Below are 112,329 nucleotides of genomic sequence, written 5' to 3' on the forward strand. Positions count from 1 at the left end.
TCCCGGGGGGCGTGCCGCTGTCGGTGGTTTGGCCGCTTGATGGTGGAGCGGCCGGTGCGCCTTCGTGGGTGGAGCCGGCCGCGCCGTCGTCGTCCGGTCTGCCGCTGGCGGCCTGTCTGGACGTGGCAGCCGCTCCCGTTGGCCCCGCGGAGGGCGCGGCGGGCGGCGGGCAGCCGGTCGGCGTGTGCAGGACGGCGGCGGCCAGGCCGAGCAGGGCGGCGACCAGGCCGGCCCGGAGTAGGACGGGTCCGCCGGGCAGGGCGGGTCGGCGCAACGGACGTAACGCCCGCGCGGAGTCTGGATCGCCCATCGCCTCTGTCGCCTCCCGCCCAGGGACGTCGCAGTGACGACCCATGGGCGGCAGACTAGGCGGCTCACGCCCTGGTCAACCGGCCGTTCGCCGGCGCCTGTGGATAATCGGACGGCCTGTGGACAACGCCCGTCTGCCGGCTCGATCTGCTACGCGGACGGTTGGGTCGAGCCCGGCAGCCCGCTGATCGACTCGGGGTCACGGAAGCCGGGGTGTCCGGCCCGCTTGGACGGGCCGAGTTCCGTGAACCCGAGTGGGTCAAAGTGTGGTCGCCGAGCGAGTCGACGCTGGCGGGTCAGGACGCGGAACTGGCCGCCGCGGCCTTGCCGCCGCCGCTCGACCCGCCGGACGAGGACGACCCCGACGAGCCCGAGCCCGACGACGACGACCCGGACGAGGACGACCCGGACGAGGACGAACCCGACGAGGACGAGCCAGACGACCCGGAGTCCGCACCCGAGGACGATGACTCGGACTTACCGGGCTTGCCGGTCGTGCCGCCGGCCGTCGCCTCGGAGCCGGACGCCCGCGAGTCGGTGCGGTAGAAGCCCGAACCCTTGAAGACGATGCCGACCGAGTTGAAGACCTTGCGCAGCCGCCCCTGACACGCCGGGCACTCGGTCAGCGGCTCGTCAGAGAAGGACTGCACCGCCTCGAGCTGGTGACCGCACGTGGTGCAGGCGTACTGGTACGTGGGCACGTTCTCCTCCGGATCTGGGCTCAGCCAGGTGGCACTCGACGTATTCGAGTGCCAATGGTGCGTCATTCGCCCCGGGTTCGTCCAGCGGACGTGTGAGGCGCGACATCACGCGGCGCACCCGGGTCGGCGTCAAGCGTACGCACCCCGTCGGCGGGGGTGACGACCGCGCGGACACGACGGTCGTGCGGCTCCGCCGGCAGCGCCTCGACCAGCTCGCCGTCGTGCAGGGGCACCACCGTCAGCGTCGTCGCGGGCACCCGGGCCAGTGCCCGGTCGTACGAGCCGCCGCCGCGTCCGAGTCGTCGACCGAGGCGGTCGATCGCGAGGGCCGGTACGAGCACCAGGTCCGCCTCCGCCACGGCGGCCACCCCGAGACGGGCGCCTGTCGGCTCCCGGATACCCCGGCCGGCGGCGATCAAGGCCCCGGGGGCGGTATATGCCGCCCAGTCCAGATCCAGGTCGTCGAGGAGGACCGGCAGCAGCAACTCGGCGTCGGCCGGAAGGGCCGCCCGCAGCACCTCCGGCAGGTCCGCGCCGCCCGGCTCGGACCCGACCGGCACGTACGCCGTCATCCGGCGGGGGCGCAGCCGGCGTAGCAGCGTGACCAGCTCGGCCTGCACGCGCCCGGCAGCGACGGCCCGGGTGGGGCCGGTCAGCGACCGGCGGCGGGCGAGCAGCTCGACGCGGGCGTCCCGCTTCGCCATCCGGGTCACTTCCGCTTCATCAGAAAATTCCGCCACGCAACACTCCTGACGCAACGCCTCTCTCACGGTTGCACTGTGTCAGCATCGCAAGCAACGGAGGCGGAACTTCCGGGGGGACCGAGTGACGCTACGCGGGCGGTTGACGGCAGCCTTCCTCGTGGTGGTGCTCGGCCCGGTCCTGCTCGGCGCGCTCTTCGTCGCCTCCACCGTCAGCGCCGTCGACCGCAGCCGCTCCACCGAGCGCCTGGCGGTGGCGGCGTCCACCGTGCGGACCTCGGTCGACGCGCTCTGCCAGCAGCTCCGCGCCACCGCCGACGTACTGGCTCTCAGCGCCGATCCGTCCGTCGCCGCCGCCCAACTGATCGGCCGGGGCCTGGTCGCCGCGGTGCTGATCACCGACGTGAGCGGCGAGACCACCTTTCTGTCGCCCGGGGCGCCATCGACCCCGTGGCGGGACTGCTCCGGCCCGACCACGGATGCGACAGGTCCGGTCCGCGCGCTGGCCGCCCACGTCGACCTCCGTGACCGCGCCGGCGCGCTGCTGGGCACGGTGACCGCCGCGCACCGTGTCGACCCGGCGTTCGTGGCCCGGCTGGCGGCGGTGACCGGGGTGGCGGTCACCCTGCTCGACAGCGGAGCCAGCACCGCCCGGGTCACCCACACGACCGAATCCCGCGAGGTACGCGACGCGGTGCTGGCCGCCGCCAGCGCCGTCGACGGTGAGCGGGTGACCGAGACCAGCCAGGGCCGGTACGTGCGCAGGATCGGGTCCACCGACGCGCAGCCGCTGCCGCTCGTGGTGTCCGTGCCCAGCGAGCGCCCGGCGGGGCTGCACGCCACGCTGATCGGGGTGGTCGTGGTGGCCGCGCTGCTCGCCGTGCTGACCGCCTGGCGGCTGGCCCGGATGACCACCCGACCGCTTATGGAGTTGGCTGGCGCGGTCGACCGGGTCGCGCACGGCGACCTGACCGCCCGGGTGCCGGTCCGCAGCCGCGACGAGTTGGGCCGGCTCGCCGCCGCGTTCAACCGGATGACCCGGGAGACGGGCTCCTACGTCGCGGCGTTGACCAGCAACCGCGACCAGCTCCGCGGTCACCTCGCGGTGCTCGGCGACACCCTGGCCAGCACGCACGACCTGCAACGCATCCTGCGGGTGATCCTGCGCAGCGCCATCGGCGCCACCGGCGCGCGTGCCGGCGCCGTGCTGCTGGTGGAGACCGACGGGATGCTCGTCGCACAGTGCACCGAGGGATTGGACGGGCGCTGGCCGGAGGCGGACGGGGACGGGCCGCCGACGCTCCGGGTGCCGGTCGGGGTCGGTGTGGTCGGCGCCGTCGCCGCCACCGGGGAGCCACAGCGGGGAAGGGCGGAGCCGACCGACGCCCCGTCCATCGAGCCACGCTGCCGCACGTACGTCGCGGTCCCGTTCGCCACCCCGGGCTCGGCCGCGGCCACCCTCAGCGGATCCTCCGGCCCGGCCGACGAGGCCGGCGTGGCGGCGGCGCTCGGCGTGCTGGCCCTCTACGACCGCCTGGGCGCCGACGAGTTCGACGACGACGACCTGGCCACCCTGCGCACCTTCGCCGGACACGCGGCGGTGGCCGTCGACAACGTCCGGGTGCACGAGGAGGCCCAACGACTCTCCCTCACCGACCCGCTCACCGGGCTGTGGAACTACCGCTACCTGCGCGAGTCGATCCGACGTGAGGTGGAACGGGCCAGCCGCTTCGGGCGGATGCTCAGCGTCCTCGCTCTGGACCTCGACCGGTTCAAGGACGTCAACGACACGTACGGGCACGCCGCGGGGGACACTGTGCTGGCCGAGTTCGCCAGGCGGATGCGCGGTGAGATCCGCGAGGTCGACCTCGCCTTCCGGCAGGGCGGTGAGGAATTCGTGCTGCTGCTGCCGGAGACCGACGCGCGGGGCGCGGCGATCGTGGCCGAGCGGCTCGGCGCGTCGGTCCGCGAGACGCCGATCGCCGTCGAGGCGTACGCCGGGCCGGTGCTGGTGACGGTGTCGGTGGGCATCGCCGTCTATCCGGACAACGGCAGCACCGGCCGGGAGGTGCTGGAGGCCGCCGACGACGCGCTCTACGCGGCCAAGGCGGCCGGCCGCGACACCTACCGGGTCGCCGAGGTACGCCCGGACGTGACCACCCGGGAGATACCGGTGCTCGCGGGTGCCGTCAGCCCACCCGACGGGCTGCCGCGCGCCGGCCAGCCGGTGCCTGTCAACCGGGAGCCGGGCGGTTCCGCCCGGTCGGAGCCGGCGGCGGGCGTACCGGAAGGGTCGCCGGCGCATGCGTGGCCCGACCCGGCCGACGACCCGGCGGACATCGACGCGGATGCGGCCCGCGCCGGCCCGGATCCTGCGCGGCCGGGGCCGGGTGGCGGCGCGTCTTCTGGGCCACACCCGCCGCGGCAGAGCCGTGGCCGATAGTCTCGCGGCATGTCGGAGCACTCAGCGAACCCCTCATCGACGGCCACCTCGACCGGTCGTCCCCTGGCGGTCAAGGCCGTCATCCCGGCCGCCGGACTGGCCACCCGGTTCCTGCCCGCCACCAAGGCGGTGCCCAAGGAGTTGCTGCCGGTGGTGGACCGGCCGGTGTTGCAGTACATCGTCGAGGAGGCCACCCAGGCCGGCATCGGTGACGTGTTGCTGATCACCGGTCGGGGTAAGACGTCGATGGTGGACCACTTCGACCGTCGCCCCGACCTGGAGACCAGGCTGGAGGAGAAGGGTGACGCCGAGCGGCTGGCCGCGGTGCGTCGGCCCAGCGAGCTGGCCGAGATCTACACCGTGCGGCAGCCCGAGCAGCTCGGGCTCGGCCACGCCGTCGGGTACGCCGAGTCGCACGTCGGCGACCAGCCCTTCGCGGTGCTGCTCGGCGACGAGTTCGTCAAGCCCTCGGAGCCGCTGCTGCCGGCGATGCTCGAGTTGCAGGCCCGCACCGGCGGTGTGGTGCTCGCCTTCTTCGAGGTCGACCCGGCCGAGACCAAGCGGTACGGCATCGCCTCCGTCGAGCCCGCCGAGGCGGAGCTGACCGACATCGGTGAGGTCGTCAGGGTGACCGGGATGGTGGAGAAGCCGCAGCCCGAGGACGCCCCGAGCAACCTCGCGGTGCTCGGCCGGTACGTGCTGCCGGGCAAGATCTTCGACGCGATCCGGCGGACCAAGCCGGGCAGTGGCGGCGAGATCCAGCTGACCGACGCGATGGAGCTGCTGCGCACCGAGGGCACTCCGGTGCACGCGATCGTCTACCGGGGCACCCGCTACGACACCGGCATGCCGCTGGGCTACCTCCAGACGGTGGTGCAGATCGCCGCGGAGCGCGAGGACCTGGGCGCCGAGTTCCGGTCCTGGCTGGCCGACTTCGTCAAGTCCGACGCGGCAGGCGGATCTGGTACATGACCGCGTCGGCCGACGCCGAGGCGGCCGCGAACGAGTTGACGCCGCTCGCCGACTACCTGGGCAGCGTGCTGCGCAGGTTGCGCGCGCTGCCGCCACTCGACCTCGAGCTCACCCAGGCGCACGGCAACGTCCTCGCCGAGGACGTCGTCGCGCCGTACGCCTTCCCGGCCTTCGACCAGGCGGCCGTGGACGGCTACGCGGCACGCTGGGAGGACATTTCCGGAGGGGGCCGGGGCCCGAGCTACGTCCCGGCCCCCTCCGGCACGCGCGGTGGCCGGACCATCCGGCTCAACGTGGTCGGCGATCTCGGGGCAGCGAGCTGGCGGCCGGTGCGGCTCACCCCGGGCTCGTGTTTCTCGGTGGCCGCCGGGGCGCCGCTGCCGATAGCCGCCGACGTCGTGGTCCCGGTGGAGTGGACCGACCAGGGCATGGCCGCGGTGGAAATCTTCCGCACCCCCAAACGGGGGTACGGGGTCCGCCGCGCCGGTGCGGAACTGCCCGCCGGCACGCTGCTCGCCAGGGCCGGCACGTACGTCTCCCCGGCCCTGGTCGCGGTCTTCGCCGCCACCGGTATCGGGCACGTGGTGGTCCGGCCCAGTCCCCGGGTGGTCATCGTGGCCACCGGCGACGAACTCGTCGACGTGGGTCGGGGCAGTCAGCCCGGGCAGGTCGTCGACGCGAACTCGCACGCGCTGACCGCCGCCGCGGCCGAGGTGGGCGCGTTGGCGTACCGGGTGGGGATCTGCGACGACGACCCGGAAGGGCTGCGCGGGTTGCTGGAGGACCAGACCCTGCGCGCCGACCTCATCATCACCACCGGGGGCACCGGCACCGGCCCCGGAGACATGGTGCGCCGGATCCTGTCCCGCCGGGAGGGTGGCCGGGTCGGGCCGGTCACGTTCACCGACGTGGCGCTCTATCCCGGCACCGCGCTCGGGTTCGGCACGGTCGGTGCCGAGGAGGTGCCGGTGGTCTGCCTGCCCGGCGACCCGGGTGCCGCGTTGATCGGGTTCGAGGTGCTGGCCCGTCCCGCCATCCAACTGCTCGCCGGCGCCGAGCCGGTGTTCCGCCCCAGCGTGCGGGCGCACCTGCTGGAGACCGTGTCGTCCCCGGCCGGGTTGCGTGAGTTCCGGCCGGCGCACGTCGCCGAGCGGCGCGGGGGCGGGTACACGGTGCAGCCACTCAGCGGTGGACCGTTCACTCTCTCCGGGCTGGCCGAGGCAAACGGGCTGCTGGTGCTCGGTGAGCGGGTCACCACCGCCGCGGCCGGCTCTACCGTGGACGTCCTGCTGCTGGACCGCCGCCGGTGACGGTGTCCCGGTCGGACGGTTGGCGGGTCCTGGCGGGTCCACTTGCGCGCGTCAGCGCCCCGCGCGAGAGACTGTGGGGGTGAGTCTCTTCGGACCCCCGCGGGCACCGGGCTGGCCGGTGGAGTTGGCGGACGGGCCGGTGATGCTGCGGCCCTACCGGCGCTCCGACGCGGTGCCGTGGTCGGAGATCCGGCGGGCCAACCGGGCCTGGCTGGCGCCCTGGGAGTCGTCGTTGCCCGGCGGGTGGGACGAGCTGAACTCACCTGCGGCGTTCCGCTGGGTGCTGCGTGACCAGCGGCGCTCGGCCCGGGAGGGTGACGGCATGCCCTTCGCGGTCTGTCTCCGCGAGGGCAGTCGGGACCTGCTGGTCGGGCACATCAACGTGGGCAGCATCGTGCGACGTGCGCTCTGCTCCGGCTATGTCGGCTACTGGGTGGACGCCCGGGTCGCCGGCCAGGGCGTGATCCCCACGGCGCTCGCCCTCGCCGTGGACCACGCGTTCGGCCCCGGCGGTCTGCACCGGGTGGAGGTCAACATCCGTCCGGAAAATCGGCCGTCGCGGCGGGTGGTGGAGAAGCTGGGATTCCGCGAGGAGTCGTACCACGTGCGCTACATGCACATCGACGGCGCCTGGCGTGACCACATCGGATACGCGCTGACGAGTGAGGAGATCGCTGCCGAGGGTGGCCTGCTGGCCCGCTGGCATCGGGTACGCGCCTCCGCCCGCTGAGAGGCTGTCCCACGGACGGGATCGGCGCGGCGCGACTGCTTCCTGGTCGGTCCGCCGTAACCTCAAGTAACTGCAAGTTGCGGCGAGCGCTCTCCGGCCGGACGATCCACGCACCTAGGCGCGATCGGTGGAAGATCCTGCGGTGGGGTGGCGGTTGCTCCGAATTCGGTGACGGGAGGGGTGAGGGTGCCGACCTCGGTGCTCCTCGCCGTCCTCGCCGCCGCCGGCCTGCTCGCCCTGGCCCCGGCGTTGGTTCGCCGGTACGACGCCACCGAGCGGTTGGTGGCGGAGCGGGCGCAGTCGACGGCGCGGGTGCTCCAGCGCCGCCGGCGGCGACGTACTGTCCCGGGGCGGCAGCCGGTCCACCCGCCGCGCTCACTCGTCGTCACCCTGAGCGAGGATGCGACCACCGGAGCGTTGGCCGCGCCGGCCTCCGGGTCGCCGGCGGGCCGCCGCTCCGGTCGACTGCGCGCCGTGCCACCCGCACCGAAGCGGTCCCGCCGCCGCCCGCCGTCTGGCCGTCAGCACACCCCGGCCGTGTACCGGCGTCGCCGGGTGCTCGCCGCGCTGCTGTTGCTCAACGTCGTCGAGCTGATCGGTGTGCTGTTCGCCAGCCCCGGCTTCTGGATCGGCTTCGCGGTCACCTTCCTGCTCCTGACCACGTACGTCGTCCACCTGCGGGGTCGCGCCCTCGCCGGGCGTCGCCGCCGCCGCGCCCGAGCCCGGGAGGCCGCCTGGTTGGCCGCCCGGCAGGCCGAGGTGCGCCGGGAGCAGGCCCGCCGCGCAGCGGCCCGCCGGGAGGCGCAGCGTCGCCTGGCCGCCCAGCGCGAGGGGGTACGCCGAGCCGCCATGGGCCTGGACCGCCCCGGCGACCTGCCGGCGGCGGTGAACGGTGGCTCGGTCTCGTACCGACGGGCCGGCGGGCTCCGCGGGCGCCCCTACGAGGCCGGCCGAGGCGCCTGACCGCCGGCGTCCCGTGCCGGCGGCTTGATCGACTCGGTTTCCTGGAAGGCGGGGTGTCGCGGCGTCCCGAATGCCCCGGTTTCTCGGAACCCGAGTGAATCTCCGGGTCAGGTGGAACGCCGCACCGGGGGCGGATTCGCGGTGCGGGCCGGCGACCTGTTAGCCTTGCTGCCGGCCCGCCCGGTGTAAGCCGGGTGGGACCGAAGCCGGTTCGCCGGTGGGGGGCTGTGGCGCAGACTGGTAGCGCACCTCGTTCGCATCGAGGGGGTCAGGGGTTCAAATCCCCTCAGCTCCACCAGGTAAGAGCAGGTCAGGGCGGGTTCTCGTAAGATCGAGAGCCCGCCCTTGATCATTTGACCGTCAGGCGACCGGCGGACGGAGCCCTGAACTGCCACACCCGTAGGTGAGCGCGGTGAAGGTCGGTGGGCACCGCGCTAGCTGAACCGCTCGGTCGTCACAGGTATCAGACCGTGCTGTCGCAGGACTGTCGTCAGGTCGGACAGGGTCGAACCCACCGTGGCGTCGGCCTCGGCGCCCAGCAGGACTGTCACGTCGAGAGCCCAGGCCCGGGTGTGGGCGACCCGCCGTAGCTCCCAGTCGAACCGGTCGCCGCCCTTCTCCAGGTGACCGCTCGCGGCCGATGCACCCGTGGCGTCGACCGGCGTACGCCAGCTCGCCCACAGGCTCGTCACCTGGTCCGGACGGAGATCCTTGGCGAAGAGGACCCGGTAGACGCGCCGCTCGTGCCAGCCGGCCGGCGGCTGTGCCGGGCCGAGCCGCAGCGGCGTGGTGGTCGGAATCGGCTGGTGGACGAGGAAGTACGAGCGCAGCTCCGTGTCGTCGGGCAGTTGCCCGCCACCGAGCGTGCGGTAGTGACCCTCGGCCTCGACGCGACAGGTGGGGACCACCCGCACCGACGTGTCCGGGTCGGTGCGGATGCTCCGGCTGAGTGCGGCGGAACTCCACCAGCCGGCGGCCGGCGTCCAGCCCGCGCTGTCCAGGCCCGTGCTGACATGGTCGTGCTCCCGGGTGAACTCCTCGACGACGAGCCCCGCGACCGCGCTGGTCGGGTCAGGGTCGTCGGGTCGAGGCAGGACCAGGTAGTAGTCCAGCGAGGACGGTGACCGGTGCGCCGTGGTGACCACTGGACGAGGCGCGGTGTGCACGGGGTTGGCAGCCATCTTTGCCATCCTTCGTCGTGCTTCCGTCGTGGGCCCGGCCACCGTAGCGCCTGGCGGCCGGGTCGTGCCGGCCGCCGGGCGGGACGGATCAGGACCGGGTGAGCTTGACGGTCGAGGTGTCGGTCACGAAGACGTACTCGTCGTACGGGATGTCGTAGGCGATGGCCCGGGTGATGGCCTCGGCGAGCCCCTTGCCGAACGGGGTGGTGCCGGTCGGGACGGCCGCGGCCGTCCATTGGACCTGGTTGCCCGGCGTGCAGGTCACCTGGGTGGAGAAGCTGCCCCGAACCAGCACCTTCCGGACGATCTGCGTGACCGTGCCGTCCACGGACACCGTGCTGGGCTGACTGCAGGTCACCGTGCCGTGCAGGACGGCGTTGCCGTTAACCCGGTGGGCGATGCCGTCGGTTGCCACGGCGAGGGCGAGTTGCAGCCGCTCAGGCGGTGGCGGGTTGGCGATGTGCACCTCGCCGCGGGCGGCCGCGGGCGCGCCGTTGCAGTACTGCTCGAAGGTGGCGTCCAGGGTCTGTACGTAGCCGTTGGAGCCGAACACCGCGTTGTTGATCGTGAAGGTGCCGGTCGCGTCGTCGCAGCCCCGCCCGTTGCCGGACAGGTCGAGGCCGGGTCCGGCCCCGTTGTACGGGTATCGGCTCGTTGTCTCGTAGGTGCCCGGAACCAGCGCCGCGCTGCCGGGCGCGTCGAAGGTGAGCGACCACTGGTCGCCGTTGTAACCGCTGATGCTGACCGTCACGCGGCTGTTGTCGAGCGGGCTGTCCGCCGCGAGTTGGTCGTTGTCGTCGGTGGAGTACGAGTAGGAGCTCCCACCGGTGATGTAGTCACCGGGGTCGCCGCCGAAGGAGACCGATCCGGACTCCACGGTCTGCGCCTGTGCGGGTGCGGTCAGGGCCAACCCACCCGACACACAAACGATCGACAGGGCGGCTGTGACTGCCGCCCTACACCAGGATCCCTGCATCCCCGTTCCTCTCTGAGGCGAGACAGCCGCACGGGCGGTTGCCCGACGGTTACTGTCGGCTCATTACGGCACGGATTGATGGTCATAGTCGGCCGGTGCGACAAGCCGTACAAAGGGGAGGGTCCGCCACCAGTCGCCGTGTACCGGTCGTCGCCGCTGCCCAACCCTGGACATTTTGGGTCAGCGTGATTTCGCTGCTGTCATCTGACCGACACGCTGCAACCGTGCGGTCCACTCGCGGGTGACACCAGTAGTAATCGGCGCTCGGGTTCACCCGGGCTTACACGGGGAGTAAAGATGACTCACACCGCTCGACGGACGCTGGCCGGGGTCACCGCCGCCGGCCTGCTGACCGCCTCTCTCGGTGTCGCTGTCTCCGCACCGGCGACCGCCGCGCCCAGGGCTGCCGCCCTCGGCACCTGCAAGATCAGCACGCTGCCGTACCCGACCGACACCTACCGTGCCGACGCGAACGTCATCGACCCGACGGGCCGCTTCGTCGCCGGCACGGCGTTGCGGATCGAGGGCACCGACAACCAGTACCTGCTGCTGTTCTGGGACGGGAATCGGCTCACCGAGGTCGAGGCGCCGAGCATGGCGAGCCCTGCCGACGTCAACGCCGACGGCGTCGTGATCGGCAACGGCTGGGGTGAGGGTGGCAACGGCCAGCCGTGGCGGTACCGCAACGGCAGGGTCGAGCAACTGCCGGTGGTGTCGTCCGCCACGGGCGTCTCCGTCACCGCCATCAACAAGGCCGGCGACATCGTCGGTCTCGGCAGGACCATCGACACCGGGGAGTCCTTCGGGCTGCGCTGGCCGGCCGCTCGGCCGGGCACGGTCGAGGTGCTCGACACCCCGGCCAATGCCGAGCCGCGAGGGATCACCGCCAACGGGACCATCGTCGGTACCGCCGGTGACTTCGGATACTGGACCAGCTGGGTCCGCCGGCCGAACGGCCGGTACGACGCCCTCACGGTCCCCGGCGCGCAGATGTCCTACGTCAGCGAAGCTGCCGGTCATTGGGCGATCGGCCATGTCGACCTGCCGGACAGCATCTGGGTCCCGGTGCGCTGGAACCTCCGGGACGGCTCGTACACGACGCTCGACCCGCAGTCGCCGTCGTTGGAGGACGTCAACGCCAAGGGCGTCGTGGTGGGCGCTGACCGCGTCGTGCGCGGCGCGACCTCCCGGGTGCTGCCGGGCGCCAGCGACGGGGTGGGCATTGGCACGCGCTCCATCTCCGACACGGGCACCATCGTCGGGTTCCGCAACGGGGAGCGAGTCACCCCGGTGCGCTGGACGGGCTGCTGACACCACGGACAACTGACAAGTGGGCGGGCACCCGTACGGGTGCCCGCCCACAGCGCGCCCGGCCCGCGCCTGGGTTACGAGTTCCGGCCGGTGATCCCGATCGCGTTGGTCCTGGCGTCGTCGTCCTGGTTGGTGCTGACGACGGCCGCCACGATGCCGCCCGCGCAGCAGAGCAGGGTGAGCACGGCCGTGGTGATCGCGACGACCACGGCGGTTCTCCTGGAGGCCGGTGTCCGTGCCGTCGCCGGTGCGACGAGCGGATAGCCCGGCAGACCGGTCACCGGGAATTCCCGACCGGTGCCGTGGTGCCCAGTGCGGGCCGCCGGATACGCGGCACCCGAGAACGGCGGCTGCCGTGTTGCTGGGAAAGGGTGGTCCGGTGGCTCCAGGTTCGACTGCTGGTGGTGGTGCGGCCCGACAGCGGGCTGGGGGTGGGTCACCGTACTCCTTGACGCCTCGGTGCGTGCGGTTCGAGAACTCCGCCGACGCTACCCCGGTGGGCCGATGGCCCTCGGCGGTCAGCGCAGGGGAAGCACCGCGGCGGTGCGGACCAACCCGTCGACGACCACGAAACGGCCGCTGATCGACGCCGGCGGGTCGTCGACCCCCGCCTCGTCCAGCCGGGCCGGTGCGATCCGGGCCGTGAACGTGCCCGCGTAGGGATCGATGTCCAGTCGGGCGTCCTGGAAATCCAACCAAGTCCCGACGACCGGATGCCAGACCTTGTAGACGGTCTCCTTGGCACTGAACAGCACGATCGGCCAGAAGGTGCCGCCGGGCAACCGCGCGCAGTCGGCCTCCTCCTCGGGCAGGAGCACGAGTCGGCGTACTCCGGGACTGATCTCGCGGTGCTGCTCGGCGTCAATGCCGACGGACCGGATGTCGGTGGCGTGCGCCGCCACGGCGGCGCAGTAGCCCGCGGTGTGGGTGATGGCGCCGACCACCCCCGCCGGCCAGACCGGCGCACGATCGGCGGCGGCCGGCACGGCGATCGGTGGCAGGCCGAGCTCGGTCAGTGCCCGACGGGCGCAGACCCGCCCTGCGGTGAAGTCCCTCCGCCGGGTCGGCACGGCCTGATCGCTGAGGCATGCCTGCTCGGCGGCGAGCAACTCGCCGACCCAGTCGGCCGGGCCGGCGACGGCCACCGCGACCGTCGGCGGCAACAGGTCACGCATCGCGCTGGCTTACCCGTCGGTAGGAATGGAGCATCGGGTCAACCGTCAAATTTCCGACTCCCACAACAGGAGAAGGTACCGCAAGGATGTAACACCGGAGGGCCGCGTACCGCCCTCTCTGATGGCTCCGGGGGGACCACCATCGAACCTTGGCCGGGCACCGCTGCTGGCCAGTCCCGTGGACATCTGGAAGGACGTGCGATGACCGATGGTGCCAAACGGCCGGGGGTGCGGGCCGAAGACCACGCCCCGAAGACCCCCTGCTGGAGCTGCGGCTCCTGCGGTGACGAGTGGCCGTGCGCGACCAAACGCAGCCGGTTGTTGGCGGAGTACGGCAGTGATCGGGCAATGCTCAGCGTCTATCTGGGCTCCTGCCTCGCCGCCGCCACCGAGGACCTGCGCACCGCCCCGGTGATGTCGCTTCAGGACCGCTTCATCGGCTGGCTGCCCCGCCGACCTCGACGCGGCTGACCGCTGGTGGCCCCGCCGTCGGGCGGGGCCACCGGCGGGGCGGGTTGCCTCAGCGACGCCGGGGTCGTCGGGTCAGGCCGAAGCCGACCATGCCGGCGACTGCGGCGAGCACGCCGCCGATGCCGGTCCAGATCCACCGCGAGCCGAGATCCGGCAGCCGGTCCGTACGCGGGTCGCTCTGGTCGTCGGCAGCGGGCTCCACCGGGGGTACGGCGTCGAGCACCGTGCCGGCCCTGGTGTTCGGCACCAGTTCACCTGCTGACTGTCGGGGCTTGTAGATCAAGACGCGGCGAGCAGGAGAACCGCGCCGATCTTGCACTTTCTGTCGCCTATTTAAGCGGGAATGCCCCCTAATGTCACGGCAGAAAGTGCAAGATCGCGATGCAGGCTCGGTTGACGAACAGTCATTCCGCCTAACGTAACGGCGTTGTCCGGATCGTGATCTCCTCGTCGTTGATGCCCCACCCGCGCCCATTGATCGCAGGTCGGCCGGGGCAAAACCGGCCGCGAACTCGGCGTGTTGCCGCTCCAGGTGAGCGTTGGACGTGGTTCCGGCCGAAAGCTGAATCAGGCGTTTCGCGGCGGCGGTCGGGTGGCGCGCTTGTGCGCGCCAAATCGGGTGCGCGCCAGATCGGGTGCGCGCAGCACCGCCCTGCCGAGCACATCCGGTACGACCCTCGCTGACCAACCCTTCCCGCTGTGCCCGGGAGGGCCGGATGACAGGCTGGTCCAACAGCAGCTCTAGGGCCCGGGCAGGGCCGACCACGCGCGGCAGCAGCCAGCTCACCCCGCCGTCGGTGGAGGCACCGGGTGCCCCCGTACGCGAAGTTGAACGCGGCTCGCTCGCCGGCCAGGCGCAGGTCGCAGGCGAGCGCCAAGGAGAAGCCGGCGCCCGCCGCCTGCCCGTTGACGGCGGCGATGACGGGGGGCCGGCAGTGCTCGGACCGCCCGCACGACCCCGGCGAGCCGGCCGGTCAGTTCCTTGCAGTACGCCTGGGCCTCATCCTGGCCCAACGACAGCGCCGCCTCGAAGTCGGCCAGGTCGCACCCGACCGAGAACGTCCGGCCACTACTGGTGAGGACAACCGCCCGCACACCGGGGTCCGCGGCCAGCGCGGTGAACGCCGTGTCGAGAGCGGGCAGCATGACCGCGCCCAGCGCGTTGCCCCGCTGAGGCCGGTCCATGGTCAGCACGACCACCGGCCCGTCCCGCTCGACCCGCACCGCCGCTGCCCGGTCGGCCGGAGAAAGCCGTGCCGCCGAGCCCGGGAAGCCGGCACCGCCGGGTCAGCGATAGAACACCAGCACCTGGTCGGCCACCAAAGCCGGCTTCGCCGAGCCCTCGATTTCTGCCCTGACCTGCACGATCACCCGGGCGCCGTCGCCCATCCGGCGGACGCCGATCAGCTTGGCGGTCGCCCGCAGCCGGGATCCGACTGGCACCGGCTCGCGAAACCGGACTCGGTCGAAGCCGACGTTGACCACGTGACTGACCCCGGCCACCTGCACCATCTCGCCGAGGAAGGCGGTGCACAGCGACAGGGTCAGCGCTCCGTGCAGGATCGTGCCACCGTACGGGCCCTCGTCGCGGGCCCGTACCGGATCGGTGTGGATCCACTGGTGGTCGCCGGTCACGTCGGCGAACTCGTCGACCTGTTTCTGGTCGATCTGGTGCCACTCGGTCGTACCGATCTGCTCGCCGTCGTGGCCGAGCAGATCGTCGATGCTGTCGAAATGTCCCATCCTCCGTACACCCTCCACAGTTATGCGTGTTCCGCGACCGGGCCGACCGCGGCGGTGACCTGATCGTGCGCGCCCCGAAAGCACGCCGTCTCGGCGAAGTCCTTGGCCGACAGGGTGACACCGAGCCCGCGGCGTACCTGCTGGCTCATCTCCATGATGTCCAGCGAGTCCAGCCCCAGGCCGTCCAGCCGGGCGGTCAGGGTCACCGCTGCCGGTTCGACTCCCAGCTCGGCCCCCTGATTCAGCACCATGGTCTCGACGACATCGCGGTCGAACTCGTGTTGCTCAACGGTGGTCCTTCCTCGCGAGCGGTCAGCGGGCGGATCGGCGGCGAGTCAGCGCACGGTCGCGGCGCCGGCGGTCAAGAGCGGTCCGCGGCGGAAAGATCGCCGCACCGGTGGCGGAATCGGAGGAATGTCGAGCGGCGACGATGACGTACCCACGATCACCCCACCGATGGCTGTCACTGCCGACCATGCTGCCGGGCGAATGTGTCTGGGCGTAGCCCGGTAGGACTTTTTCGTGAATCGCAGTTGCACTGACTTGCGCGAATTCAAGATGACTATGTAATCCATTTACTCAGCCAGGCCCAGCCGTCAGGCCGACGCCGGCTGATCGCCGCACCGACCGGGTGGCGTCGGCAAGGCTGTCGCCGGCCCCGACGAGAACGTGGAGGAGATAGTCGTCAACGCTGGCTCCGATCCCGTAACCGGCGATTTCCAACATCACCCAACCGTGCATCATCGCCCAGACCCGGACGGTCAGATCCCAGTGCGGGCCGGCCCGGAACCGGCCCGCCTCGATGCTTCGGCGGACGTGCACGTCGGCGGCGCCGAGGGTGAGCGAATCGAGTTCGAGATCGCGAGGCTTCAGGCCGAAGTGGGCTTGCGCGACGCCGCCCAGCATGACGGCGTACAGATGGGGGTCGGCCAGTGCGCTGTCTCGGTACGTCCGGGCGAGGCGGGCCAGATCGGTGACCGGATCGTCGGTCGGGCGGACCGCCGCCAGCCGCTCGGCGAGCTGGTCGAGCCCCAGCTGCACGATCGCCTCGACCAGGTCGGGGACACCCCCGAAATGGGTGTAGATGGCCATCGTGGAGGTGCCGACCTCGGCCGCCAGCCGGCGCGCCGAGAGCGCGGCCGGGCCGTCCGAGCTGAGCAGGCGGCACCCGACGGTCATCAGCGCCTCCCGGACCTCGGCGGTGGCCGACGGGGCGCGCCGCCCGCGGGCCGGCGGCGTCCGGCGGGCCGGCGTCACCGGCCACTCCGGGCGGTTGCCGGCGACCGGCCGGCCCGCAGGTCCACGACGGTGGCGATCTGCGAGGCGATCGACCGGGCCCAGGCCCGGTAGCCGATCTGCGATGGGTGGAAGCCGTCGGAGGCGAAGAAGTCGGCCAGCGGCACGAGCAGGTCATCGGCCGGTAGGCGGTAGACGTCGGGGTCGCGCCGGGCCAGCAACCGCAGGCGCCGGTTGTACCGCTTGGCCAGCAGGCCCAGCGACCGCCGCAGCGGCACCGGCAGCCCGATGAACTGCCGGACCGGTGGGAGCTGGATGAACAGGATCGGCACCGAGCGGTCGAGCCGGTGGCGGATCCGGTCGATCAGGGCGAGCAAGTCGCGCTCCCAGAGCCGCGGCGGCAGCAGCCGGGTCACGTCGTTGACCCCGATGGACACGATCACCAGGTCGGGGCGCTCCGGCGTGCACGGGTCGCTGAGGTGCCGCAGGAAGTAGGTGTCGAGGGTGCGCGCGCGGGCCCCGGTGCGCCCCAGTACCCGCCAGCAGACGCGCCGGCCGGTCAGCCCGGCCACCGCGGTGGCGAGCTGACCGGCCAGGGCACCGTCCAGGTGGTCGGCTCCGACGCCGGTGACGGCCGAGTCGCCGACGATCACCATCCGGATGACGGGTCCGTCGCCGGGGGCTTCGCCGAGGTGGTCGCCGGCGGCGTCGGGCAGTCGGGGCATCTGACGCAGGAAACGGGGCAACCACCGGTTCGCCGCCATGCCGACCACCTCGTTCGCCGTGCAAATAACATCGTTATGACGCAGCGGACCTTAACAGCCGGGGCCGGACCGAGGCAACGGAAGGCCCCTCGCCCTGGTCCGGTGCCGCGAACCCGTGCCGGAAGGCGTACACCACGACCTGAGTGCGGTCCCGCAGCCCGAACTTTGTGGCGATGTGGTGGATATGTGAGCGCACCGTGGTCGCCGAGATGGAGAGCCTCCGCGCGATCTCCGGGTTGGCGACGCCGTCGCACAGCAGGGCGATCACTTCGAGCTCCCGGCGGCTCAGGCTGGCGGCCACCGGCCTTCGGCGCGGCCCGGGCCGGTCGATCCGGACCCCTTCGAGCAGGTAGCGGGTGAGCGGCGGGGACAGAAACGCCTCGCCGGCGGCGACCGCCCGGATCGCCATCGCGATGTGGCCGACCGGGCCGTCCCGGTGGACCACCGCCCGCACTCCGTGGTGGATCGCCTGCAGGGCGCTCGTGTGCTCGGAGCCGGAGCACAGGGCGACGATGTGCGGCTCGGCGGTGCCGTCGCCCGGGCCGTCCGGCCGGTCGTCGAGCGTGCGTTCCATCAGGTCGATCACAATCACCTCGGGCGCGCGCGGGTGCACAGTGGTCACCACGCCGTCGTCGGCGAGGATGATGTCCGGCTCGTTACGCAGGGCCGCGGCGACGCCGGCGCGGACTATGGACGGGAGTTCTCTCAGGTGGACCTTGATGACTGCGGAGTTCAACATTCCCCCATGAAAAGTCGACGCGTCGTCCGGGAAAGCGGGCCCGCCTTCCCTGAACCCGGCACCGGGAATCAGCCGCGCCACCCGGCCCGGTGCGGCGGCTGATGTCCGTACCGGCGGTGTTACGCCGGTCGGCCGACGGAATTGACGCTACCGGGATCACATCGGACCGGAATGCGCCAGGAATTCCATCTCGGTGCCCAGCATGTCCTGTCAAATCATCGGCGTCAAGCTATATCTCGGCAGCGTTACCTGTTATTAACAAAGGACTCGATAATTACAAATTACGGTGTTATATCCTTTTTATCGACATGCCAAGTCAAGGAGCGTTACTCGGAAAGTCGCCAGCCTCAGGTCCGGTGGATTTCTAGGCCCGTTACGGTGTGTAGCACTTCCGGGAAGTCTGTCAGGCGTCCGCGCCAGCCGGGTGCTGGTGCAGCTGCGTTGGATGTCGGCGAGGTCCCGGCCGCGGGGTTCGCCCGTGCTGGTGAGCGCGGCGGCACCCGGATAGCCGGGGTCGCCGAGCTGCCAGGGTCATTCGGTCGCAGGTGTGTGGCCCACCGCTCGGCGATGTCTGACTCGGTCAGGGCCTTGCTGTCGTGACGGGCGCCAGGGCAGGGGAGCCCGGTGTCGACCAGGCGGCCGCCCAGGTCGGCTTCCGCCTGAACGTTGAACTCGCTCGTGGGCCGCTCGCCGGCGCACTTCCCGGTCACGCCGGTGCGTTCTCCGGTAGGGGCAAGGAATCCGTCGACCAGGACCGCTGAGTGTTTCGCCGGTGCGTGCGCCTGCCCGGCCAACTCAGTGATCTAGCGAGGCGGTCGCCGTTACTCATAGTGACACTCACGAGGTCAGCCACAGTGGACCGCCGGACGCCCGCTGACTGACGATCAAGGTTGGGGTGCGCCTGCGTTGAGCCGGCCATCGCAGATTTGGACAGAACGCTTACTCCGTTTTCATTGTGTGTGGAAGACGCCGCCCACCCGGCCAAATTAGCGTGCTCCTCGTCCTCCGGTGCTGCCGGACGAATTCACGGGATATCGGATCCCGCCGAATGCGAGGAGTTGTCTCATGACCGTCGACGGCGCGATCGGAATCGACGAGAAACGCACACAGATGATCCGGGAGATCGTCTCCGAGGTCCTCGAGGTCGAACTCGACGAGATGACCGAGACCAGCCTCTTCAAGGAGGACCACGGCGCCGACTCGCTGCGGGCCATCGAGCTGCTGGCCGCGCTGGAGCGAGCCTTCGACGTGACGATCGACCAGGCCGAGCTGGCGCGGATGGTGAACCTGGCCGGCGTCTACGCGACGTTGCAGTCCAGCGCCGGCTGGAAAGCCTGACAGGACCGGGCATGGGCGACGTCACTGATCCGCGTCATCGGGTGGTCATCACCGGTCTGGGTGTCGTCACCAGCATCGGCGTCGGCGTGCAGGCCTTTCTCGAGGGTCTGCTCGGCGGCCACAGCCGGGTACGTCCTATCTCCGCCTTCGACACCGAGGGCTACGCGTACGCCAATGGTTGCGAGATCGCCGACTTTGATCCGGGGCAATGGATCGAGCGGACCCCGGTCGACGAGCTCGGCCGGGCCACCCAGTTCTCGGTGGCCGCCGCTGGTATGGCGGTCCGTGACGCGGGCCTGAGTCTGGACGACATCCGCGGCCGGCGGACCCTGGTCTCCGTGGGCACCACCGACGGGGAGTCCCGCGACCTCGACCAGCTGGTCGGCCAGGAGGTCGAGGGCGGGCCGATGGCGATGGCACCGGGGGTGGCGAGCCGGATCGGTGCCACCCGGCTGTCCACCGGCATCGCCCAGGAACTCGAACTGACCGATGTGGAAGCCGTGACCATCCCGACCGCCTGCGCCGCGGGCAACTACGCCCTCGGCTACGGATTCGACGCGGTGCGGGCCGGCGACGTCGAGATCGCCCTGTGTGGCGGCGCCGACGCGTTGTGCCGCAAGACCTTCACCGGCTTCTACCGGCTGGGCACCATCGCCCCCGAGGTGTGCCAGCCGTTCGACCGCGACCGCAAGGGGATCCTCACCGGCGAGGGTGCCGGCATCCTGACCCTGGAGAGCCTCACCTCCGCCCGCGCCCGCGGCGCCCGGATCTACGCCGAGGTGCTCGGGTACGGGCTGAACTGCGACGCCTCGCACCCGGTTGCCCCCGACCGGGACAGCATCGCCGCGTGCATGCGACTGGCCCACCGCAACGCGGGCGTCAAGCCACACGAGATCGACTTCATCTCGGCCCACGGCACCGGTACCAGGGCCAACGACGTGACCGAGTCGGCCGCGATCCGTCAGGTGTTCGGCGCGGACGCGCCCCGCGCCATTTCGATCAAGGCGATGATCGGGCACACGATGGGCGCGGCGAGCGCGCTGTCGGCGGCGGCCTGCGCCCTGGCCCTGACCAACGGCTTCATCCCGCCGACCATCAACCACCGCACCAGCGATCCCGAATGCGACCTGGACTGCGTACCCAACGAGGCGGTGCCGGCCCGGCTCAACGTCGTACAGAACAACGGCCTGGCTTTCGGCGGCAACAACGCCGTGCTGATCCTCGGCCGCGCTCCCGAGCAGTCCGCGGAGCTGTGGTCGTGAGCTGGGACATCGTCGGCGCCGGGGTGCGCTCCAACATCGGCGCCGACCTGGGCGACTCGTTCGCCGCGCTGTGTGCGGGGCGCACCGCGCTGGCCGGTCTGCGGGCCTTCGATCTCGACCGGTTCCACACCCACCACGCGTACGAGGTGGACGACCGCAGGGAGCCCGGGGTGGACGAGCCGCTGCGGGCCACCCGGTGGCTGGTGCACGCGATCGGGGCGGCCCTGGCCGACGCCGGCCTGGGCGACCAACCGCTGACCGCGCCGGTGCTGGTCGGCACCACCCTGCGCGAGCTGCGGACCGCCGAGCTGTGGTGGTACGGGGAGGCCGATCTGAGCCCCGACGATCTGCACTTCGGGCCGGCCCTGCGCCGCGCCTTCGGCGCCCGGGAGACCTACACCGTCGCCAACGCCTGTGCCGCCTCGCTGTACGCCCTGGGGATGGGCGCCGACCTGATCGAACTCGGCCTCACCGACCGGGTCGTGGTGGCCGGCGTCGACGCCATCACCGAAAGCGCGTTCGGGCTGCTGGACCGGGTCCACGCCGAACCGCCGGCGGCGTTGCTTCCGTTCCACCGGGCACGCCGCGGCATGTTGATGGGCGAGGGCGCGGTCGCCGTCGTGCTGCAGCGCGCGGGGCTGCCGGCGGCGAAACGGTACGGCCGGGTCCGTTCGGTTGCGCTCAACTGCGACGCCCGGCACCCCACCGCGCCGGACCGGGCCAACATCGCCGGGGTGATGCGCGAGGCGCACACCCGGGCCGCGGTCGAGGCCGGCGACATCGACCTGGTCATGCTGCACGGCAGCGGCACCCCGCTGAACGACGAGGCCGAGGCCGGCGCCGTCCGGGAGGTTTTCGATCCGCCCCGGGCGAACCCGGCGATGACCGCCATCAAATCGGTCACCGGGCACACCGCCGGCGGCTCGGGGCTGCTCAGCATGCTGATGGCGACCGAGTCGATGCGCCGCCGGGTGGTGCCGCCCGTCCTCGGGCTCACCGATCCGACGCCGGCGGCCGCCGGCTTCCGCCTCGTCCGGGACCGGCCGTGGCACGGCCCGGTCCGCGTGGCCCAGGTCAACGCCTTCGGGTTCGGCGGCGTCAACGCGGTCTCGGTGATCGAGGCGGTGGCGTCGTGAGCGCCGGGACGGCCACGGTGATCAGCGGCGCCGGGCTGGCCGTGGCCGGCGTCCGGCAACCGGCCGATCTGCTCGCCTTCGCCGGGCCCGCCGCCACCGCTCCACCGGACTGGCTGACCGGGCGCGGTCTGCGGTACAAGGACCGCGCCACCCGGCTGGCGCTGCTCGCCGCCGGGGCGGCGCTGCGCGACGCCGGGCTGGCCGACACCGATCCGCCGGCCTCCGGCCTGGACCGGACCGCCGTGGTGGTCAGCACCGACCTGGGCAACCTCGACAGCGTCTGTACGGTCGCCGGCACCATCGCCAAGGAGGGCGTGGACGGCACCAGCCCGATGGACCTACCCAACACGTCCAGCAATGTCACCGCGTCGTGGCTGGCCATCCAGCACCACCTGCGCGGGCCGAACATCACACTGTGCAACGGCGTTGCCGGTGGCCTCGACGCGGTGAGCTGGGGCCGGCTACTGATCCGGGCCGGCCGGGCCGAGCGGGTCCTGGTCGTCGGCTGCGAACCCGACAACACGGTGGTCCAGCGGCTGCTGGGCGGGCCGCCCGGCTCCCGGTTCGACGGCGCGGCCGCGCTGGTCCTGGAGGCCGAGGGACCGGCCGCCGCCCGCGGCGCGGTGAACCGGGGCGAGGTGGCCGGGTACGCCCGCCGGGCCGATCTCGCCGGCGCGATCGGCGCCGTCTGCCCGCCCGGCACCGATCCGGCCCTGGTGCTGGGCCGGCCCGACGAGGCCGGGGACGGCCCGGCCGTGATCGATCTCGCGGCCGCGCTCGGCCGTTGTTCCGGCGCGCTCGGCGTGCTGCAGGCGGTCGCCGCGATTGGCTGGTTCGACTCCGGGCGCACCGGTCCGGTGCTGGCCACGGCGGCTGACGCGGACTCGGCCGGTGCCCTGCTGCTGACTGGGCACAGGTGAGCGTGGTGCCCAGCCCGAGCAGTGTGACGGTTCGGCCCGCACCGGGTTTCCCGGCGCCGCGCGGCGGATCCGGCCGGGTGCTGTTGCTGCCGGGGCTGGCCGGTGGCGCCCGAATCTGGCAGCCGCTGGCCGCCCGGTTGCGCGGGACCTGTGATGTCTACGAGGCGGCTTTGCCGTGGAACAGCGGCGGCCGCCCTGACTGGGCGCTGAGCGGCGATCCGGTGGCGGCCCTCGGCGCGGCGATCGACGGCGTCGACGGCGGCCGGTGCGACGTCGTCGTCGCGCACTCGTACGCGGCGACGCTCGCGCTGCACCACCTGGCCCGTCGGCCTGCCGGCCCGCCGCCGGCGCTGATGCTGATCTCGCCGTTCTACCGAGCGCACCCGACCGACTTCGAGTGGTCGGACATCACCTACTACCTCAACGACTTCCACCGCATCCTCGAGGCCGGGCTGACCGTCCGCTCCGGCGGCCGGGTCAGCGGCGAGCTGCTGCGCGACCTCGGTGCGCGCCTGCGGGAGGTGATCGGCCCGTACGGCTGGATGCGGTTCTTCGACGCCTACCTGCAAACCGCATCGCTGGACCTGAGCGCCTGGCCCGGCCCGGTGGTCGTGGTCGCCGGCGCGGACGATTTCGCGGCCCGTCCGTCCGACGCCGAGGCGCTGAGTCGCCACCTGCCGCACGCCGTCCTACACGTCCTGGCGGACTGCGGACATTTCCCGATGGCCGAGCGGCCCGACGAGGTCGCCGCCCTGCTGCTCGCCCACTGCTTGCCGACCCGAGATCAGGAGCTTCGATGACCACCACCCTGCCCGCCACCGCAGACCTGTTGTCCGTCAGCGAGACGCTGGTGCGCCCGCGTTACGAGGGCTCGAACATCTGCTCCTGGATCGGTTTCAAACACGTCAACTACCTGGTCGAGGAGGCTGTGCTCGACTACTTCCGGCAGAGCGGCCTGCCGTCGCGCAAGCTCTACGAGCAGCACGCCCTCGGGCTGGACCTGGTGGTGCTCAACACCCGGATCGCGCACGCCTTCCACCTCGACGACCTGGCCCGGGCCACGGTGACCTTCAAGGACGTCAGCGGCGGCGAGATGGTCCTGGCGGTCACGATCGAGGTCGACCGCGAGTCCGGCCCGGTGCGGGCGGTCACCTCGACGGTCCGGGTCCAGCTGCGGGTCGCCGCCGGAAGCGGGCCGGCCGGTCCGCCGCCGTCCGCGATCTCGGATCTGGTCACCGACCACATCACCCGCGACGCCGGCCCGGTCGACGCCCGGCGGGCGCTGCCGCTGACGGTGGCCGAGCTGGCGGCCGAGGGCAACGCGGTGGTCTGGCGCAGCCGGATCCCCTACTTCTACTGCCATTTCACCGAGCGGCTGCAGATGTCGGGTTACCTGCGCCTGATGGAGGAGGCGGTGGACGTCTTCCTGGCCGAGCGCGGCGCCTCGATCAAGACCCTGCTGGACGAGCAGAACTGGATTCCGGTGGTCCCGCACTCCAACGTGACAATCCTCGACGAGGCACTGATGGAGGAGACGATCTACACCCTGTTCACCGTCGAGCAGGTGTTCAAGCGGGCCACCTACACCGCGCGGCTGGACTGGTTCGTCGAGCGCGACGGCCGGCTGGTACGCACCGCCACCGGCCAGATCACCCACGGGTACGCGGTCATCCTGGACCGTAGCGACTGGACCCTGGTCGACTTCGACGACCGGCTCTACCACGCGGTCAGCCGGCCGTCCGGCCGGCGGGTGCTGAGCGGTGACGACCTTGCGTAGTGTCGTGGTCACCGGGATCGGCGCCGTCTCCTGCCTCGGCGCGGACGTTCCGGCGTTCTGGCGGGGTCTGCTGGCGGCGCGCTCGGCACCGTCCGCGATCGATGACCCGCTGGCCCACATGCCGTACCCGCTGGTCTACCAGGTCGACAACCGGGGCGTGCCGGCCGGGCCGCAGGCGGTGGCCGACGTGCCGCTCGGCCGGGCGGCCCGGTTCGCCGTCGCCGCCGGCCGGGCCGCGGTCGCCGACGCCGGGCTCACCGAACCCGAGACCCGGGCGGCCGCCCTGGTCTTCGGCTCCGAGATGGGCAATTCCGATGTGGACGAGAGCCGGCGCGCCGACGGTGCCTCCGGTCCCAGGTCGCGCTGGCACTCGCCCGCGGTGACCGCGGCGGCGGTCAGCGCGACGCTCGGCCTGGCCGGAGCGAGCACCAGCATCAGCAACGCCTGCGCGGCCAGCGGCTACGCGATGGTGGTGGCGCTGGACATGATCCGCAGCGGCGAGCACGACACGGTGCTGGTCGGCGGGGCCGAGGGCCGGTCGCGGGTGGCCCTGGGCGCCTTCAACCGGCTGGGCGCGGTCGACCCCGACCGGTGCCGGCCGTTCGACCGGCACCGCCGCGGCACGATCTTCGGCGAGGGAGCGGCGATGCTGGTCCTGCAGGACGCCGCGACCGCGCGCCGGCACGGCCGGACGCCGTACGCCGAAGTCGCCGGTGGCGCCTGGAGCTGCGACGGCTACCACGCCACGGCGCCCGACCCGACCGCCCGGCAGCTGCTGCGGGCGATGGGCGAGACCCTCGGTGAGAGCGGGCTCAGCGCCGGCCAGATCGGCTGCGTGATCCCGCACGGCACCGGCACCCGGCACAACGACGTCATGGAGAGCCGCGCCCTGTGCGAGTTCTTCGGCACGTACCGCCCACCGCTGCTCAGCCTCAAGTCGTCGCTCGGGCACACGGCCGGCGCGGCGATGGCGTTCGCCTGCGTGGCCGCCGCCCTGGTGCTGCGGCACGGCCTGATCCCGCCGAGCCCGCGCCTGGGTGAGCAGGATCCGGAGTGCGACGTGTGGATCCCGCAGGACGAGCCGGTGCCGATCGGCCCGGCGGCGATCCTGCTCAACGCGCTCGCCTTCGGCGGCAACAACGTCTCCCTGCTGATCAAGGGGCTCGGGACGTGAGGACGGTCCAGGTGTGGGGCATCGGCTCGGTCGCGCTGCGGACCGAGGGTGGCGGGGAGCCGACCGACTTCGACATCACCCGCTCGTTCAGCGGCCGCGGCTACCGCCGGCTGCCCGCCGCCTGCCAGTACCTGCTGGCCGCCGCGCAGCGGGCGGTCGATGACTCGGCCGAGCTGATCGGATCGGTTCCGCCGGAGCGACGCGGGGCCTTCGTGGGCACGAACAACGCCGGCAGCCGCCTGCTCGCCGAGATGGACGAGGCGATCATCGGCGGCAGCTCGGACGACATCAGCCCGATGCTCGCCCCGTTCTTCTCGCTGAGCCTGTTCGCCGGCCGGCTGTCCATCGAGTACGCCCTGCGCGGCGGGAACCTGACGATCACCTCGCCGCGGACCGCCGGGCTGGAGGCGGCCGCCGTGTGCCTGCGCTCGATCGCGGCCGGCCGGGCCGACCTGGCCGTGCTGGGTGCGATGGAGGACAGCCCGCCGCCCGGCGAACCGGGTCACCGCGACGGCGACGTGGGCGCGGTGGCGCTGATCTGCGCCCGGCCCCATCCAGGCGGGTCGGAGCTCAACCCGTACGGAAGCTTCGAGGTCGCCACCGGTCACCTCTCGCCGGACCAGCCGGTCGAGCCGGTCCTCGACCGGGTGTGGTCCCGGCTCGGCCAACCGGAGCTGGCGGTGAGCGTGTTCGCCGACGACACCGCGACCGGTGCGGCGGTGCTGACCTGGCTGGTCCGGCGTCGGCACCGGGTGACGCTCTACCCGCCCGGCCCGGGCTGTCTCACACCGTTGCACCACCTGAGCGAGTCGTTTCGCCGGCCGGGCGCGGACCTGGTCGTCGTCGCCGCCGCCGCCGAGGGCAACGTCGCCTTCGCGCGCTCGCGGGTGGCCGTCCGGACCCCGGCATGAAGGCACGAAGGAAGCAGGTGAGATCACGATGCTTGTCCCGCTGCGCGGGTCCTGGGCGCTGATCCTCGGCGTCTCCAGCGGTATGGGCCGGGCCACGGCCCGGGCGCTGGCGGCCGAGGGGGTGAACGTCCTGGGCGTCTACTTCGACCGCGACGAAGGGGAGAAGATGGCCGAGGAACTGGCCGGCGAGCTGCGCGAGCAGGGCGTCGAGGCGCACTTCTTCAACCGCAACGCCGCCTCGTCGGGCACCCGCGAGGAGGTGACCGAGACGGCCGCCCGGCTCACCGGTCCGGCCGGTCTGCGGATCACCCTGCACTCGCTGGCGTTCGGCACCCTGTTGCCGTACCTCGGCGAACCCGGGGCCGAGACGGTGGCGCCGCGCCAGATGGCGATGACCGTCGATGTCATGGCGCACAGTCTGGTCTATTGGACGCAGGCCCTACACGGCGCCCGCCTGCTCCGGCCGGGCGCCAAGATCTACGCCCTGACCAGCTCGGGCACCTCCCGGATCATGCCGTCCTACGGCGCCGTCTCGGCGGCCAAGTGCGCGCTGGAGTCGCACGTGCGCCAGCTTGCGGTCGAGCTGGCCCCGGCCGGCGTCGCGATCAACGCGCTGCGGGCCGGCATCACCATGACGCCCGCCCTCGAGCTCATCCCGGGCGGCCCGGCCCTGGCCGAGCTCGCGCGCACCCGCAACCCGCACCGGCGCATCACCGTGCCCGAGGACGTCGGCGAGGCGGTGCTCGGACTGTCGCTGTCGGACTCGTCCTGGCTGACCGGCAACGTGATCGGAGTCGACGGTGGCGAACTCGTCTCAATCTGACGACCCGCTCTACCCGAGAGGAGCACCCCAGCCATGACCCTGCGGCCGGTCATCTCACACTGGTCCGCGGTGTCGGCGTTCGGCGCCAGCGCCGCCGCCTTCACCGACGGGCTCCGCGATCAGCTCAGCGCGGTCAGCACCCTGCCCGGCGACGGCGCGGCGATGCCGTACCCCAGGGGCGCGGTCATTCCCGGCTTCTCCCCGGCGGCCGCGCTGGGCAAGAAGGGCACCCGCTCGATGGACCGCGTCACCGCTCTGGCCGTGGCGACCGTAGGCAACCTGCTCGCGGACGGCTGCGCCGACCTGGCCGCGGGCGAGGACCCGCTCGGTCTGGTGCTCGGCACCAGCAACGGCAGCCTGCAGAGCATCATGGACTTCACCCGGGATTCGCTGGTGCGCAGCCGGCCGTACGACGTCGATCCGGCACGCTTCCCCAACACGGTGATGAACTGCGCCGCCGGGCAGTGCGGCATCCGGTACGGCCTGCGCGGCCCGAACACCACCATCGCCGGTGGGCGCACCGCCGCCCTGCTCGCCCTGCGCTACGCGATCCGCATGCAGCACGGCCGGTACGCGGCGAGTCTGTTGTGCGGCGCCGCCGAGGAGTTCTCGGACCAGCGGTGCTGGCTCGACTACCACACCGAACGCCCGACCGATCCGCGGGAGCGGGTGCTCGGCGAAGGCTGTGTGATCTTCCTGGTCGAGCCGGAGGAGCACGCCCGAGCCGCCGGGCGCCGACCGCTGGCCGAGGTGCTCGGGCTGGGGTTCGGGGTGTACGGCCGGCACGCGAGCCCGGACACCGTCCTGGCCCGCGTCATCACCCGCTGCCTGGACCAAGCCGGGCTGCGGCCGTACGACATCGATACGGTCGTGCCGTCGCAGCCGACCGGCGAGCTCGGCCGGCTGGAGTCCGCGGCCCTGCGCAGCGCGTTGCCCGGCACCCGGGCCCGATGGCTGGAGGTGGTCGGCCGGCTCGGCGAGACCTCCGCCGCCTCGGCGGCGTTCCAGATCGCCGCGCTGCTGCCGGTGCCCGGCGCGCCCGCGCCGGCGTCCGCCGAGACGGCCCTGGTGACCTCGGTCGACCGGGACGGCTCGCTCGGCTGTGCCCTGATTCGGGTCCGGGCCGGCGAGGAGGCAGACGATGACTGAGGTCTCGCAGCGCGACCGGGTGCTGGTCGGCATCGACGTGATGCCGGCCGACCTCTGGCGCGGCTGCCGGCGGCCAAGGGCCGCGACACTGACGACAACGTGCACCGCAACTTCGGCGTGCCGCACCCCGAGGGCTACCGCAGGGCGATGCGGTTGTTCACGCTCGCGTTCCACCGCCGACTGCTGCGGCACCCCGAGTTCCGGTCCGGGGCGTACCGCCTCGGACTGGTCGAATCCATGAGCTCCGGTGACGGAGAGAGATGAGGTCGCCATGAGTGACAACACCGAGCCGCTGGTCGACAAGGACGAGCTGCGCCAGCTTATCGCCGACGCTGTCGACGTGGGAGTCGAGGAGGTCGGCGACGACACCGATTTCGTCAGCGAACTCGAGGTCGACTCGCTGATGGCGCTGGAGATCGTGGTCCGGGTCGAGAAGCAGTACGGAGTCAAGATGCAGGAATCCGAGCTGAAGTCGGTCACCTCGCTCGACGCGGTCGCCGAGCTGCTGTCCGGCAAGCTGGCGGCCCGGGCGTGAGCGCCGGCATCCGGTCGGCACTGAGCATCCCGGTGCACGCGCACTGCGGCGCCGACGGGGTGATCATCGCCCGTACCGTCGCCGAGGCCGGCCTGCCCCTGCTCCGCGGGCACTACCCGGGGTTCCCGGTGTTCCCCGCGGTCTTCCTCATCGAGTGCGCCCACCGGGCGATCACCGCGGTCGCCGGTCCCCGGCGGCTGGCCGGTGTGGAACGCAGCCGGTTCCACAGCCCGGTGCTGCCCGGCGACGAGGTCCGGTTCCGGATCGAGCAGACCGATCCGGCCGGGGCGTTCCGCTGCGTGGCCGAAACGGACCGGGGCACGGCGGCCGAGATCCGCCTGCGCTATCAGACCGACCGGGAAGGAGACCGCCGATGAACCTCGGACCCCCCGAGATCGCCGCGGCGCTGCCGCACCGCTATCCGATCCTGCTGCTCGACCGGCTGACCGAGATCGTGCCGGGCGAGCGGTTGACCGCACTCAAGGCGGTCACGTACGCCGAGAGCTGGTACGCGGCCGACCTGGGCGCCGTCGCGCCGGGACCCGAGGCGTACCCGGTGGTCCTGCTCGTCGAGTCCTGGTGCCAGGCGGCGGCGCTGCTGGTCGCCTGGGATCGGCCCAACCCGGACGTCCGCACCGGTGCGGTGATGCTCGGCGGCGCGATCAACGGCGTGGAGTTCGGCGGCGACACCCGGCCCGGCGATGTAGTGGAGCACCGGGTCCGGATGCTGCGAGCCACCGCGGACGCGGCCATCCTCACCGGCGAGAGCGTGGTGGCAGGCGAACCAGTGCTGAAGGTGGCGCAGTTCGTCATGGCGATGCGCCCGATCGACGTGCTGCGCCCGTCCCTGGCCGGCGCCGGGGAGCCACGATGAGCGCGCGGCCGGTCGCGCTGGTCACCGGGGCCTCGCGCGGCATCGGCCGGGCGGTCGCGCTGCGCCTCGCCGAGGACGGGTACGACCTGGGCCTGTGCTACCACGCCAGTGCGGAGGCGGCGGCCGAGGTGGCCGAGCTCGCGGCCGGCTTCGGCGGCCAGATCGTCTCCGAACGGGTCGACGTCAGCGACGGCGAGCAGATGCGCGCCTTCGTCACCACAGTCGAGGACAAGCTCGGCCCGCTGGCGACGCTCGTGCCGTGCGCGGGCGTGGTGCGCGACCGGGCCCTGGTGATGATGACCGAGGACGACTGGACCACGGTGTTGCGCACCAATCTGGACGGCGTCTACCACGCCTGCCGGGCCGCGATCTTCTCGATGATGAAGCGCCGCACCGGGTCGATCATCACCATGTCGTCGGTCGCCGGCGTGTTCGGCAACGCCAGCCAGGCCAACTATTCGGCCTCCAAGGCCGGGATCATCGGCCTGACCCTGGCGCTGGCCAAGGAATGCGGGCGGTACGGCATCCGGGCGAATGTGGTGGCGCCCGGTTTTATCGATACCGACATGACCAGGGACCTCACACCCAAGGTCCGGGACAAGGCGGCGGGACAGATCCCGCTCGGCCGCTTCGGCACCGCCGAGGAGGTCGCCGATCTGGTGTCCTTCCTGGCGTCGGAGCGCGCCTCGTACATCACCGGCCAGGTCGTCCGGGTCGACGGCGGAATAGCGATGTGAGGTAGGCATGCACTGGTACTTCTCGCTGCGCAGCCCGTACTCGTGGCTCGCGCACCACGACCTGCTGCACCGCTATCCCGAGACGGCCGCCCGGGTCGAGTGGCGGATGTTCTTCGAGCCCGACGATCAGAGCCTGACCGCGCTGCGGTCGGCCCGGGGCGACTTCCCGTACGTGGCGATGTCGCGGGCCAAGCATTTCTACATCCTGCAGGACGTCCGGCGGCTGGCGGCCGACCGTGGCCTCGAGGTGGCCTGGCCGATCGACCGGCAACCGCGGTGGGAGGTGCCGCACCTGGCCTACCTGGTCGCCGCCGACGCCGGCCGGGGCCGCGAATTCATCGACGCCGTCTACCGGGCCCGCTGGCAGCAGGGCCGCGACATCTGTGACCCGGCGACCATGGCGTCGCTCGCCGCCGACCTGTCGCTGGATCCGAAGATGCTGACCGGGGCGGCCGAGGATCCGGAGCGGCGGGCGGCCGGCGTGCGGGCACTGCTGGCCGTGCACCGCGACGGGGTGTTCGGCGTGCCGTTCTTCGTGGCCGGCCGGGAGAAGTTCTGGGGCATCGACCGGCTGCCCGCATTCGTCGCCGCAACCGCCGTCGTGCCGTCCGATGTGGCCGAACCGCCGGCCGAGCCGCACCGGGCGAGCATGGGCGCGGACCAGGGACACGCCGGTGGCTGTGGTTGACCGCCGGGGCCGGCAGGATGGGCTGATGACGACTTCCGGGAACCGGCTGTCCGGTGTGCTGCTGGCACCCCTGGCCCCGCTCTACGCCCTGACCCTCGCGTACCTGATGGTGCACCCGCCGCGCCGCAAGCCCAAGGCCGGCGACGTGCTGGCGCGGTGGGACCAGGAACACTGGCCGGTCCGGGTGCACGGCGGCCGGATCGAGCTCGACCTGCTCGTGCTGCCCGCCGATCCGGCCCGGGTGGTGGTCGTCGGACACGGGATCGGCCTGGACAAGACCTGGAGCCTGCGCCACGCCGCGATGCTGCGCGAAGCCGGCTACACCGTGGTGCTTCTCGACTTCCGCAATCACGGCCGCAGCGGGGACGACCGGTCGGTGACGTCGTTCAGCCGGCGGTTCACCGACGACGTCCTGGCGGTCGTGGACCAGGTGCGTGGCGACGAGAGGTATCAGGGCGCGCGGCTGGCCCTCTTCGGCTTCTCGTTCTCCACGTTCCCGATGCTCTACGCCGTGTCCCGGATGACCGAGCCGATCGCGGCCATCGTGTGCGACAGCGGGCCGACGCTCGACGTGGCCGCGGTCGTGGAGAATTTCCTGCTCTCGGGCATCGTGCCGGTGCCGGGTCCGCTGCGGGCCCGGCCGGCCTACTCCCTGCTGGCCCGCAGTTACGGCCGGCTCGGGGCGGCGGTCCTGGACTCGCCGGCCGACTGGCCGCCGTCGGTCGAACGGGCCGGGTCGCCGCCGATGCTGATGCTGGTCGGCGATCGGGACACGATCACGCCGGTGGCCGCGGTCGAGGAGATGGCGGCCCGTTACCCGGGCGCGCGGGTCGAGGTGGTGCCGGGCGCGGTGCACCTGCAGGGATTGCGGGCCGGCGGCCCGGAGTACAGCACGGCCGTGCTCGGCTTCCTCGAGCGCGCCATGACCGGATGACCAACGGCGGGGGAGGAACCGATGCGCGTGGTGGTGACCGGACTCGGGGCGGTGTCGTCGCTGGGCGTGGGCGTCGAACCGCTGTGGCAGGGCCTGCTGGCCGGCAAGGTGGGTACCGGCCCGCTGCAGCGGGTCACGGTGCCCGGCCTGCCGGACGCGGTGGGCGGGGAGGTCGTGCCGGCCGGCGTACGGGGGCGTCCGTTGTGCCTCGGCTTCGGACTGCAGGCCGCTGGTCAGGCGGTGGCCGACGCGGGCCTGCCGCCGGGCCGCGACCGGACCGGCGTCTACGTCGGCGCGGTGCTCGGCAACCGCAGCGTGCTGGAGGCGCCGGCGCTGGCCTTCCATCAGGGCGGGGCCGCTCAGCCGGACGCCGGGCCGGTGCCGGGCCCGGGTGAGCTGGCGGCGGCCGTCTCGCGGGAGCTCGGCGCCGCCGGGCCCAGCGTGGTGGTCGGCACCGCCTGCGCCGCCGGCAACACGGCGCTCAGCGTGGCGGTCCGGGCGATCCGGGCGGGCCGGCTGGACGCGGCCGTGGTGTGCGGCGTGGACGAGCTGGCGCCGAGCATGTTCATGTTGTTCGGCAGCCTGCGGGCGATGAGCCGGGACGTGGTGCGGCCGTTCGACGCCGAGCGTACCGGCATGCTGGTGGCCGAGGGCGGCGCGGCCTTGGTGGTGGAGTCCGAGGCGTCCGCCCGGGCGCGCGGGGCGCACCTCTACGGCGAGGTTCTGGCCTGCGCGGACACCAGCGACGCGTACCACATCACCTCGCCGCACCCGCAGGGCCGCGGTGCGAAGGCCGCGATGCGGGCCGCCCTGACCTCGGCCCGGCTGGACCCGGCCGACATCGGTCACATCAGCGCCCACGGCACCGGCACCCGGGCCAACGACACCATCGAGGCGCAGGCGATCCGCGAGGTCTTCGGCCCGGTCACCGACGCCCTGCCGGTGACCTCGCTCAAGGGTGCGCTCGGGCACATGCACGGGGCGGCCAGCCTGATCGAGGCGATCGGCTGCCTGCTCGCCATCCGCGACTCGGTGATCCCGGCGACCGCCAACCTCGTCCGGATCGACCCGGACTGCCGGCTCGAGCTGGTGCTGGGCGAGCCTCGGCACGGCCGGGTCGACGTCGCGCTGAACAACGCGTTCGGCTTCGGCGGCAACATTTCCTGCAGTGTCTTCGCGCGGATCGGATCGGGGTACGGCCGTGACTGAGCTGCTGCTGACCGGGGTCCACGCGCTCACCGGCACCGTCCGGACCGGACCGGAGATCTCGGCGGCCGACACCTACCCCGGCTCGCGGACGACGTGGCCGGTCCGGATCCCGGCCGAGGCGTACCCGGCCCCGGCGCCGCTCGGACGGCGTCAACTGCGCCGGCTCAGCCCCGAAGCGCGCCTGCTGCACCACGCCGCCGACTCGGCCGGCCTGGATGTGCCTCCGGCGGATCCGCAACGGACCGGTGTCTTCGTCGGGTCGACGGCGGCCGGCCTCGGCATGTACCTCGAGGCCCTGCGCGACGGATTCTGCGCCGGCCCGACGACGCTGAGCCCGGTGCTGGCGCCGCAGTCCAGCTACAACGGCGCCGCCTCCGAGTTGTCCAAAGGGCTCGGCGCCCGGGGCGCGGTGATGACCTTCGCGAGCGGCTCGTGCTCGGGCCTGAGTGCGCTGGTGGCGGCGGCCGACTGGGTGGCGGCGGGCGACCTCGACGTCGCCGTCGTGGCGGCGGTGGACGTCCCGTCGCCGGTCCGCGGCTCTCTCCCGCAGGCCGAGGTGGCGGTGGTGGTGGTGCTCGAGTCGGCCGGCCACGTGGCCGCCCGGGGTGCGCGTGCCCTGGCCGTCCTGGCCGGGTTCGCCGAGTCCTGGGACCGCGACCCGGCCGCCGGGGCCCGCCGGGCGGCCGCTGGGGCCGACCCGGCCGGCCGGACCGCATCATTCGTCCCGCGGCCGCAACCGGTCGACCGCGCCGGCGCCGGCGGGCTGCTGACCGTCGCGGAGGCCCTGACCGGCCCGCTGCGCGCGGCCACTCTGATCGCCGTGAGCGACCCCGCCGGTCACGCGGCGGCGGTCCGGCTCACCCCGGCTCGGTGACGGTGGCCGGACGAGGCGCACCGCTGGCCGACCGGCTGGCCATCCGAACGTGGCTGTTGGCCCTGCTGGTCAACGCCCGCGCTGCCACGATGACCATCGACGAGTCCCCCGAGCCCGACCCGGCGGACCCGCGCACCCCGCGCCGCTGCTGAACGCGCCGGTGGCCGCCGCCGACCGGCGGCGGCCACCAGGGCGTGCGGGCGGGTCAGCGACGCCGGGGTCGTCGGGTCAGGCCGAAGCCGACCATGCCGGCGACTGCGGCGAGCACGCCGCCGATGCCGGTCCAGATCCACCGCGAGCCGAGATCCGGCAGCCGGTCCGTGAGCGGGTCGCTCTGGTCGTCGGCAGCGGGGTCCACCGGGGGTACGGCGTCGAGCACCGTGCCGGCCCTGGTGTTCGGCACCAGGGGTGCGGCCAGTTCGCCGTCGTCGGCCGAGGCGCCCCGGTCGGCGATGGTGGCGACCAGCACGTCCACGTCGATCGGCGCGCCCAGGTCCGGCTCGGGCAGGTCGATCACGGAGAGTCGGACGACGTACGGGCCGGGTAGCGGGTCGGCCGACCAGGGCTCGGCCCACGGCCGCACCTCGCGCAGCGTGCAGCCCAGCGCCACGCTCGTCGCCGTGGCGTCCGCGGTCGGGGTCTGCGCCCCCGCCGTGCACGCCTGGCGCCGCCGCAGACCGTCGAAGACGTCGACCGTCCAGGTGGATGCGCCGCTGCGCCCCTTCGGGAAGGTGACGGTGGCGGCGATCTCCTGCACCTGACCGGCGGTCGCCGGGAACGACCAGTAGAGGTGGTCGCCGATCGAGGCGTCCACCCGCACCGGTTGACCGGGGGCGATCGGGGTGGCGCCGAGGAACGACGTGCCGGCCCGGTTCACCGGCGTGGCTCCGGGGGAGGGGGTCGGCGCGGCGACGGCCGGGGCGGGGGGGAGCAGCGCGGCTCCGCCGGCAGCGAGCAGGGCCGCCAGCGAACGTGACAGTGCGATACGCATCAGTTCTCCCTCCAGGTGGCGACCCACCAGCGGGTGAGCAGGCCGGCGAGCAGGCCGGCGAGCAGGCCGACGACGGTGAGCAGGGCGAGCAGGGTCCAACCTCGGCCGAGATCCGGTCCGTCCGGCGCGGGCGCGGCGGCGACCACGTCGATGGTCAACTCCACCGGCAGGCCCGGAGTCGCCGCGGTGCCGGGGCGTGGGGCGAACGAGTTGCTCACCACCAGGCAGACGGTGGTGGGTTCGACGACCGGGGTGGCGCTCTCCTTGATTCGCGCGGCATCCTCGTCGTCGGCCGTGGCGGACCAGCGCAGTCCGGCCGAGAGCACGTCGGCTCGCCCGCTGCCGGCGTCCGCGCCCCGGACCAGTTCCCGGCCGTCCGCCGCGGTGGCCCGCAGCAGCACCCCGTAGTCCCGGTTGACCGCTCGGTCCAGCGCCATGCTCACCGATGCGCGAAGTTCCTGCCCGGGGCGTACCGGCACCCGGTAGTAGCGGTGCTCGGAGAACGCCTCCCGGTCGGCGTAGACGCCGGGGGCGAGTAGTGGCGCCGTGTCGCAGGCGTTCGCGCCGCCGACGATCGTCGGCGCCCGGGTGTTGGTCTCGCCGGCCCGCTCCACGAGCTGCTTGATGCGGCCGGTCAGCTCCTCGGCGCTCTGGGCGGCGGTGTAGGTGCCGCCGGTCGCGCTGGCGATGCAGAGCAGTTGTCGCCGGACCTTCTCGTCGGGGGCCAGGCCGAGGGTGTCGACGACCAGGCTGGTGCCCTGGGCGGCGAGTTCGCGGGCCACCTCGCACGGGTCCGGCGGCGCGCAGGTGTCCTCCCCGTCGGTGATCAGCACGATGCGCCGGGTGGTGGCTCCGGTGCCCAGGTCCTGCGCGGCCGAGCGCAGTGCGAGGCCGACAGGTGTGAACCCGGTCGGCCGCAGCGTCGCCACCGCGGCCTTGGCCGCGGAGCGGTCCACCGGACCGACCGGCACGATCTGCTGGGTGTCCTGGCAGCCGACCTTCTTGTCCTTGCCGCGGTAGGTCGCGCCGAGCACCCGGATGCCGAGCTGGGTGTCCCGCGGCAGTGCGTCCACCACCTCGTTGAAGGCCTGCTGGGCGACCGAGATCCGGCTGCGTCCGTCGATGTCGGCGGCACGCATCGAGCCGCTGACGTCGAGCACCAGCTCAACCCGTGGAGGCTCGGGCACCGGCTCCTCGTCGGCCTGCGCCGGGACCGGCCCGGCCAGTGCGGTGGTCGCCAACAGTCCGAGAAGGACAGCCGCCGATCGTCTGTAGTTGATCACGGCCCGCAGTGTAGTGAGATCCACTTTGGATGATCACTTGGGTTGGCGTGGGTTCCGGTCCGGCCGCTCCCGGCCCGAGTCGACGAGCATCGCCGGCCGGCCGGTTTCGCGCGCTGGGTCCACGTCAGGTCACCCTCGGTCAACTGGCCAATGGCAAGCATCGGTTCGGCCGCCATCGGTCGGAAATCTGACTTAAGTTGACCCGTTGTGCCGGTGGTGCGGGGTGGTTAAGCTCTTCATGCGCGCCCCAATCGCCCGCTTCCCCCGTGGCAGGCGATCGGGGCGCGCGTCTTTGTCGTCAAGGGCCCGCACGCTACGGCGTGCGGGCCCTTCTTCGTCGCGCTGTGCGGCGCGTCGCCTGTCGGTGCTTATATCCACCGGCCGTCGAGCCACATTCGGGACAACCAGTCCGAGTACGGGATGAGCTTGCCGACGAAGATCGGATAGAAGTACGCGAAGCAGAGCGCCACCAGCAGTACGTACGCCCCGGCCGCGATGCTGCCCACCAGTCGGCGTTCGTAACTCGGGTCGCCGGGCACCAGCGGCGTCACCGTGCCCACGTCACCCCCGGCGGGAGCGATGAGCGCGCCCAGCACGTACACCACCGCCAGCACCAGGAAGGGCAGCGCCGGCGCGGCGTAGAACGAGAACATCGTCCGGCCGTCGAGGGCGAACCAGAACCACGGCAGCAGGCCGGCGGCCACGGTGAGCAGGATCGCACCGGCCCGCCAGTCGCGCCGAGCCACGCCCAGCCAGGCCAGCGCCACCAGGGCGGGCAGGAAGGACCACCAGAGCAGTGGGGTGCCCAACAGCAGGATCTCGGAGGCGCAGGTCGGCGCGCCGCAGGCGCCGTCACCGGACCAGTGGAACGCGACCGGGCGGCCGAGCAGCAACCACTGCCAGGGCCACGACTGGTATTTGTGCGCGTCGTCGAGTTGGGCATGGAAGCCGTAGGCCGCGCGATGGTATTCGAAGAGGTTGATCAGCGGGCCGATCACCGGTCGGTCACTGAGATGGGCGGCCGGGTAGGCCGACGCGAGCCGGTAGTAGCCGTCGTCGGTGATCAGCCAACCCGACCAGGTGGCCAGGTAGGTGCCGATCATGAGCACGCCGGCCAGCACCAACCAGGGCAGCTCGTTGAGCAGGGCGTCCCGCCACGGCCGGCGGACCCCCGCCGAGCGGCGGACGCCGACCTCCCAGAGAATCACCAGCAGCGCGAAGGCCGGGACGAAGTACAGGGCGCTCCACTTCACGGCGCAGGCGCCGCCGATCAGCACGCCGGCAGCCAACCGCCACCACGGCCAGGTGCGCCAGCCGGTCGGCGGTCGGCCGGCCCGGCCCGGCTGGCTCAGGTCGAGCCCGTCGTCAAGCGCCCGTGCCCAGCGGCGGCGGCGGGCGTCCCGATCGAGCACCAACGCGCCGAACGCGGCCAGCACGAAGAAGAGCAGGAAGATGTCGAGCAGCGCCGCCCGGGACAGCACCAGGTGGAAGCCGTCCAGGGCGAGCAGCAGGCCGGCGGCGCAGCCGAGCACCGTCGAGCGGAACATCCGCCGACCGATGCGCACCAGCAGCAACACCGACAGCGTGCCGATCACGGCCGCCGAGAACCGCCAGCCGAACTCCGGCGCGGTGGTCATCAGGTGCCCGGGGACCGAAACCTTCGAGTCGGCGTCCTGGTAGCCGAAGGCCCACTCGCCGAGGCCGATCAGCCATTTGCCCAGCGGTGGGTGCACGACGTACGACGGGCCGTTGTCCTTGTAGTTCCATTCGACGCCCCGGCTGATCAGCCCGTAGCCGTCCTTGGCGTAGTACGTCTCGTCGAAGATCTTGCCCTTGATGCTGGACAGCCCGACGAAGCGCAGGATCGCCGCGATGGCCACGACCACGGCTGTGGCCGCCCAGGAGAAGCGGTCCACCTGGCTGTCGATGGTGGCGAACCGTCGCCGGATCTGGGCGGGCACGCCGCCGTCACCGGCGGGCGGCGCCGTCGGCTCCTGGTGTGGGCTGGGCTCGCCCGTCACCTCGACCATCTTGGCAGGATCGGCGCTCGGGCTCTGCGCAGTCGACGCACTCGTCACCCGGCGATCGTAGGCTGCCAAGGTGCTCGGTGGCGCCCGTCGTCCCCGATACCGGTACTCGCTGTCGATGAAGGAGACGAATTCGTGGGTGAAATGTCCGAAGCTGGGCGCCTGATCCTGCTCGGTGCCCCGCTCGGCAACCCCGCCGACGCCTCGGCCCGTTTTCGGGAGGTGCTGATCAGCGCCGACGTCGTCGCGGCCGAAGACACCCGCCGGCTCACCCGGCTGGCCCGCGATCTCGACATCACCGTCGGCGGTCGCATCGTCTCCTACTTCGAGGGCAACGAGGAGCGGCGTACGCCCGAGCTGGTCGAGGTCATCCTCGGCGGATACGTGGTGGCACTTGTCACCGACGGGGGAATGCCGAGCGTCTCCGACCCCGGCTACCGGCTGGTGCGGGCCGCGTTGGACGTCGGGGCGTCGATCACCGTCGCTCCCGGGCCGAGCGCCGTCACCACCGCCCTGGCGGTGTCCGGGCTGCCCTGCGACCGGTTCTGCTTCGAGGGCTTCCTGCCCCGCACCCCCGGTGCCCGCCGATCCCGGCTGCGCGCCCTCGCCGCCGAGGCGCGCACGCTCGTCTTCTTCGAAGCCCCGCACCGGATCGGCGCGGCGCTCACCGACCTGGCCGACACGTTCGGCGCGGACCGGCCGGCCGCGCTCTGCCGCGAACTCACCAAGACCTACGAGGAGGTGCTCCGCCGCCCTCTCGGCGAGCTGGCCCGCTGGGCCGCCGAGGGCGACCCGCGCGGTGAGATCACCCTGGTGGTGGCCGGGGCGCTGGTGACCGCACCGGAGCGCCCCGACGACGACACCCTGCGCGCGGCGGTCGCTGAGCGGGAGGCCGCCGGCCGGTCCCGCCGCGACGCCATCACCGACGTCGCGACCGAGTACGCGCTGCGCCGCCGGGACGTCTACACGATCGTGCACAGCTGACCGAGGCTCCCGGCGGACGGCGGGTTCACCAGGCGGCCACCAGGAAGCCGACGGTGATCAGCGCCGGGCCGGTGACGGCGACCGCCACGGCCCAGCGGCGGTGCCGGCGGCCGGGCAGTCGGGTCGACCCGGTCCACCTGACGATGCCGGCGGTGCAGCACAGCACCACCAGTAGACCGGGCAGCCAGCGCAGGTGCCGGACCAGTCCGGTGTCCGCGTACGCGGTGCCGCCGTCGGAGCCGGTCATCCGCGCCGGTAGCGGTGTGCCGGTCGCGTCCGCCCCGGCGGGCACACCGCTGACGCGTACCCCGTGCGCGACGAACCGCCCGTCCTGCTCCGTGAAGATCCCCCGGCACCGCTGGGTGAGCCCGCCGCCGGTGCACTCGACGATCACCACGGTGCCCGCCCGCGCATGCCCGACCGCCAGCCAGAACGGGCCGGCGCTGACCCAGGCGAAGAAGGCCGTGACCAGGCTCAGCGAGACCAGCGCGGCGAGCCCGGGCAGCGGATCCGGCGGTGGGACGCCACGGCTCGGCGCGCGCCGTCGCGCCTGGCGTGAGCCGCGGTCGCGCCTCGGCGACGGGTCCTCCCGGACCGGCGTGCCGTCCCAGTGCACCTGCTCGATCGGCGCCCAGAAGGCGCCGTCGTCGTCCGGTTGGTCACCGCCGGCCCGAAGGCCCCGCGCCCTGCTGCTCTGCTGTCGAACGGGCACCCGACTCGGCACCGCGTCCACCGGCGCCCCGGTGGTCGGCTCCACCTCGACGGCCTCCGCGCCGACCGGTGGGACCGGCGGGTCGGGCCGGGCTGGGCTGGGTACGGGTGCCGCCGGGGTCGGACGGGCCGGGGTGGGCGTCGGTGCGGCCGGCGTGGGCCGGGCCGGGGTGGCGGCGAGATTCATGGCGTCGTCGCGTCTCGGCGCGACCGCCCGTCCGGACGGCGTGTGCTGCTGTTCCGCCGGCCCATCGGCGGCAGTGCCCGGTCGTGGGGCAGTGCCCGGTCGTGGGGCCGGGCTCGGTCGTGTGGCAGCGCCCGGACGTGCGGCCGGGCTCGGTCGCGGCGCGGAGGCCGGGTCGACACCGGGCACCGGCCGAGGCTGGGGCGCGACCCCGGCACCGCGGGGTGCGGCCGGTTCGGGGTCGCCGTCGACCGTCGGGCCGGTGGGAGGTTCCTCGTGATCCCGCGCCGCTCGTCTGCCAGTCACGAGGTTCATTGCACACCGATCGGGAGGGCGTTTCGGGCAGTTGAGCCGCGTGTCGGCGACAAATCGGACCATTGGGCGGGGTGGTCGGTCCGGTCCGCCGGCCCGGCACCCCCCATTGGTTCGCGGATGTCCCCGACGGGTCACTAGGCTCACTGCTCATGAGTCACGTTCTCGCGGCAGTGGCCTGGCCGTACGCCAACGGCCCCCGCCACATCGGCCACGTCTCCGGTTTCGGCGTTCCCTCCGACGTCTTCGCCCGGTACATGCGGATGGCCGGCCACGACGTGCTCATGGTCTCCGGCACCGACGAGCACGGCACCCCGATCCAGGTGCAGGCCGACGCCGACGGGGTGACCCCGCGCGAGCTGGCCGACCGGTACAACAGGGTGATCGTCGAGGACCTGCACGGCCTCGGCCTCACCTACGACCTGTTCACCCGCACCACCACCCGCAACCACTACGCGGTGGTGCAGGAGTTGTTCGAGGGGATGTACCGCAACGGCTACATCGTGCCGAAGACCACCATGGGCGCGATCTCCCCGTCCACCGGGCGCACCCTGCCCGACCGCTACATCGAGGGCACCTGCCCGATCTGTGGGTACGACAGCGCGCGCGGCGACCAGTGCGACAACTGCGGCAACCAGCTCGACCCGATCGACCTGATCGACCCCAGGTCACGGATCAACGGGGAGACCCCGAAGTTCGTCGAGACCGAGCACTTCTTCCTGGACCTGCCCGCCCTGGCCGAGGTGCTGCGGCAGTGGCTGGACACCCGGGACGGGTGGCGGCCCAACGTGCTGCGGTTCTCCCGCAACCTGCTCGACGACCTCCAGCCCCGGGCAATCACCCGGGACCTGGAGTGGGGCGTGCCGATCCCGCTGGACGGCTGGCGGGACCGGCCCGACAAGCGGATCTACGTCTGGTTCGACGCGGTGATCGGTTACCTGTCCGCGTCGATCGAGTGGGCCCGCCGCTCCGGCGACCCGCAGGCGTGGCGCAGGTGGTGGTCCACGGACGGCGAGGGTAAGGACGCCCGGTCCTACTACTTCATGGGCAAGGACAACATCGTCTTCCACTCGGTGATCTGGCCGGCGCTGCTCTCCGGATACTCCGGCGAGGGTTCCCGCGACGGTGAGCCGGGCGAACTGGGTCGGCTCAACCTGCCCACCGAGGTGGTGTCGAGCGAATACCTGACCATGGAGGGGCGCAAGTTCTCCTCGTCCCGCAAGGTGGTCATCTACGTTCGCGACTTCCTGGAGCGCTACGACGCCGACGCGCTGCGGTACTTCATCGCCGCCGCCGGCCCGGAGAGCAACGACACCGACTTCACCTGGGCCGAGTTCCTCCGCCGCAACAACGACGAGTTGGTCGCCGGCTGGGGCAACCTGGTCAACCGGTGCGTCTCGATGGCGGCGAAGAACTTCGGCGCGATCCCGCCGGTCGATCCGGCCGGGCTCACCGAGGCCGACGAGGCGCTGCTCGCCGTCGCCCGGACCGGCTTCACAGGAGTCGGCGACCTGATCGGCCGGCACCGGCAGAAGCAGGCCATCGGCGAGGCCATGAAGGTGGTCGCCGAGGCCAACAGGTACCTGTCCGAGCAGGCCCCGTGGAAGCTCAAGGCCGAGGCGGAAAAGCCCCGGATGGGCACCATCCTGCACGTCGCCCTCCAGGTGATCAGCGACGCCAACACGCTGCTCACCCCGTTCCTGCCGCACTCCGCGCAGCAGGTGCACGAGCTGCTCGGCGGCACCGGCGTACACGCGCCGATGCCGGTCATCGAGCAGGTCGACGACCTGGACGGCGGTCCGGCGTACCCGGTGCTGACCGGGGACTACACCGTCGGCGCGCGCTGGGAGTCGGTGTCGGTCGAGGCGGGCCGGCCGTTGGCCGCGCCGAAGCCGGTGTTCCGCAAGCTCGACCCGTCGATCGTCGACGAGGAGTTGGCCCGGCTGGCCAACTGAACACGTAACGCCCCGGGCGGCGGGTCATCCTGCCGCCCGGGGCCGTCACACCACGTACCGGGCGTCCATCACCTGGTCGTCGGTCACCTCGGCGCCCGGCGCCCAGGCCTCGTAGACCCCCCGCTCCTGGCACTGCGCACCGGTCGCGACCACCGCGTCCGGGTTCGGGTAGCGCAGCCGCACCCGCAACCAACCGGCCTCCTCCCGCAGCACCAGGCACGGCACGCTCCGCCACTGGGCGAATCGGACCCGGCGGGCCACCGCGTTCACCGGATAACGGGCCGCCCGGGTCTTCGCCAGCACCCGGAACCCGCCGGGCAGGTCGGCCACCGCCTCGTACTCGTTGTCGCCGTACCAACCGACAAGCTGGGTGGAGCGCGGAACGTCCGCGTTCGGCACGTACTCCTGGTCCGGGGAGAGGCCCGGCACCGCGGCCAGCAGGTGCCGCCACTGCGGACCCACCATCCGCAGCCAACCGCGCTGCTCGGCCTGGTAGGTGTAGAGCACCACCTCCACCCCCTCCGCCGGATAGGCGATCAGGGCGGCGTTCGCCGGCATCGGCAGGTCGGCGAAGTCGCGGGTGATGAACTCCGGGATGAGGTGACCGTTGCTCGGCACGAAGCCCGTGCCCAGCACCGGCGCGCCGATCCGGTCCCGGGATCCCAGCGCGGTCAGGCCGCGGTGCGCCTCACCCACCGGCACGTCGTAGTCGCCCGGGTCGGACGCCCGCCACCGCAATGCGTACGCCACCTCCGGACCGTCCCTGCCGACCTCACCGTCGGTCCGCAGCACCGTCGTCGTGGCCGGCGTACGTAGGTGCGCCACGTCGTGCTCCCGGTAGCAGAAGCCGTGCGGCAACCAACCCCGCACGTACCCGGCGAGTTGCTGGGCGGAGAGCACCTTGACCATCCGGGTGCCCCGCCGGACCACCGCCGACGCCCGTGCCGCGCCCAGCGTCGGGTCAGCCGCCGCGGCGGGCTGTTGACTGAGCTGGTGCAGGTACGCCCAACCCCGCTCGCGGTGCGCCGGCACCATCAGCGGTGTCTCCGGCTCGTCGGCGGGCTCGTCGGCGCCGTGTACCGCGGTCACCTCGGTGACGTGCACGAATCGGTGCCACGGCAGGGCGCTGCCCGGTCGGGGCGCCCACTCGAAGCCGGCCACCTCGTCGGCGCTGAACAGCTCGTACGCGGCGCCCCGGGCGATCTCCTCGGCCGGGTAGACGCCCCCGCCGAACGCCACGTGCAGCCCGGTGCGTTCGTCGGCCGCGCCGCTCGCGTGGGGTGTGACGCTCATGCTGCCACCTCCCTCTACTGGGTTCGCTCGCTCGGTGGCGACGGTAGAGTCGCGCGGCGTAGTCGGGGTGAACGTCGGGTGGCGGGCAGATGGACAGGCCCGGTGTGTGATGCTGTCGCTGATGAGCGAGCCCACTGAATCCCGTCGAGAGCGTGCCGCCCGGCGGGCCGGAGAGTTCCCGCCCGCCCCCGAGCCGCTGCCCCGGCCGGTGCTGGACAGCCACACCCACCTGGACATCACGGTGAGTGAGGCCGGTGTGCCAGGCGGCGGGCCGGCCGACGACCCGGTCGCGGTGGCGATCTCGTTGGCCACCACGGTCGGCGTGGACCGGCTGGTCCAGGTGGGGGTCGACGTCGCCTCCTCGCGATGGGGCGCGGACACCGCCGACAGGTATCCCGCCGTGCTGGCCACCGTGGCGCTGCACCCCAACGAGGCGCCCCGCCTCAACGACCTCGACGAGGCGCTGCGGGAGATCGAGTCTCTCGCCGCCCGCGACCGGGTCCGGGGGATCGGCGAGACCGGCATGGACTTCTTCCGGACCGGCGACGAGGGGCGTGCCGCGCAGGAGGCCAGCTTCCGGGCGCACATCGCCATCGCCAAGCGGTACGACAAGGCGCTTGTCATCCACGACCGGGACGCCCACGCCGACGTGCTGCGGATCCTCGACGACGAGGGTGCACCGGAGACGGTGGTGCTGCACTGCTTCTCCGGTGACGCCGAGTTCGCCCGCGAGTGCGTGCGCCGGGGCTACCTGTTGAGCTTCGCCGGCACCGTCACCTTCGGCAGCGCCACCGCCCTGCGGGAGGCCGCCGCGCTCACCCCGCTGGACCAACTGCTGGTGGAGACCGACGCGCCGTACCTCACGCCGACGCCGCACCGGGGGCGGCCGAACGCGTCGTACCTGATCCCGCTCACCGTCCGCGCGCTCGCCGCGACCACCGGCAGTGACCTGGACGAGTTGTGCGCGGCCATCTCCGCCACCGGTGACCGGGCCTTCGGCCCGTGGTGAGCCCGGCCCGACGGTCGGCCCCGACCCCGTCGCTACGCTGCCAGCCATGACCGGTCTCCTCGGCCCGGCGGAGATCCGGGAACTCGCCGCCCGGCTGGGCGTCGCGCCCACCAAGAAGCTGGGCCAGAACTTCGTGCACGACCCGAACACCGTCCGCCGGATCGTCACCGCCGCCGGGCTGACCCCCGACGACGTGGTCCTGGAGGTCGGCCCCGGGCTCGGCTCGCTGACCCTGGGCCTGCTGCCGGTCGCCGGGCACGTGCACGCCGTGGAGATCGACCCGGTGCTCGCCGGTGCGCTGCCGGAGACCGTCGCCCGGCACGCCGGCGCGGACGCCGACCGGCTCACCGTGCACCGCGCCGACGCGCTGCGCGTCGACGCCGCCGAGCTGGCCGACCCACCGCCGACCGCGCTGGTGGCGAACCTGCCCTACAACGTGGCCGTGCCGGTGGTGCTGCACCTGCTCGCCGTGCTGCCCACCCTGCGGCACGGCCTGGTGATGGTGCAGAAGGAGGTCGCCGACCGGCTCGTCGCCGGTCCCGGCTCCAAGGTGTACGGCATCCCGTCGGTCAAGCTCGCCTGGTACGCCCAGGCCCGAAGCGCCGGCAAGGTGCCGCCGAACGTGTTCTGGCCGGTGCCCAACGTCGACTCCGGTCTGGTCGCCTTCACCTGCCACGAACCGCCGCGCGCCGACGTACCCCGCAAGCAGGTCTTCGCCGTTGTCGACGCGGCGTTCGCGCAGCGCCGCAAGACGCTGCGCGCCGCCCTGGCCGGCTGGGCCGGTGGCCCGGACCGGGCCGCCGCCGCGCTCACCGCCGCCGGCGTCGACCCCGGCGCCCGGGGGGAGTCGCTGACCGTCGAGCAGTTCGCCGCCATCGCCGCGTCGGCTCCGGCCGGTACGCGTACCGCGAAGTAGGCTGGCGCCGTGCCCGCCGAGGAGGTGTACGAGTGACCGCGCAGCCGATCGAGCCCGCCGCCCACGGGATGTGGACCCCGGATCCCGTCCGGCAGGTCGGCTCGCCCGGCACCCGTCGGCGGGACCGGCTGGAGAAGCCTGCCGACTACGCCGATGCCGGGATCCCGCACTGCTGGCGCGTCGAGCAGGATCCGGTGCACGTGTACGCGTACGACCTGGTCGACGGCCGCGACGAGCTGGCCGCTGACTCTGCCGAGGAGCTGATCGTGGCAAAGCCGTTCGACATCCGTTTGCGCGTGCGGGACATCACCCCGTGACCGAGGCCTGGCGACCCGACGGCGAGGACGAGCGGCACGGGGCCATCGGGCCGGTGCGGGTCCGGGTGCCCGCGAAGGTCAATCTGCACCTCGGGGTGGGTCCGCTGCGCCGCGACGGCTACCACGAGCTGAACACCGTCTACCACGCCATCTCCATCTACGACGAGTTGACGGCCCGCCGGGGCGACACCCTCGCCCTGACCATGGAGGGCGAGGGCACCGGCGAGCTGGCGCTCGACGACAGCAACCTGGTGATCCGCGCCGCGCACGCTCTCGCCGGGTACGCCGGGGTGCTGCCGCACGCCCGACTGCACCTGCGCAAGCAGATCCCGCTCGCCGGTGGGCTGGCCGGTGGCAGCGCCGACGCGGCCGCCGCGCTGGTCGCCTGCGACGCGCTCTGGGGCACCGGGCTGTCCCGCGACGAGCTGGCCGGGATCGCCGCCGACCTGGGCTCCGACGTGCCGTTCCTGATCTACGGCGGCACCGCGCTGGGCACCGGCCGGGGCGAGGCGATCAGCCCGGTGCTGGTCCGCCCCACCTCCTGGCACTGGGTGGTGGCGTTCGCCGACGGCGGCCTGTCCACCCCGGCCGCGTACCGGGAGTTGGATCGGCTCCGCGACGCCGGCGCCGCCGGTGACCCGTTGGGCAGCACCGACGGGCTGCTGGGCGCGCTGCGCCAGCGCGATCCCCGGGTGCTGGCCCGGATGCTCGGCAACGACCTCCAGGACGCCGCGCTGGCCATGCGCCCGGCGTTGGCCGACACGCTCAAGGCGGGTGAGGCGGCCGGCGCGCTCACCGGCATCGTCTCGGGTTCCGGGCCGACCTGCGTGTTCCTCGCCGCCGACGCCGCCGACGCGGAGCGGATCGCCGCCGAGCTGACCGCTGCCGGCGTGTGCCGTCAGGCGCGGGTCGCGCACGGTCCGGTCGCCGGCGCCCGGGTCGGCTGACGGCGCGTCCGCACGCCCCACGCCCGCACGCCCCTGCGCCCCGCCGATCTTGCACTTTCGGTCGCCGAAATACGTGGATTGTCCACTTATGTCGCGGCAGTAACTGCAAGATCGCGGGAGGAGGGCGGGTCCGCGTACCCTTGGGGTCGGCGTCCAGGTGCCCGCCGGCACCCGGACGCCTTGATCATGAAGGGTGGAACGTGGCGAACATCGTCAATCTGGACCGGGTGTCCAAGGGGTACGGCGCGGCAGGGCGGCTGCTCACGGACGTCTCGCTCGGCCTGGACGACGCCGACCGGATCGGCGTGGTCGGCCTCAACGGCGCCGGCAAGTCCACCCTGCTGCGGCTTCTCACCAAGCAGGAGGACCCCGACGACGGCCGGGTGACCCACCGCCGCGACCTCCGCGTGCTCTGGCTGCCGCAGCAACTCACCCTCGCGCCCGATGCCGCCGTCCGGGATGTCGTCCTCGGCACCGCCTGGCTCGACGAGGGCATGGGCGCCGAACACGAGTGGGCCGGCGACGCCGGTGTCCGGGGCATCCTCGACGGCCTCGGCATGCCGCACCTCGGCCTTGACCAGCCGGTCGGCCCGATGTCCGGTGGCGAACGGCGACGGGTGGCGCTCGCCGCGCTGCTCGTTCGCGACTCCGACCTGCTCATCCTCGACGAGCCCACCAACCACCTCGACGTCGGCGGGGTCGACTGGCTGGCCCGGCACCTGGTGGGGCGCAAGGGCGCCCTGGTCGTGGTCACCCACGACCGGTGGTTCCTGGACGCGATCTGCACCAACACCTGGGAGGTCGCCGACCAGACCGTCCGCGCCTACGAGGGTGGGTTCGCCGCCTGGACCCTCGCCCGCGTCGAGCGTGAGCGCGTCGCCGCCGCCACCGAGGCCCGCCGGCAGAACCTGCTCCGCAAGGAGATCGCCTGGCTCCGCCGTGGGCCGCCGGCCCGGACCTCGAAGCCCCAGTTCCGCATCGACGCCGCGAACGCGCTGATCGCCGACGTGCCGCCGGCGCGCGACACCATGTCCCTGCAACGCATGGCCACCTCCCGGCTCGGCAAGCAGGTGTACGACCTGGAGAACGTCGAGCTGCACGCCGGCCCGAAGGAGATCCTGCGCGACGTCACCTGGCTGGTCGGCCCGGGGGACCGGATCGCCATTCTCGGCGCCAACGGCGCCGGCAAGACCACGCTGCTGCGGATGCTCGCCGGCATCACCCGCCCCGACGGTGGTCGCCTCGGCACCGGCTCCACCGTGCGACCCGCGTTCCTGTCGCAGGAGCTCAGCGAGCTGCCCGGGCACCTGCGGGTCCTCGAAGCCGTCGAGGAGGTCGCCCGCCGGGTGCAGCTCGGCGACCGGGAGGTCTCCGCCGCGCAGCTCGCCGAGGTGTTCGGCTTCGACGACCGGCGGCTCTGGACCCCGGTCAGTGACCTCTCCGGTGGGGAACGCCGCCGGTTGCAGATGCTGCGGTTGCTCGCCGGTGAGCCCAACGTGCTGCTCTTCGACGAGCCCACGAACGACCTGGACACCGACACCCTCGCCTCGCTGGAGGACCTGCTCGACTCGTGGCCCGGCACGATCATCGTGGCGAGCCACGACCGCTACCTCATCGAGCGGGTCACCGACACCGCGTACGGGATGTTCGGCGACGGCCGGCTGGTGCACCTGCCGGGCGGTGTCGACGAATACCTCGCCCGGACCGCGGAGCGAGCCGGCTTCTCGCGGGCGGGCGTCACCTCGACCGCCGCGCCCGCCTCGGGAGGCGGCATGTCCGCCGCCGAGGTCCGCCAGGCCCGCAAGGAGCTGTCCCGCCTGGAACGGCAGCTCGGCAAGCTCGACCAGCGCGAGACCACCCTGCTCGGCCAGCTCGCGGCGGACGCCACCGACTATGCCCGGGTCGCCGACCTGGACGCTCAGCTCAAGGATCTGCGCGCCGAGCGGGAGCGGATCGAGGAGACCTGGATGACGCTCGCCGAGGAGCTTCCCGAGAGCTGACCGGGCCGGACGCACCGGCCCGGGGGCCGTGTGCGGCGTCACACCGCCACGTGCGGGACAATCGTCGGCGACACCTACCCCACGGCGTTGGAGACTCAGACATGGCCCACACCCCCGTCAACCACCCCGCGCGGCCGATCTACCGGGCGATCGGCGGGCTGACCGGTCTGTACCTGGTGGTCTTCGGTGTGCTCGGCATCATCGCGAGCACCGGCAACGAGATCCTCGCCCAGGATGACACCCGGGTCATCGGCCAGGGCACGAACCTCGGCTTCTCGCTGCTCAGCGTGCTGCTCGGGCTCGTCGTGCTGGTCGGCACCGCGCTCGGCCGCAATATCGACGTGGCGATCAACCAGTGGTTGTCGTACGCCCTGATGGTGATCAGCCTGGGCAGCCTCGCCTTCATCCGGACCGACGCCAACATCCTCAACTTCAGCATCGTCACCGTCATCGTCGTGATGACCGTCGCCCTGGTGCTGCTCATGGTCGGGATGTACGGCAAGGTCGGGACGGACGAGGAGGCGGAGGCGTTCCACAAGGCTCGTCTCGTTCTCTGAGCTTCCGTTCTTGGTTGCGGTTGTGGGTTTTCGCCGGAGCCCGAGCTGCTCCGGGCGGTCAGGCTTGATCCCTGCGCAGCTCGGGCTCCGGCGAAAGGCTGACCTGGTCCTGCCATTCGGCGGACCCTTTCGGCTTTGGGGTTCTTCGGACAGTTGGTTCTTAGCTGGGTGACAATTCCCCCTGAAACGGTCACATCAGGGGGTCTTGGTATGCCGCACTTTCCGGTGAACCATCCGGCACGGCCGCTCTACCGGGTCCTCTCCGGTCTGATCGGCGTCTACATCCTGGTCTTCGGCGTCTGGGGTGTCGCCGAGACGATCGGCGACCCGCTGTTCGACCGCAGCAGCACCTGGGCCCTCGGGCTGCGAACCAACCTGGCCTTCTCACTCGCCTCGGTGGTCTTCGGAGTCGTCCTGATCATCGGGGCGTCCCGGCGCACCAACCTCGGCCACTACATGAACCTCACGGCCGGCGTGGTGTTCCTGGTGGCCAGCATCCTGATGATGTCGGTGCTACAGACCGGGGCGAACTTCCTCAACTTCTCGATGTCGACGGTGATCGTGTCGATGCTGTTCGGCCTGATCCTGCTCGGCACCGGCCTGTACGACAAGATCGGCCCACCGGAACACGCCGAGGCGGAGCTGACGAACCGTAAACACCCGGTGGCCGACGTGCACCGCCGCTGACGACTGGTCAGTGCCGCCGGGCGGTGATCAGCGTCGGCTTCGCCTCCAGGTGCGACAGCCCGTTCCAGGCCAGGTTGACCAGGTGTGCCGCCACCGTCTCCTTGCGCGGCTTGCGCACCTCCAGCCACCAGCGGCCGGTCAGCGCCACCATGCCGACGAGCGCCTGCGAGTAGAGCTCGGCAAGCTTCGGGTCGTACCCCCGGCTCTTGTACTCGGCGCCCAGGATGTGCTCGACCTGGTGCGCGACGTCGTTCATCACGCTGCTGAAGGTGGCCGTGCCGGACATCAGCGGCGACTCGCGGACCAACACCCGGAAACCGCTGGTCTCCTCCTCGATGTAGGTCAGCAGGGCCAACGCCGCCTGCTCCAGCAGCTCCCGCGGGTGCCCGGCGGTCAACGCCGTGGTGATCCGGTCCAGCAGGGCCCGGACCTCCCGGTCCACCACCACCGCGTAGAGGCCTTCCTTGCCGCCGAAGTGCTCGTACACCACAGGTTTGGAGACCTTGGCGCGGGCCGCCACCTCCTCGATGGAGGTGGCGTCGAAACCGCGCTCGGCGAAGAGCTGCCGTCCGGTCGCGATCAACTGCTCGCGTCGCTGGGCCGCCGACATGCGGACTCGGGAGGCGGGTTTCGCTTTCGGCGCCGGGACCGGCGGTGTCACCCGCCGGCCGACGACACCCTCACCATCAGTGACCTCAGGCATGTCGCCGCCTCGCTGGCGCTCGGTGACGCCCTGCCGTGGAATGGTGCCTCCGCTGTGCCCGTTCACGTCGTCGCCTCACTGGCTGCCGGTCCGGCCGCCCTGCCGCCGTCCGACCGTACCCGGATCGGGTCCGACCCCCGTCTGCCGAGCCGTCCGGTTGCACCGCGTGGCTCGGTCATCCGGCCATCCTGCCAGGCAGCAACCCGGCGTACCGCCCGGTTTTAGCGGGATGCGACCGGCTTCACCAGCTTCGCGGCGAGGCGTTCCGGCTTTGGCCAGCGCACCTGCGTCGCCGCGCCGGTCTTCTCGAACAACCAGATCACCCGGGCGGAGATGTCCACCTGACCACGCAGCACACCGTGCCGGGCACTTGTGGGGTCGGCATGGTGCAGGTTGTGCCAGCTCTCGCCGAACGACAGGATCGCCAGCGGCCAGAAGTTCGACGCGCGGTCGCCCTGGCGCATCGCGAACGGACGCTCGCCGTAGACGTGGCAGACCGAGTTGATCGCCCAGGTGACGTGGTGCAGCAGGCCGATCCGGACCAGCCCGGCCCAGAAGAACGCGGTGAGCGCGCCCTGCCAGGACCAGGTCACCAGGCCGCCGATCAGCGCCGGGCCGAGCAGCGAGATGACCACCAGCACGGGGAAGAGGCGGTCGACCCGACTGATGTCCCGGTCGGCGATGAGGTCCGGGGCGAAACGCTCCCGGTTGGACAGCTCCCGGCGGAACAACCAGCCCACGTGCGCGTGGAACAGGCCCCGGGTCAACGCCCAGAAGCTGGTGCCGAAGCGCCAGGGCGAGTGCGGGTCACCCTCCAGGTCGGAGAACGCGTGGTGGCGCCTGTGGTCGGCGACCCACTGGATGATCTCGCCCTGCACCGCCAGTGACCCGGCCACCGCCAGCGACACGCGCAGCCAGCGCTTGGCCTTGAACGAGCCATGCGTGAAATAGCGGTGGAAGCCGACGGTGATGCCGAGCCCGGAGACGACGTACCAGACCAGGCCGATGACCACGTCGGTCCAGCCCAGCCAGCCGCCCCAGGCCACCGGCACGGCGACCAGCAGGGCGACGAAGGGGATCACCACGAAGGCCCAGAGGGCGGCCAGGATGCCGGGAGCCTGGCTGCCGTCGGTGAGTGGTTTCGGACCGCTGGCGGCCGGGTTCGGATTGAGCAGGGTGGTGGACATGAGACCTCGCAGGGGGACGATGACGATCACGAAGCTACGCCTACGTCACCGTAACTTACGGCTCCGTAGATCGCACGGGGAAGTTTCGAACGCTCCTCGCGTAGCCAGCCAGAGTCCCAGGTGAGGTGCCGTGCGGACGGCGCCCCGGGGAGGGCGGCCCACCCCCACCCCACGCGTTGATCATGAGGTTGTCCGCGCGTGTCGTCGCCGTGTTGGGCGACAACTCCATGATCACCGGGGTGGTGGCGCGGTGGGCCAAGCGCCCGGACGGCCCGACCGCAGTGAGGCGGTGTTGATCAACGCTTGCCGGGGCGGAGGGATGAGCGATGGCGTCCGGCGGCCGGGGCGCTAAGGTGTAGCGGCGGGGTGCCATCCCCCGCGCGATGCCCTCGCGTCGCTGATCGGCCGTGGTGTAATTGGCAACACCCGGGTCTTTGGTACCCGTATTTCAGGTTCGAACCCTGGCGGCCGAGCTGCCCATCTACGTCCGTTTTAGGGTCAGGTGGGGGTAAGAGGGAAAGGTGCCGGGCCTCGCGGCTAGCATGGCCGCGAAAGTGTCCGCCGTCCCGACGGGAGCCACGTCGTGCCCCAGCCCCACCTTCGTACCGTCGTCGTACTCGCCGCCGGTGAGGGCAAGCGGATGAAGTCGACACTGCCCAAGGTGCTGCACCCCCTGCTCGGTCGGACGCTGCTCGGTCATGTGCTGAGCGCCGCCGCGCCGTTGGCCGCGGACCGGACCGTCGTCGTGGTGGGGCACGGCGCCGACCAGGTTCGGGAGCACCTGACCGAGATCGCACCCGACAGCACGCCCGTGCTCCAGGCCGAACAGCTCGGCACCGGACACGCCGTGCGGATCGCGCTGGACGCCGTCCCGGACGGCGCCGGCACGGTCGTGGTGATCAATGGGGACGTGCCGCTGCTGCGTCCCGAGACGGTCGGCGCGCTGGTGACCGCGCACGAGGAGGCGGCTGCGGCGGCCACCGTGCTGGCCGCCGAGGTGCCCGACCCGACCGGGCTCGGGCGGATCGTCCGGGACGCCGACGGCCGCCTGGAGCAGATCGTCGAGGAGCGCGACGCCAACGCGACACAGCGCGCCATCCGGGAGATCAACGCCGGCATCTACGCGTTCGACGCGGTGCGGCTGCGCGAGGCGCTGAGCAAGCTCTCCACCGACAACGACCAGGGCGAGGAGTACCTGACCGACGTCTTCGGCCTGCTCCGTTCCGTGGGTGAGCCGGTTGCTGTGCACATGGCCGTCGACCACGTCGAGACGTTGGGCTGCAACGACCGGGTGGAGTTGGCGGCGCTGCGCCGGCTGCTGCGCGACCGGGTCAACGAGGTGTGGATGCGTACCGGGGTGAGCCTGCTCGACCCGGTGACCACCTGGATCGACGTGACTGTGGCACTGGACCGCGACGCGGTCATCGACCAGAACACCCAGTTGCGCGGCGCGACGGTGGTCGGTGCGGGGGCGTCGGTCGGGCCGGACGTCACCCTGATCGACACGCTCGTCGGCCCCGGCGCGTCGGTGGTCCGCAGCCACGCCGTCGGCGCCGAGGTCGGCGCGGGCGCCAGCGTCGGGCCGTACGCGTACCTGCGGCCCGCAGCGCGGCTCGCCGACAAGGCGAAGGTCGGCACGTTCGTCGAGGTGAAGAACTCCGAGATCGGCGCCGGCTCGAAGGTGCCGCACCTGACGTACGTGGGTGACGCGACGATCGGCGAGCAGACCAACATCGGCGCGGCCTCGGTCTTCGTCAACTACGACGGGGTCAACAAGCACCGCACGGTGATCGGCAGCCACGCCCGGACGGGCGCGGACAACATGTTCGTGGCGCCGGTCGAGGTGGGCGACGGCGCGTACACGGCGGCCGGCTCGGTGATCGTGGACGACGTGCCGGCGGGCGCGATGGGTGTCGCCCGGGCGCGCCAGCGCAACATCGAGGGCTGGGTGGCGAAGCGGCGGGCCGGTACGCCGGCGGCCGAGGCGGCGCAGCGTTCCGGCGACGCGGAGGGTGCGTCGGAGGTGGCCGGCGCGGCAAGCGACAGTGAGGCAATGCACGGGGTGACCGAGACGGTGGGCGGCACATCCGGCGCGGGAGATACTGCAACCGAATAGTCCCCGACCCACCACCACCGGGTCGGGTACCGCCGACAAAACGGGAGCAGACGGGCCCATGGGCAGCATCGTCGCCGAAAACCGCAAAAGCCTGATGCTCTTTTCCGGACGTGGCTTTCCGGAGTTGGCCAAGGAGATCGGTGAGGTGCTCGGTATCGCGCCGACCCCCGCCGACGCGTACGAGTTCGCCAACGGCGAGATCTTCGTACGGTTCAAAGACTCGGTGCGTGGGTCGGACGCCTTCGTGGTGCAGTCCGTCACGCACGGGGTGAACACCTGGGTCATGGAGACCCTGATCATGGTGGACGCGCTGAAGCGGGGGTCGGCCAAGCGGATCACCGTCGTGCTGCCGTTCTACCCGTACGCGCGGCAGGACAAGAAGCACCGCGGCCGGGAGCCGATCTCCGCCCGGCTGGTGGCGGACCTGTTGAAGACCGCGGGCGCCAACCGTATCCTCACCGTCGACCTGCACACCGCACAGATCCAGGGCTTCTTCGACGGCCCGGTGGACCACCTCTTCGCGATGGACATCCTGGCCGAGTACGTGGAGCACAAGTACGCCGGCCGGCCGATGACAGTGGTGGCACCGGACTCGGGCCGGGTGCGGGTGGCCGAGCGGTGGACCGACCGGCTCGGCGGTTGCCCGCTCGCGTTCATCCACAAGACCCGCGACCCGATGAAGCCGAACCAGGTCGTGGCGAACCGGGTGGTCGGCGAGGTGGAGGGCCGGGTCTGTCTGATCGTCGACGACATGATCGACACCGGTGGCACGATCGCCAAGGCCGCGGACATCCTCAAGGAGTCGGGGGCGGCGGAGATCGTGGTCGCCTCCACCCACGCGCTGCTGTCGGACCCGGCCACGGAACGCCTGAAGAACAGCTCGATCAGCGAGATCGTGGTGACCAACACGTTGCCGCTGCCGCCGGAGAAGCAGTTGGACAAGCTGACCGTGCTGTCGATCGCGCCGCTGCTGGCGCGGGCGATCCGGGAGGTCTTCGACGACGGGTCGGTGACCACCCTCTTCGGTGGCCTGAGCTGAGGGGTGCGCCCCGTTTCGTCATTCGACGCGCCGGTGGGTACAAAGCTGGCAGTCTGGTGGGAAACGGGGCTGGCACGCCGATGGGAACGCCGTCGACGCGCCGGTCTGGAGCCGTGAACGGGGACTGCCGCAAACCCTGGAAACAGCTCGGGTAGACTGGTGCGGTTGCCACGGCGAGGGTGCCCGGCGGGCCGCTGAAAAGCGCCGCACGGAGGCACCGTCATCGACGCGGTGCTCCGGGCAGTCGTTCATGACGCATGAGCCCCAGCGAGCCCCTCGCCCCAGCACCGCAAGACGACAAGCCGCCGCAGCGAAAAGCATCAGGAGTTTCCCCGTGTCCGAGGTAAAGATCAGCGCCGAGCCCCGCACCGAGTTCGGCAAGGGTGGTGCCCGCCGTACCCGCCGGGCCGGCTTGGTGCCTGCCGTGCTTTACGGCCACGGCGAGAAGCCCAAGCACATCGCGCTGCCGTCGCGGGAGTTCGCCGCCGCGATCCGCAAGGGCGGTGCCAACCAGCTCTTCGCGATCGACATCGCCGACGGCACCCAGGTGCTGGCGCTGCCGAAGGCGATCCAGCGGGACCCGATCCGGGACACCTTCGAGCACATCGACCTGATCCTGGTCCGCCGGGGCGAGAAGGTCACCGTCGACGTTCCGGTGCAGCTGACCGGCGAGGCCGCCCGGGACACCCTGATCGTGCACGACCACGACACCCTCTCGGTGACCGCCGACGCCACCAAGGTTCCGGACCACCTCGAGGCGTCGATCGAGGGCCTGGAGGCGGGCAGCCAGGTGACCGCCGCCGACGTCAAGCTGCCGTCCGGCGTCGAGCTGGTCGCCGATTCGGAGCTGACCGTCGCATCGGTGACCGCTGCCCCCACCGCCGAGCAGCTTGAGGCGACGCTGCCCGAGATCGAGGTGGCCACCGACGAGGCCGAGGCCGAGGTTGGCGAGACCACCGAGGGCTCCGAGGGTGCGGACACCGCCGAGGGCGGCGAGACCACCGAGGCGCGTACCGAGGCCTGATCAGTTCCAGCTTTGCGACAGGCGCTCCCGGACGTTCGGGGGCGCCTGTCGACGTTTCGGGTGGGATGAGCGTCGAAAGGGACGGGTCGTGACGGACGAGGCGGCGGGACCGTGGCTGGTGGTCGGCCTGGGCAACCCGGGTCGGGAGTACGCCGGGAACCGGCACAACGTGGGGTTCATGGTGGCCGACCTGCTGGCCGGGCGGTTGAGCGCGCGGTTCGGCCGGCACAAGCGGGCGGTGGCCGAGGTCGCCGAGGCGCGGCTGGGATTCGGCGGGCCGAAGTTGGTGCTGGCGAAGCCGTTGACGTACATGAACCTTTCCGGCGGGCCGGTGGCCTCCCTGGCCCAGTTCTACAAGGTGCCGACGACGCAGGTGATCGCGGTCCACGACGAGCTGGACATCGACTTCGGTCAGGTGCGGATCAAGTTCGGCGGCGGTGAGGGCGGGCACAACGGCCTGCGCTCGATGTCGAAGTCGTTGGGGACGAAGGACTACGCCCGGGTCCGGTTCGGGGTCGGCCGACCGCCGGGGCGGCAGGATCCGGCGGATTACGTCCTGTCGGATTTCGGCACGGCGGAGCGCAAGGAGCTGGATTTCCTGGTCGACCGGGCCGCCGACGTGGTGGAGTCGGTGATCGTCAGGGGCGTGGAGCCGACGCAGAACCTCTACCACGGAGGCTGAGCCGGGCGAGGCGTACCGGATCCGAAACGGTTGGCCGGTAGTCTGCGCCTTTCGGCGTGCCGCGCCTGCCGACGCGGGTCGCGGCGAATCGGTCCGTGCGGGCACGGGTCGCGGCGAGGCGACAGGAGCGGGCAGATGACCAGTCCTCCGATGATCGACGGCGCGTTCGCCCGTTGGTTGGCGTCCCGGGCCGGGCAGGCGCTGCTCGACCTGCGCGTCGAGATGGGCTTCGCGGACGCCGGCGCGCTGAAGTCGGCCGGGGACAAGGTGTCGCACGACCTGATCCGCACGGAGTTGGCGAAGTGGCGGCCGGGCGACGCGGTGCTCTCCGAGGAGGACGAGGGCTCGCGGTTGGCCTGGGCGGCGGAGGTGAACGCCGGGGCGGTGTCGCGGCTGACCTCGGACCGGGTGTGGATCATCGACCCGTTGGACGGCACCCGCGAGTTTTCCGAGGAGGGTCGCTCGGACTGGGCGGTGCACGTGGCGCTCTGGGCGCGCAGCGCGCCGAGTCCACACGGGCTGGTCGCCGGGGCGGTGGGGCTGCCGGCGCAGCACCGGGTGCTGGGCACGGACTACCCGCCGGCGTACCCGCCGATGACGGTGGAGGCCGCGACGGCCGGCGAGCGGAAGATCCGCCTGGCGGCCAGCCGGAGCCGGCCGCCCGTCTTCCTGACCGACCTGGCCGAGGACGTCGGGGCGCATCTGGTGCCGATGGGCTCGGCCGGCGCGAAGATCGCTGCCGTGGTCACCGGCGAGGTGGACGCGTACATCCACGCCGGCGGGCAGTACGAGTGGGACTCGGCGGCCCCGGTGGCTGTGGCGACGGCCACCGGACTGCACGCTTCCCGGATCGATGGTTCTGCGCTGAAATACAACGAGGCGGATCCGCGCCTGCCGGACCTGCTGGTCTGTCGCAAGGATCTCGCCAACCGGTTGCTTGCAGCGCTGCAGAGACATTCCGGGTAGCCTGAGCGCACTTTCTTGACATGTCCGACCGGAAAGGTCTGGAAATCGGATGAGCGAGCGAATCGAGCCGGTGTCATGACCACCCCCGCCGCCTACCGGGTCTCCCACCTGGACGCCCTGGAGGCGGAGAGCATCTTCGTGATGCGCGAGGTGGTCGCCGAGATGGAACGCCCGGTGCTGCTCTTCTCCGGCGGCAAGGACTCGATCGTGATGCTGCGGTTGGCGCAGAAGGCGTTCGCCCCGGCCAGCATCCCCTTCCCCGTCATGCACGTCGACACCGGGCACAACTTCCCCGAGGTCCTGGAGTACCGCGACCAGCGGGTCGCCGAGCTGGGGTTGCAGCTCGTGGTCGCAAGCGTGCCGGAGGCGCTGGCCAGCGGCATGGTCCGGGAGTCCGGCGACGGGATGCGCAACCGGATCCAGACGCCGGTGCTGCTGGACGCGGTGGAGAAACACCGCTTCGACGCGCTGTTCGGCGGTGCCCGCCGCGACGAGGAGAAGGCTCGGGCCAAGGAGCGGGTGTTCAGCTTCCGCGACGAGTTCGGCCAGTGGGACCCGAAGAACCAGCGGCCGGAGCTGTGGTCGCTGTACAACGGCCGCCACCATCCCGGAGAGTCGATCCGGATCTTCCCGTTGTCCAACTGGACCGAGTTGGACGTCTGGCACTACATCGCCCGGGAACGCATCCCGCTGCCCTCGATCTACTACGCGCACGAGCGCGAGGTGATCGAGCGGGACGGCATGGTCTACGCGGTGAACGAGTTCTTCCGCCCCCGCACGGGTGAGGAGCGGTTCAAGGCGCAGGTGCGCTATCGCACCGTTGGCGACGCCTCCTGCACCGCGGCCGTCCGCTCCGACGCGGACACCGTGGAGAAGGTCATCGAGGAGGTGGCGGCCACCCGGATCACCGAGCGCGGCGCCACCCGTGGTGACGACCGGGTCAGCGAGGCCGCCATGGAGGACCGCAAGCGGGAGGGCTACTTCTGATGAGCACCGAGATCACCGCGTCCGCGAATGCGGAGGCCCGGGCTGTTACCGGGGCCGGGCCGGAGGCCCGCGCGATGGACCTGCTGCGTTTCGCGACCGCCGGCAGCGTGGACGACGGCAAGTCGACCCTGATCGGCCGGCTGCTCTACGACACCAAGTCGCTCTTCACCGACCAGTTGGCCGCGGTGGAGGCGGTCAGCGCGGCCCGCGGCGACGAATACACGAACCTGGCACTGCTCACCGACGGTCTGCGGGCCGAGCGGGAGCAGGGCATCACCATCGACGTGGCGTACCGGTACTTCGCCACCCCGCGCCGCAAGTTCATCATCGCCGACACCCCGGGGCACATCCAGTACACCCGCAACATGGTCACCGGGGCGTCCACCGCCGACCTGGCGTTGATCCTGGTGGACGCCCGCAAGGGCCTGGTCGAGCAGTCCCGCCGACACGCGTTCCTGTGCTCGCTGCTGCGGGTGCCGCACCTGGTCCTCTGTGTCAACAAGATGGACCTGGTGGACTGGTCGCAGGAGGTCTACGAGCGGATCGCCGACGAGTTCACCGCGTTCGCCGCGAAGCTCGACGTACCGGACCTGACCGTGGTGCCGGTCTCCGCGTTGCGCGGCGACAACATCGTCACCCGCTCGGAGAACATGCCCTGGTACGAAGGCCCGTCGCTGCTGCACCACCTGGAGCGGGTGCACATCGCGAGTGACCGCAACCTGGTCGACGTCCGGTTCCCGGTGCAGTACGTGATCCGCCCGCAGTCCACCACGGTCACCGACTACCGCGGCTACGCCGGTCAGGTGGCCTCCGGCGTGCTCAAGCCGGGTGACGAGGTGATGGTGCTGCCGTCCGGCTTCACCAGCCGGATCGCCGCCGTGGAGACCGCCGACGGGCCGGTCGCGGAGGCGTTCCCGCCGATGTCGGTGACGGTACGGCTGGCCGACGAGATCGACATCTCGCGGGGTGACCTGATCTGCCGGCCGAACAACGCGCCGGCGGTGGCCCAGGACATCGAGGCGATGGTCTGCTGGATGGACGAGACAGCCCCCCTGCGGGTTGGCGGTCGGTACGCGATCAAGCACACCACCCGCTCGGCGCGGGCGATCGTGCGCGGCCTGCACTACCGGTTGGACATCAACTCGCTGCACCGCGACGAGTCGGCCGACGAGCTGCGGCTCAACGAGATCGGGCGGGTGCGGCTGCGGACGACGGTGCCGCTGCTCGCCGACGAGTACCGGCGAAACCGCACCACCGGAGGCTTTGTCATCATCGACGAGGCCACCAACCGCACGGTGGGCGCCGCCATGATCGTCGAAGCCACCTAAGCCGGCCCCGACCCGACTTCCGGCAAGATCACGCTCGATCCACGAAGTAGTGGCCCCACCCACTGGGCGAGGCCACTACTTCCATGTTCGAGCACGATCACCGGCCCAGGGTTACGGCCGGCGGGTGGCGGCGTTCGAGCACCATCACCGACCCACACGGTTACGGCAGGCGGGTGGCGCCGGGGGAGGGGAGGACCGTCACGGTGCCGGGGGCGGTGAAACCTCGCTCGGCGTAGGCGGCCTCGACGGCGGCGGTGACCTCGTCGGCGCGGTCGGCTTCGATCAGGGCCAGGACGCAGCCGCCGAAGCCGCCGCCGGTCATTCGGGCGCCCAGCGCGCCGGCCGCCAACGCCGCCTCGACCGCCGTGTCGATCTCCGGCACGGTGATCTCGAAGTCGTCGCGCATGGAGACGTGCGACGCGGTGAGCAGCGGGCCGATGTCACGCACCCGGGCCGCGCGCAGCAGCGCCACCGTGTCCAGTACGCGTTGGTCCTCGGTGACCACGTGCCGGACCCGTCGTCGGGTCTCCTCGTCGTCGAGCTGGGCCAGCGCGGTGTCGAGCTGGTCGACGCCCACGTCCCGCAGCGCGGGGACGCCGAGCGCGCTGGCCCCGGCCTCGCAGGAGCGGCGGCGGGCGGCGTACTCACCGTCGGCGTGCCGGTGCGGCGCCCGACTGTCGATGACCAGCACCGCCAGCCCGGCGGCGTCCAGGTCGAACGGGATCTGCTCGACCGACTCGTCGCGGCAGTCCAGGAACAGGGCGTGCCCGGCACAGCAGCGGATCACGGCGGACTGATCCATGATTCCGGTCGGCGCGCCCACGTAGACGTTCTCCGCCCGCTGCGCCAGCCGGGGCTGCAGTTCCGCGGGCAGCTCCAGCCCACCCAGGTCGAGCAGGGCGGCCAGCACCGCCGACTCCAGTGCGGCCGAGGAGGAGAGTCCAGAGCCCAGCGGTACGTCGGAGGCGATGGCCAGCCGTGCGCCCGGAACCCGGTGACCGGCCTCGCGCAGCGCCCAGACCACCCCGGCGACGTACGCGCCCCAGCCGGTCACCCGACCCGCCTCGGCGACGTCGTCCGCCCCGAAGGTGATCGTCTCGCCGGACAGCTCGGACCAGACCGTCCACTGCTCCGCGTCCTGCCGATCGGCGGCGACGACCGTACGCAACGGCAGCGCGAAGGGCAGCACGAACCCCTCGTTGTAGTCGGTGTGCTCGCCGATCAGGTTGACCCGGCCGGGAGCCGCCCAGCGGCCGGCGGCCTGGCCCCCGTACTGCGTGGTGAAGCCGGCGGCGGCCCGGTCTTCCACGGCGCGCGTGGGGTCGGTCACGGTGTCCCCTTCGGTCGCGACTGCGAGGCTCGCAAACCCGGCTCACTCCTCGCGCTCACCGCTGCTCCAGGATGTGCGTGCGGTAGAAGGCCCAGGCGTCGCCGACCATGTCGTGCAGGGTCGGCTTCTGCGGCACCCAGCCCAGCTCGTCGCGGGCTAACGCGGAGGAGGCGACCAGCTCGGCCGGGTCTCCCTCGCGGCGCGGGGCCACCTCGACCGGCAGCGGGTGCCCGGTGACCTCGCGGACCACGTCGACGACCTGGCGGTTGGTGAAGCCGTTGCCGTTGCCCAGGTTGTAGATCCGGTGTTGCCCGCTGGTGGCCGCCCCCAGCGCCAGCAGGTGCGCGCGGGCCAGGTCTGCGACGTGGATGTAGTCGCGGACGCAGGTGCCGTCCAGGGTGGGGTAGTCGTCGCCGAAGAGCTGGAGCTTCTCCCGCCGGCCGGCGGCGACCTCCAGCGCGATCGGGATCAGGTGTGTCTCCGGGTCGTGTCGTTCGCCGAGCGCGACGTCGCCGTCGAGGTGGGCGCCCACCACGTTGAAGTAGCGCAGCGACACGGCGGCCAGCCCGTGCGCGATCGTCTCGGAGGTGAGCACCATGTCGGCGGCGAGCTTGGTGGCGCCGTACGTGTTGGTGGGTGCCTTGACCGCGCTCTCCGGAATCGGCAGCGCGGTGGGGTTGCCGTAGACGGCGGCGGTGGAGGAGAAGACCATGCGGGGCACCCCGGCGGCCCGGACCGCGTCGATCAGGGCGAGTGTGCCGACCGTGTTGTTCTGCCAGTACAGCTCCGGCTTGACCATCGACTCGCCGGCGGCGATCAGGGCCGCGAAGTGCAGCACCCCGTCGAAGCCGGCGTCGGCGGTGAGGACGCGGGCGGCGTCGTGGATGGACGCCTCGACGTGGGTCGCGTCCGGGGCGAGCGCCTCGCGGTGCCCGGTGCGCAGGTCGTCCAGGACGACCACCTCGTGACCCGCGTCGAGCAGCATCCGGGTCACTACGCTGCCGATGAAGCCGGCCCCCCCGGTGACGAGCAGTTTCACGTCGTTTGCCTCCTGCCTGGCCCGCCCGGGACGGGGCCTTCGCTGATCACCCTAGGGTGGCGGTCGGTGCCCGTACCGACGGCACCGCCATCCTCATTCCATCATAAACTCTCATGATTAAACAGACCCGAACATATGCGGTCCGCTCCGCCCGATCCCCGGTGCGGTGAGCGAACGGTGTCTACCATCTCTGTCATGCGGGAAGCGGCCCGTACCGGGCTCCGGCGACGCGTGCGGGTGCGGCCCCGTCGCGACCCCGGGCCGCTCGCCCGAGCCGTCGCCCGCGTGCTGGTCCGCACCGCCGACGGCGCCTCCCGACTCGTCACCGACCTACTCGGCGCCGGACCGGCGGCTGGCCGGGAGCGCATCACCGAGGCCGAGTTGCGGGACCTGGTCGCGGCGAACACCGTGCTCGACCCGGACGAACGGCGGATCATCGACGAGGTCCTGGTGGCCGGCGCCAGCCTGATCCGCGAGGTGATGATGCCGCGCACCGAGGTCGTCTTCCTCCCGGCGCGGCTCACCATCGCCGAGGCCGCCCGGCTGGTCCGCGCCGAAACGCACACCCGCTACCCGGTCACCGACGGCACCCACGACGACGTGGTCGGCTTCGTGCACCTCCGGGACGTGCTGCTGCGGCCGGACGCCGACTCGTGTGCCACCGTCGGCGAACTGGCCCGGGAGGTGAAGCGACTTCCCGGCAGCAAACGGGTGCTACCCGCGCTGACCGAGATGCGCCGGGAGGGCCAGCACCTGGCGGTGGTGGTCGACGAGTACGGCGGCACCGCCGGCATCGTCACGCTGGAGGACCTCATCGAGGAGTTGATCGGCGAGATCCGCGACGAGTACGACACCACGTCGGACCCGGTGCACACCGGCCTGCCGGCCGTGGTGGACGGCCGCCTCAACCTCGCTGACTTCGCCGAACGGACCGGGGTGGCGCTACCCGCCGGGCCGTACGAGACGGTCGGCGGGTTCGTGATGGCGGCGCTGGGTCGGCTTCCGGTGACCGGCGACGAGGTGCCGGTGTCCGGTGAGCCGGCCGACGTCGGCGGGCCGGGCCCGGCCGCTCCCCCGGGCGGCTGGCTGCTGCGGGTCCTCGCGCTGGACGGCCGGCGGGTGGCCCGGCTCGCGGTCTCCGCCGTCCGGATGCCGGAGCAGCAGCGCCGCGAGCAGGACACCGAGCAGCGCCGCGAGCACCGTGTCGGGCCGGCGCGGGAGACGGTGGCCGGGCAGCGCCACGGGTTGCCGGACGGCCCGACGCGCCGGGTCGGTCCGGACGCGCCACCCGAGGTCAGCACCCCGACACCGGCGGGCCGCGGCCGACCCGCCGGCCCGTCATGACGGACCCGGTTGCTTGCTGACAGAATTATCGCCATGTCCGACGTTCCCGCCCGTCCCCGCGTCTTCTCCGGCATCCAGCCGACGGCCGACTCGTTCCACCTCGGCAACTATCTGGGCGCGGTGCGGCACTGGGTGGCGTTGCAGGAAACCCACGACGCGTTCTACTGCGTGGTCGACCTGCACGCCATCACCGCGGGACACGACCCGGCGCTGCTGCGCCAACGGACGCGGGTGGCCGCCGCCCAGCTCTTCGCGGTCGGGCTCGACCCGGAGCGCAGCACCCTGTTCGTGCAGTCGCAGGTGCCCGAGCACCCGCAGTTGGCCTGGGTGCTCGGCTGCATCACCGGCTTCGGTGAGGCCAGCCGGATGACCCAGTTCAAGGACAAGTCGCAGAAGCAGGGCAACGAGCGGGCCAGCGTCGGGCTGTTCACCTACCCGGTCCTGCAGGCCGCCGACATCCTGCTCTACCAGGCCAACGCGGTGCCGGTCGGCGAGGACCAGCGCCAGCACCTGGAGCTGTCCCGGGATCTGGCCCAGCGGTTCAACTCGCTGTTCGGCCCGACGTTCACGGTGCCCGCCCCGCACATCGTCAAGGACACCGCGAAGATCACCGACCTCCAGGACCCGACGGCGAAGATGTCGAAGTCGTCGTCCTCGCCGGCCGGCATCATCGACCTGTTGGACGATCCGGCGCGGTCCGCGAAGAAGATCCGGTCGGCGGTCACGGACACCGGTCGGGAGATCGTCTTCGACGCCGCGACGAAGCCGGGGGTGTCCAATCTGCTGACCATCCACTCGGCGCTCAGTGGCCGCGGCATCGACGAGTTGGTGGGCGCTTTCGCCGGCCGCGGCTACGGCGACCTGAAGAAGGAGTTGGCCGAGGTGGTGGCGGAGTTCGTCCGTCCGGTCCAGGAGCGCACCCGCGCCTTCCTCGACGACCCGGCGCAGTTGGACAAGCTGCTCGCCGCCGGCGCGGAGAAGGCCCGCGCGGTGGCGGCGGCGACCCTACGGTCCACGTACGAGCGGGTCGGGTTCTTCCCGCCCGTGCGCGGCGAGTAGCTCCGCGGGACAGATGAACGGGTCGGTGGCCGGAGGGGCGGCGCGAAGCGTGGATCGCAGTGGCGGGGTGCCGCCGACCGGCGACACCATCCAGATCGGCATCGCGGTGGACATTCCCGAGCCCTGGGGTGCCCAGCTCACCCGGCGTCGGGTCGAGGCCGGCGACCCACTCGCGGTGCCCGCGCACGTGACGTTGCTCGGGCCGACCGAGATCCAGACGACGAGCCTGCCCGCCGTCGAGCGGCACCTGGCCGCCGTCGCCGCCACGCACCTGCCGTTCGCGCTGCACCTGCGGGGCACCGGTACGTTCCGTCCGGTCACCCAGGTGGTGTTCGTCGCGGTGGCCGCCGGCATCAGCGAGTGTGAGTTGCTGGCCGCCGCCATCACCTCGACGCCGGAGCTACACCGCAAGGCCCGCTTCCCGTACCATCCGCACGTCACCGTGGCACAGGACGTGGCACCGGAGACACTGGACCGGGTGTACGAGGATCTGGCCGACTTCTCCGCGATGTTCGAGGTCGACGCGTTCACCCTCTTCTCGCACAGCGGGGAGGCCCGGTGGCAGCCGCGTCGGGACTTTCGCCTCGGCACCTGAACCGTCGGCGACGCGCCGGTCGGTGCGCATCGGTTGCCGGTTGCCACTACGGCGGTGGGAGATCGGCGAGGATGATCGCGTGAACGTGATCGGCTGGATCGAAGCGGGCATCGACCGCTGGGTGAGCGCCGCGCGCCACCGGTCGGGGCTCTTCGATCACGTGTGGCGCGCCGGCACCCTGTACGGCGAGGTGCTGGCCGGGCGGCTGGCCGCCGCGATTGCCTACTACGGCTTCTTCGCGGTGTTCGCCCTCGCCCTTGTCGCGTTCTCCATCTTCGGCGCGATCCTGGAGGACAACGACGACGTCAGTGCGGCGGCAGCCGACTTCCTCAAGGAGAACCTGCCCTTCCTGGACGCCGAGCAGATCGCCAACTCCAGCGGCACGGTCGGTGTGGTCGGCCTGGTCATCCTGGTCTTCACCGGGATCGGCTGGGTGGAGGCCATCCGGTCCTCGCAGCGACTGATGTACGACCTCAACCAGCAGCCGGGCAATCTGGTGATCCGGCGGCTGGTCGACCTGGGCGTGATGATCGGCATCTTCGTGCTGCTCGGCCTCTCGGTCGCGGCGGTGGACGCGTTGGAGTCGTTTCTGCGTTTCCTGCTGCGCAGCACCGGGTCGGTGGGTCTCACCACGATCAGCGCGGTGCTCAGCGTGCTCGTCAACGCGGTCCTCGCCACCGCGTTGCTCCTCGCGGTGCCCCGGCTGCGGATGAGCCGGTCCCGGTTGCGCCCGGTGGTGCTGTTGGTGGCCGTCGGCATCACCCTGTTGAACACGCTGGGGCGGTACTACGTGGTGCGTACCGAGCGGAATCCGGCGTACACGGTGGTGGCCGGCGCCGTCGGGCTGCTGCTCTACCTCTATCTGCTCAACCAACTGGTGCTCTTCGGTGCCGCGCTCCTCGCCACCAGCAAAAACGGGCGGGTCGTGGACCTGGCTGCGGCCGCCGCCCCGGCGGAGGCCGCCGCCCCGGCGGGCGTGGTCGACGAGGACACCGATCCCGGTACGCCAGGCGGTGCGAGCTGAGGACGGAGGGTGTACAGATGCTGATCTCGGTCGACGCGGACTCGTCGGTGCCGCCGTACGAGCAGGTCAGGGGGCAACTCGCCGAGCTGATCGGCGACGGTCGGCTGCCGGTCGGGTGTCGACTGCCCACCGTCCGGCAGCTCGCCGCCGACCTCGGGCTGGCCGCGAACACGGTGGCCCGGGCGTACCGGGAGTTGGAGGCGGCGGGGTTGCTGGAGACCCGGGGGCGCAACGGCACGTTCGTCGCCCCCGGCCGGGACGACGCCGTCGACCGGCTGCACCGGGTTGCCGTCGAGTACGCCGCCGAGGCACGGCGGCTGGGCGTCCCCCCGGACCGTGCTGTCGCTCTGGTCCGCGCTGCCGTCGACGCCACCCGGCACGACTGAGCCGAGAACGGAGAGACGCTCCGTCGGCGAAGCTCGCGTTTCCGTGCCACCAGCCAATCTCGCCGTTGGCCGGGCACCTCCGGGCCCGGCCGACATTGACCCCTGTGCCACCTCTGGGTAGCGTTCATCGCCGCCTGCGGCGAGTGGTGACGCTGCTGCCGCCTGAGCAATGACACGGGGAGGCCAGTGAACGAGACCGGACGGGATGCCGGATCAGTTCCGGTGGACCGCAGGACGACGCCGAGAAGATGGCTCCTGCTGGCGGTGCCTGCCGTGGTGCTGGTGCTGGGTGCGCTGGCGGCCGTCGTGGTGCCGCGAGACACGGACGGACCCCCGACACGCTTCGCTAGTCCGCTGGACGCCCTGGGCGAACCGCTGCCCGGCCGGGCCCCGACCATCGCCCCCACCAAAGTGTTCGAGGTTTTCCCCGGCTTGACACCGAACAGGGTCACCACCGCCTGGGCGAAGCGGTGGCCGGTCCCGGTCACGATGGACGGCGCGCTGCACACCATCCGGGTGACCCTGCCGGCCACCCAGGGCGAACTGTCGGCGGCGGTCGGTCAGCCCTCAAAGGACCGTCGGGACGAGGTGGCCCAGGTCCTCTGCCTCGTGAAGCTGCGTGATGCCGTGCGGCGGCCGTTGCTGCAGACGCTGGTCGACGGTTGCATCGGCCCGGCCCTCACGGCGAAGGAGCGCAGGGCAGTGCTCGACTGGCTGATCGGCCTGGATTTCTCCGTCCCGAATCACGAGTTCCGGCGGACCCCCAGCTACGAACTGCTCGCCGACCACAACTCCGACACGAGCTTCGCGCTCGAGCTGTTCGCACGCTGATCCAGCGGGACACCCCGTCAGGCCGGCTGACCGTGGCCGGCTGACCGTGGCCGGCTGACCGTGGCCGGCCACCCACCGGACGGGCGAAAACTGAGCCGAAAGCCGCCGACGCTCGCGTTCGCGGACCATGATGAGCCGGTGGGCGCACTCATGACACTGGACCTGCCGGCTGACTCGCCGCTCCTCGGGCTGCCCTGGATCATCACCTTCGGTCCGCTCGGTGACCTCGACGAGTGGGAGCCGGTGGTCTGCGGGCCGTACGAGCGGCCGCACGCGTTGGCACTGGCCGAGGCGGTGGTGGCCGAGGAGCAACTGATGGCGGTGGTGGAGCCGTTGCTGCCGGCGCTGTCCGCCGACGAGATCCGCGGTGAGATCGCCGCCGCGCAGGTCGCCGCCGAGGACGAGGCCCGCCAGGTCGAGGGCGCTGATCTGTACGGCGACTTCGAGGACGTGATCGACGAGGAGTTGGACGCCGCCGTCGACGAGGCCGGCCACGGTGCGCCCGCCGAGCCGCCGAATGAGGCAGAGGTACGCGAAGGCTTCACCCGGATCGCGGCGCTGCTCACCGCGAAGTGACAGCCGGCCCACCACCGGCGGCACACGGACACCGGCGCCACGCGGAGCGAACTCCGCGTGGCGCCGGTGACACCTCACCCCCCACCACAAGGGGTCGGTAGCCCAGCCGCCCGTCGGCGCGGGGCACAACGAACGACCAGGTCGAGTGGTTGTTACCCGTTCAGCGCCGTTGTAACCAGGCAGCCGCGTCAATCGGCAGCAGGTAAACGTCGTCCGGTCCGGTGAGCGCGTCGCTGGCGACGAGCGGCTGACCGTACCCGTCGATCCTGACCGGTGTGCCGCTGAGGTTGACCATGCAGATCAGCGTGCTGTCGCCGGCGGTGCGGGTGAAGGCCAGCACGCCCGGCTCGCTCTCCAGCCAGGTGATCCCGTCGGCCTCGTCGGCCAACGCCGGGTGCTGGTGGCGGATCCGCAGCGCGGCCCGGTACAGCTCCAACGTCGAGTCGGGCATGCCGGTCTGCGCGCTGACGGACAGTGCCCGCCAGGTTGCCGGGGCGGGCAGCCAGCTCAGCTCGCTGCCGGCCGGGCCGAAGCCGTACGGGGCCAGCTCGCCGTTCCACGGGATGGGCACCCGGCAGCCGTCGCGGCTCTCGCCGGTGCGCAGGAACGCCGGGTCCTGGCGCAGCTCGTCCGGAAGGTCGAGGACCTCCGGCAGGCCCAGTTCCTCGCCCTGGTACAGGTAGGCGCAGCCGGGCAGGGCGAGCATCAGCAGGCTGGCGGCGCGGGCCCGGCGCAGCCCTTCGACGCCGTCGCCGTAGCGGGTGACGTGCCGCTGCTTGTCGTGGTTGGACAGCACCCAGGTGGTCGGCGCCCCGACGACGCTCGCCTCGGCCAGAGCTGTGTCGATCACCTTGCGGAACGAGTCGGCCGACCAGGTGGCGTCGAGGAAGTCGAAGCTGAAGGCCTGGTGCAACTCGTCCGGACCGATGTAGCGGGCCAGGCGCTGGGGCGTCTCGGCCCACGCCTCGGCGACCGCCATCCGACCCCCGGGGTAGCTGTCCAGGATGGGTCGCCAGGCGCGGTAGATCTCGTGCACCTCGTCCTGGTCGAAGTAGGGGAGCCGGCCCCTGCCGAGCAGCTCGACCTGGCGCTGGCCGGTGGTCGTCGTGCTGAAGCCGACGTCCGGCAGCCCTTCGGCCTTGATCATGCCGTGTGCCACGTCGACGCGGAATCCGTCCACGCCCCGGTCCAGCCAGAACCGCAGCACGTCCTCGAATTCGGCACGGACCTCCGGGTGACGCCAGTTCAGGTCCGGCTGGGCGGGGTCGAACAGGTGCAGGTACCACTGGCCGTCGGCGATCCGGGTCCAGGCGGGGCCGCCGAAGATGCTCTCCCAGTCGTTCGGGGGCACTTCGCCGTGCGTGCCCTGGCCCTCGGCGAAGAGGTAGCGGGCCCGCTCCGGCGAGCCGGGGCCGGCGGCGAGGGCGGCGGTGAACCACGGGTGCGCGTGGGAGGTGTGGTTGGGCACCAGGTCGACGATGATCCGCAGACCGAGGGCGTGCGCGTCGGTGATCACCGCGTCGAAGTCGGCGAGGGTGCCGAACATCGGGTCGACGTCCCGGTAGTCGGCGACGTCGTACCCGCCGTCGATCATCGGGGAGGTGTAGAAGGGGGTCAGCCAGAGCGCGTCCACCCCGAGGTCGCGCAGGTACGGCAGGCGTTGTCGAATGCCCTGGAGATCGCCGGTGCCGTCGCCGTCGCTGTCGGCGAAGCTGCGGACGTACACCTGGTAGACGACCGCGGAACGCCACCAGCGGTGATCATCGGTGTGCGACGGGGTGGCGGTGCTGATCATCGGAGCAATATGCCGCTCCAGAGCTGCAAGAGTCAAGCAGATCTTGCGTAAGGCAGACGCGCGGTGCTCGGCGCGACCGCGGTGGAGCCGCGCACCACCAGCTCCGGGCGGAACAGGTACTCCGAGTGCGGAGCGCCGTACCCGTTGATCTCGTCCACCAGGGCGCGGACGGCGGCCACCGCCATCGCGGTGACCGGTTGCCGCATGGTGGTCAGCGGCGGGTCGGTGAACGCCATCAGCGGCGAGTCGTCGTAGCCGACCACGGAGACGTCCTCGGGCACCCGGAGGCCGCGTTGGCGGGCCGCCCGGATCGCGCCGAGCGCCATCAGGTCGGAGCCGCAGACCAGGCCGGTGACGCCGCGGTCGAGCAGCCGGCCGGCCGCCGCCTCGCCACCCTCCACACCGAACAACGACAGCTCGGCCAGTGGGCCGAGGTTGGCCTCCGCCACACCGGCGAGTCGGGTCATCGCCGAGCGCCAGCCGGACACCTTGCGCCGCACCGGAACGAACCGGTCCGGGCCGGTGATCAGGCCGATCCGTCGGTGCCCGAGCGCGACCAGGTGGGCGACGGCCAGTTCGGCGGCCTCCCGGTCGTCACAGGAGACGAAGGGGGCGCCGACGTCCGGCACGTGTCCATTGATCATCACCACCGGCAGCGGCCGGGCGAGCAGCGCCCGGTAGCGGTCGTGGTTGGCGGCGGTGTCGGCGTGCAGACCGGACACGAAGACGATTCCGGAGACCTGCCGGTCCAGCAGCATCTCCACGTACTCGTCCTCGGTCACGCCCCCGGCGCTCTGGGTGCAGAGCACCGGGGTGAACCCGCTCTGCGCCAGGGTCGACTCGATGACCTGGGCGAAGGCGGGGAAGATCGGGTTGTCCAGCTCCGGCACCACAAGGCCGACCAGCCCGGCGCTGCGCTTGCGCAGCCGGGCCGGGCGCTCGTAGCCGAGCACGTCAAGTGCGGTGAGGACGGCCTGCCGGGTCTCCGGTGCCACGCCGGGGCGGTCGTTGAGCACCCGCGACACCGTGGCCTCGCTGACTTCGGCCTGCTGGGCGATGTCGGACAGTCGAGCGCGCATGGCGGCACTTTAGCCCACCGGCAAGTTCTTGCCGGGCGCACTGCAAGCCGTTGCACGGTTGGCAAGAATGTGCGGACCGCCGGTGGGGCTCCGGGCGTCCGGCTCGCCGCCGCGACTCGTGGCCGGGGCCAGCGGCCGCGCCGAGCGGAACCGCCGCGCCGACCCACCGGACCCCCTACTACAAAGTGTCGTTGATAGGGGAGGATGAGTGACGTGGAAGCACTGCGACTCATCCTCCTCTATGTCCATCTGATCGGCTTCGCCCTGCTGCTCGGCGGCTCGATCGCCCAATACCTCAGTGGCCGGATCCGGATCAACCCGGCGATGCTCTGGGGGGCGGTGATCCAGTTGCTGACCGGGCTCGGCCTCTCCGCGCCGCTGCGCGACGGCGACGAGCCGGCACCCGCGAAACTTGTGACGAAGTTGGTCATCGCGTTGCTGATCTTCGTCATGGTCTTCTTCTCGCGGAAGCGGGACGTGGTAAACCGTGGTCATTTCCTCGCGATAGTCGGTCTGACCCTGGTCAACGCGGCGGTCGCGGTCTTTTGGCGGTAACGTCCGAGGGGGGCCGCCGCCCCGGGGAAACGGACGTTACGGACGCCTCGACACGCCGTTACCAGCACCAGGAGTGACGTGCCCCACGCAAGGGTTACACCCGGGTAACAGGCGCTCAACAGTCGTGCACGATTGTCGGCCGGTGGGTGGGCGCGGGCGTACGCTCCCGTCCGTAACGTGGGACAGCCGGCGGCACACCGCAGGTCGGCTGATGGGCTGCCACCGCACTAGGCGCGGTGAGCAATGGGAAGGAGACGTCTTGCGCTCGGTGCGTGGGATGCGGATCGCCTCGATCGTCGCGGTGGGTGGGCTCGCGCTCACCGCCGCCGCTTGTGGCGAGGCCCCCAAGGATGACAACAACGCCGGCAGTGGCGCCAAGAAGTTCAGCGCCTGCATGGTGACCGACGTCGGCGGCATCGACGACAAGTCGTTCAACGCCTCGGCCTGGAAGGGCCTGCAGGACGCCAAGGCTGCCAACGACAACATCGACATCAAGTTCGTCGCGTCGAAGGCCGAGGCCGACTACGAGCCGAACCTGACGCAGTTCGTCAACCAGAAGTGCAACTTCATTCTGGCCGTTGGTGGCCTGATGTCCGACGCCACCAAGAAGATCGCGGCGGCGAACCCGAGCCAGGAGTTCGGCATCGTCGACTCCAACCCGGGTCTGGACAACATCTACCCGATGCAGTTCGACACCGCCCAGGCCGCGTTCCAGGCGGGTTACCTGGCCGCCGGAATGACCAAGAGCGGCAAGGTCGCCACCTACGGTGCGATCCCGATCCCGCCGGTGACGATCTTCATGGACGGCTTCGTCGACGGCGTGGCCTACTTCAACACCACAAAGAAGAAGAACGTCCAGGCGCTGGGTTGGAACAAGGAGACCCAGAAGGGCTCCTTCACCAACGACTTCGCCAAGCAGGACGAGGGCAAGAAGGTCTCCGACGCGCTGGTCGCCCAGGGCGCGGACATCATCATGCCGGTCGCCGGCGGCTCCGGCCTCGGCACCACCGCCGCGGCCAAGGCCTCGGGCGGCAAGTACAGCACCATCTGGGTCGACGTCGACGGCTGCCAGAGCACCCCGGACTGCTCGGCGATCATCACCACCGTGGTCAAGAACATCCCGGAGGCCGTCAAGGAGGCCGTGGTCAAGGCCGCCGCCGGTGACAAGCTGCCGGCCAAGCCGGGCTTCGTCGGCACCCTGGCCAACAACGGCGTCTCGCTCGCCCCGTACCACGACTTCGACAGCAAGGTTCCGGCCGAGCTGAAGGCGGAGATCGACAAGATCAAGGCGGACATCGCCGCCGGCACCATCACCGTCACCTCGAAGGCCCAGCCGACCAAGTGACAACCGGCCGGCCCCTCCGGTGAGATCATCGGAGAGGTCGGCAGGGGACAGGTACGACCGACCGGCCGCTCTGGCCCCGCGGGTGACCGTGGGGGTCGGAGCGGCCGATCGCGCACCACGTCAACCGGGCCGCTCGGGTCGGGTCGACGGCAGCTAGGCTGCACCATCGCTCGCACTCCAGGAGGTTGCGCTGAGACTCGAACTGCGCGGCATCACCAAGCGGTTCGGTGATCTGGTCGCCAACGACCACATCGACCTGACGGTGGAGCCTGGAGAGATTCACGCCCTGCTCGGCGAGAACGGCGCGGGCAAGTCGACACTGATGAACGTGCTCTACGGGCTCTACCAGCCCGACGAGGGCGAGATCCTGGTCGACGGCAAGCCGTTGAAGCTGAAGGGCCCATCCGACGCGATCGGCGCCGGGATCGGCATGGTGCACCAGCACTTCATGCTGGTGCCGGTCTTCACCGTCGCCGAGAACATCATGCTCGGCGCCGAGCAGACCCGGGGCGGCATCGCCGGTTTCCTGGACCGCCGCCGCGCCCGGCGCGAGGTCACCGAGGTGTCCGAGCGCTACAACCTGCGGGTCGACCCGGACGCGGTGATCGAGGACCTGCCGGTCGGCATCCAGCAGCGCGTCGAGATCGTCAAGGCGCTCACCCGCGACGTCGACCTGCTCATCCTGGACGAGCCGACCGCCGTGCTCACGCCGCAGGAGACCGAGGAGCTGTTGACGGTCATGCGGTCGCTCAAGGCGGCCGGCAAGTCGATCGTCTTCATCACCCACAAGCTCGGCGAGGTCAAGGCCATCGCCGACCGGATCACCGTGATCCGACGCGGAAAGACCGTGGGCACCGCCTCCCCGGAGGCCAGCCGGGACGAGTTGGCGGCCCTGATGGTCGGGCGCAGCGTCCGGCTGACCGTGGACAAGGCCCCGGCGACTCCCGGTGCGCCCGTGCTGGAGGTGACCGGGCTCGTCGTCGACGACGACCGGCAGATCCGCGCGGTCGACGGCATCGACCTGACCGTGCGCGCCGGTGAGGTGCTCGGCGTGGCGGGCGTACAGGGCAACGGTCAGACCGAACTGATCGAGGCGATCATGGGCCTGCGCCCGGTGCTCGCCGGCACGGTCAGCCTGGTCGGCGACCGGATCGACGGCTGGAAGCCCAAGAAGGTGCTCCGCGCGGGCGTCGGCTACGTGCCCGAGGACCGCAGCGTGGACGGCCTGGTCAAGGAGTTCAGCGTCGCGGAGAACCTGGTGCTGGACATCTACGACCGGCCACCGTTCGGTGCCGGGCTCGCGCTGAAGCCGGACGCGATCGCCGCCTCCGCGAAGGAACGGATCGAGCAGTTCGACGTCCGTACCTCGTCGGCCGACGCGGCGGTCGGCACCCTCTCCGGTGGCAACCAGCAGAAGGTGATCGTGGCCCGGGAGTTGTCCCGGCCGCTGAAGCTCTTCATCGCCGCCCAGCCGACCCGTGGCGTCGACGTCGGGTCCATCGAGTTCATCCACAGCCAGATCATCCGCGAGCGGGACATCGGCACCGCCGTCCTGGTGGTCTCCAGCGAGCTCGACGAGGTGATCGGGCTGGCCGACCGGATCGCGGTGATGTACCGCGGTCGGATCATCGGCATCGTCGGCCCGGACACCCCGCGCGAGGAGATCGGCCTGCTGATGGCCGGCATCACCCCGGACGCGGCCCACGAGCCCGACCCGGACGCCGTGCCCAGCGACGGGCCGGCCACCGACGGGAGCCCGGCGAGCGACCCGGGCTCCGCGAGCGAGGACGAGGCATGACCAACCCCCCAACCCCGCAGTCCGGCTCGCCGGACAAGGAACCGGCGAGCGAGGCGCAGGCCGCGCAGAACACGCTCGGCAACACCGAACGGGCCGAGGTGGCGACCGAGCCGGGCGGGCCGGCGTCCACGCCCAAGCCGGAGCAGAAGCCGAGTCTGGGCCGGTTGTTTCTGGACAACCTCTGGGCGGCCAACACCTTCACGGTGACCCTGCTGTCGCTGGTGCTGGCGATCGTGGTCGGCGCGGTGCTGATGATCATTTCTGATCCGACCGTGCTGTCCACGTACTCGTACATCACCTCCCGACCGTCCGACGCGATCAACTCCAGCTGGACGCTTGTCAGCGAGGCCTACGCGAACCTGTTCAAGGGCTCGGTCTTCGACCCCGAGGCGTTCTCCGGCTGGGTGAACGGCACCGGCAGCTGGCAGGCCGTGCTCGCGCCGATCTCGGAAACGCTCACCTACGCCGCGCCGCTCGTCTTCACCGGCCTGTCGGTGGCGCTGGCCTTCCGGGGCGGGCTGTTCAACATCGGCGCCCAGGGTCAGGCCACCATCGGTGTGATCATGGCGGCCCTGGCCGGCTTCCTGCTGCCCCTGCCGCCCGGCCTGCACCTGCTGGTGGCGGTGCTGGCCGGCGCTCTGGGCGGAGCGATCTGGGGTTTCATCCCCGGCATCCTCAAGGCCCGTGCCGGAGCGCACGAGGTGATCAACACGATCATGCTCAACTACGTCGCCACGTACTTCCTCACCTGGTTGATCGTGCAGAACGGCGTGCAGGACCCGAACCGCACCGACGCGATCAGCAAGGCGGTGGACACCTCCGCCCAGCTGCCCCGACTGCTCGGCGACAATCTGCGGGTGCACGCCGGCATCCTGCTCGCCGTGCTGGCCACCTGGGCGGTCGCCTGGCTGCTGAACCGTTCGACGCTCGGCTTCGAGCTGCGGGCGGTCGGCGCCAACCCGGATGCCGCCCGCACCGCGGGCATCAGCGTCACGCGGACGTACATCTTGATCATGGTGTTCGCCGGCATCCTGGCGGGCCTCGGTGGCTCGAACATGGTGCTGGGCTCGACCGCCAGCGCGTTGACCCCGCTGGTGGTCGCGCAGATCGGCTTCGACGGCATCCTGGTGGCGTTGCTGGGGCGGGTGAAGCCCTGGGGGGTGCTGCTGGCCGCGTTGCTGTTCGGGGCGTTGCAGGCCGGCGGCAACCGGATGCAGTCGTACTCCGGGATCTCGCTGGAGCTGGTGACCGTGCTCCAGGCGCTGATCGTCATCTTCATCGCCGCGCCGGCCCTGGTGAAGGCGATCTTCCAGCTCCGGGCCGCGCGCGCCGCCCGGTTGCAGACGAGCCTGGCGAAGGGCTGGTAACTCATGTCCACCATGGCTGTCCCCGACATCGCGGTCGCCCCGGTCGACGAGGGCTTCTGGACGCGGAGCCGCAAGGTCGGCCTCACGCTGCTGGGGCTCGGCCTGCTGGCCGCGGTGCTCTTCGGCGCGCTCGCCACCGACCAGCAGGCCCGATTCACCCTCAGCGACGACGCGGCCGGCGCCGCACTGGAGATCAACGGCACGATCGGGGCGATCCTGTTCGGGATCATCGCGATCGCCGCCGGTGCGGCGCTGCTCGCCGGGGTGCCGAAGCGGTGGTTCCTCCCGGTGCTCGGCGTCGGGCTGGTCGGCTTCGTGCTCTCGTTCCTCTGCTGGCAGGTCTCCGCCGCGCCGGCCGGGCAGAACTTCATGCCGCTGGTCAACATCATCCGGGGCACGTTCATCCTGGCCCTGCCGCTGATCTTCGGCGCGCTCGCCGGGGTGCTCTGCGAACGCTCCGGCGTGGTCAACGTGGCCATCGAAGGTCAGTTGCTGATGGGCGCGTTCAGCGGCGCGCTGTTCGGCAGCATCTCCGGCAGCGTCTGGGTGGGCCTGGTCGCCGCCGCCATCGGTGGCGCGTTCATCTCGCTGCTGCTGGCCGTCTTCGCGATCCGCTACCTGGTCGACCAGGTCGTCATGGGCATCGTGCTGAACCTGCTGGCGGTCGGCGTCACCGGCTTCCTCTACGAGCGGCTGATGCAGACCGACGCGGCGAAATACAACAGCGCGCCCCGCTTCAGCAACTGGGAGATCCCGTTGCTGAAGGACATCCCGGTGCTCGGGCCGGCGCTGTTCCGCGGCAACATCTTCCTCTACCTGGGCCTGCTGCTGGTGCTGGTGATCCACATCGGGTTGTTCCGGACCCGGTGGGGTCTGCGGACCCGCTCGGTCGGCGAACACCCGATCGCCGCGGACACGCTCGGCGTCAAGGTGCTGCGGGTGCGCTACCGCAACGTGCTGCTGGCCGGGGTGGTCGCCGGCATCGGCGGCGCGTCCTACACGCTGGCGCTCTACTCGTTCACCAAGAACATGATCGGCGGTAAGGGCTTCATCGCCCTGGCCGCGCTGATCTTCGGCCGGTGGAACCCGACCGGCGCGCTGCTCGCCGCCCTCTTCTTCGGGTTCGCCGACCAGCTCGCCACCTATTTGGGCGCGATCAGCAGCTCGATCCCCAGCCAGTTCCTGGCCATGCTGCCCTACCTGGCGACGATCCTGGCGGTCGCCGGGCTGGTCGGCCGGGTCCGGGCACCGGCCGCCGACGGCAAGCCGTACATCAAGGGCTGACCCCGGAGCCGCGCCCCCCCCGCCCCCCCCCCCCGCCCCCCCCCCCCCCCCCCCCCCCCCACCAAAAAAAAAACAAACAAAAAAAAAAAAAAAAAAAAAAAAAAAAACNNACGTACGGGGGGGGGGGGGGGGGGGGGGGGGGGGGCGGGCCCCCCCCCCCCCCCCCCCCACCCACCCACCCACCCCCCCCCCCCCCCCCCCCCGCCGCGCGGGCCCCCCCCCCCCCCCCCCCCCGCCCCGCGCCCATCCAGCCCTTCCAGAGGTACGCCTGAACGTGGCGTGACGGCGAATATCCCCGGGGGCGTCGCGCCGACCGGACACAGAGAGCCTCTTCGGTGCTCTGCCTGGATCAGCCGAGCGGCCCGATCCGCTTGGCCAGGTCGACGAACGACTGCCACGTCTGCGGATTGAAGTGAAGGACGCCGCCATCGCGGTCCTTGGTGTCGCGCACGAGCACGACGTCGGGCAGGTTGTCGGCCACCTCTACGCACGATCCGCCATTGGAGCCGGAGCGAGTCGACTTGTGCCAGCGGGCACCGGTCATGTCCATGTCTGCACCGTTTCCTTAATCAGCTCGAGTGACTGCCTACGGGAGAGGGCTTCGCCTCTGACCACCTCCCACGTCGCCTGGAGGTTAGCAAGGTCATCGGCACTGCTGACTACCTGTGCTCGCACCTGGTGATCAAGGTGAGCGACCACCGCGCCATCAGGCTGGGTAGCCAGGATGAACCCGCCCTGCAATCCAGGGTAGAGGCCGGCATCCTCGGTTACCACGAGTATCTGCACGTGCGGCAGTTGGGCCATCTTCGCCAGGTGGGCGAGCTGTTCGGGCATGACGTCCGGACGACCCACGATCGGCCGGCGCAGCACCATCACGTCGATCACTGCGACAAGTTGAACGGGGCGGTCGCCGACAATGATCGCTTGGCGGCCCAGTCGAGAGGCGACGCGCTGCTCGATCTCGTCCTGACTGAGCAGGTTGTGCGCCAGCGTCGCGCGCGCGTACGCCTCGGTCTGGAGCAGGCCCGGCATCCACGCCGGCTCGTACCAGCGCAGGAGGGTGGCCTCCTGTTCCCACTTGATCCACTCATGTAGCCACTCGGGGTCGACCTTGGACAGTTCCCTGAGCATTCGCGTAAACCGGCCACCCGCGTTGTCCTCGCGAAGCGGATCGTGCCCGCGATCTACAGCCCGAACGTATTCGCTCGTAGGCTGGCGTCCGCCGGTCTCCACCGAGCTGACATGGGATGCCGAGTAGCCGATCGTCTTGCCGAAGTCCTCCTGACTCAACCTGAGCTGGGCGCGCAGGAGGCGCAGCTCCGACACCACGTAATCGATCACGCTGCCCATGGCTCCTCATCCCCTGCTCGATCTCATCGGCATGCTTCTCAAGGTTGCCCAGCGCTGCTCACCGAGCGTGTTCGGTGAGGTCATTCAGCGTGAGCGCGTATCGAAGATAGTCCGGTCCCCAGCAGAGTGTGAAGTCCGCGGCCTCGTCGAGATGCTCGCCGACGGTGCCTCGCCCACCGCGCGGTTCGGAGTCGGGATCTGGACCGATGCGGCACCACATTGGTGAACCGAAGGCAGGAGTGACGAGACCATGCTCAGCACCCAGGCGCCACCACCGCTCGTGGGCCCGAAGCCCAACCGCCCGAGGGAGTACGGCGATCGGGCTCCGCACACCCCGCTGCGCCCGATGTGGTTCTGCCGAGCGGACGGCCAGCCCTGGCCCTGCGCGGACGCTCGGCTGCGCCTGAAGGCGGAGTTCGAGGACAACATGCAGGGCCTGGCCATCTATCTGGCGGGCATGTACTACGAGGCGAGTCGCGATCTGTACCACCTGAACCCTCACGACGGACCCAGCCCACGCGACCTGTTCGACCGCTTCGTGGCCTGGGGCCCGTTCCGCAGGTCGATCATCGAGGATCGGTGAGGGTAGAAGGTCGCAGAAGTGCACCGATCGCCGCTGTTATACGGCTCCTCTCCCATGATCAGGTGATGAGAAGTAGGTCAACACCGTTGCGTTAGGGCGGGCGGTTGTTCGTCAACGGGCACTGTCTCGGAGATCATGGTGTTGTGTCGGGGTGTTGTGCCCGGCGACGAAGCCCCTCCAAGAGGCCAGACCAGACACCACCGCCGCCGGGATTGTCCCTGCTCCGCGATCTTGCGCTTACTGTCCCGGCGCAAGGGGGCATCCCACCCCTGTTGACGACCTGACTTGCACGATCGACGCGGGTGTTGTTCCTCGACTCGGGTTGTTCTGGGACGGGGTGCGTGGGGTGCCGGTCGGCGGGGCAGGCATTTGGTGTCTGGGGTGGTCGGGGGTCCTTTGCTCTGCACCCGTGGGTGCGACGGCTACGGTCTGCGACCGGTGCCTGTTGGGGTGCAGAGCAAAGGGGGGCGACTCGTGCACCTTGCCGCACCCCGGGGGGCGGTTGGTGATCGAGGTCCTGCCTGGCCGACGGGTCAACCCGCTGCTGACTATCGGGGCTTGTAGATCAAGACGCATCGAGCAGGAGAATCGCGCCGATCTTGCACTTCCTGTCGCCGATTTAAGCGGGAATGCACCCTAACGTCGGGGCAGGAAGCGCAAGATCGCGATGCAGGCTCGGTTGACGAACAGTCATTCCGCCTAACGCAACGGCGTTGAGAAGTAGGCGTCAGGGGCGTCTCTGACCTACTTTTCGTCACCTGATCACCGGAACGGGTGCGGCGGAGCGGCCGAGTTCGGAAGGGGCGCCCGTGCATCCGGCCCTGCTCGCTTCTGACCTGGGCTACTTCGGCAGAATGATGGCATGACCGACATTGACTGGGCGCGTTTGCGGGCCGCCGCCACCGACGCGATGCGGCACGCGTACGCGCCGTACTCGACGTTCCCGGTCGGCGCGGCCGCGCTGGTCGACGACGGCCGCGTGGTGGTCGGCTGCAACGTGGAGAACGCCGCGTACGGGGTGACGCTGTGTGCCGAGTGCGGGGTGGTCTCCAGCCTGCACGCCACCGGTGGCGGGCGACTCGTCGCGCTGTCCTGCGTCGACGCGACAGGTGAGCCGCTGATGCCGTGTGGCCGCTGCCGGCAGCTGCTCTGGGAAAACGGCGGGCCGGAGTGCCTGATCGAGAGCAAGACCCGCCCGCTGCGGATGGCCGAGCTGCTGCCGCACGCCTTCGGTGTGGAGGACCTGGAGGCCGTCACCGGGGAGACGCCGGTGCCGGTGGTCCCGGAGCGGCTGGCCGCCTGGCGTGGGCGCGGCACCGTCTTCGTGCATCCGGACATGTCCGCGGGGCAGCAGGTCTGGACGGCGTACTGGGAGCGGTCGGCCGGCGACGACGTCGGTGCCGAGACCGGGGTGCTGGAGGAGGCACCGAGCTGGGACGACCCGGCCGAGGCGATCACCTGGGGCCTGGCCCGGACACCGCGTGTGGTGGTGGTCGACGCCACCGGCACGATCTTCTGGGCTGGCGAGGGTGAGCCGCCTTTGGAGATCCCGACTCGGTGGTCTGGTGGCTGAGCTTGGGGGCGGGGGCCGACCGTGCCCGGCTCCGGGCGGTCAGGCTTGATCCCTCCGCCGGGCACGGTCGGCCCCCGCCCCGCGTCGGCAAGGCCGTGCGTCGGTTTCACCCAAGGACTAGGAAGATCTTCTGATGAGTTTTGCTGCTGTTGACGTTATTCGGGTCAAGCGGGATGGCGGGGTGCTGTCGGACGCGCAGATCGACTGGGTGGTCGACGCGTACACCCGGGGGGTCGTCGCCGACGAGCAGATGTCGGCGCTGGCGATGGCGATCCTGCTCAACGGCATGACTGCCCCGGAGATCGCCCGGTGGACCGCCGCGATGATCGCCAGCGGTGAGCGGCTGGACCTGTCGGCGGTACGCCGGCCGACTGTCGACAAGCACTCGACCGGCGGCGTGGGCGACAAGATCACGCTGCCGCTCACCCCGTTGGTGGCGGCTTGTGGCGCGGCCGTGCCGCAGCTGAGCGGCCGAGGGCTCGGGCACACCGGCGGCACGCTCGACAAGTTGGAGTCCATCCCGGGCTGGCGGGCCACGGTGAGCAACGACGAGTTCATCGCCCAGCTCGACGAGGTCGGCGCGGTGATCTGCGCGGCCGGCGCGGGGCTCGCCCCCGCCGACCGCAAGCTGTACGCGCTGCGCGACGTGACCGGCACCGTGGAGGCGATCCCGCTGATCGCCAGCTCGATCATGAGCAAGAAGATCGCCGAGGGCACCGGCGCGTTGGTCCTCGACGTCAAGGTCGGCTCGGGTGCCTTCATGAAGTCCGTCGACCAGGCCCGCGAACTGGCCCGCACGATGGTCGAGTTGGGTGGCGCGCACGGCGTGCGAACTATCGCCCTGCTCACCGATATGTCCACCCCGCTCGGTCTGGCGATCGGTAACGCGGTGGAGGTGACCGAGTCGGTCGAGGTGCTGGCCGGTGGTGGACCCGCCGACGTGGTGGAGCTGACCCTCGCCCTGGCCCGGGAGATGCTCGACGCGGCCGGCCTGCCCGACGCCGACCCGGCGGCCGCGTTGCGGGACGGCCGGGCGATGGACTCCTGGCGGGCGATGATCCGAGCGCAGGGCGGCGACCCGGACGCGCCGATGCCGACCGCCAACGAGGTCGAGGTGGTCCGGGCCGAACGGGACGGACACGTCGCCGCCGTCGACGCGTACGCCATGGGGGTTGCGGCGTGGCGGCTCGGCGCGGGTCGGGCGCGCAAGGAGGACCCGGTCAGCGTGCCGGCCGGTGTGGTGTTGCACAAGCGGCCGGGTGACCCGGTACGGGCCGGTGACCCCCTCTACGAGCTGCGCGCCGAGGACCCGAAGCGGATTCCGGCGGCGCTGGCCGAGGCCGCGAACGCGGTACGGATCGCGTCGACCGCCCCGGCCGCGACGCCGCTGGTCATCGAGCGCATCGGCTGACCGGACCGGGGGTCGGGGTGCCATGGTGCCGGTCGTCCGGGAGCGCTATTGTCGCAGGCCAAGGGGGGACAACCGGCCTTGAGCCGGCGCGAGCAGACAGGAAGACCCGCCGTGACCGTTGCCGCTCCCGACCCACGCGAGGTGCGCGAGGCGAGCCTGGACGAGCTGTCCCGGCTCGGTCTGCCGTTGCCGCCGGCCCAGTTCCCGCTGGTCTGGGAGCCGGGTGACGAGATCGACCTGCGCCCCACTGTGGAGATCGAGGCGCGGATCGCCGTGCTGCACCTGATCCTGGCGCGCTGCTTCGGGATGCCCCCGGAGGCGGCGATGAGCTGGCTGCTCGGCTCGCACCTGGTCGAGATGGTCACACCCCCGGAGTGGCAGTTCGTGATGGGCGGAAAGGGCGACCACCGCTCCTTCGTGCTGCACCACGACGCGCTCTTCGCCCTGGCCTGGGTCCTCGGGTTGAGCAAGCAGCTCGACCCGACGCTCGCTGTCGACGAGCGACTGGTCGAGCGGTTGCCGCACATCGCCGAGGGAGAGACGTTCCCGCACTGGCGGTCCCGGATCCTCACCGCGCCACAGCACCCGGCCGACGCGGCCGCCCTGCTCGACCTGCACTACTGCCTCGATTGGGCGTACCTGGAGACCGAGCGCGGTGGTCTGCGGGCGCCGGGCCTGATCGACGCGAACGCGATCGGGCAGCGCCGCTGGGCGTTGGAGTGGGCGGTGATCCTGCGCGGGCCGTACCACGACGAACCGCCCGGCTGGGAAGAGGTCGACCTCTCCACCTGAGCTCAGCGAGGCCGGTACGCGTCCACCCGCACCGCCACGGTCACCCGGACCGGCTCGGGCTGCGCGGCCAACCGGGCGGCGAGCGCTTCCGGGTCGGTGTGCCACGCGTTCGGACCCATCCCCACCACGGTGGTGACCTCCGGCCGGGTCAGGGTCAACTCCGCCCGGTGCACCGCCGAGCTGACCGTGGTGAAGTGCCCGCCCAGGCTGCCGGTCACCCGGTCGGCCTTGTCCGGGTCCACCCGCAGCAGGCCCAGGGCACCCACCAACTCGCTGAGGTGGTCGCGGTCGGGTGTGACCACCAGCAGGGTGCCGGCCGGGTCGAGCACCCGGTGGAACTCCGGGCCGTTACGCGGGGCGAAGACGTTCAGCAGCACGGCGGTCGAGGCGTCCGCGAGCGGCAGCCGCTGCCAGGTGTCGGCCAGCGCCGCGGCGGCCCGGGGGTGCGCGCGGGCCGCGCGGCGCAGCGCCGGCTTGGACACGTCCAGGGCCAGACCCACGGCGTCCGGCAGCGCCGCCAGCACCGCGTCGAGGTAGTGGCCCGTACCGGCGCCGGCATCCACCACCAGGGGGTACGCCCCGACGTCGGGCTCCGGCGGTTCGACCCGTACCCCTGTCGTCGTGTCCTTTGCTCTGCTTACCTCCGCGCGATGGTTCGGTCCGGAAATCGTTGCGTCGGTTGAAGCAGAGCAAAGGGTGGGTGGGGTAGCTGCCGTGGGCGTCGCGGCCGAGGCGCGGAGCCGGGCGAGGGCCTCCGTCGCGGCGGCGGCGAGGGCGGCCGAGATGACGTCGTAGTGCCCGGCAGCCTGGAAATCGGCACGGGCCGCGACCATCTCGGAGGTGTCACCGACGTGCGGGGTCCGACCGGTGAGGAGGTTGACGTAGCCCTGGCGCGCGATGTCGAAGCTGTGCCGGCGCGGGCAGCGCAGTGCCCTCGTGTCGGTGGCCTGCCCCAGCGGGTCGCCGCAGACCGGGCAGCGCAGCCGGTCGAGGATGCGGGGGTCCACGTCAGGCCGCCGGGCCGCGTCGCGGGCGGACCCTCACCGTGGTGCTCCCATGCCGCTCAGCCTATCTTTCGGTCACCGGTACCGACCCGCGCCCGTCGGGACCTGAAGCGACCTCCTCCACCCGGTCAGATCCCTCGCTGGCTAGGGTCTGAGGATGGTCGCAACTATCCGGTACGAGGACATTGTTAAGGTTCCGAAGGCGCTGCTGCACGACCACCTGGACGGCGGGCTGCGGCCGGCGACGATCGTCGACCTGGCCGCGGAGGTTGGCCACGAGCTGCCCACCACCGATCCAGAGGCGCTCGGACGCTGGTTCGCGGACGCCGCCAACTCGGGGTCCCTTGAGCGCTATCTCGAGACGTTCGCGCACACCGTGGCGGTCATGCAGACCCCGACCGCGCTGCGTCGGGTCGCCCGCGAGTGCGCACTGGACCTGGCCGCCGACGGGGTGGTCTACGCCGAGGTGCGCTTCGCCCCGGAGCAGCACCTGGAGCAGGATCTGACCCTGGACGAGGTCGTCGAGGCGGTGCTCGCCGGGTTCGCCGAGGGCACCGCCCAGGCCGTCGAGGCGGGCCTGACCATCCGGGTGGGCACACTGCTCACCGCGATGCGCCACGCGGCCCGCTCGCAGGAGATCGCGGAGTTGGCCGTGCGGCACCGGGACGCCGGGGTGGTCGGCTTCGACATCGCCGGCGCCGAGGCGGGCTTCCCACCCACCCGGCACCTCGACGCCTTCGAATACCTGCAACGGGAGAATTTCCACTTCACCATCCACGCCGGCGAGGCGTTCGGTCTGCCGTCGATCTGGCAGGCGATCCAGTGGTGCGGGGCGGACCGGCTCGGCCACGGGGTCCGGATCGTCGACGACATCGCCCCCGACGGCTCGCTCGGCCGGCTGGCCGCGTACGTCCGGGACAAGCGGATCCCGCTGGAGCTGTGCCCCTCGTCGAACGTACAGACCGGTGCGGTGGCCTCGATCGCCGACCACCCGATCGGCCTGCTGCGGGACCTGCGGTTCCGGGCCACCGTCAACACCGACAACCGGCTGATGAGCGGCACCTCGATGTCGCGGGAGATGTCGCTGCTGGTGGAGACGTTCGGCTACGGCTGGAAGGAGTTGCAGTGGTTCACCATCAACGCGATGAAGAGCGCGTTCATCCCGTTCGACGAGCGACTACGGATCATCGATGAGGTGATCAAGCCGGCGTACGCCGAACTGCTGGCCTGATCCCGCTCAGCCGTGCGGGTGGCCAGCGAGCAGGCCGGCCACCCGACGCAGCACCTCCCGGGCACGGGCCGCCTCCGCACCCAACCCGGTCTGCCGACGCAGCACCGCGGGCTCGGCCCGCAGCAGCGCCACACCGCGTCGGACCAGCACCCCAGGCGCCTTGCGCTGCTCGGACAGGTCGCGGGCCAGCCGGCGCAGGAAGGTCGCACCGCGCGGCCGGCGCAGCGCGTACGCCCCGGCGAGCAGCCCTCGGCGTCGGCACTCCTCGACAATCTCGGCCGCGAAGATCCCTTCGGCCACGAAAAGTGGCGATCCGGCGAGATCAAATGACCGGGTGGCCACCCGTCGATCTGCGCCGATCGCATAAACCGGCACATCGGCTCGACCCTCGCGAGCTAGTCGAGCAATGGTTTCCACCGCACTGGGGGCATCCCAGGACTGTGGTGATTCCCAATCCACCTGGTCGTTTTGTCGTGGCAACGTAGGGTCATCGCCGTCTTTGTAGAAGTCGTCCAAGCAGAGCACCGGTAAGCCGGTTTGCTGCGCTATGTACGACTTTCCGGACCCCGAAGGGCCGGCGAGCAGGACAACGCGGTGCGGATGTTCCATTACCTTCAGTTACTCCGGCCAGACGGACTGCTATCAAATCGCATCAACATCTCATCACACCTTCGGTAGGTGACAACCTGGGCTTTCTTCTTGTCGACGGGCGTGATGGAATCTCGGGGGTCCGACCCGCCGGGTCGGTCGCTGGGCGTTGCCCGGAGGCAACGCGTTCAAGCTGTAATCGCGAGGGCGGTGACGTGAGCAAACGGCCAAAGACGGCGGGCTCCTTCCTGTCGCGGCTGCGCCGGCCGGCCAGCCGGCTCCGGGACATGCCGATCTGGTCCAAGCTCGGTCTCATCATGATCGTGCCGACCATCGCCACGGTCGTGGTGGGCACCAGTGGTCTTGTCGACCACGTGGAGACGCTCAACAATGCCAACCGAGCTGGCGACCTGGCCAACCTGTCGAGTTATTCAGGTGACCTGGTCGACGCTTTGCAGGATGAGCGGACCGCCGCCGTGCTGCTGCTGGCTGCCGACGGAACGCAGCCGACGGCGCAGTACCAGGAGGCCTACAACCGGGTGAACTCCCGGGTGGACCAGGAAGCTGGCCCCTACCGGCAGCAACGCGCCGAGGTCGAGGACCTGCCGGCCAGCCTCGAGACGCTGCTCGACAGCATCGACCAGAACCTCCAGGACCTGTCCGGCGTCCGCAGTCAGGTGTTCAACGGCAAACTCGCGCTCACCGAGACCGTCCAGGCGTACGAGGGTCTGATCAGTGACCTGCTCGCCATCCGTGACTCGGCCACGCAACTCGCCGGCGACAACGACCTGAGCGACCGGATGCGCGCCGCCGCGGCGGTCGCCCGGGAGAAGGAGTTCCTCGCCGCACGCCGGGTCGTGGTGCACCGCGCGCTGGGCGTCAAGGGTGGTCAGCGACTGACCCCCGCGCTGCGCACCGACTACATCGCCAGTGGCACCGGCCAGCAGCAGGCGCTGCAGAGCTTCAAGGCCGTCGCCACCCCGGAGGACGCGAAGTTCCACGACCAGACGGTCGCGGGCGGCGACCGTCGGGAGGCCCAGAACTACACGGGCTGGATCGACGGCAACACCACCGGCGACATGCGCGGTGCGCCGTTCGGACCGGACCAGTGGGAGGCCGCCATGACGGCCAACGCCAAGCTGATCCGCGCTGTCGAGAGCAAGCTCGACGGCGAAGTGGTCACCGAGGCCGACACCCTCCGCTCCGACGTCCAGCGCCAGGTGTTCGTGGAGACCGGCCTGCTGCTCAGCATGCTGCTACTGGCCATCCTCTTCGCGTACCTGGTCGCCCGCTCGATGGCCCGCTCGCTGCGTGAGCTGCGGCAGGGTGCCCTGTCCGTCGCCCAGTACGGCCTGCCCCAGGCAGTGGCCCGACTGCGCGACCCGCAGGTCGTCGGCCAACTCTCCCCGGTGCAGCTGGCCAACCAGATCGCCGAGCCGCTGCCGGTCCGCAGCAAGGACGAGTTCGGCCAGGTGACCGAGGCGTTCAACGCGGTCCACCTGGAAGCCGTCCGCACGGCCGCCGAGCAGGCCGCGCTGCGCGCCTCCGTCGCGACCATGTTCGTCAACCTGGCCCGCCGTTCACAGATCCTCGTCGACCGCCTCATCGGGCACCTCGACCGGCTGGAGCGCGGCGAGGAGGACCCGGACCGGCTGGCGGAGCTGTTCCAGCTCGACCACCTCGCCACCCGGATGCGCCGCAACGACGAAAACCTGCTGGTGCTCGCCGGCGCCGACTCCACCCGCGTCCAGCGGGAGCCGGCCGCGCTCATCGACGTGCTGCGCGCCGCGCAGTCCGAGGTCGAGCACTACACCCGCATCGAGTTCGGTGTCATTGACCGCGACATCGAGGTCGCCGCGCACGCGGTCAACGACCTGGTGCACCTCGTCGCCGAGCTGTTCGACAACGCCACCGCGTTCTCGCCGCCCGACTCGCAGGTGATGGTCGAGGCCCGCCGGGTCGGCGACCGTTCCTCCCTCTACGTCGAGGACCGCGGCATCGGCATCAGCGCCGAGCAGTTGCAGGACCTCAATGAGCGGCTCGCGACGCCGCCGCAGGTGGACGTGGCGGTGTCCCGGATGATGGGCCTCGTCGTGGTCGCCCGGCTGGCGTCCCGGCACGGTGTCCGGGTCGAACTGCGCCCCGGCTCCGACCGCGGCACGGTCGCCGACGTGACCCTGCCCACCTCGGTTCTGGTGCCCCGGGCGCTCTCCGGCCGGGTGCAGCAGCCGCCGGCTCTGCCTGCGGCTGGCGGCCCCCAGCACGGTGGGCCGGCACCGGTCTTCGGCGCGCTGCCCGCACTGGGCAACCACCCGCGCTCCAGCGAGTCCGGCAACCAGGTCACCCTCGGCGGTCGCCCGTTCGAGCCCGCGTCGCGAAACGGTGCCGGCGTCCCCGCCAACACCGGTGCGTACGGTTCGATGCCGGCCTGGTCGGATCTGACCGGTGCGGCCGGGACGAACGGCGGCGACGGGTTCACCCCGCGGCCGGCCGGCGACGGGTTCACCCCGCGGTCAACCAACGGCCAGCCGATCGATCCGCTGCCGCAGCGCCGCTCCGGGGACGACACCCCGTCCACCGGCCAGCAGCCGTCAATTCCCCGGCAGTTGCCGAGCAGCCCCGAGACGCACCCGTACTCGGCGCCGCCGGTCTCGGCCCAGCCCTACCCCGGCGCGCCGGTCTCCGCCTCGCCGGCCTCGGGCCAGCCGTACTCCGGGCAGCCGTACTCCGGACAGCCGTACTCGGGCGCGCCGTACGGCGGTCCGCCGGTGTCCGCCGCCCCGGCCTCCGGTCAGCCGTACGGCGGTCCGCCGGTGTCGGCGTCACCGGTGTCGGCATCGCCGGCCTCCGGTCAGCCGTACCCGGGTCAGCCGTTCTCGGTGCCACCCGCCTCCAGCCAGTCGTTCAGCGGGTTCGCACCCCGATCCGCGCCACCGGCGCAGGCGCCCAGCGCCCCCGCACCGCCGGCCTGGCCGCCGGTTCCGGGCGGCGACCGGGACGCGGTGACGCCGCCGGTGCCCGAGCGGTTCGCCGCCGCTCTGGACATGACGACGGAGCTGCCGCGGGTGCCGCGACCCGGCGAGCAGCCGGCCGCCGCAGCCCAGCCGCCGGTACCGGCGCCCGCTCCGGCTCCGGCACCGCAGACCCGGCCGGCGCCGCAGCAACCGCAGGCGCAGAACCGGCAGCGGTACGCGGACGAGACGATGGAGCTGCCGATCTTCCGGGAGCTGGAGTCGGCCTGGTTCCGTACCCGTCGTCCGGGCTCGGAGGAGTCCGCGGCTGGTGCCCAGCCCAGCACGAACGGCGACACCGCGACCCAGCAGTTCGCCACGGTCGAGGCCACCGGTCGGACAGTCCACAAGACACCACCCGGGACGACAGGTAACACACCGATGGCAGACACTCCGATGGCCGGAGCAGCGCCGCGGGACAACGGCTCCACAGCGAGCGAGGGCACCCGCCCCAGCCTCGCCGAGAGCCTGCCGAACCGCCGGCCCCAACCGCAGAGCAACGGCTGGCAGACCGCAGCTGACGATGGCTGGCGTGCCGCCTCGGCAGCGGCCGGCGCGGTGCCGGTGAGCGAGACCACCACTACCGGCCTGCCGAAGCGCAAGCCGATGGCGCAGCTCGTGCCGGGTGCGGTGGAGAAGCCCGCCACCTCGGTCCAGCGCCGTTCCCCGGAGGCGGTCCGTGGACTGCTCTCCGCCTACCACCGGGGCGTGCAGCGAGGGCGTAGCACCTCGGACAACCCGACCAGCCCGGAGGCGACTCCGGGAGGGCAATCCTCGCAGTCTGGCTCAGGCCCGGTGGCCGGGAGCGGGCAGAAGGAGCAAGAAGGATGACAACTACGCAGGATCTTGGTTGGCTACTGGCCAACTTCGCCGACCGGGTGCCCGGCGTCGCGCATGCGGTCGCCGTCTCGGCGGACGGCCTACTCCTCGCGTCGTCACGGGATCTGCCGCGCGACCGGGCGGATCAGCTTGCCGCGATCTCATCGGGTCTGGTCAGCCTGACCCAGGGTGCAGCCCGCTGCTTCGAGGGAGGGGCGGTGTTGCAGACCGTCGTGGAGATGGACAATGGCTTCCTGTTCTTGATGTCCATCTCGGACGGATCGTCCTTCGCCGTGCTGGCCGCCCGTAGCTCCGACGTGGGCCAGGTCGGCTACGAGATGGCGCTGCTCGTCGACCGGGTGGGCGACGCGCTGACCCCGCAGCCGCGGGCGGCTGCGGGCATGCTGGGCTGACGCCTCGCCGATCGTGAGGTCGGCACGACTGCAACGACGACAACGACGGGTTTCACCGGTGGGAGCCGGAATCGGGTACGAAGGAGGTGAGCGGCGAGATGGCCGATCGTGACGAACCGACCGGAGCGTTGGTCCGTCCATACGCCGTGACCCGTGGTCGTACCCGTCCCCGGCTCGACATCGCGCTGGAGGCGCTCGTCGAGACGACGGTGCGCGGCCGCACCGCTGCCAATGGCAACGGTGGTGGCCGCGAACACCAGTACATCGCCGCGCTGTGTGACGGTCGTGTGCAATCGCTCGCGGAGATCGCGGCGCGGATGCAGCTCCCGCTCGGTGTGGCCCGGGTGCTCATCGCCGACATGGCGACGGACGGCCTGGTCGCGGTCCACGAGCCGACCATTTTGGACGACTCGGACGACGCGGTGGGCACTGAACTGCTGGAGAGGGTGCTGAGTGGACTTCGCAGGCTCTGACATGTCGCACCGCCCACCGAACCCGAGTGGGCGCGTGACGTCGGCGAAGATCGTTATCGCCGGTGGATTCGGCGTCGGCAAGACGACGCTGGTCGGCTCGGTCTCGGAGATCACGCCGCTGACCACCGAGGCCATCATGACCTCCGCCGGCGTGGGCGTCGACGACACCCGGCAGGTGCCGGGTAAGACGACGACCACGGTGGCTATGGACTTCGGCCGGATCTCGATCGACCGTGACCTGATTCTGTACCTGTTCGGTACGCCGGGTCAGACCCGGTTCTGGTTCATGTGGGACGAACTGGTCCGGGGTGCCATCGGTGCGGTCGTGCTGGTGGACACTCGCCGGCTGGCCGACTGCTTCGCGGCGATCGACTTCTTCGAGCACCGACGCCTCCCGTACCTGGTGGCGATCAACTGCTTCGACGGGATGCAGTACCACGACCCGCAGGACGTTCGGGACGCCTTGGCGATCTCGAGCGACGTGCCGGTGGTGGCGTGCGACGCCCGTAACCGGGAGTCGACGAAGCACGTGCTCATCTCGCTCGTCGAGTACGTGCTCACCATGCGCCGTACGCGCGCGGTGGCCCCGGCCTGATCGGGCACCGCAGGCCCGGTGGTGGCTCCGGCCGCCACCGGGCGTTTCGCCCTGCCCGTCGTGCTGCTCGTGCCGGGGGGCACCACACGCCGCCCTCCTGAGATCTGGAAGATGTCCGCCTCGCTTCGGGGCGTGTCTCTGCCGCGGTCTCTGAGGGGCGGCGTCTTCGTGTCCACCGGCCCGTCACGCTGACACGACCGCGCCCCCAGTCGACCGACTGGGGGCGCGATTCGTGTGGTGGAAGAGTGCTGACGGTCAGGACTGGTAGCCGGCGGAGCGGTACTCGTACTCCCGGTCGTCGTCACGGTCGCCGTGGTCGCGGCTGAAGTCCCAGCCGCCGGCTGCCTCGCGGCCCGGCCGACCGCCTACCGCGAAACCGCCGATCTCCTGCCCTCGACGCCAACCGCGGAAGTAGCCCGTGGTGTTCTCCGCGAGGCTTGCCGCATCACGCACTATCCGCAATGGGCGCTCCTCGCGCAGCGGGGACCCAGGGACCAGGTTGGCCTGTGGCACGCGCTTGGGCAGCCCGGCATTGGTCTCGGCACCCACCGCGGGGCGAGCTGCCTGCTCGGCGGCCTGCCACCCGGTGTCGGCCATCGTCGACCAGTCCAGGTCGGTCTCCTCGGCCTGCCCCACGAACCAGGCCGACTTGGCCTGCGCGAAGATCAGCAGGTCGCCGTCGCCCTCGTCGGCGACCGGTGGCGGCCGGTGCTCGACCGGCGGTGGCCGGTGCTCCAGCGGTGGAGGTCGGTGCTCCAGCGGTGGTGGCCGGTGCTCCATCGGGGGTGGTGGCCGGTGTTCGGTGGGTCGTGCGGCTGCCCGGCTGTTGCGGGCAGCCTGCTCCCGGTCGACCAACCGCAGCGGCGGCGTCTCCAGGTGCGGGTCCGCCGGCGGGTTGAGCCCCTCACGCAGCGCCCGGTCAGCGAGCGGCGGTGGCTCCACCAGCCGCAGCATGGGGGGCTCCTGAGGCAGGTCGTCCGCCAACCAGGGCGGGGTGACCCGACCGTCGGCGCGACCCGGGTCGGTGGCAGCGTCGATGCCTCGGCCGCCGCCGTAGGAGTAGGCCGCCGGGTTCTTCGGCGAACTGTCGGCCGGGTCCTCCGGGTTGTTGACGAGCGGCCAGTTGGCGCGGGAGCCGGGCGGTGCCGACTCCTGACCAGGCCGGGGCGTCGGCACCGGAATGCTGAGATCGGTGACGCTGAACCCGCCGGTCGGCGGGTCGTCGACCGGGCGCTGCAGGTGGCTCGGCCGGGGCTCGCCGTTGGTCTTCGGACGGGGTGGGATGACCGTACGCTGCCGTTCCGCGCGCGCGTGGTTGATCGCGGCGGTGGTCAGCGTCGGCCGGAACGGCTCACCGGCCTCTGCCGGGGGCACCAGGCCCCGCTGCGCGGGTGCGATCGGGGTGATCCCGGGCGGCGGGGGAGGCGGAGACGAGACCGGTCGGTTGGTCGGACCGTCGATCCGGTTGGAACTCTGCTCGGTGCGCCCGGGCAGCGTGGGCGTCGGCAAACCGGCCATCGCTGCCGGTGCCAACGGTGCGGGTGCCACCGGCGGAGGCGTGACCGGCGGTGGGGCGACCGGCGGCGGCCCGAGTGGACGGGGGGACGCCAGCGGTGCGTTACCGGGCATCGGCTCGGGTCGGCTGCGCCGCCCGACGGCGGGCGCGGGCTCGACCGCGGCCGGGGTGGGTCGGACCGACCGCAGACCGGCGCCGGTGCCGGCCAGGCCGGTAAGCCCCACGTTGTTGCCGGCCAGGCCGGTCAACTCGCCGACCGACTCGCCCCGACGGGCAGCGGCACGGCGCCCAGGCGCCTGGGCGGGCGTGCTGACCCGGGAGCCGAGCGCGCTCACCAGCGCCTCACAGCCCGCGTCACAGGCCCGCACGGCGGCGACGGCTTGGCGGACCGTCTCGGCCACCGCGGACGTGAGCGCCCGGTTGACCGCGGCGCGGCGCGGCGTCTCGGAGATGGCGACCCGCAGTGCGGTGACCGCCTCGTTGATCTCCTCGGCGTCGGCCACCCCGTCGGCGGCGAGGTGCGCGGCGATCGCATCCGCCGCGACCGACACCTCGCGGCCACGGGCGACGGTGCCGCCGAGCATGCCCGGCTCGGGCAGCGCGTCCAGCACCGCCAGCGAGACCGGCTCCGCCGGATCCGGGTACGCCCGCAGGGCAGCCGGGTAGAGCTCACGCAGCACCTCACGCAGCGCCACGGCGGCGGAGTGGCGACCGCTGGCCAGGGCGGCGTGCGCGGCGAGCACCTGCTTGTAGCCGGCGAGGTCCCGGGGTGCCGGCAGGGTGACCGCGGAGAGCGCGCCCGCCTGCAACGCGCGGGCCAGGCCGACGGCCCGTCGTTCGGCCGGAGGCGACTGCATCTCCTCCAACGAGTCGTCATCGGCGAACCGCTCGGCGAAGTCGTCCACCGAGTCGTCGTCGGCGATGGCCAAAGGTCGACCCGCCGCGCTCAGCAGCGAGGTGACCGTGTGGTCGTCGCTGTCGGCGGCGATGGCCGCACCGCTCGGCCCGCCTGACCGCTCCACGAGCAGCGCGACGAGCTGGGCGTAGCCAGCGGCGTCGTCGCTGATCTCGCGGACATGCAGCAGACGGCCTGCGTCGTCGACCACAGCGGACGTCAGCGTCGAACCGGCGGAGGCCGGTCGGTCAGCCGGATCCGCCGAGGCCAGACCGCAGTAAACGCGCACGAGCGCCACGGCGTCGTCCTCCTCCCGGGACAGGTCTTTCCTCTGCCAGCAACTGATGCTCCCCGGTACGGGTCAGTCGCGCCAGTCCACCACCGCAGAGATCTTGCCGACAATGGTGCGCCAACCCAAACTCGCGGTCTGCGCGCCGACCTTCTTCAGCCGCCGCCGACCCATGAACGCGCCGATCCCACCGTTGGCGGTGGCCCGCAGCGCCTCGTCCAGGTCGTCGAGGCTGGAACCGGCGGAGAGCATGTCCAGGACCGCAGGCAGCCGTAATGCGTACGAGATGTCACGTGCGATCTCGCCGGCCTCGATCAGCAGGGTCGAATCCCAGGCGTCGTGACCGCCGCGCAGGTTCTCCACGACCAGGTCGAGTTCGTAGGTGTCCTCGTCGAGTGGAGCGACGTCGGCCGGCTCCACCCGTTCGGCCAATTCATTCCAGCTGTCCAGTTGGGACAGATCGTTGGGAGCGCCGGACCGGATGAAACTGACCAACGACTCGGGGGTCTTGAACAGCAGCAGCTTGCCCCGGTTGCTGAGGAAGACCGGCACCTCCTCGTCGTCCTCGTCGTCGGCCTCGTCCGCGTCGGCCTCTTCCGCCTCGTCCTCGGCCTTGGCCGTGGTGGCGTCGCGTCGCGTCGACTCGTCCTCGTCGCTGTCGGCGAACTCGTCGGCCAGGTCCTCGTCGAGGATGACGACGGTCTCGTCGTCCTCCTCCTCGACGACCTGGCGGCGGGCCAGGAACGGGTCGTCCTGGTCGCGTTCGGTCACGTCGGTCGGGGTCAGCGAGCTGGCCGGCCGGTACGCCCGCAGCGTGAAGCCGGTGCCGGCGGGCAGGGCGATCTCCACCGGATCGATGCGCAGCTCGTCCCAGAGCGACCGGTCGACCGAAGCCGACGGGCGGTCGGTCTCCTCGGCCTCATCTGGCTCGGCCGCGCTGGTGGTGTCGTCGAGCTCGGGCTCGTCGGCGTCGGGCCGTTGGGGCGACTGGCGGGCCACGCTGACCTCCGTGTGCTTCGGGTTGCCCACCCGCCGGGGTCTCTGTCCGACGAGTGACTCTGGGCACATACCCTAGTCGGCGGCCCTGGGTGACCGATGCCCGCACCCCGGTGGCCGGCTGGCGCACGCTTTCGACCTGCTGGCGGCTGGCGCTGGCGAACGGGCCGATCGACAAGTAGCGTAGCTACGCATGAAGGCCCAGTCGTTGCACGGCCATCTCGACGCTCTGCTGCTCGCCGTGCTGGAGCAGGGCGAGCAGCACGGCTACGCCATCATCGAGGCGCTGCGTGAGCGCAGTGACGGCAGCCTGGATCTGCCCACCGGCACGATCTATCCCGCCCTGCGTCGCCTGGAACGCGCGGGGCACGTGGCGAGCACCTGGAGCACCGTCAACGGTCGGGAACGGCGGACGTACCAGCTCACCGACTCCGGCCGGCGCGCGCTGGCCGGAGAGCGCGCCGGTTGGCACGAGTTCCAGCTGACCGTCGGCCGGTTCCTCGATCCCGGCGGCCCACCCGTCACCCCGGCCTGACCCGGTCCGTCGACTTGGCGCGTCGGCCGGCCGGGCCGTGCCAGACACGGGCGAGAACGGGCCGTCGAACTGGCGTCGACCGGCCGGGCCGTGCCCGACGCGGGCGAGGGGCGCGGCCGGCGCAGGCCGGCATGGCCAGCGTGCGGGGTGGAGCAGGCGGCGCGGGTCAGCGGGCGACGGCCAGCAGCCAGCCGCGCGTCGCGCGGGTCAGCGAGAAGTACGCAGCGCCCACCAACACCGCGCCGATGATCATGGGTGGCCAGCTCAGTGCCGCCTCCCATAGGCTGAGGGACCAGGTGAAGAGGGCGCAGCCGGCCACCATGGCGAGCGCCAGCAGGCCGGTCAGGCCGGCGCCCACCGCGCGCTGCGCCACGAGCAGGCCCGGCCGTGTCGAGCGGGCGCTCGCCGCGACCACCAGCAGACCGGCCACCGAGAGCAGCAGCGTGCTCATCCAGATCCAGTCGACCGAGTTGGAGAGCAGCAGGTAACCGGCCGGCGGGCGAGGGCCGTCGCTCCAGCTCGCCCCACGCCAGGTCAGATCGCCGGCGGCCACCCCCACCCCGGCGACGGCCAGCATCCGCAGCGAGAGGCCCCGCAGCGCGCCCACCGCCAGCTCGGCCTGCCAGGAGGGGAGCAGTTGCGCCGGTGAGCCGAACTCGACCACCGCGCGGCGCTGTGCCTCCGTGGGCGGCACACCGCTCTCCTCGTACGCCTCGACGGCGTCCAACAGCCCGTGCCGGGCCTCGGTCAGCAGGTCGGACTTGAGTCGCGCCGGCCCCTGCAACCGGGCGGCCAGATCCCGCAGGTGCTCGTCGACAGACACATCCTCACAGCGCGGCATGCCACCACCCTGCCACGGACTCCGGAGCCCCGACGTCGGGGAGAACCCTGGTCCGTCCCCGAACCCCGGTCAGGGCGTGAGCGCCAGATAACCCCGTTCGGCCGCCGCCTGGAGCAGCCACTGGTCCCGGTACCAGCCGTCGGTGGCGACCAGCTCGGCGTGCCGACCGCGCTGGATCACCCGGCCGCTGTCGAGGACGACGATCTCGTCCAGCTCGGCGAGCCCGCTGAGCCGGTGGGTGATCAGCAGCACCGAGTGCCCGGCGGGGGTGGCGGTGAGTGCGGAGGCGAGCACCGTGTCCGCGGCGGACGGGTCCAGCCCCTCGGTGGGCTCGTCGAGTACCAGCACCGGCGGCGCCGCAAGCAGCGCCCGAGCCAGCGCCAGCCGCTGCCGCTGGCCGCCGGAGAGCTGCCCGCCCTCCTCGCCGACGAGCGTTTCCCACCCCGCCGGCTGGGCGCGTACCCACTCGAGCAGGCCGGCCGCCGCGGTGGCCGCGGTCAACTCCTCCTCGCCGGCCCCGGCCCGCCCGAGCAGCAGGTTCTCCCGCACCGTGGCATGAAAGACGTACGCCTCGGCGAGCAGCCCGCCGACCGCGCGGGGCAGAGCCTCCTCGGCGTACGCCGACAGGTCCCGACCGTTCAGCGTGACCCGGCCGGACACCGGCCGGACGGTGCCGGTCAGTACGGCGGCCAGGGTGCTCTTGCCGGCGCCGCTCGGGCCGACCACCGCGATCCTCCGCCCGGCCGGCAGGTCCAGGTTGACGCCGTCCAGGGCGGCTGCCGCGCCGGCCCGGTACCGCACGGTCACGTCGTCGAAGCGCAGCTCGAATGGACCGGTCAGGTCGGTGCTGCCATCGGTGGCCGGTCGGGTCGGCGGGTCGGCGTCGAGCAGAGTGGCCACCCGGGCCAGGGCGGGCCGCAGCTGTGTCCACTGTCGTGCCGCCGCGACCAGCGCCAGGGTCACCTCGACGGCGGCCAGCGCGCCGACGGCGAGGACGCCCACCAGCACCCCGGGTACGTCGGCGGCCAGCGCGGCCAGCACCACCGCCGCGGCGGTCAACCCGGCGGTCAGCACCCCGGCCGCGTCCACGGCGAACCCGGTGGCGGCCAGCCGTCGTTCCAGTCGGGCCAGCCGACCGGCGCGCTCCTCGGCGACGTGCAGCGCACCGTCGGTGGCCCCGAACGCGGCCAGGTCGGCAGCGCCGTGGGTGAGGTCGATCGCGTCGGTGGCCAGTGCGCCGCGCAGCGGGGCGACCTCGGCAGCGCTGCGGCGGGTGACCGCGGTGGCCAGTGCGGGCAGCGCCACGCCGGCGATCAGCAGGCCGACGGCGAGCGCTCCGGCGGCCGAGGGCGAGATCAACGCGGCCCCGGCGACCGCCAGCACACCGACCAGGGCCGCCGCCGAGCCCGGGACCAACACCCGCAGCAGCAGGTCCTGGACTGCCTCGACGTCGGAGACGAGCCGGCTCAGCACGTCTCCCGAGCGGTGTACGGCGCTGCGGCGGGCCGCGAGGGTGGCGAAGACCTGGGCCCGGACGTCGGTGATCATGCGGAGTACCGCGTCGTGCCCGGCGAGCCGCTCGGTGTAACGCAGCACGCCCCGACTGATCGCCAGCGCCCGGACCGCGACGATCGCCACGGTGAGCCGGTCCAGCGGGGGTTGACCGGCGGCGCTCATCAACAGCCAGGTGGCCGTGGCCATCAGGGCCAGCCCGGCGAACTCGGTGGCCGCCGCGAGCAGCCCGGCGCCGACCAGGCGGCCCAGGTAGGGCCGGGCCAGTCGCAGTACGGCCCGCTCGGCGGCGACCAGCCCGCCCGCTGCGGCGGCGGCGACCAGCCCGCCCGCTGCGGCGGCGTTGGCCTGTCTGTCCGCTGCGGCGGTGTTGCCCTGTCCGCCCGGCGCGGCGGTGGCCGGCGTCGTGTCTGCCGGGTCCGGCCCGGGTGCCGCGCTCATCGGGGCGCCTTTCCGGTCGGCTCGGGTGTCAACTCGGTGACCTGGCCGTCCTCGACGCGCAGGATCCGGTCGGCGTCGGCGAGCAGCGCCGGTCGGTGTGCGACAAGCAGCGCGGTCCGCCCGGCGACCAGACGGCGGGTGGCGTCGAGCACCACCGCCTCGGCGGCCGTGTCCAGCCGGGCGGTGGGTTCGTCGAGCAGCACCACAGGTGCGGCGCGCAGGAAGGCCCGCGCCAGGGCGACCCGCTGCCGTTGCCCGCTGGACAGTCCGTGGCCGCGTTCGCCGAGCAGGGTGTCCAGGCCGTCTGGCAGGCCGGTCACCACGTCGTCCAGGGCGGCATCGCGCACCGCCGCGGCCAGGATGTCGGGTGGGGTGTCCGGTGCGCCGAGCCGGATGTTGTCGGCCAGCGAGGCGGCGAAGAGATGTGCCCGCTGCGGTACCCAGGCGAGCTGCCGACGCCAGGCGTCCGGGTCGGCGGTGGCGAGGTCGACCCCGTCCACGGTGACCCGACCGCTGGTCGGGGTCACGAAGCCGAGCAGCAGACCGAGCAGCGTGCTCTTGCCGGCACCGCTGGGTCCGATGATGGCGATCCGTTCGCCGGGCCGGATGGTCAGGGTCACGTCCCGCAGCGCGGTGGTCCGCTCGTACGCCACGGTCACCCCCTCGAACCGGATCTCACGCCGGGCGTCGGGAGTGGTGGCGCCCTCGGCGGCGCGGGGCGCGGCGGGCGCGGCCGAGATGGTCAGCGCCTCGTCCAGCGCGGCGAGCCCCTCCATGCTGGCGTGGAAGCGGCTGCCGGCGGACCGCAACGGCAGGTACGCCTCCGGGGTGAGCAGCAGCACCAGCAGCGCGGTCTGTAGGGCCAACCCGCCGCCGAGCAACCGGATGCCGACCGGCACCGCGACAAGTGCCACCGAGAGGGTGGCGACCAGCTCCAGCACCAGCGCGGAGAGGAACGCGATCCGCAGCGTCTTCATGGTGGCGACGCGGTGCCCGTCGGCCATCCGGCGCACGACGTCGGTCTGTGCCCGGGCGCGCCCGAACGCGCGCAACGTGGGCAGCCCGGCGACCATGTCCAGGAAGTGGCCGCCGAGCAGGGACAGCCGCCGCCACTGCCGTTCGGTGGCGGCCTGCGCCTGCCAGCCGAGCAGTGCGCCGAAGACCGGGATCAGCGGCAGGGTCAGCGCGATGATCACCGCCGAACTCCAGTCGGCGAAGACGACCCGGGCCAGCACCGCCAGCGGCACCGTCACACTGAGCACCAGCTGCGGCAGGTACCCGGTGAAGTAGGCGTCCAGCGCGTCCAACCCGCGCCCGGCCAGGGTGGCGATCTCACCGGCCCGCTGCCCGGCCACCCAGCCGGGGCCGTGCCGGCCCACCGCGCCGAGCAGGTCGGCCCGCAGCGCGGCCTTGACCGTGGCGGCGACCCGCGACGAGACCGTGCCCTGGGCCCAGACCAGCGCCGAGCGGGCCGCGACCGCGATCACGAAGCCGGCCAACGCCTGCCGATCCAGCCGACCGTCGATGGCGGTGGCCAGCACCGACGCGAGCGCGGTGGCCTGCGCCACGATCAACCCGGCGGCGACCACACCCAGCAGCGCGAGCACAGCAAGATCGCGCCGGGCCGCGGGGACCCGGCGCAGCAGACGCGGGTCGAACGGACGGCGGCTCACCAGTACACCGGTGCCCTACCGTCGGTCCGTCCTCGAAAAACCCACCAGCACATCGCCTGGAAGCCTAGTAGAGCCGGAAGTAGCGGCAGCGCCACCCAGCCCAGCAGCCGCAGTGTCGGTGCGCTGGCGGCCGCGTCGGCCACCGTCAGCGAGGCGCCCGGGTCGGTCGTGGACACCAGCACGTAGGGCCAGAGGGCGGCGCCGACCAGCACCACCGGCAGCGCCAGGGCCGCGCCGGTGGCGACCAGAGCCCATCCCGGCCGCCGCCGCGCCAGCGCCGCGCGGGCCGCCAGCAGCGCCGCCACGAGGAGCACCGGCAGGAGTACGGCCAGCGTCGGCCGCTGGACCGCGTCGCGTACCCGGGCGGAGAGCAGGCCCACGACGGTGGCCAGCGCGACCGCGCTGAGTGCCACCGGCACCAGCCGGCGGGCCGTGCGGTCGAGCACGGCGGCCTCGGCGGCCGGCAGTCGCAGGTTGAGGAAGGTCGCACCGTGCAGGGCGACCAGGGCGACCATCGCCAGCCCGGCGGCGGCCGCGAACGGGGTGGCGAGGTGCGAGACCCCGGCGACGTGCCCGTCGGCCTGACGGGGTACGCCCTGGAGCAGCGCGGCGAGCACCACACCCCAGCCCAGCGCGGCGAGTGCGCTGCCGATCGTCACGATGCGGTCCCAGCGGGCGCGGATCCGCTCGTCGGCGTGCCGGCTGCGCAGTTGCACCCCGGCGGTGACCAGGATGACGCCGACCAGAGCGCCGGCGACGGCCGGATAGCAGCCGGCGAGCAGTTCACCCTCCAGTACCGGAAACGCGCCGAACAGGATGCCGACGGCGGCCACCAGCCACACCTCGTTGCCGAGGAAGAACGGGCCGAGCGCGGTGAGCGAGGCCCGCCGCCCGGCCGGGCTTCCGCCTCGCGCGAGCAGCAGTCCGACGCCGTAGTCGTAGCCGGCGAGCACCAGATAGCTGGCGAAGAAGAGGCCGAGCAGGGCGTACCAGGCGAGGTCCACGGTCTTCTCCTTGCGATCCTCAGACGAGTGCGGGTTCGGGACAGGCCGGCTCGCCGGGCGGCAGCGGCGGGCGGCCGAGCGCCGGGTCGACCGCGCCGCGTTTCGCGTACCTGGCGAGCAACACCCAGTTGGTGACGGCGAGGGCCCCCAGCAGCAGGCTGAAAGCGACGAGCGAGGCCAGCATCACCGGGGCGCCGACCGGGGAGACTGCCTGCTCGGTGGGGAGCAGCCCGTACGCCACCCAGGGCTGCCGGCCCACCTCCCGGGAGATCCAGCCGAGGATCACCGCGACGAACGGCAGCGGCAGGGCCAGCAGGATCAGCCAGAGCGGGAAGCGCAGCCGGACGATCCAGTCGCGGAAGAGCAGGGGCAGCAGCAACCAGAGACAGCCGAGCGTGAGTCCGGTCAGGATCATGAAGCCCAGCCCGACGCTGGCCAGCACCGGTGGGGTGTAGTCGCCGGGGCCGAACCGGGCGGTCCACTCGGTGATCTGCGCCTGGGCCTCCGGCCCGTTGCCGCCGAACTTGGTCGGCTGCGCGCTGCCGACCGGACCGAACTGGGCGAAACCGAAGCCCTGCACCAGGCTGATCGCCAACGCCGAGGTGACCAGGCCGATCCGCAGCGACGTGCGGAAGAGCGCGAAGTCCGGGGTACGCCGGATCAGGTGCCACGCGCTGACCGCCGCCATCAGCATCCCGCCGATCAGTAACGCGGCCGACACCACGTGCCCGAACGCCATGCCGAGGGTGGGGTTGGTGAGGAGCGCGCCGAAGTCGGTGAGGTGGGCGATCCCGTCGCGTACCTCGTAGCCGACCGGGTTCTGCAACCAGGAGTTCGCCACCATGATCCAGAAGGCCGACGCGTACGCCGTGATCGCCACGCCCCACAGCAGGGCGAGGTGGACACCCTTGCGGAGCCGGTGCCAGCCGAAGATCCACATCCCGAGGAACGTGGACTCCAGGAAGAACGCCACAAGCGTCTCGATGGCCAGCGGCGCGCCGAAGACGTTGCCGACGTAGCGCGACAGGCCACTCCAGTTCAGCCCGAACTGAAACTCCATCACGATGCCGGTGGCGATGCCGAGCACGTAATTGATCACGTAGAGCTGGCCCCAGTAACGGGTCAGCCGCTCCCACTTCGGGTTGCCGGTGAGCACCCAGGCGGTCTGCATCCCGACCAGCAGGGTGACCAGCCCGAGCGTGACGACCACGAACAGGAAGTGGATCGAAGTGGTGGTGGCGAACTGCAGGCGGGCGAGGAGCAGGGTGTCCATGGCCGGCTCTCCGTAGTGTTGGTTCCCTTGTCGTAGCCACCCTACACGTAGTTTCTCTACATGTCTGACTACTACACGGTGTCGTAGGCAAGTCTACGACACCGTGTAGTAGGTGTGCGGCCGGCAAGGTCGCGCAGGCGGGGCGTGGGCGTGCTGGCCGGGCAGAGCCGCGCTTTCAGCGCCCGTCGGGCGGGCTGGCCCGCGCACACTCGCGCTCAACCCCACAAAATCGCGCCCGGACGCAGTGGTCCCAACGGCCATGGATGCCACTACATCCCGGACACCGCCGTCCGCCGTCAGGCGCAATGACTGGTTCGTCAACCCAAGCCTGCATTGCGATCTTGCACTTTCTGCCCCGACATTAGGCTGCATTAACGCTTAAATCGGCGACAGAAAGTGCAAGATCGGCGCGATCTTCGGGTCGGGGTGCGTGGGGCCTGGGGTCAGCTCAGGAAGAGAGTGATCGGGAGGGCGACCAGAGTGGTGGCGACCGCGAGCGCGGTGGCGCCGAGCACCCGGGGTGGCCGGTCGCTGACCAGGAGACGCTGGACGCGTACGTCAAGATCGCGGTCGCCCATGCCCAGCGCGCCCGTCGGGGTGATCCGGTGACCAGCGGCGGCGAACCGGCGCAGCGCTCCCGCCAACGGCGCCTCGGCGTGCAGCTCGCGGGCCTTGTCGTCGGCCCGCATCTCGACCAGGAGGGCGACCCGCTCGTGCGCGTCGCGGACCCAGGCGAACCACGGCAACGCGCGGCACAGCGCGGTGAACGGCAGCAGCACCAGGTCGTGCCGCTCGTGGGCGTGCGCGCGCTCGTGGCTGAGCACCGCGGCCAACTCGGCCCGATCCAGCAGGTCCAGCGTGCCGGCGCTGACCACCACCTGCGGCTTGACCCCGGGCAGGCAGTACGCGGCGGCACTCGGATGGTCCAACACCAGCGCGCCGGGCGCGGCTGGATCGTCCCGGGCGACCAGGGAGAGCAGGTCCCGGTGCCGGCGCTGGGCGCGTACGGTGCCGTGGATGCTGCGCGCGGTGGTGGTGACCAGCACCGCACCGATGCCGAAGCCCACCCCGACGCCGGCAAGGTGGAAGGTGCTCATCCCGGCTGGCAGGGTGCCGTGTCCGAGGTCGTTGGCGAGGGCGAGCAGTGCGCTTCCGGTCGGCAGGTCGTACGTGCTCAGCCCGAGCGCCATCGGCAGGCCCATCGCGGAGAGCCCGAGCGCCAATCCGACGGCCTGCCAGCAGATGATCGCCACCCGGGGGCTGCGCCACGTCCAGGTGGAGCGGGCCAGCACCTGAGCCGTCAGATAGCAGGCCAGCATGGTGGCGGCGAAGTGCACGGCGTAGGCCATGGCGCTCGCCCTACCGCTCCGCTGCCTCGCCGGCAGGTCGCCGGCCCGCCGGCCCGTTTACCCGGTCGGTCAGTTCGGCGTCCGACCCGGCCGGGCTCGACCCGTCTGGTCCGGCGACACCCGTGCCACCGGCGGTGGTGTCCGGCCCGGTGGGGCCGGACTCGTTGACCAGCGCTGCGCGCAGCACCTCGGCCTCGGTGCCGGTGACCGAGCGGGCGAAGCGCACCAGCGCGGCGTCCCGGCTGCCGCCCAGGTCGAGGGCGTCAAGCATGAGTTGGGCGATGTGCGCCTCGCGGCTGGCCGCTGGCCGGTACCGCCAGGCCCGACCTTCGCGCTCGCGCTGCACCATGCCCTTGCCGGCGAGCCGGTCCAGCACGGTCATCACCGTCGTGTACGCCAACTCCCGGCCATCGAGCGCGTCGGCGACCTCGCGCACGGTCACACCATCCGACGTGCCGGGGACCACGTCCCACAACACGTCCATCACCGCACGCTCAAGATCGCCCAACCGAGTCACACCGCAATCCTACCCCCGGTAGTAGACCGCCACCCCTCCCACCTCTCCCTAACGGTGATCATGAGGATGGCCGGGCCGAGCGAGATCAAAACGCCGTCAACCCAGCGAAGACCGGCGGACTGGCAATCCAACCCGAGGCAGAACCCGTGAGCTGACCCACCCGACGATCCCGGCCCAGGTCAGGTTTTCCGGGGGAGCCCGCCCACGCAGGGATCAAGCCTGACCGCCCGGAGTGGGCGGGCTCCCCCGGAAAACCACAAGGCCGAGTGCCGACTCACACCCCCTTGGGGTGCCACACCGTCTTCGTCTCCAGCAGGACTGTCATCCGGCCCACACCCGGGTCGGTCGACCAGTCGTGGTCGGCGGGCGCCGGTCGGAGCACCCGCTTGAGGTTCTCCGCCGCCTTGACCTCAAGGTCGGTGGCGAGCGCGGCGTCGGTGACCCCGGTCAGGTCGATCGCGTTGACGTCCATGTGCGCGGCCAACGCCGGCGCGGTCTCGGTGATCGCGCCGGTGAGGATGTTGACCACCCCGCCGGGCAGGTCGGAGGTGGCCAGCACCTCGGCCAGTGTCACCGCTGCCAGTGGCTCCGACGGGGACGCCGCCACCACCACCGTGTTGCCGCTGACGATCGCCGGGGCGATCACGCTGACCAGGCCGAGCAGCGCCGGGCGTTCCGGGGCGACCACCGCGACCACGCCTGTCGGCTCGGGCGCGGAGAGGTTGAAGTACGGGCCGGCGACCGGGTTGGCGCCGCCGTACACCTGGGCGAGCTTGTCGGCCCAGCCGGCGTACCAGACCCAGCGGTCGACCGCGGCGTCCACCTCGTCGCCGGGGATGCCCAGGGCGACGAACTGCTCGCGGCGGCCCTCCAGCATCTCGGCGGCCCGGTAGAGGATCTGACCCCTGTTGTACGCGGTCGCGCCGGCCCAGCCCTTCACGGCGGCGCGGGCGGCGACCACCGCGTCCCGGGCGTCCTTGCGGGAGGCCAGTGACACATTCGAGGACTGCACGAGATACGACCGTCCCGACTCGCTGCGCGGGAACTTCCCGCCGATGAAGAGCTTGTACGTCTTGCGTACGGCGACCCGCTCAGACATTGAGGTACCCCTCCAGCCCGTGCCGGCCGCCCTCGCGACCGTAGCCCGACTCCTTGTAGCCGCCGAACGGCGAGGTGGGGTCGAACTTGTTGAACGTGTTGGCCCAGACCACGCCGGCGCGCAGCCGGTCGGCCGTCCACAGGATGCGCGAGCCCTTGTCGGTCCAGATGCCGGCCGACAGCCCGTACGGCGTGTTGTTGGCCTTCTCGACGGCCTCGGCCGGCGTGCGGAAGGTGAGCACCGAGAGCACCGGGCCGAAGATCTCCTCGCGGGCGATCCGGTGGGCCTGAGTCACCCCGGTGAAGATGGTGGGCGCGAACCAGAAGCCCCGGTCGGGCAACTCGCACGGCGCTGACCAGCGCTCGGCGCCCTCGGCGGAACCGGCGTCGGACAGTTCGCGGATCCGCTCCAACTGGGCAGCCGAGTTGATCGCGCCGACGTCGGTGTTCTTGTCCAGTGGGTCGCCGACGCGCAGTTGGGCCATCCGCCGCTTCAGCGACTCCAGCACCCGGTCGGCCACGTTTTCCTGCACCAGGAGGCGGGAGCCGGCGCAGCAGACGTGCCCCTGGTTGAAGAAGATGCCGTTGACGATGCCCTCGACGGCCTGGTCGATGGGCGCGTCGTCGAAGACGATGTTGGCGGCCTTGCCGCCCAGCTCCAGGGTCAGCTTCTTGCGGGTGCCGGCGACGGACCGGGCGATGGCCCGGCCGACCTCGGTGGAGCCGGTGAAGGCGACCTTGTCCACGCCGGGGTGCTCGACCAGGGCGCGGCCGGTGTCGCCGGCGCCGGTGATGATGTTGACCACACCGGCCGGCAGGTCGGCCTGCTGGCAGATCTCGGCGAACAGCAGCGCGGTGAGCGGGGTGGTCTCGGCCGGCTTCAGCACCACCGTGTTGCCCGCGGCGAGCGCTGGGGCGATCTTCCACGCCAGCATGAGCAGCGGGAAGTTCCACGGGATGACCTGCGCGGCGACGCCGATCGGCCGCGGGTTGGCGCCGAAACCGGCGTGCGGGAGCTTGTCCGCCCAGCCGGCGTAGTAGAAGAAGTGCGCGGCGACCAGCGGCAGGTCGACGTCCCGGGACTCCCGGATCGGCTTGCCGTTGTCCAGCGACTCCAGGACGGCCAGCTCGCGGGAGCGCTCCTGGATGAGCCGCGCGATCCGGTACAGGTACTTCGCGCGGTCGCGGCCCGGCATCGGGCCCCAGACCTTGTCGTAGGCCTTGCGGGCGGCGCGCACCGCGCGTTCCACGTCCTGGGCGCCGGCCTCGGCGATCTCGGCCAGCACCTCCTCGGAGGCGGGGTTGATCGACTTGAAGCTGCCACCGTCGGCAGGGTCGACGAACTCGCCACCGATGTACAACCCAGAGGCGTTTTTGATTTCCACCACCGAGCGGGACTCGGGGGCGGGGGCGTATTCGAACATCGGCTATCAGTCCAGGGTGAAGTAGTCGGGACCGGAGTAGACGCCGGTCGTCAGCTTGGTGCGCTGCATCAGCAGGTCGTTGAGCAGGCTGGACGCGCCGAAGCGGAACCAGTCCGGGCCGAGCCAGTCCGGGCCGACGGTCTCGTTGACCATCACCAGGTACTTGATCGCGTCCTTGGTGGTCTTGATGCCACCGGCGGGCTTCACACCCACCTGCCGCCCGGTCGCCTCGCGGAAGTCGCGGACCGCTTCCAGCATCACCAGGGTCACCGGCATCGTCGCCGCGACCGGGACCTTGCCGGTGGAGGTCTTGATGAAGTCGCCGCCGGCCAGCATGGCCAGCCAGGAGGCGCGGCGCACGTTGTCGTAGGTGGCCAGCTCGCCGGTCTCCAGGATCACCTTGAGGTGGGCGTCCCCGCAGGCCTCCTTGGTGGCCACGATCTCGTCGTAGACCTCCTGGTAGCGCCCGGACAGGAACGCGCCCCGGTTGATCACCATGTCGATCTCGTCGGCGCCGGCCGCCACGGCGGCCCGGGTGTCGGCCAGCTTGATCTCCAGCGGTGCCTGACCCGACGGGAACGCGGTCGCCACGCTGGCCAGGTGCACGGCAGACCCGCGCAGCACCTCGGCGACGTACGGGACCATCGCCGGGTAGACGCAGACCGCGCCGACGTGCGGGCAGGACGGGTCGGCCGGGTCGGGTCGCAGCGCCTTCGCGGCGAGCGCGCGCACCTTGCCCGGGGTGTCCGCCCCTTCCAGGGTGGTGAGGTCGACCATCCGGATCGCCAGGTCGATGGCCTGGGCCTTGGCGGTGGTCTTAATGGATCGGGTGCCGAGCTGTGCCGCCCGCTGCTCCGCGCCGACCTGGTCCACACCCGGTAGGCCGTGGAGGAAGGTCCGCAGAGCGGTCTCGGATCGTCCCAGCTCGGAGAGCTCCGACCGGGCCGACGTCGTTGTCGCCGTCATGCCCCGAAGTCTACGCGCCGGAGCGTCACGTGATCTTGATCACAGCGGTGCGCCGGACGTGAGCGGCGTCGCTGGTCCGACCGCACCCGCACCGCCATGCCGTACGGACCGGTAGGTTGAGCGATCGTGGACGTACACGTCATTGACCACCCGCTGGCCCAGTCGAGACTGACCGCCATGCGGGACGCGCGCACCGATTCCTCGACGTTCCGGGCGGCGCTGCACGAACTGACCACCATGCTGGTGTACGAGGCGGCGCGCACCTTCCCCGTCGAGCGGTACCCGGTGCAGACGCCGGTCACCGGCACCGAGGGCACCCGGCTGGCCAACCCGCCGCTGCTGGTCCCGGTGCTGCGGGCCGGACTGGGCATGGCGGACGCCGCGCTCGGCCTGCTGCCGGAGTCCTCGATGGGCTTCGTCGGCCTGGCCCGCGACGAGGAGACCTACGAGCCACGCGCGTACATGGAGTCGTTGCCCCGCGACCTGGCCGGTCTGCCGGTGCTGGTGCTCGACCCGATGCTGGCCACCGGTGGCTCGCTGGAGCACTCCTGTCGGCTGTTGGCCGACCGCGGCTGCACCGACATCACCGTGCTCTGCGTGCTCGCCGCGCCGGTCGGCATCGAGCGGCTGGAACGCTCTGGTCTGCCGTTGCGCCTGGTCACGGCCTCGATCGACGAGGGGCTCAACGACCGCATGTTCATCGTCCCCGGGCTCGGGGACGCCGGCGACCGCCAGTTCGGCGGCATGCCCCGGTTCTGAGGGCGGTACCCCGGTCGGTGCCGGGTCGGGCGGGTTCGTGCGCGGTGTGCACGGACCCGCTAGCGTCTCCGGCCATGACTGGTGTTGCGCTCGCCGAGGAGCTGCTGCTCCTCGCCTACGACGACACGACCGGCAAGGCAACCATGCCGCGAATCAGCCTGGACCTGGGCATGGCCGCCGCGGTGCTGGTCGAGCTGGCCCTGGCCGGCCGGATCGCGTACGCCGACGGATCGTTGGCAGTGATCGACCCGACGCCCACCGGCGAGCCGGTCGCGGACGAGGTGCTGGGCCGGGTCGCGGCCGACACCCCGCACAGCCCGGCTTCCTGGGTGCAGCGCCTGCGGCACGGCCTGCGGGACCGAATTCTCGGCGACCTGTGCAGCCAGGGTGTCGTCCGCGACGTGGACGAGACCGAGTTGGGCTTCATCCACGTGCACCGCTACCCCGTCGTGGACGCCACGGTGGAGGCGGAGACCCGGCAGCGGCTGGCCGAGGCGCTGACCGGCGCGGCGGCCCCGGACGAGCGGACCGCCGCGCTGGCCACCCTGGTCGTGGTGCTGCGGATGGAGTCCGCGCTCGGGGTGGACGGCGAGACCGCCGCCGACGCGCGCCGCCGGCTGGAGGAGATCGCCACCGGCGCCGGCTTCTCCGGCGAGGTGAGCACCGACGACTCGGTGGTCCGTCCCTCGGTCGGCCTGGTCGTCGCCGCCCTGGGCCGGGCCGTCGACCAGGCCCTCGGCCCCCGCCGCTGACCCCGCCGGGCGGTCCTCGGAGGATGCGACCAGGCGTCGGCCCCTGCTGCTTGCGTCCTTTGCTCTGCTTCAACGGAGGCAACACTTCAGGCCCGTTTTCGTAGCGTGGGTTGAAGCAGAGCAAAGGACATGCAGGAGGCGGCCGGGTGGTCGTGCCCGGTGCGGCCCGCTGGTCAGAGTCCCAGAGCCACGGCGATCTCGGTGCGCAGCTGCGCGGTCGCCGACTCCGCGCGGACCCGGGCCGCGGCGACGTCGCGGTCGGGCACCGGCTCCACCACCTCGAGGTACGCCTTGAGCTTCGGCTCGGTCCCGGATGGGCGGATCACCACTCGGGCCACCGCAGTCCGCAGGATCACCACGTCCGACTCGGGTAGCAGGTCCCGCACGCTGTCGACCGGCTGCCCGAGCAGGGTGGTCGGGGTGGCCGCCCGGATCCGGGCCATCGCGTCGGTGATGATGCGCAGGTCGTCCACCCGGGCGGAGAGCTGGTCGGTGTGGTGCACGCCGAACTCGGCGGCCAACTCGTCGAGTCGGTCGGTCAACGTGCGGCCCTGCGTCTTCAGGCCGGCGGCCAGCTCGGCCACGGTCAGCGCCGCGGTGATGCCGTCCTTGTCCCGTACGTGCTCCGGGGCGACGCAGTAGCCGAGCGCCTCCTCGTAGCCGAAGACCAGCGGTGCGCTGCCGCCGCCGGCCCGCACGATCCACTTGAAGCCGGTGAGCGTCTCGTCGTAGGGCAGGCCCCGGGCCGCGCACATCGCCCGCAACAGTGACGACGACACGATCGTGGTGGCGTAGAGCCCGGTCACCCCACGGCGCATCAGGTGGTCGGCGAGCAGTACGCCCACCTCGTCGCCGCGCAGCATCCGCCAGCCCCGCCCGCCGCCCGTGCTGTCCCGGACGACCACCGCGCACCGGTCCGCGTCCGGGTCGTTAGCGATGGCGAGATCCGCGCCGGTGGAGTCGGCCAGCGCGATCAACCGGTCCACCGCCCCCGGCTCCTCCGGGTTGGGGAACGACACGGTGGGAAACGCCGGGTCCGGCTCGGCCTGGTCGGGCACCACACCGGGCACCGGGAAACCGGCGCTGGCGAAGGCGGCGGTGAGCACCGCCGCGCCCACCCCGTGCAGCGGCGTGTACGCCACGGTCAGGTCCCGGGGTCCGTCCGGGTCGATCACCGCGGTGGCCCGTTCCACGTACGAGGCGACCAGGTCGTCACCGAGCACCTGCCCGGGTGGACCCAACGGCACCTGGGTCAGTGGGCCGACCGTCCGGATGGCCGCCTCTATACCGGCATCGGCGGGCGGCACGATCTGCGCGCCGGCACCCAGCTCACCGCCCAGTTCCGCGCCGAGGTAGACCTTGTAGCCGTTGTCCTGGGGCGGGTTGTGGCTGGCCGTGACCATCACTCCGGCGACCCCGCCGAGCTGGCGTACCGCGTACGCCAGCACCGGGGTGGGCAGTGGGCGGGGCAGCAGCAGCGCCGGCCGGCCCGCCCCGGTGGCCACCTGGGCGGTGCGTTCGGCGAACTGCCGGGAGCCGTACCGGGCGTCGTACCCGATCACCAGAGGGCCGGTGCCACCCTGGGCCGCGAGCCAGCCGACCAGGCCGGCAGCGGCCTGGGTGACCACGGCGAGGTTCATGCCGTTCGGGCCGGCGCGCAGCGGGCCGCGCAGGCCCGCGGTGCCGAAGGTCAGCGGACCGGCGAACCGGTCGGCCAGCTCCGGGGCGCTCGCCGGCAGCCGGTCGAGCACCGCCGTCAGCTCGTCCCGGCTGGCCGGGTCGGGGTCGTCGGCCAGCCAGCGCCGGGCTTGCTCGCGAATGTCGTCGATGTCAGTGGTGTCCGCCGCCATGCCTCTTGATAGCACGGCGGAGGATCACCGCTGTCGGTTCCCTCGGCTCAGCCTGCCCCGGTGAGCTTGAACGTCCTGGCCATCTCGTCGAAGATCGGCTTGCTCTCCGCGAACTTGGCGTTCGTCGAGGTGAGGTAGAACGAGTACGCCTTGCCGCCCTCGGCCACGCCACGCCAGACGCCGTGCCGCATGACGTCGCCCTCGCCGCAGGTGTACTCGAATTCGGCGGCCGGCCTACTGTCCAGTTGGGTGTCGCTGGCGTTGAGCTGCTGGTACGGCTTGACGCAGGAGGTGCTCCTGGTCTTGAGGCCGTTCGCCGCCGTCTCCGCCCAGCGGTTGGCGTCGCTCGACCACTTCTCGGTGATGATGCGCACCTTGCGGCCGCTGTCCTCCGGGTCGATGTAGTCGGTGTACGAGGGGCCGGTGGCCTTCTTCCAGCCCTTCGGCACCATGACCTGGATGCCGCGCGCCGCGTGCTCCTCCATCTCGACCGTGGAGGCCGCCGGGGCGGACGCGGACGGCTGCGCCGCCGGGGTGTTCGGCGGGGGATCGCCGCCACTGGTGAGGGCCACCACGGTGAGCAGCAGCACCACGGCCAACCCGCCGGCCGCGGCGAGTTGCACCTTGCGCGGCCAGCCCTTGACCGTGCTGACGAGCTGACCACCGGTGGCGCGGGCCTTGCCGAGAGTGCCGCCGCCAGAAGGGGCGGGCGAGGTGGCCCAGGGCTGGCCGGTGCCCGGCACCGACCACTGGTTGCCGCCCCCGTAGGTGCCGCCGATGCGCTGGGTGGCCTCTGGTGCGCCGCCGTACCCGACCTGCTGGGTGGCATCGGCGGGACTGCCGTAGGTGACCCGCTGGGTGGCGTCCGGGTGCCCGCCGCCGTCCACCCGCTGGGTGGTGTCGGCGCTGCCGCCGTAGGTGCGCCTGGAGGGTGGCTGGCCGGGGCCGGGCATCGCGCCGGTGGGCGTGTGCAGTGGGCCGGCCAACACGTCGGCGCTGGTCTCGTCGAACCCGGTGGCATTGGCCGGGGTGGCCGGCTGGGGGCGCTCGCCCCGGCGCAGCGCGGCCAGCCGGTCGGTCAGGGACTCGTCCGGGGCCAGCATCGCCGGGCCGCCGAT

General features: G+C 71.8%; 107 protein-coding genes, 2 tRNA genes and 5 pseudogenes (1 of these 114 running past the window's edge). 70 read left to right on the forward strand and 44 right to left on the reverse strand.

Annotated features, from left to right (window positions below):
* A pseudogene (locus tag ACFYPM_RS02920) lies at nucleotides 1-355 on the reverse strand (hypothetical protein); the annotation flags it as partial.
* A 167-nt stretch (nucleotides 356-522) separates the two neighbouring features.
* Between ACFYPM_RS02920 and ACFYPM_RS02925 the strand changes: the two are divergent.
* Complete coding sequence (locus ACFYPM_RS02925; RefSeq protein ID WP_387191488.1) at nucleotides 523-855, forward strand: hypothetical protein; 333 nt, start codon at nucleotides 523-525, stop codon at nucleotides 853-855.
* Nucleotides 856-917: 62 nt separating this feature from the next.
* Here ACFYPM_RS02925 and ACFYPM_RS02930 read toward each other — a convergent pair.
* Nucleotides 918-1,076, reverse strand: a pseudogene (locus tag ACFYPM_RS02930) (FmdB family zinc ribbon protein); the annotation flags it as partial.
* Nucleotides 1,073-1,750, reverse strand: coding sequence for a 5-formyltetrahydrofolate cyclo-ligase (locus ACFYPM_RS02935; RefSeq protein WP_387190621.1), 678 nt, complete (start codon nucleotides 1,748-1,750; stop codon nucleotides 1,073-1,075). The pseudogene ACFYPM_RS02930 and the gene ACFYPM_RS02935, both read right to left, overlap by 4 nt.
* A gap of 85 nt (nucleotides 1,751-1,835) precedes the next feature.
* On the opposite strand from ACFYPM_RS02935, the gene ACFYPM_RS02940 reads away from it, so the two are divergent.
* The 6 genes from ACFYPM_RS02940 to ACFYPM_RS02965 all read left to right on the forward strand — a co-directional run bounded on the left by ACFYPM_RS02940 (nucleotide 1,836) and on the right by ACFYPM_RS02965 (nucleotide 8,427).
* On the forward strand, nucleotides 1,836-4,154 hold the full coding sequence (locus ACFYPM_RS02940) for a diguanylate cyclase (RefSeq protein ID WP_387190623.1): 2,319 nt from the start codon (nucleotides 1,836-1,838) through the stop codon (nucleotides 4,152-4,154).
* A gap of 9 nt (nucleotides 4,155-4,163) precedes the next feature.
* Nucleotides 4,164-5,126 (forward strand): UTP--glucose-1-phosphate uridylyltransferase, encoded by a 963-nt coding sequence (locus ACFYPM_RS02945; RefSeq protein ID WP_387190625.1) that lies wholly within the window; start codon nucleotides 4,164-4,166, stop codon nucleotides 5,124-5,126.
* Nucleotides 5,123-6,436, forward strand: coding sequence for a gephyrin-like molybdotransferase Glp (gene glp, locus ACFYPM_RS02950; RefSeq protein WP_387190627.1), 1,314 nt, complete (start codon nucleotides 5,123-5,125; stop codon nucleotides 6,434-6,436). The genes ACFYPM_RS02945 and glp overlap by 4 nt, the downstream gene beginning before the upstream one ends.
* 142 nt (nucleotides 6,437-6,578) lie before the next feature.
* On the forward strand, nucleotides 6,579-7,166 hold the full coding sequence (locus ACFYPM_RS02955) for a GNAT family N-acetyltransferase (RefSeq protein ID WP_387191432.1): 588 nt from the start codon (nucleotides 6,579-6,581) through the stop codon (nucleotides 7,164-7,166).
* A 180-nt stretch (nucleotides 7,167-7,346) separates the two neighbouring features.
* Complete coding sequence (locus ACFYPM_RS02960; protein ID WP_387190629.1) at nucleotides 7,347-8,129, forward strand: hypothetical protein; 783 nt, start codon at nucleotides 7,347-7,349, stop codon at nucleotides 8,127-8,129.
* Nucleotides 8,130-8,350: 221 nt separating this feature from the next.
* Nucleotides 8,351-8,427: transfer RNA gene (locus ACFYPM_RS02965), tRNA-Ala, on the forward strand.
* A gap of 136 nt (nucleotides 8,428-8,563) precedes the next feature.
* Here the strand turns inward: ACFYPM_RS02965 and ACFYPM_RS02970 are convergent.
* A complete protein-coding gene (locus ACFYPM_RS02970) occupies nucleotides 8,564-9,310 on the reverse strand; it encodes a hypothetical protein (RefSeq protein WP_387190631.1) in 747 nt (248 codons plus the stop codon).
* A gap of 88 nt (nucleotides 9,311-9,398) precedes the next feature.
* Nucleotides 9,399-10,232: a hypothetical protein gene (locus ACFYPM_RS02975; RefSeq protein ID WP_387190633.1), complete on the reverse strand. Its 834-nt coding sequence runs from the start codon at nucleotides 10,230-10,232 to the stop codon at nucleotides 9,399-9,401.
* Between the two features lie 351 nt (nucleotides 10,233-10,583).
* Here ACFYPM_RS02975 and ACFYPM_RS02980 point away from each other — a divergent pair, with 351 nt between their 5' ends.
* The gene (locus tag ACFYPM_RS02980; protein ID WP_387190634.1) at nucleotides 10,584-11,597 is read left to right on the forward strand and encodes a hypothetical protein; all 1,014 of its coding nucleotides are present in this window, start codon (nucleotides 10,584-10,586) and stop codon (nucleotides 11,595-11,597) included.
* Nucleotides 11,598-11,671: 74 nt separating this feature from the next.
* Here ACFYPM_RS02980 and ACFYPM_RS02985 read toward each other — a convergent pair whose 3' ends face one another.
* Nucleotides 11,672-11,878 (reverse strand): hypothetical protein, encoded by a 207-nt coding sequence (locus tag ACFYPM_RS02985; RefSeq protein ID WP_387190636.1) that lies wholly within the window; start codon nucleotides 11,876-11,878, stop codon nucleotides 11,672-11,674.
* A 237-nt stretch (nucleotides 11,879-12,115) separates the two neighbouring features.
* Nucleotides 12,116-12,772, reverse strand: coding sequence for a 4'-phosphopantetheinyl transferase (locus ACFYPM_RS02990; RefSeq protein ID WP_387190638.1), 657 nt, complete (start codon nucleotides 12,770-12,772; stop codon nucleotides 12,116-12,118).
* 201 nt (nucleotides 12,773-12,973) lie between these two features.
* On the opposite strand from ACFYPM_RS02990, the gene ACFYPM_RS02995 reads away from it, so the two are divergent.
* Nucleotides 12,974-13,243, forward strand: coding sequence for a hypothetical protein (locus ACFYPM_RS02995; RefSeq protein ID WP_387190641.1), 270 nt, complete (start codon nucleotides 12,974-12,976; stop codon nucleotides 13,241-13,243).
* Between the two features lie 49 nt (nucleotides 13,244-13,292).
* Here the strand turns inward: ACFYPM_RS02995 and ACFYPM_RS03000 are convergent.
* The 8 genes and pseudogenes from ACFYPM_RS03000 to ACFYPM_RS03035 all read right to left on the reverse strand — a co-directional run.
* Nucleotides 13,293-13,502, reverse strand: a pseudogene (locus tag ACFYPM_RS03000) (peptidase); the annotation flags it as partial.
* Nucleotides 13,503-13,656: 154 nt separating this feature from the next.
* Nucleotides 13,657-14,163, reverse strand: a complete 507-nt coding sequence (locus tag ACFYPM_RS03005) for an enoyl-CoA hydratase-related protein (RefSeq protein WP_387191434.1) — start codon at nucleotides 14,161-14,163, stop codon at nucleotides 13,657-13,659.
* A gap of 76 nt (nucleotides 14,164-14,239) precedes the next feature.
* Nucleotides 14,240-14,467: pseudogene (locus ACFYPM_RS03010) on the reverse strand (enoyl-CoA hydratase/isomerase family protein); the annotation flags it as partial.
* A 63-nt stretch (nucleotides 14,468-14,530) separates the two neighbouring features.
* Entirely contained in the window at nucleotides 14,531-14,986 is a 456-nt protein-coding gene (locus ACFYPM_RS03015) for a MaoC family dehydratase (protein WP_387190643.1), read from the reverse strand.
* 20 nt (nucleotides 14,987-15,006) lie between these two features.
* The gene (locus ACFYPM_RS03020; RefSeq protein WP_387190645.1) at nucleotides 15,007-15,237 is read right to left on the reverse strand and encodes an acyl carrier protein; all 231 of its coding nucleotides are present in this window, start codon (nucleotides 15,235-15,237) and stop codon (nucleotides 15,007-15,009) included.
* Between the two features lie 328 nt (nucleotides 15,238-15,565).
* The gene (locus ACFYPM_RS03025) at nucleotides 15,566-16,243 is read right to left on the reverse strand and encodes a TetR/AcrR family transcriptional regulator (RefSeq protein ID WP_387190648.1); all 678 of its coding nucleotides are present in this window, start codon (nucleotides 16,241-16,243) and stop codon (nucleotides 15,566-15,568) included.
* Entirely contained in the window at nucleotides 16,240-16,986 is a 747-nt protein-coding gene (locus tag ACFYPM_RS03030; RefSeq protein WP_387190650.1) for an SGNH/GDSL hydrolase family protein, read from the reverse strand. Before ACFYPM_RS03030 ends, ACFYPM_RS03025 begins: the two co-directional genes overlap by 4 nt.
* Nucleotides 16,987-17,020: 34 nt before the next feature.
* On the reverse strand, nucleotides 17,021-17,725 hold the full coding sequence (locus ACFYPM_RS03035) for a LuxR C-terminal-related transcriptional regulator (RefSeq protein ID WP_387190653.1): 705 nt from the start codon (nucleotides 17,723-17,725) through the stop codon (nucleotides 17,021-17,023).
* A gap of 1,065 nt (nucleotides 17,726-18,790) precedes the next feature.
* Between ACFYPM_RS03035 and ACFYPM_RS03040 the strand changes: the two genes are divergently transcribed.
* From ACFYPM_RS03040 to ACFYPM_RS03135, 20 genes are read left to right on the forward strand one after another with little or no spacing between them, the layout of a single operon-like run.
* Nucleotides 18,791-19,063, forward strand: a complete 273-nt coding sequence (locus ACFYPM_RS03040) for an acyl carrier protein (RefSeq protein ID WP_387190656.1) — start codon at nucleotides 18,791-18,793, stop codon at nucleotides 19,061-19,063.
* A gap of 11 nt (nucleotides 19,064-19,074) precedes the next feature.
* Entirely contained in the window at nucleotides 19,075-20,325 is a 1,251-nt protein-coding gene (locus tag ACFYPM_RS03045; protein WP_387190659.1) for a beta-ketoacyl-[acyl-carrier-protein] synthase family protein, read from the forward strand.
* Entirely contained in the window at nucleotides 20,322-21,461 is a 1,140-nt protein-coding gene (locus tag ACFYPM_RS03050; RefSeq protein WP_387190662.1) for a beta-ketoacyl synthase N-terminal-like domain-containing protein, read from the forward strand. Before ACFYPM_RS03045 ends, ACFYPM_RS03050 begins: the two co-directional genes overlap by 4 nt.
* Entirely contained in the window at nucleotides 21,458-22,381 is a 924-nt protein-coding gene (locus tag ACFYPM_RS03055; protein WP_387190665.1) for a beta-ketoacyl synthase N-terminal-like domain-containing protein, read from the forward strand. The genes ACFYPM_RS03050 and ACFYPM_RS03055 overlap by 4 nt, the downstream gene beginning before the upstream one ends.
* 5 nt (nucleotides 22,382-22,386) lie before the next feature.
* Complete coding sequence (locus ACFYPM_RS03060) at nucleotides 22,387-23,181, forward strand: alpha/beta fold hydrolase (RefSeq protein WP_387190668.1); 795 nt, start codon at nucleotides 22,387-22,389, stop codon at nucleotides 23,179-23,181.
* Nucleotides 23,178-24,158, forward strand: a complete 981-nt coding sequence (locus ACFYPM_RS03065; RefSeq protein WP_387190671.1) for a thioesterase — start codon at nucleotides 23,178-23,180, stop codon at nucleotides 24,156-24,158. Before ACFYPM_RS03060 ends, ACFYPM_RS03065 begins: the two co-directional genes overlap by 4 nt.
* Nucleotides 24,142-25,332 (forward strand): beta-ketoacyl-[acyl-carrier-protein] synthase family protein, encoded by a 1,191-nt coding sequence (locus ACFYPM_RS03070; RefSeq protein ID WP_387190674.1) that lies wholly within the window; start codon nucleotides 24,142-24,144, stop codon nucleotides 25,330-25,332. Before ACFYPM_RS03065 ends, ACFYPM_RS03070 begins: the two co-directional genes overlap by 17 nt.
* On the forward strand, nucleotides 25,329-26,243 hold the full coding sequence (locus tag ACFYPM_RS03075) for a beta-ketoacyl synthase N-terminal-like domain-containing protein (protein WP_387190677.1): 915 nt from the start codon (nucleotides 25,329-25,331) through the stop codon (nucleotides 26,241-26,243). The genes ACFYPM_RS03070 and ACFYPM_RS03075 overlap by 4 nt, the downstream gene beginning before the upstream one ends.
* 28 nt (nucleotides 26,244-26,271) lie before the next feature.
* Nucleotides 26,272-27,066, forward strand: coding sequence for an SDR family oxidoreductase (locus ACFYPM_RS03080; RefSeq protein ID WP_387190680.1), 795 nt, complete (start codon nucleotides 26,272-26,274; stop codon nucleotides 27,064-27,066).
* Nucleotides 27,067-27,099: 33 nt separating this feature from the next.
* Nucleotides 27,100-28,215, forward strand: coding sequence for a beta-ketoacyl synthase N-terminal-like domain-containing protein (locus ACFYPM_RS03085; RefSeq protein ID WP_387190683.1), 1,116 nt, complete (start codon nucleotides 27,100-27,102; stop codon nucleotides 28,213-28,215).
* 54 nt (nucleotides 28,216-28,269) lie between these two features.
* A complete protein-coding gene (locus ACFYPM_RS03090; protein ID WP_387191436.1) occupies nucleotides 28,270-28,479 on the forward strand; it encodes a hypothetical protein in 210 nt (69 codons plus the stop codon).
* A gap of 7 nt (nucleotides 28,480-28,486) precedes the next feature.
* A complete protein-coding gene (locus tag ACFYPM_RS03095; RefSeq protein ID WP_387190686.1) occupies nucleotides 28,487-28,750 on the forward strand; it encodes an acyl carrier protein in 264 nt (87 codons plus the stop codon).
* On the forward strand, nucleotides 28,747-29,127 hold the full coding sequence (locus tag ACFYPM_RS03100) for a hypothetical protein (protein ID WP_387190689.1): 381 nt from the start codon (nucleotides 28,747-28,749) through the stop codon (nucleotides 29,125-29,127). The genes ACFYPM_RS03095 and ACFYPM_RS03100 overlap by 4 nt, the downstream gene beginning before the upstream one ends.
* Nucleotides 29,124-29,624, forward strand: a complete 501-nt coding sequence (locus tag ACFYPM_RS03105) for a 3-hydroxyacyl-ACP dehydratase FabZ family protein (RefSeq protein ID WP_387190692.1) — start codon at nucleotides 29,124-29,126, stop codon at nucleotides 29,622-29,624. The genes ACFYPM_RS03100 and ACFYPM_RS03105 overlap by 4 nt, the downstream gene beginning before the upstream one ends.
* Entirely contained in the window at nucleotides 29,621-30,361 is a 741-nt protein-coding gene (gene fabG, locus ACFYPM_RS03110; protein ID WP_387190695.1) for a 3-oxoacyl-[acyl-carrier-protein] reductase, read from the forward strand. Before ACFYPM_RS03105 ends, fabG begins: the two co-directional genes overlap by 4 nt.
* A gap of 7 nt (nucleotides 30,362-30,368) precedes the next feature.
* Nucleotides 30,369-31,049, forward strand: a complete 681-nt coding sequence (locus tag ACFYPM_RS03115) for a 2-hydroxychromene-2-carboxylate isomerase (RefSeq protein WP_387190697.1) — start codon at nucleotides 30,369-30,371, stop codon at nucleotides 31,047-31,049.
* A gap of 25 nt (nucleotides 31,050-31,074) precedes the next feature.
* Nucleotides 31,075-31,983 (forward strand): alpha/beta hydrolase, encoded by a 909-nt coding sequence (locus tag ACFYPM_RS03120; protein WP_387190699.1) that lies wholly within the window; start codon nucleotides 31,075-31,077, stop codon nucleotides 31,981-31,983.
* Between the two features lie 21 nt (nucleotides 31,984-32,004).
* Entirely contained in the window at nucleotides 32,005-33,192 is a 1,188-nt protein-coding gene (locus ACFYPM_RS03125; protein ID WP_387190702.1) for a beta-ketoacyl-[acyl-carrier-protein] synthase family protein, read from the forward strand.
* Nucleotides 33,185-34,066 carry a beta-ketoacyl synthase N-terminal-like domain-containing protein gene (locus tag ACFYPM_RS03130; RefSeq protein WP_387190704.1) on the forward strand — a complete coding sequence of 294 codons (882 nt, stop codon included), beginning with the start codon at nucleotides 33,185-33,187 and terminating at the stop codon, nucleotides 34,064-34,066. Before ACFYPM_RS03125 ends, ACFYPM_RS03130 begins: the two co-directional genes overlap by 8 nt.
* Nucleotides 34,063-34,218, forward strand: a complete 156-nt coding sequence (locus ACFYPM_RS03135) for a hypothetical protein (RefSeq protein WP_387190707.1) — start codon at nucleotides 34,063-34,065, stop codon at nucleotides 34,216-34,218. The genes ACFYPM_RS03130 and ACFYPM_RS03135 overlap by 4 nt, the downstream gene beginning before the upstream one ends.
* Nucleotides 34,219-34,271: 53 nt before the next feature.
* Here the strand turns inward: ACFYPM_RS03135 and ACFYPM_RS03140 are convergent, their stop codons facing one another.
* The 3 genes from ACFYPM_RS03140 to ACFYPM_RS03150 all read right to left on the reverse strand — a co-directional run bounded on the left by ACFYPM_RS03140 (nucleotide 34,272) and on the right by ACFYPM_RS03150 (nucleotide 38,370).
* Nucleotides 34,272-35,057: a peptidase gene (locus tag ACFYPM_RS03140; RefSeq protein WP_387190710.1), complete on the reverse strand. Its 786-nt coding sequence runs from the start codon at nucleotides 35,055-35,057 to the stop codon at nucleotides 34,272-34,274.
* Entirely contained in the window at nucleotides 35,057-36,340 is a 1,284-nt protein-coding gene (locus ACFYPM_RS03145; protein ID WP_387190713.1) for a VWA domain-containing protein, read from the reverse strand. The genes ACFYPM_RS03140 and ACFYPM_RS03145 overlap by 1 nt, the downstream gene beginning before the upstream one ends.
* 368 nt (nucleotides 36,341-36,708) lie before the next feature.
* Nucleotides 36,709-38,370 carry a dolichyl-phosphate-mannose--protein mannosyltransferase gene (locus ACFYPM_RS03150; protein WP_387191438.1) on the reverse strand — a complete coding sequence of 554 codons (1,662 nt, stop codon included), beginning with the start codon at nucleotides 38,368-38,370 and terminating at the stop codon, nucleotides 36,709-36,711.
* Nucleotides 38,371-38,511: 141 nt separating this feature from the next.
* Between ACFYPM_RS03150 and rsmI the strand changes: the two genes are divergently transcribed.
* Nucleotides 38,512-39,351 carry a 16S rRNA (cytidine(1402)-2'-O)-methyltransferase gene (gene rsmI / locus ACFYPM_RS03155; protein ID WP_387191440.1) on the forward strand — a complete coding sequence of 280 codons (840 nt, stop codon included), beginning with the start codon at nucleotides 38,512-38,514 and terminating at the stop codon, nucleotides 39,349-39,351.
* 25 nt (nucleotides 39,352-39,376) lie between these two features.
* On the opposite strand, the gene ACFYPM_RS03160 is transcribed toward rsmI, so the two are convergent.
* On the reverse strand, nucleotides 39,377-40,249 hold the full coding sequence (locus tag ACFYPM_RS03160) for a hypothetical protein (protein WP_387190716.1): 873 nt from the start codon (nucleotides 40,247-40,249) through the stop codon (nucleotides 39,377-39,379).
* Between the two features lie 461 nt (nucleotides 40,250-40,710).
* Between ACFYPM_RS03160 and metG the strand changes: the two genes are divergently transcribed.
* Nucleotides 40,711-42,513 carry a methionine--tRNA ligase gene (metG, locus tag ACFYPM_RS03165; protein ID WP_387190719.1) on the forward strand — a complete coding sequence of 601 codons (1,803 nt, stop codon included), beginning with the start codon at nucleotides 40,711-40,713 and terminating at the stop codon, nucleotides 42,511-42,513.
* Nucleotides 42,514-42,558: 45 nt separating this feature from the next.
* Here the strand turns inward: metG and ACFYPM_RS03170 are convergent, their stop codons facing one another.
* A complete protein-coding gene (locus tag ACFYPM_RS03170; RefSeq protein ID WP_387190722.1) occupies nucleotides 42,559-43,806 on the reverse strand; it encodes a hypothetical protein in 1,248 nt (415 codons plus the stop codon).
* A gap of 109 nt (nucleotides 43,807-43,915) precedes the next feature.
* On the opposite strand from ACFYPM_RS03170, the gene ACFYPM_RS03175 reads away from it, so the two are divergent.
* The 7 genes from ACFYPM_RS03175 (at nucleotide 43,916) to ACFYPM_RS03205 (ending at nucleotide 50,239) form a co-directional block, all read left to right on the forward strand.
* Nucleotides 43,916-44,815: a TatD family hydrolase gene (locus tag ACFYPM_RS03175; RefSeq protein ID WP_387190725.1), complete on the forward strand. Its 900-nt coding sequence runs from the start codon at nucleotides 43,916-43,918 to the stop codon at nucleotides 44,813-44,815.
* Between the two features lie 46 nt (nucleotides 44,816-44,861).
* A complete protein-coding gene (gene rsmA / locus ACFYPM_RS03180; RefSeq protein WP_387190728.1) occupies nucleotides 44,862-45,731 on the forward strand; it encodes a 16S rRNA (adenine(1518)-N(6)/adenine(1519)-N(6))-dimethyltransferase RsmA in 870 nt (289 codons plus the stop codon).
* 32 nt (nucleotides 45,732-45,763) lie between these two features.
* Nucleotides 45,764-46,048: a Uma2 family endonuclease gene (locus tag ACFYPM_RS03185; RefSeq protein ID WP_387190731.1), complete on the forward strand. Its 285-nt coding sequence runs from the start codon at nucleotides 45,764-45,766 to the stop codon at nucleotides 46,046-46,048.
* Nucleotides 46,045-46,995 (forward strand): 4-(cytidine 5'-diphospho)-2-C-methyl-D-erythritol kinase, encoded by a 951-nt coding sequence (locus ACFYPM_RS03190; protein WP_387190733.1) that lies wholly within the window; start codon nucleotides 46,045-46,047, stop codon nucleotides 46,993-46,995. Before ACFYPM_RS03185 ends, ACFYPM_RS03190 begins: the two co-directional genes overlap by 4 nt.
* Before the next feature lie 200 nt (nucleotides 46,996-47,195).
* Complete coding sequence (locus tag ACFYPM_RS03195; RefSeq protein ID WP_387190735.1) at nucleotides 47,196-48,995, forward strand: ABC-F family ATP-binding cassette domain-containing protein; 1,800 nt, start codon at nucleotides 47,196-47,198, stop codon at nucleotides 48,993-48,995.
* A gap of 101 nt (nucleotides 48,996-49,096) precedes the next feature.
* On the forward strand, nucleotides 49,097-49,552 hold the full coding sequence (locus tag ACFYPM_RS03200; RefSeq protein ID WP_387190737.1) for a DUF4383 domain-containing protein: 456 nt from the start codon (nucleotides 49,097-49,099) through the stop codon (nucleotides 49,550-49,552).
* A 210-nt stretch (nucleotides 49,553-49,762) separates the two neighbouring features.
* Nucleotides 49,763-50,239 (forward strand): DUF4383 domain-containing protein, encoded by a 477-nt coding sequence (locus ACFYPM_RS03205; RefSeq protein WP_387190739.1) that lies wholly within the window; start codon nucleotides 49,763-49,765, stop codon nucleotides 50,237-50,239.
* Between the two features lie 7 nt (nucleotides 50,240-50,246).
* Here the strand turns inward: ACFYPM_RS03205 and ACFYPM_RS03210 are convergent, their stop codons facing one another.
* Together ACFYPM_RS03210 and ACFYPM_RS03215 are read right to left on the reverse strand one after the other, a co-directional pair.
* The gene (locus ACFYPM_RS03210) at nucleotides 50,247-50,942 is read right to left on the reverse strand and encodes a TetR family transcriptional regulator (protein ID WP_387190741.1); all 696 of its coding nucleotides are present in this window, start codon (nucleotides 50,940-50,942) and stop codon (nucleotides 50,247-50,249) included.
* Nucleotides 50,943-51,163: 221 nt separating this feature from the next.
* Nucleotides 51,164-52,129 carry an acyl-CoA desaturase gene (locus ACFYPM_RS03215; RefSeq protein WP_387190743.1) on the reverse strand — a complete coding sequence of 322 codons (966 nt, stop codon included), beginning with the start codon at nucleotides 52,127-52,129 and terminating at the stop codon, nucleotides 51,164-51,166.
* Between the two features lie 401 nt (nucleotides 52,130-52,530).
* Between ACFYPM_RS03215 and ACFYPM_RS03220 the strand changes: the two genes are divergently transcribed.
* The 8 genes from ACFYPM_RS03220 (at nucleotide 52,531) to ACFYPM_RS03255 (ending at nucleotide 60,271) form a co-directional block, all read left to right on the forward strand.
* Nucleotides 52,531-52,602: transfer RNA gene (locus ACFYPM_RS03220), tRNA-Gln, on the forward strand.
* 110 nt (nucleotides 52,603-52,712) lie between these two features.
* Nucleotides 52,713-54,245, forward strand: a complete 1,533-nt coding sequence (gene glmU / locus ACFYPM_RS03225; protein WP_387190745.1) for a bifunctional UDP-N-acetylglucosamine diphosphorylase/glucosamine-1-phosphate N-acetyltransferase GlmU — start codon at nucleotides 52,713-52,715, stop codon at nucleotides 54,243-54,245.
* A gap of 58 nt (nucleotides 54,246-54,303) precedes the next feature.
* Nucleotides 54,304-55,284 (forward strand): ribose-phosphate diphosphokinase, encoded by a 981-nt coding sequence (locus ACFYPM_RS03230; protein WP_355010207.1) that lies wholly within the window; start codon nucleotides 54,304-54,306, stop codon nucleotides 55,282-55,284.
* A 334-nt stretch (nucleotides 55,285-55,618) separates the two neighbouring features.
* The gene (locus ACFYPM_RS03235) at nucleotides 55,619-56,308 is read left to right on the forward strand and encodes a 50S ribosomal protein L25/general stress protein Ctc (protein WP_387190746.1); all 690 of its coding nucleotides are present in this window, start codon (nucleotides 55,619-55,621) and stop codon (nucleotides 56,306-56,308) included.
* A gap of 88 nt (nucleotides 56,309-56,396) precedes the next feature.
* Nucleotides 56,397-56,990, forward strand: a complete 594-nt coding sequence (pth, locus tag ACFYPM_RS03240) for an aminoacyl-tRNA hydrolase (RefSeq protein ID WP_387190749.1) — start codon at nucleotides 56,397-56,399, stop codon at nucleotides 56,988-56,990.
* Nucleotides 56,991-57,125: 135 nt separating this feature from the next.
* Nucleotides 57,126-57,956 carry an inositol monophosphatase family protein gene (locus ACFYPM_RS03245; RefSeq protein WP_387190752.1) on the forward strand — a complete coding sequence of 277 codons (831 nt, stop codon included), beginning with the start codon at nucleotides 57,126-57,128 and terminating at the stop codon, nucleotides 57,954-57,956.
* Nucleotides 57,957-58,031: 75 nt separating this feature from the next.
* Entirely contained in the window at nucleotides 58,032-58,943 is a 912-nt protein-coding gene (cysD, locus tag ACFYPM_RS03250) for a sulfate adenylyltransferase subunit CysD (protein ID WP_387190755.1), read from the forward strand.
* On the forward strand, nucleotides 58,943-60,271 hold the full coding sequence (locus tag ACFYPM_RS03255; protein WP_387190757.1) for a sulfate adenylyltransferase subunit 1: 1,329 nt from the start codon (nucleotides 58,943-58,945) through the stop codon (nucleotides 60,269-60,271). Before cysD ends, ACFYPM_RS03255 begins: the two co-directional genes overlap by 1 nt.
* 160 nt (nucleotides 60,272-60,431) lie before the next feature.
* Here ACFYPM_RS03255 and galK read toward each other — a convergent pair whose 3' ends face one another.
* Both galK and galE read right to left on the reverse strand, forming a co-directional pair.
* On the reverse strand, nucleotides 60,432-61,601 hold the full coding sequence (galK, locus tag ACFYPM_RS03260; RefSeq protein ID WP_387190760.1) for a galactokinase: 1,170 nt from the start codon (nucleotides 61,599-61,601) through the stop codon (nucleotides 60,432-60,434).
* 55 nt (nucleotides 61,602-61,656) lie between these two features.
* Entirely contained in the window at nucleotides 61,657-62,640 is a 984-nt protein-coding gene (galE, locus tag ACFYPM_RS03265) for a UDP-glucose 4-epimerase GalE (protein WP_387190762.1), read from the reverse strand.
* 195 nt (nucleotides 62,641-62,835) lie between these two features.
* Between galE and ACFYPM_RS03270 the strand changes: the two are divergent.
* The 7 genes and pseudogenes from ACFYPM_RS03270 to ACFYPM_RS03300 form a co-directional block, all read left to right on the forward strand.
* Nucleotides 62,836-63,807 (forward strand): annotated as a pseudogene (locus tag ACFYPM_RS03270) (hemolysin family protein); the annotation flags it as partial.
* 210 nt (nucleotides 63,808-64,017) lie between these two features.
* Nucleotides 64,018-65,043 carry a tryptophan--tRNA ligase gene (gene trpS, locus ACFYPM_RS03275; protein WP_387190764.1) on the forward strand — a complete coding sequence of 342 codons (1,026 nt, stop codon included), beginning with the start codon at nucleotides 64,018-64,020 and terminating at the stop codon, nucleotides 65,041-65,043.
* A gap of 13 nt (nucleotides 65,044-65,056) precedes the next feature.
* A complete protein-coding gene (locus ACFYPM_RS03280; protein WP_387190766.1) occupies nucleotides 65,057-65,638 on the forward strand; it encodes a 2'-5' RNA ligase family protein in 582 nt (193 codons plus the stop codon).
* 79 nt (nucleotides 65,639-65,717) lie between these two features.
* A complete protein-coding gene (locus ACFYPM_RS03285; RefSeq protein WP_387190768.1) occupies nucleotides 65,718-66,662 on the forward strand; it encodes a YihY/virulence factor BrkB family protein in 945 nt (314 codons plus the stop codon).
* A gap of 17 nt (nucleotides 66,663-66,679) precedes the next feature.
* Nucleotides 66,680-67,048: a GntR family transcriptional regulator gene (locus tag ACFYPM_RS03290; RefSeq protein WP_387190770.1), complete on the forward strand. Its 369-nt coding sequence runs from the start codon at nucleotides 66,680-66,682 to the stop codon at nucleotides 67,046-67,048.
* A gap of 273 nt (nucleotides 67,049-67,321) precedes the next feature.
* Nucleotides 67,322-67,879: a hypothetical protein gene (locus ACFYPM_RS03295; protein ID WP_387190773.1), complete on the forward strand. Its 558-nt coding sequence runs from the start codon at nucleotides 67,322-67,324 to the stop codon at nucleotides 67,877-67,879.
* Nucleotides 67,880-68,017: 138 nt separating this feature from the next.
* Nucleotides 68,018-68,455 carry a hypothetical protein gene (locus ACFYPM_RS03300; protein ID WP_387190775.1) on the forward strand — a complete coding sequence of 146 codons (438 nt, stop codon included), beginning with the start codon at nucleotides 68,018-68,020 and terminating at the stop codon, nucleotides 68,453-68,455.
* Between the two features lie 160 nt (nucleotides 68,456-68,615).
* Here ACFYPM_RS03300 and ACFYPM_RS03305 read toward each other — a convergent pair whose 3' ends face one another.
* Both ACFYPM_RS03305 and ACFYPM_RS03310 read right to left on the reverse strand, forming a co-directional pair.
* Nucleotides 68,616-70,250: a glycoside hydrolase family 13 protein gene (locus ACFYPM_RS03305; RefSeq protein ID WP_387190777.1), complete on the reverse strand. Its 1,635-nt coding sequence runs from the start codon at nucleotides 70,248-70,250 to the stop codon at nucleotides 68,616-68,618.
* Between the two features lie 32 nt (nucleotides 70,251-70,282).
* Nucleotides 70,283-71,329: a LacI family DNA-binding transcriptional regulator gene (locus tag ACFYPM_RS03310; RefSeq protein WP_387190780.1), complete on the reverse strand. Its 1,047-nt coding sequence runs from the start codon at nucleotides 71,327-71,329 to the stop codon at nucleotides 70,283-70,285.
* A gap of 213 nt (nucleotides 71,330-71,542) precedes the next feature.
* On the opposite strand from ACFYPM_RS03310, the gene ACFYPM_RS03315 reads away from it, so the two are divergent.
* From ACFYPM_RS03315 to ACFYPM_RS03335, 5 genes are all read left to right on the forward strand, one after another.
* Nucleotides 71,543-71,884 (forward strand): hypothetical protein, encoded by a 342-nt coding sequence (locus ACFYPM_RS03315; protein ID WP_357242364.1) that lies wholly within the window; start codon nucleotides 71,543-71,545, stop codon nucleotides 71,882-71,884.
* Between the two features lie 277 nt (nucleotides 71,885-72,161).
* A complete protein-coding gene (locus ACFYPM_RS03320) occupies nucleotides 72,162-73,229 on the forward strand; it encodes a BMP family protein (RefSeq protein ID WP_387191442.1) in 1,068 nt (355 codons plus the stop codon).
* Nucleotides 73,230-73,479: 250 nt separating this feature from the next.
* A complete protein-coding gene (locus tag ACFYPM_RS03325; RefSeq protein WP_387191444.1) occupies nucleotides 73,480-75,027 on the forward strand; it encodes an ABC transporter ATP-binding protein in 1,548 nt (515 codons plus the stop codon).
* Complete coding sequence (locus tag ACFYPM_RS03330) at nucleotides 75,024-76,394, forward strand: ABC transporter permease (RefSeq protein WP_387190782.1); 1,371 nt, start codon at nucleotides 75,024-75,026, stop codon at nucleotides 76,392-76,394. Before ACFYPM_RS03325 ends, ACFYPM_RS03330 begins: the two co-directional genes overlap by 4 nt.
* A gap of 3 nt (nucleotides 76,395-76,397) precedes the next feature.
* On the forward strand, nucleotides 76,398-77,678 hold the full coding sequence (locus tag ACFYPM_RS03335) for an ABC transporter permease (protein ID WP_357241422.1): 1,281 nt from the start codon (nucleotides 76,398-76,400) through the stop codon (nucleotides 77,676-77,678).
* 349 nt (nucleotides 77,679-78,027) lie between these two features.
* Here ACFYPM_RS03335 and ACFYPM_RS03340 read toward each other — a convergent pair whose 3' ends face one another.
* Both ACFYPM_RS03340 and ACFYPM_RS03345 read right to left on the reverse strand, forming a co-directional pair.
* Nucleotides 78,028-78,222, reverse strand: coding sequence for a DUF397 domain-containing protein (locus ACFYPM_RS03340; RefSeq protein ID WP_387191446.1), 195 nt, complete (start codon nucleotides 78,220-78,222; stop codon nucleotides 78,028-78,030).
* Entirely contained in the window at nucleotides 78,219-79,028 is an 810-nt protein-coding gene (locus ACFYPM_RS03345) for a helix-turn-helix transcriptional regulator (RefSeq protein ID WP_387190784.1), read from the reverse strand. Before ACFYPM_RS03345 ends, ACFYPM_RS03340 begins: the two co-directional genes overlap by 4 nt.
* A 250-nt stretch (nucleotides 79,029-79,278) precedes the next feature.
* On the opposite strand from ACFYPM_RS03345, the gene ACFYPM_RS03350 reads away from it, so the two are divergent.
* The 4 genes from ACFYPM_RS03350 to ACFYPM_RS03365 all read left to right on the forward strand — a co-directional run bounded on the left by ACFYPM_RS03350 (nucleotide 79,279) and on the right by ACFYPM_RS03365 (nucleotide 83,387).
* Nucleotides 79,279-79,611 (forward strand): hypothetical protein, encoded by a 333-nt coding sequence (locus ACFYPM_RS03350; protein WP_387190787.1) that lies wholly within the window; start codon nucleotides 79,279-79,281, stop codon nucleotides 79,609-79,611.
* Between the two features lie 862 nt (nucleotides 79,612-80,473).
* On the forward strand, nucleotides 80,474-81,184 hold the full coding sequence (locus ACFYPM_RS03355) for a cytidine deaminase (RefSeq protein ID WP_387190788.1): 711 nt from the start codon (nucleotides 80,474-80,476) through the stop codon (nucleotides 81,182-81,184).
* 130 nt (nucleotides 81,185-81,314) lie between these two features.
* Nucleotides 81,315-82,595, forward strand: a complete 1,281-nt coding sequence (locus tag ACFYPM_RS03360) for a thymidine phosphorylase (protein ID WP_387191448.1) — start codon at nucleotides 81,315-81,317, stop codon at nucleotides 82,593-82,595.
* A gap of 111 nt (nucleotides 82,596-82,706) precedes the next feature.
* A complete protein-coding gene (locus ACFYPM_RS03365) occupies nucleotides 82,707-83,387 on the forward strand; it encodes a DUF4272 domain-containing protein (RefSeq protein ID WP_357241437.1) in 681 nt (226 codons plus the stop codon).
* Between the two features lie 2 nt (nucleotides 83,388-83,389).
* Here the strand turns inward: ACFYPM_RS03365 and ACFYPM_RS03370 are convergent, their stop codons facing one another.
* Nucleotides 83,390-84,394, reverse strand: a complete 1,005-nt coding sequence (locus tag ACFYPM_RS03370; protein ID WP_387190790.1) for a putative RNA methyltransferase — start codon at nucleotides 84,392-84,394, stop codon at nucleotides 83,390-83,392.
* Between the two features lie 154 nt (nucleotides 84,395-84,548).
* Here ACFYPM_RS03370 and ACFYPM_RS03375 point away from each other — a divergent pair, with 154 nt between their 5' ends.
* Nucleotides 84,549-85,622, forward strand: coding sequence for an adenosine deaminase (locus ACFYPM_RS03375; protein ID WP_387190793.1), 1,074 nt, complete (start codon nucleotides 84,549-84,551; stop codon nucleotides 85,620-85,622).
* A 6-nt stretch (nucleotides 85,623-85,628) separates the two neighbouring features.
* On the opposite strand, the gene ACFYPM_RS03380 is transcribed toward ACFYPM_RS03375, so the two are convergent.
* A complete protein-coding gene (locus ACFYPM_RS03380) occupies nucleotides 85,629-85,922 on the reverse strand; it encodes a hypothetical protein (RefSeq protein WP_357241446.1) in 294 nt (97 codons plus the stop codon).
* Nucleotides 85,923-86,425: 503 nt separating this feature from the next.
* On the opposite strand from ACFYPM_RS03380, the gene ACFYPM_RS03385 reads away from it, so the two are divergent.
* From ACFYPM_RS03385 to ACFYPM_RS03400, 4 genes are all read left to right on the forward strand, one after another.
* Entirely contained in the window at nucleotides 86,426-90,052 is a 3,627-nt protein-coding gene (locus tag ACFYPM_RS03385; protein ID WP_387190795.1) for a nitrate- and nitrite sensing domain-containing protein, read from the forward strand.
* A complete protein-coding gene (locus ACFYPM_RS03390; protein WP_030329023.1) occupies nucleotides 90,049-90,453 on the forward strand; it encodes a roadblock/LC7 domain-containing protein in 405 nt (134 codons plus the stop codon). Before ACFYPM_RS03385 ends, ACFYPM_RS03390 begins: the two co-directional genes overlap by 4 nt.
* Nucleotides 90,454-90,551: 98 nt before the next feature.
* Nucleotides 90,552-90,926, forward strand: a complete 375-nt coding sequence (locus ACFYPM_RS03395; protein WP_124820399.1) for a DUF742 domain-containing protein — start codon at nucleotides 90,552-90,554, stop codon at nucleotides 90,924-90,926.
* A 1-nt stretch (nucleotide 90,927) separates the two neighbouring features.
* Nucleotides 90,928-91,521, forward strand: coding sequence for an ATP/GTP-binding protein (locus ACFYPM_RS03400; RefSeq protein WP_007455465.1), 594 nt, complete (start codon nucleotides 90,928-90,930; stop codon nucleotides 91,519-91,521).
* Between the two features lie 255 nt (nucleotides 91,522-91,776).
* Here the strand turns inward: ACFYPM_RS03400 and ACFYPM_RS03405 are convergent, their stop codons facing one another.
* Entirely contained in the window at nucleotides 91,777-94,254 is a 2,478-nt protein-coding gene (locus tag ACFYPM_RS03405; protein WP_387191450.1) for a transposase, read from the reverse strand.
* A gap of 39 nt (nucleotides 94,255-94,293) precedes the next feature.
* Nucleotides 94,294-95,250, reverse strand: coding sequence for a DNA primase (locus tag ACFYPM_RS03410; RefSeq protein WP_387190797.1), 957 nt, complete (start codon nucleotides 95,248-95,250; stop codon nucleotides 94,294-94,296).
* Nucleotides 95,251-95,410: 160 nt separating this feature from the next.
* Between ACFYPM_RS03410 and ACFYPM_RS03415 the strand changes: the two genes are divergently transcribed.
* Nucleotides 95,411-95,752 (forward strand): helix-turn-helix transcriptional regulator, encoded by a 342-nt coding sequence (locus tag ACFYPM_RS03415; RefSeq protein WP_357241455.1) that lies wholly within the window; start codon nucleotides 95,411-95,413, stop codon nucleotides 95,750-95,752.
* A gap of 166 nt (nucleotides 95,753-95,918) precedes the next feature.
* Here the strand turns inward: ACFYPM_RS03415 and ACFYPM_RS03420 are convergent, their stop codons facing one another.
* From ACFYPM_RS03420 to deoC, 10 genes are all read right to left on the reverse strand, one after another.
* Nucleotides 95,919-96,593 carry a permease prefix domain 1-containing protein gene (locus ACFYPM_RS03420; RefSeq protein ID WP_387190799.1) on the reverse strand — a complete coding sequence of 225 codons (675 nt, stop codon included), beginning with the start codon at nucleotides 96,591-96,593 and terminating at the stop codon, nucleotides 95,919-95,921.
* Between the two features lie 69 nt (nucleotides 96,594-96,662).
* The gene (cydC, locus tag ACFYPM_RS03425) at nucleotides 96,663-98,546 is read right to left on the reverse strand and encodes a thiol reductant ABC exporter subunit CydC (RefSeq protein ID WP_387190801.1); all 1,884 of its coding nucleotides are present in this window, start codon (nucleotides 98,544-98,546) and stop codon (nucleotides 96,663-96,665) included.
* Nucleotides 98,543-100,219, reverse strand: a complete 1,677-nt coding sequence (cydD, locus tag ACFYPM_RS03430; RefSeq protein ID WP_387190803.1) for a thiol reductant ABC exporter subunit CydD — start codon at nucleotides 100,217-100,219, stop codon at nucleotides 98,543-98,545. The genes cydC and cydD overlap by 4 nt, the downstream gene beginning before the upstream one ends.
* On the reverse strand, nucleotides 100,216-101,223 hold the full coding sequence (locus tag ACFYPM_RS03435; protein ID WP_387190805.1) for a cytochrome d ubiquinol oxidase subunit II: 1,008 nt from the start codon (nucleotides 101,221-101,223) through the stop codon (nucleotides 100,216-100,218). The genes cydD and ACFYPM_RS03435 overlap by 4 nt, the downstream gene beginning before the upstream one ends.
* 19 nt (nucleotides 101,224-101,242) lie before the next feature.
* Complete coding sequence (locus ACFYPM_RS03440; protein WP_387190807.1) at nucleotides 101,243-102,496, reverse strand: cytochrome ubiquinol oxidase subunit I; 1,254 nt, start codon at nucleotides 102,494-102,496, stop codon at nucleotides 101,243-101,245.
* 443 nt (nucleotides 102,497-102,939) lie between these two features.
* Complete coding sequence (locus tag ACFYPM_RS03445) at nucleotides 102,940-103,845, reverse strand: M56 family metallopeptidase (protein WP_387190808.1); 906 nt, start codon at nucleotides 103,843-103,845, stop codon at nucleotides 102,940-102,942.
* A gap of 10 nt (nucleotides 103,846-103,855) precedes the next feature.
* On the reverse strand, nucleotides 103,856-104,362 hold the full coding sequence (locus ACFYPM_RS03450) for a BlaI/MecI/CopY family transcriptional regulator (RefSeq protein ID WP_387190810.1): 507 nt from the start codon (nucleotides 104,360-104,362) through the stop codon (nucleotides 103,856-103,858).
* A 274-nt stretch (nucleotides 104,363-104,636) separates the two neighbouring features.
* Entirely contained in the window at nucleotides 104,637-105,461 is an 825-nt protein-coding gene (locus ACFYPM_RS03455) for an aldehyde dehydrogenase family protein (RefSeq protein ID WP_387190812.1), read from the reverse strand.
* A complete protein-coding gene (locus tag ACFYPM_RS03460; protein ID WP_387190814.1) occupies nucleotides 105,454-106,884 on the reverse strand; it encodes an aldehyde dehydrogenase family protein in 1,431 nt (476 codons plus the stop codon). The genes ACFYPM_RS03455 and ACFYPM_RS03460 overlap by 8 nt, the downstream gene beginning before the upstream one ends.
* A gap of 6 nt (nucleotides 106,885-106,890) precedes the next feature.
* Complete coding sequence (gene deoC / locus ACFYPM_RS03465) at nucleotides 106,891-107,850, reverse strand: deoxyribose-phosphate aldolase (RefSeq protein WP_387190816.1); 960 nt, start codon at nucleotides 107,848-107,850, stop codon at nucleotides 106,891-106,893.
* 126 nt (nucleotides 107,851-107,976) lie between these two features.
* On the opposite strand from deoC, the gene upp reads away from it, so the two are divergent.
* Together upp and ACFYPM_RS03475 are read left to right on the forward strand one after the other, a co-directional pair.
* Nucleotides 107,977-108,609 carry a uracil phosphoribosyltransferase gene (gene upp / locus ACFYPM_RS03470; protein ID WP_357241488.1) on the forward strand — a complete coding sequence of 211 codons (633 nt, stop codon included), beginning with the start codon at nucleotides 107,977-107,979 and terminating at the stop codon, nucleotides 108,607-108,609.
* Nucleotides 108,610-108,683: 74 nt separating this feature from the next.
* Nucleotides 108,684-109,361 (forward strand): GPP34 family phosphoprotein, encoded by a 678-nt coding sequence (locus ACFYPM_RS03475; RefSeq protein ID WP_387190818.1) that lies wholly within the window; start codon nucleotides 108,684-108,686, stop codon nucleotides 109,359-109,361.
* A gap of 173 nt (nucleotides 109,362-109,534) precedes the next feature.
* On the opposite strand, the gene ACFYPM_RS03480 is transcribed toward ACFYPM_RS03475, so the two are convergent.
* Entirely contained in the window at nucleotides 109,535-111,211 is a 1,677-nt protein-coding gene (locus ACFYPM_RS03480) for a phospho-sugar mutase (RefSeq protein WP_387190820.1), read from the reverse strand.
* Between the two features lie 47 nt (nucleotides 111,212-111,258).
* On the reverse strand, nucleotides 111,259-112,329 hold the 3' portion of the coding sequence (locus tag ACFYPM_RS03485; RefSeq protein WP_387190822.1) for a serine/threonine-protein kinase. Its footprint extends 993 nt past the window's final position; 1,071 of the gene's 2,064 nt are visible here — the last part of the coding sequence; its start codon lies off the right edge, out of view; its stop codon occupies nucleotides 111,259-111,261.

It is taken from the genome of Micromonospora sp. NPDC005203 (assembly GCF_042872705.1).
In the GTDB taxonomy this organism is placed as follows: Bacteria; Actinomycetota; Actinomycetes; order Mycobacteriales; family Micromonosporaceae; genus Micromonospora.

Excerpts from the sequence above, each read along its gene's own strand:
- ACFYPM_RS03045 (WP_387190659.1), top strand. The coding sequence starts at position 19,075 with ATGGGCGACGTCACTGATCCGCGTCATCGGGTGGTCATCACCGGTCTG.
- ACFYPM_RS03200 (WP_387190737.1), top strand. The coding sequence starts at position 49,097 with ATGGCCCACACCCCCGTCAACCACCCCGCGCGGCCGATCTACCGGGCG.
- deoC (WP_387190816.1), bottom strand. The coding sequence starts at position 107,850 with ATGACGGCGACAACGACGTCGGCCCGGTCGGAGCTCTCCGAGCTGGGA.
- ACFYPM_RS03140 (WP_387190710.1), bottom strand. The coding sequence starts at position 35,057 with ATGCGTATCGCACTGTCACGTTCGCTGGCGGCCCTGCTCGCTGCCGGC.
- ACFYPM_RS03390 (WP_030329023.1), top strand. The coding sequence starts at position 90,049 with ATGACAACTACGCAGGATCTTGGTTGGCTACTGGCCAACTTCGCCGAC.
- ACFYPM_RS02945 (WP_387190625.1), top strand. The coding sequence starts at position 4,164 with ATGTCGGAGCACTCAGCGAACCCCTCATCGACGGCCACCTCGACCGGT.
- ACFYPM_RS03440 (WP_387190807.1), bottom strand. The coding sequence starts at position 102,496 with ATGGACACCCTGCTCCTCGCCCGCCTGCAGTTCGCCACCACCACTTCG.
- ACFYPM_RS03455 (WP_387190812.1), bottom strand. The coding sequence starts at position 105,461 with ATGTCTGAGCGGGTCGCCGTACGCAAGACGTACAAGCTCTTCATCGGC.
- ACFYPM_RS02955 (WP_387191432.1), top strand. The coding sequence starts at position 6,579 with ATGCTGCGGCCCTACCGGCGCTCCGACGCGGTGCCGTGGTCGGAGATC.
- ACFYPM_RS02980 (WP_387190634.1), top strand. The coding sequence starts at position 10,584 with ATGACTCACACCGCTCGACGGACGCTGGCCGGGGTCACCGCCGCCGGC.
- ACFYPM_RS03355 (WP_387190788.1), top strand. The coding sequence starts at position 80,474 with ATGACCGACATTGACTGGGCGCGTTTGCGGGCCGCCGCCACCGACGCG.
- ACFYPM_RS03175 (WP_387190725.1), top strand. The coding sequence starts at position 43,916 with ATGCTGTCGCTGATGAGCGAGCCCACTGAATCCCGTCGAGAGCGTGCC.
- ACFYPM_RS02995 (WP_387190641.1), top strand. The coding sequence starts at position 12,974 with ATGACCGATGGTGCCAAACGGCCGGGGGTGCGGGCCGAAGACCACGCC.
- ACFYPM_RS03400 (WP_007455465.1), top strand. The coding sequence starts at position 90,928 with ATGTCGCACCGCCCACCGAACCCGAGTGGGCGCGTGACGTCGGCGAAG.
- ACFYPM_RS02990 (WP_387190638.1), bottom strand. The coding sequence starts at position 12,772 with ATGCGTGACCTGTTGCCGCCGACGGTCGCGGTGGCCGTCGCCGGCCCG.
- ACFYPM_RS03085 (WP_387190683.1), top strand. The coding sequence starts at position 27,100 with ATGACCCTGCGGCCGGTCATCTCACACTGGTCCGCGGTGTCGGCGTTC.
- ACFYPM_RS03415 (WP_357241455.1), top strand. The coding sequence starts at position 95,411 with ATGAAGGCCCAGTCGTTGCACGGCCATCTCGACGCTCTGCTGCTCGCC.
- ACFYPM_RS03080 (WP_387190680.1), top strand. The coding sequence starts at position 26,272 with ATGCTTGTCCCGCTGCGCGGGTCCTGGGCGCTGATCCTCGGCGTCTCC.
- ACFYPM_RS03305 (WP_387190777.1), bottom strand. The coding sequence starts at position 70,250 with ATGATCAGCACCGCCACCCCGTCGCACACCGATGATCACCGCTGGTGG.
- trpS (WP_387190764.1), top strand. The coding sequence starts at position 64,018 with ATGTCCGACGTTCCCGCCCGTCCCCGCGTCTTCTCCGGCATCCAGCCG.
- ACFYPM_RS03020 (WP_387190645.1), bottom strand. The coding sequence starts at position 15,237 with ATGGTGCTGAATCAGGGGGCCGAGCTGGGAGTCGAACCGGCAGCGGTG.
- ACFYPM_RS03120 (WP_387190699.1), top strand. The coding sequence starts at position 31,075 with ATGACGACTTCCGGGAACCGGCTGTCCGGTGTGCTGCTGGCACCCCTG.
- ACFYPM_RS03340 (WP_387191446.1), bottom strand. The coding sequence starts at position 78,222 with ATGACCGGTGCCCGCTGGCACAAGTCGACTCGCTCCGGCTCCAATGGC.
- ACFYPM_RS03230 (WP_355010207.1), top strand. The coding sequence starts at position 54,304 with ATGGGCAGCATCGTCGCCGAAAACCGCAAAAGCCTGATGCTCTTTTCC.
- ACFYPM_RS03215 (WP_387190743.1), bottom strand. The coding sequence starts at position 52,129 with ATGTCCACCACCCTGCTCAATCCGAACCCGGCCGCCAGCGGTCCGAAA.
- fabG (WP_387190695.1), top strand. The coding sequence starts at position 29,621 with ATGAGCGCGCGGCCGGTCGCGCTGGTCACCGGGGCCTCGCGCGGCATC.
- ACFYPM_RS03040 (WP_387190656.1), top strand. The coding sequence starts at position 18,791 with ATGACCGTCGACGGCGCGATCGGAATCGACGAGAAACGCACACAGATG.
- cysD (WP_387190755.1), top strand. The coding sequence starts at position 58,032 with ATGACCACCCCCGCCGCCTACCGGGTCTCCCACCTGGACGCCCTGGAG.
- ACFYPM_RS03335 (WP_357241422.1), top strand. The coding sequence starts at position 76,398 with ATGTCCACCATGGCTGTCCCCGACATCGCGGTCGCCCCGGTCGACGAG.
- ACFYPM_RS03170 (WP_387190722.1), bottom strand. The coding sequence starts at position 43,806 with ATGAGCGTCACACCCCACGCGAGCGGCGCGGCCGACGAACGCACCGGG.
- ACFYPM_RS03210 (WP_387190741.1), bottom strand. The coding sequence starts at position 50,942 with ATGCCTGAGGTCACTGATGGTGAGGGTGTCGTCGGCCGGCGGGTGACA.
- ACFYPM_RS03255 (WP_387190757.1), top strand. The coding sequence starts at position 58,943 with ATGAGCACCGAGATCACCGCGTCCGCGAATGCGGAGGCCCGGGCTGTT.
- cydC (WP_387190801.1), bottom strand. The coding sequence starts at position 98,546 with ATGAGCGCGGCACCCGGGCCGGACCCGGCAGACACGACGCCGGCCACC.
- ACFYPM_RS03205 (WP_387190739.1), top strand. The coding sequence starts at position 49,763 with ATGCCGCACTTTCCGGTGAACCATCCGGCACGGCCGCTCTACCGGGTC.
- ACFYPM_RS03395 (WP_124820399.1), top strand. The coding sequence starts at position 90,552 with ATGGCCGATCGTGACGAACCGACCGGAGCGTTGGTCCGTCCATACGCC.
- ACFYPM_RS03320 (WP_387191442.1), top strand. The coding sequence starts at position 72,162 with ATGCGGATCGCCTCGATCGTCGCGGTGGGTGGGCTCGCGCTCACCGCC.
- ACFYPM_RS03330 (WP_387190782.1), top strand. The coding sequence starts at position 75,024 with ATGACCAACCCCCCAACCCCGCAGTCCGGCTCGCCGGACAAGGAACCG.
- ACFYPM_RS03345 (WP_387190784.1), bottom strand. The coding sequence starts at position 79,028 with ATGGGCAGCGTGATCGATTACGTGGTGTCGGAGCTGCGCCTCCTGCGC.
- ACFYPM_RS03375 (WP_387190793.1), top strand. The coding sequence starts at position 84,549 with ATGGTCGCAACTATCCGGTACGAGGACATTGTTAAGGTTCCGAAGGCG.
- ACFYPM_RS03160 (WP_387190716.1), bottom strand. The coding sequence starts at position 40,249 with ATGAATCTCGCCGCCACCCCGGCCCGGCCCACGCCGGCCGCACCGACG.
- ACFYPM_RS03480 (WP_387190820.1), bottom strand. The coding sequence starts at position 111,211 with ATGGCGGCGGACACCACTGACATCGACGACATTCGCGAGCAAGCCCGG.
- ACFYPM_RS03150 (WP_387191438.1), bottom strand. The coding sequence starts at position 38,370 with ATGGTCGAGGTGACGGGCGAGCCCAGCCCACACCAGGAGCCGACGGCG.
- ACFYPM_RS03035 (WP_387190653.1), bottom strand. The coding sequence starts at position 17,725 with ATGTTGAACTCCGCAGTCATCAAGGTCCACCTGAGAGAACTCCCGTCC.
- ACFYPM_RS03115 (WP_387190697.1), top strand. The coding sequence starts at position 30,369 with ATGCACTGGTACTTCTCGCTGCGCAGCCCGTACTCGTGGCTCGCGCAC.
- ACFYPM_RS03310 (WP_387190780.1), bottom strand. The coding sequence starts at position 71,329 with ATGCGCGCTCGACTGTCCGACATCGCCCAGCAGGCCGAAGTCAGCGAG.
- ACFYPM_RS03030 (WP_387190650.1), bottom strand. The coding sequence starts at position 16,986 with ATGGCGGCGAACCGGTGGTTGCCCCGTTTCCTGCGTCAGATGCCCCGA.
- ACFYPM_RS03125 (WP_387190702.1), top strand. The coding sequence starts at position 32,005 with ATGCGCGTGGTGGTGACCGGACTCGGGGCGGTGTCGTCGCTGGGCGTG.
- metG (WP_387190719.1), top strand. The coding sequence starts at position 40,711 with ATGAGTCACGTTCTCGCGGCAGTGGCCTGGCCGTACGCCAACGGCCCC.
- ACFYPM_RS03280 (WP_387190766.1), top strand. The coding sequence starts at position 65,057 with ATGAACGGGTCGGTGGCCGGAGGGGCGGCGCGAAGCGTGGATCGCAGT.
- glp (WP_387190627.1), top strand. The coding sequence starts at position 5,123 with ATGACCGCGTCGGCCGACGCCGAGGCGGCCGCGAACGAGTTGACGCCG.
- rsmA (WP_387190728.1), top strand. The coding sequence starts at position 44,862 with ATGACCGGTCTCCTCGGCCCGGCGGAGATCCGGGAACTCGCCGCCCGG.
- ACFYPM_RS02970 (WP_387190631.1), bottom strand. The coding sequence starts at position 9,310 with ATGGCTGCCAACCCCGTGCACACCGCGCCTCGTCCAGTGGTCACCACG.
- ACFYPM_RS03095 (WP_387190686.1), top strand. The coding sequence starts at position 28,487 with ATGAGTGACAACACCGAGCCGCTGGTCGACAAGGACGAGCTGCGCCAG.
- rsmI (WP_387191440.1), top strand. The coding sequence starts at position 38,512 with ATGTCCGAAGCTGGGCGCCTGATCCTGCTCGGTGCCCCGCTCGGCAAC.
- ACFYPM_RS03420 (WP_387190799.1), bottom strand. The coding sequence starts at position 96,593 with ATGCCGCGCTGTGAGGATGTGTCTGTCGACGAGCACCTGCGGGATCTG.
- ACFYPM_RS03245 (WP_387190752.1), top strand. The coding sequence starts at position 57,126 with ATGACCAGTCCTCCGATGATCGACGGCGCGTTCGCCCGTTGGTTGGCG.
- ACFYPM_RS03065 (WP_387190671.1), top strand. The coding sequence starts at position 23,178 with ATGACCACCACCCTGCCCGCCACCGCAGACCTGTTGTCCGTCAGCGAG.
- ACFYPM_RS03015 (WP_387190643.1), bottom strand. The coding sequence starts at position 14,986 with ATGGGACATTTCGACAGCATCGACGATCTGCTCGGCCACGACGGCGAG.
- ACFYPM_RS03350 (WP_387190787.1), top strand. The coding sequence starts at position 79,279 with ATGCTCAGCACCCAGGCGCCACCACCGCTCGTGGGCCCGAAGCCCAAC.
- ACFYPM_RS03445 (WP_387190808.1), bottom strand. The coding sequence starts at position 103,845 with ATGGCCTACGCCGTGCACTTCGCCGCCACCATGCTGGCCTGCTATCTG.
- ACFYPM_RS03475 (WP_387190818.1), top strand. The coding sequence starts at position 108,684 with ATGACTGGTGTTGCGCTCGCCGAGGAGCTGCTGCTCCTCGCCTACGAC.
- ACFYPM_RS03460 (WP_387190814.1), bottom strand. The coding sequence starts at position 106,884 with ATGTTCGAATACGCCCCCGCCCCCGAGTCCCGCTCGGTGGTGGAAATC.
- ACFYPM_RS03290 (WP_387190770.1), top strand. The coding sequence starts at position 66,680 with ATGCTGATCTCGGTCGACGCGGACTCGTCGGTGCCGCCGTACGAGCAG.
- ACFYPM_RS03105 (WP_387190692.1), top strand. The coding sequence starts at position 29,124 with ATGAACCTCGGACCCCCCGAGATCGCCGCGGCGCTGCCGCACCGCTAT.